The organism is Sanguibacter sp. 25GB23B1 (assembly GCF_040012415.1).
Taxonomy (GTDB): Bacteria; Actinomycetota; Actinomycetes; order Actinomycetales; family Cellulomonadaceae; genus Sanguibacter.
Genome location: NZ_JBDYKL010000003.1, coordinates 1 through 113347, shown reverse-complemented (window position 1 = coordinate 113347; position 113347 = coordinate 1). Strand labels below are relative to the sequence as shown.

Annotated in this window: 105 protein-coding genes, 3 tRNA genes and 2 pseudogenes (1 of these 110 cut by a window edge); 65 read left to right on the top strand and 45 right to left on the bottom strand. The window is 71.2% G+C overall.

Translation table 11 applies throughout. The features are described 5' to 3' along the window. A pseudogene (locus ABKW26_RS03040) lies at nt 1–1081 on the top strand (AAA family ATPase); its annotated part reaches 1829 nt to the left of the window's first position; the annotation flags it as partial. 18 nt (nt 1082–1099) lie between these two features. Here the strand turns inward: ABKW26_RS03040 and ABKW26_RS03035 are convergent. The 3 genes from ABKW26_RS03035 to ABKW26_RS03025 all read right to left on the bottom strand — a co-directional run bounded on the left by ABKW26_RS03035 (nt 1100) and on the right by ABKW26_RS03025 (nt 4688). Then, nucleotides 1100–2494: a multidrug effflux MFS transporter gene (locus ABKW26_RS03035; RefSeq protein ID WP_348590951.1), complete on the bottom strand. Its 1395-nt coding sequence runs from the start codon at nt 2492–2494 to the stop codon at nt 1100–1102. A gap of 71 nt (nt 2495–2565) precedes the next feature. Continuing rightward, nucleotides 2566–4080 carry a glucose-6-phosphate dehydrogenase gene (locus tag ABKW26_RS03030; RefSeq protein ID WP_348590950.1) on the bottom strand — a complete coding sequence of 505 codons (1515 nt, stop codon included), beginning with the start codon at nt 4078–4080 and terminating at the stop codon, nt 2566–2568. 92 nt (nt 4081–4172) lie between these two features. Beyond that, nucleotides 4173–4688 (bottom strand): DUF4234 domain-containing protein, encoded by a 516-nt coding sequence (locus ABKW26_RS03025; protein WP_348590949.1) that lies wholly within the window; start codon nt 4686–4688, stop codon nt 4173–4175. 108 nt (nt 4689–4796) lie between these two features. On the opposite strand from ABKW26_RS03025, the gene ABKW26_RS03020 reads away from it, so the two are divergent. Further along, nucleotides 4797–5771: a glutathione S-transferase family protein gene (locus ABKW26_RS03020; protein ID WP_348590948.1), complete on the top strand. Its 975-nt coding sequence runs from the start codon at nt 4797–4799 to the stop codon at nt 5769–5771. 54 nt (nt 5772–5825) lie between these two features. Continuing rightward, nucleotides 5826–6563 carry a glutamine amidotransferase gene (locus tag ABKW26_RS03015; RefSeq protein ID WP_348590947.1) on the top strand — a complete coding sequence of 246 codons (738 nt, stop codon included), beginning with the start codon at nt 5826–5828 and terminating at the stop codon, nt 6561–6563. A gap of 17 nt (nt 6564–6580) precedes the next feature. Here the strand turns inward: ABKW26_RS03015 and ABKW26_RS03010 are convergent, their stop codons facing one another. From ABKW26_RS03010 to ABKW26_RS03000, 3 genes are read right to left on the bottom strand one after another with little or no spacing between them, the layout of a single operon-like run. Then, complete coding sequence (locus ABKW26_RS03010; protein WP_348590946.1) at nt 6581–6937, bottom strand: nucleotide pyrophosphohydrolase; 357 nt, start codon at nt 6935–6937, stop codon at nt 6581–6583. A gap of 20 nt (nt 6938–6957) precedes the next feature. After that, nucleotides 6958–7566: a class I SAM-dependent methyltransferase gene (locus ABKW26_RS03005; protein ID WP_348590945.1), complete on the bottom strand. Its 609-nt coding sequence runs from the start codon at nt 7564–7566 to the stop codon at nt 6958–6960. A 44-nt stretch (nt 7567–7610) separates the two neighbouring features. After that, entirely contained in the window at nt 7611–8678 is a 1068-nt protein-coding gene (locus ABKW26_RS03000) for a M15 family metallopeptidase (protein ID WP_348590944.1), read from the bottom strand. Nucleotides 8679–8803: 125 nt separating this feature from the next. Between ABKW26_RS03000 and ABKW26_RS02995 the strand changes: the two genes are divergently transcribed. Beyond that, nucleotides 8804–9793, top strand: a complete 990-nt coding sequence (locus ABKW26_RS02995; protein ID WP_348590943.1) for an alpha/beta fold hydrolase — start codon at nt 8804–8806, stop codon at nt 9791–9793. A 146-nt stretch (nt 9794–9939) separates the two neighbouring features. Next, the gene (locus ABKW26_RS02990) at nt 9940–11031 is read left to right on the top strand and encodes a VIT1/CCC1 family protein (protein WP_348591087.1); all 1092 of its coding nucleotides are present in this window, start codon (nt 9940–9942) and stop codon (nt 11029–11031) included. A 47-nt stretch (nt 11032–11078) separates the two neighbouring features. Here ABKW26_RS02990 and ABKW26_RS02985 read toward each other — a convergent pair whose 3' ends face one another. From ABKW26_RS02985 to ABKW26_RS02965, 5 genes are all read right to left on the bottom strand, one after another. After that, nucleotides 11079–11720, bottom strand: a complete 642-nt coding sequence (locus tag ABKW26_RS02985) for a DivIVA domain-containing protein (protein ID WP_348590942.1) — start codon at nt 11718–11720, stop codon at nt 11079–11081. A 66-nt stretch (nt 11721–11786) separates the two neighbouring features. Then, nucleotides 11787–12554: a hypothetical protein gene (locus ABKW26_RS02980; RefSeq protein ID WP_348590941.1), complete on the bottom strand. Its 768-nt coding sequence runs from the start codon at nt 12552–12554 to the stop codon at nt 11787–11789. A 10-nt stretch (nt 12555–12564) separates the two neighbouring features. Beyond that, nucleotides 12565–14058 (bottom strand): SPFH domain-containing protein, encoded by a 1494-nt coding sequence (locus ABKW26_RS02975; protein ID WP_348590940.1) that lies wholly within the window; start codon nt 14056–14058, stop codon nt 12565–12567. 43 nt (nt 14059–14101) lie between these two features. Then, on the bottom strand, nt 14102–14599 hold the full coding sequence (locus tag ABKW26_RS02970) for an NfeD family protein (protein ID WP_348590939.1): 498 nt from the start codon (nt 14597–14599) through the stop codon (nt 14102–14104). 115 nt (nt 14600–14714) lie between these two features. Then, nucleotides 14715–15737 carry an aminoglycoside phosphotransferase family protein gene (locus ABKW26_RS02965; RefSeq protein ID WP_348590938.1) on the bottom strand — a complete coding sequence of 341 codons (1023 nt, stop codon included), beginning with the start codon at nt 15735–15737 and terminating at the stop codon, nt 14715–14717. A gap of 142 nt (nt 15738–15879) precedes the next feature. Between ABKW26_RS02965 and ABKW26_RS02960 the strand changes: the two genes are divergently transcribed. After that, nucleotides 15880–16836: a diguanylate cyclase gene (locus ABKW26_RS02960; protein ID WP_348590937.1), complete on the top strand. Its 957-nt coding sequence runs from the start codon at nt 15880–15882 to the stop codon at nt 16834–16836. Between the two features lie 60 nt (nt 16837–16896). Here ABKW26_RS02960 and ABKW26_RS02955 read toward each other — a convergent pair whose 3' ends face one another. The 3 genes from ABKW26_RS02955 to ABKW26_RS02945 form a co-directional block, all read right to left on the bottom strand. Beyond that, complete coding sequence (locus ABKW26_RS02955) at nt 16897–18666, bottom strand: pyruvate dehydrogenase (RefSeq protein ID WP_348590936.1); 1770 nt, start codon at nt 18664–18666, stop codon at nt 16897–16899. Between the two features lie 97 nt (nt 18667–18763). Continuing rightward, on the bottom strand, nt 18764–19360 hold the full coding sequence (locus tag ABKW26_RS02950) for a hypothetical protein (RefSeq protein ID WP_348590935.1): 597 nt from the start codon (nt 19358–19360) through the stop codon (nt 18764–18766). Between the two features lie 31 nt (nt 19361–19391). Then, nucleotides 19392–20687 (bottom strand): MFS transporter, encoded by a 1296-nt coding sequence (locus tag ABKW26_RS02945; protein ID WP_348590934.1) that lies wholly within the window; start codon nt 20685–20687, stop codon nt 19392–19394. A 117-nt stretch (nt 20688–20804) separates the two neighbouring features. Here ABKW26_RS02945 and ABKW26_RS02940 point away from each other — a divergent pair, with 117 nt between their 5' ends. Next, complete coding sequence (locus ABKW26_RS02940) at nt 20805–21095, top strand: GNAT family N-acetyltransferase (protein WP_348590933.1); 291 nt, start codon at nt 20805–20807, stop codon at nt 21093–21095. 18 nt (nt 21096–21113) lie between these two features. On the opposite strand, the gene ABKW26_RS02935 is transcribed toward ABKW26_RS02940, so the two are convergent. Continuing rightward, nucleotides 21114–21833, bottom strand: coding sequence for a hypothetical protein (locus ABKW26_RS02935; RefSeq protein WP_348590932.1), 720 nt, complete (start codon nt 21831–21833; stop codon nt 21114–21116). Nucleotides 21834–22024: 191 nt separating this feature from the next. Continuing rightward, the gene (pgm, locus tag ABKW26_RS02930; RefSeq protein WP_348590931.1) at nt 22025–23698 is read right to left on the bottom strand and encodes a phosphoglucomutase (alpha-D-glucose-1,6-bisphosphate-dependent); all 1674 of its coding nucleotides are present in this window, start codon (nt 23696–23698) and stop codon (nt 22025–22027) included. Nucleotides 23699–23817: 119 nt separating this feature from the next. Here pgm and ABKW26_RS02925 point away from each other — a divergent pair, with 119 nt between their 5' ends. The 4 genes from ABKW26_RS02925 to ABKW26_RS02910 all read left to right on the top strand — a co-directional run bounded on the left by ABKW26_RS02925 (nt 23818) and on the right by ABKW26_RS02910 (nt 27131). After that, nucleotides 23818–24522, top strand: coding sequence for a hypothetical protein (locus ABKW26_RS02925; RefSeq protein WP_348590930.1), 705 nt, complete (start codon nt 23818–23820; stop codon nt 24520–24522). Between the two features lie 44 nt (nt 24523–24566). Next, entirely contained in the window at nt 24567–25286 is a 720-nt protein-coding gene (locus ABKW26_RS02920; protein ID WP_348590929.1) for a hypothetical protein, read from the top strand. A 42-nt stretch (nt 25287–25328) separates the two neighbouring features. Continuing rightward, nucleotides 25329–26156, top strand: a complete 828-nt coding sequence (locus ABKW26_RS02915) for a DUF5926 family protein (RefSeq protein WP_348590927.1) — start codon at nt 25329–25331, stop codon at nt 26154–26156. 171 nt (nt 26157–26327) lie between these two features. Next, nucleotides 26328–27131, top strand: a complete 804-nt coding sequence (locus ABKW26_RS02910) for a glycosyltransferase family 2 protein (protein ID WP_348591086.1) — start codon at nt 26328–26330, stop codon at nt 27129–27131. A 15-nt stretch (nt 27132–27146) separates the two neighbouring features. Here ABKW26_RS02910 and ABKW26_RS02905 read toward each other — a convergent pair whose 3' ends face one another. From ABKW26_RS02905 to ABKW26_RS02890, 4 genes are all read right to left on the bottom strand, one after another. Then, nucleotides 27147–28823 carry an alpha-amylase family protein gene (locus ABKW26_RS02905; protein ID WP_348590926.1) on the bottom strand — a complete coding sequence of 559 codons (1677 nt, stop codon included), beginning with the start codon at nt 28821–28823 and terminating at the stop codon, nt 27147–27149. A gap of 4 nt (nt 28824–28827) precedes the next feature. Continuing rightward, nucleotides 28828–29811 carry a TIGR03885 family FMN-dependent LLM class oxidoreductase gene (locus ABKW26_RS02900; protein WP_348590925.1) on the bottom strand — a complete coding sequence of 328 codons (984 nt, stop codon included), beginning with the start codon at nt 29809–29811 and terminating at the stop codon, nt 28828–28830. Between the two features lie 38 nt (nt 29812–29849). Further along, nucleotides 29850–32324, bottom strand: a complete 2475-nt coding sequence (locus tag ABKW26_RS02895) for a hypothetical protein (RefSeq protein ID WP_348590924.1) — start codon at nt 32322–32324, stop codon at nt 29850–29852. A gap of 98 nt (nt 32325–32422) precedes the next feature. Further along, complete coding sequence (locus ABKW26_RS02890) at nt 32423–33634, bottom strand: diacylglycerol kinase family protein (RefSeq protein WP_348590923.1); 1212 nt, start codon at nt 33632–33634, stop codon at nt 32423–32425. A 109-nt stretch (nt 33635–33743) separates the two neighbouring features. On the opposite strand from ABKW26_RS02890, the gene serS reads away from it, so the two are divergent. The 6 genes from serS (at nt 33744) to ABKW26_RS02860 (ending at nt 40488) form a co-directional block, all read left to right on the top strand. Continuing rightward, on the top strand, nt 33744–35018 hold the full coding sequence (gene serS / locus ABKW26_RS02885; protein ID WP_348590922.1) for a serine--tRNA ligase: 1275 nt from the start codon (nt 33744–33746) through the stop codon (nt 35016–35018). After that, the gene (locus ABKW26_RS02880) at nt 35015–35902 is read left to right on the top strand and encodes an HAD family hydrolase (RefSeq protein WP_348590921.1); all 888 of its coding nucleotides are present in this window, start codon (nt 35015–35017) and stop codon (nt 35900–35902) included. Before serS ends, ABKW26_RS02880 begins: the two co-directional genes overlap by 4 nt. Nucleotides 35903–35905: 3 nt before the next feature. Continuing rightward, nucleotides 35906–36913: a LacI family DNA-binding transcriptional regulator gene (locus tag ABKW26_RS02875; RefSeq protein WP_348590920.1), complete on the top strand. Its 1008-nt coding sequence runs from the start codon at nt 35906–35908 to the stop codon at nt 36911–36913. 173 nt (nt 36914–37086) lie between these two features. Beyond that, nucleotides 37087–38541: an ABC transporter substrate-binding protein gene (locus tag ABKW26_RS02870; protein ID WP_348590919.1), complete on the top strand. Its 1455-nt coding sequence runs from the start codon at nt 37087–37089 to the stop codon at nt 38539–38541. Nucleotides 38542–38554: 13 nt separating this feature from the next. Next, nucleotides 38555–39544: a sugar ABC transporter permease gene (locus ABKW26_RS02865; protein ID WP_348590918.1), complete on the top strand. Its 990-nt coding sequence runs from the start codon at nt 38555–38557 to the stop codon at nt 39542–39544. After that, complete coding sequence (locus tag ABKW26_RS02860; protein WP_348590917.1) at nt 39541–40488, top strand: carbohydrate ABC transporter permease; 948 nt, start codon at nt 39541–39543, stop codon at nt 40486–40488. Before ABKW26_RS02865 ends, ABKW26_RS02860 begins: the two co-directional genes overlap by 4 nt. 48 nt (nt 40489–40536) lie before the next feature. Here the strand turns inward: ABKW26_RS02860 and ABKW26_RS02855 are convergent, their stop codons facing one another. Then, on the bottom strand, nt 40537–41085 hold the full coding sequence (locus ABKW26_RS02855) for a bacterial proteasome activator family protein (protein ID WP_348590916.1): 549 nt from the start codon (nt 41083–41085) through the stop codon (nt 40537–40539). A 24-nt stretch (nt 41086–41109) separates the two neighbouring features. After that, the gene (locus ABKW26_RS02850) at nt 41110–42108 is read right to left on the bottom strand and encodes an NAD(P)H-quinone oxidoreductase (RefSeq protein WP_348590915.1); all 999 of its coding nucleotides are present in this window, start codon (nt 42106–42108) and stop codon (nt 41110–41112) included. A gap of 207 nt (nt 42109–42315) precedes the next feature. Here ABKW26_RS02850 and ABKW26_RS02845 point away from each other — a divergent pair, with 207 nt between their 5' ends. From ABKW26_RS02845 to ABKW26_RS02800, 10 genes are all read left to right on the top strand, one after another. After that, the gene (locus tag ABKW26_RS02845) at nt 42316–46857 is read left to right on the top strand and encodes an ATP-binding protein (RefSeq protein WP_348590914.1); all 4542 of its coding nucleotides are present in this window, start codon (nt 42316–42318) and stop codon (nt 46855–46857) included. 35 nt (nt 46858–46892) lie between these two features. After that, complete coding sequence (locus tag ABKW26_RS02840; RefSeq protein WP_348590913.1) at nt 46893–47342, top strand: roadblock/LC7 domain-containing protein; 450 nt, start codon at nt 46893–46895, stop codon at nt 47340–47342. Nucleotides 47343–47356: 14 nt separating this feature from the next. Then, entirely contained in the window at nt 47357–47767 is a 411-nt protein-coding gene (locus tag ABKW26_RS02835) for a DUF742 domain-containing protein (RefSeq protein ID WP_211281813.1), read from the top strand. A 31-nt stretch (nt 47768–47798) separates the two neighbouring features. Continuing rightward, nucleotides 47799–48365: an ATP/GTP-binding protein gene (locus ABKW26_RS02830; protein ID WP_348590912.1), complete on the top strand. Its 567-nt coding sequence runs from the start codon at nt 47799–47801 to the stop codon at nt 48363–48365. A gap of 119 nt (nt 48366–48484) precedes the next feature. Beyond that, nucleotides 48485–48569: transfer RNA gene (locus ABKW26_RS02825), tRNA-Ser, on the top strand. Between the two features lie 205 nt (nt 48570–48774). Then, nucleotides 48775–49524: a CAP domain-containing protein gene (locus tag ABKW26_RS02820; protein WP_348590911.1), complete on the top strand. Its 750-nt coding sequence runs from the start codon at nt 48775–48777 to the stop codon at nt 49522–49524. A gap of 30 nt (nt 49525–49554) precedes the next feature. Next, nucleotides 49555–50838, top strand: coding sequence for a threonine/serine exporter family protein (locus ABKW26_RS02815; protein ID WP_348590910.1), 1284 nt, complete (start codon nt 49555–49557; stop codon nt 50836–50838). A 76-nt stretch (nt 50839–50914) separates the two neighbouring features. Further along, a tRNA-Ser gene (locus ABKW26_RS02810) sits at nt 50915–51003 on the top strand. 192 nt (nt 51004–51195) lie between these two features. Then, nucleotides 51196–51693, top strand: coding sequence for a DoxX family protein (locus ABKW26_RS02805; RefSeq protein WP_348591085.1), 498 nt, complete (start codon nt 51196–51198; stop codon nt 51691–51693). A gap of 157 nt (nt 51694–51850) precedes the next feature. Then, nucleotides 51851–51923 (top strand) — tRNA-Arg (locus ABKW26_RS02800). Between the two features lie 71 nt (nt 51924–51994). Here ABKW26_RS02800 and ABKW26_RS02795 read toward each other — a convergent pair. Further along, nucleotides 51995–52801 carry a carbonic anhydrase family protein gene (locus tag ABKW26_RS02795; RefSeq protein WP_348590909.1) on the bottom strand — a complete coding sequence of 269 codons (807 nt, stop codon included), beginning with the start codon at nt 52799–52801 and terminating at the stop codon, nt 51995–51997. 142 nt (nt 52802–52943) lie between these two features. Here ABKW26_RS02795 and ABKW26_RS02790 point away from each other — a divergent pair, with 142 nt between their 5' ends. After that, nucleotides 52944–54113 (top strand): hypothetical protein, encoded by a 1170-nt coding sequence (locus tag ABKW26_RS02790; RefSeq protein WP_348590908.1) that lies wholly within the window; start codon nt 52944–52946, stop codon nt 54111–54113. Here the strand turns inward: ABKW26_RS02790 and ABKW26_RS02785 are convergent. From ABKW26_RS02785 to ABKW26_RS02775, 3 genes are all read right to left on the bottom strand, one after another. Beyond that, entirely contained in the window at nt 54058–55374 is a 1317-nt protein-coding gene (locus ABKW26_RS02785; RefSeq protein ID WP_348590906.1) for an MFS transporter, read from the bottom strand. The genes ABKW26_RS02790 and ABKW26_RS02785 overlap by 56 nt on opposite strands. A gap of 99 nt (nt 55375–55473) precedes the next feature. Then, complete coding sequence (locus ABKW26_RS02780) at nt 55474–55935, bottom strand: hypothetical protein (RefSeq protein WP_348590904.1); 462 nt, start codon at nt 55933–55935, stop codon at nt 55474–55476. Nucleotides 55936–55971: 36 nt separating this feature from the next. After that, nucleotides 55972–56814: a TetR/AcrR family transcriptional regulator gene (locus ABKW26_RS02775; protein ID WP_348590903.1), complete on the bottom strand. Its 843-nt coding sequence runs from the start codon at nt 56812–56814 to the stop codon at nt 55972–55974. Between the two features lie 129 nt (nt 56815–56943). Here ABKW26_RS02775 and ABKW26_RS02770 point away from each other — a divergent pair, with 129 nt between their 5' ends. Continuing rightward, nucleotides 56944–57948 carry an ABC transporter ATP-binding protein gene (locus tag ABKW26_RS02770; RefSeq protein WP_348590902.1) on the top strand — a complete coding sequence of 335 codons (1005 nt, stop codon included), beginning with the start codon at nt 56944–56946 and terminating at the stop codon, nt 57946–57948. Then, a complete protein-coding gene (locus tag ABKW26_RS02765; protein ID WP_348590901.1) occupies nt 57945–58679 on the top strand; it encodes an ABC transporter permease in 735 nt (244 codons plus the stop codon). The genes ABKW26_RS02770 and ABKW26_RS02765 overlap by 4 nt, the downstream gene beginning before the upstream one ends. Here ABKW26_RS02765 and ABKW26_RS02760 read toward each other — a convergent pair. After that, nucleotides 58676–59266, bottom strand: coding sequence for a hypothetical protein (locus ABKW26_RS02760; RefSeq protein WP_348590900.1), 591 nt, complete (start codon nt 59264–59266; stop codon nt 58676–58678). The two genes, ABKW26_RS02765 and ABKW26_RS02760, sit on opposite strands and share 4 nt — an antisense overlap. A gap of 209 nt (nt 59267–59475) precedes the next feature. Here ABKW26_RS02760 and ABKW26_RS02755 point away from each other — a divergent pair, with 209 nt between their 5' ends. After that, complete coding sequence (locus tag ABKW26_RS02755; protein ID WP_348590899.1) at nt 59476–60783, top strand: hypothetical protein; 1308 nt, start codon at nt 59476–59478, stop codon at nt 60781–60783. A gap of 280 nt (nt 60784–61063) precedes the next feature. Here the strand turns inward: ABKW26_RS02755 and ABKW26_RS02750 are convergent, their stop codons facing one another. Then, on the bottom strand, nt 61064–61585 hold the full coding sequence (locus tag ABKW26_RS02750) for a MarR family transcriptional regulator (protein ID WP_348590898.1): 522 nt from the start codon (nt 61583–61585) through the stop codon (nt 61064–61066). 41 nt (nt 61586–61626) lie between these two features. On the opposite strand from ABKW26_RS02750, the gene ABKW26_RS02745 reads away from it, so the two are divergent. The 9 genes from ABKW26_RS02745 (at nt 61627) to ABKW26_RS02705 (ending at nt 69725) form a co-directional block, all read left to right on the top strand. Then, nucleotides 61627–62538 carry an EamA family transporter gene (locus tag ABKW26_RS02745; protein WP_348590897.1) on the top strand — a complete coding sequence of 304 codons (912 nt, stop codon included), beginning with the start codon at nt 61627–61629 and terminating at the stop codon, nt 62536–62538. A 64-nt stretch (nt 62539–62602) separates the two neighbouring features. After that, complete coding sequence (locus tag ABKW26_RS02740) at nt 62603–63295, top strand: hypothetical protein (RefSeq protein WP_348590896.1); 693 nt, start codon at nt 62603–62605, stop codon at nt 63293–63295. Beyond that, the gene (locus ABKW26_RS02735; protein WP_348590895.1) at nt 63292–63603 is read left to right on the top strand and encodes a hypothetical protein; all 312 of its coding nucleotides are present in this window, start codon (nt 63292–63294) and stop codon (nt 63601–63603) included. The genes ABKW26_RS02740 and ABKW26_RS02735 overlap by 4 nt, the downstream gene beginning before the upstream one ends. Next, nucleotides 63600–63746 carry a hypothetical protein gene (locus ABKW26_RS02730; protein WP_348590894.1) on the top strand — a complete coding sequence of 49 codons (147 nt, stop codon included), beginning with the start codon at nt 63600–63602 and terminating at the stop codon, nt 63744–63746. The genes ABKW26_RS02735 and ABKW26_RS02730 overlap by 4 nt, the downstream gene beginning before the upstream one ends. A gap of 88 nt (nt 63747–63834) precedes the next feature. After that, the gene (locus ABKW26_RS02725; RefSeq protein ID WP_348590893.1) at nt 63835–64677 is read left to right on the top strand and encodes a PhzF family phenazine biosynthesis isomerase; all 843 of its coding nucleotides are present in this window, start codon (nt 63835–63837) and stop codon (nt 64675–64677) included. Between the two features lie 79 nt (nt 64678–64756). Continuing rightward, nucleotides 64757–65257 (top strand): hypothetical protein, encoded by a 501-nt coding sequence (locus ABKW26_RS02720; protein ID WP_348590892.1) that lies wholly within the window; start codon nt 64757–64759, stop codon nt 65255–65257. Between the two features lie 174 nt (nt 65258–65431). Then, a complete protein-coding gene (locus ABKW26_RS02715) occupies nt 65432–67765 on the top strand; it encodes an MMPL family transporter (protein ID WP_348590891.1) in 2334 nt (777 codons plus the stop codon). Between the two features lie 5 nt (nt 67766–67770). Continuing rightward, the gene (locus ABKW26_RS02710; RefSeq protein WP_348590890.1) at nt 67771–69057 is read left to right on the top strand and encodes a sensor histidine kinase; all 1287 of its coding nucleotides are present in this window, start codon (nt 67771–67773) and stop codon (nt 69055–69057) included. Further along, nucleotides 69054–69725, top strand: coding sequence for a response regulator transcription factor (locus ABKW26_RS02705; RefSeq protein WP_348590889.1), 672 nt, complete (start codon nt 69054–69056; stop codon nt 69723–69725). The genes ABKW26_RS02710 and ABKW26_RS02705 overlap by 4 nt, the downstream gene beginning before the upstream one ends. Nucleotides 69726–69826: 101 nt before the next feature. Here the strand turns inward: ABKW26_RS02705 and ABKW26_RS02700 are convergent, their stop codons facing one another. The 4 genes from ABKW26_RS02700 to ABKW26_RS02685 all read right to left on the bottom strand — a co-directional run bounded on the left by ABKW26_RS02700 (nt 69827) and on the right by ABKW26_RS02685 (nt 75539). Further along, on the bottom strand, nt 69827–71551 hold the full coding sequence (locus ABKW26_RS02700) for an ABC-F family ATP-binding cassette domain-containing protein (RefSeq protein ID WP_348590888.1): 1725 nt from the start codon (nt 71549–71551) through the stop codon (nt 69827–69829). Nucleotides 71552–71591: 40 nt separating this feature from the next. Further along, nucleotides 71592–72080 (bottom strand): GNAT family N-acetyltransferase, encoded by a 489-nt coding sequence (locus ABKW26_RS02695; protein WP_348590887.1) that lies wholly within the window; start codon nt 72078–72080, stop codon nt 71592–71594. Nucleotides 72081–72117: 37 nt separating this feature from the next. Then, nucleotides 72118–74274, bottom strand: a complete 2157-nt coding sequence (locus tag ABKW26_RS02690) for a thioredoxin domain-containing protein (RefSeq protein WP_348590886.1) — start codon at nt 74272–74274, stop codon at nt 72118–72120. Between the two features lie 80 nt (nt 74275–74354). Beyond that, on the bottom strand, nt 74355–75539 hold the full coding sequence (locus ABKW26_RS02685) for an EAL domain-containing protein (RefSeq protein ID WP_348590885.1): 1185 nt from the start codon (nt 75537–75539) through the stop codon (nt 74355–74357). A 106-nt stretch (nt 75540–75645) separates the two neighbouring features. Between ABKW26_RS02685 and ABKW26_RS02680 the strand changes: the two genes are divergently transcribed. From ABKW26_RS02680 to ABKW26_RS02635, 10 genes are all read left to right on the top strand, one after another. Beyond that, on the top strand, nt 75646–77406 hold the full coding sequence (locus tag ABKW26_RS02680; RefSeq protein ID WP_348590884.1) for a SpoIIE family protein phosphatase: 1761 nt from the start codon (nt 75646–75648) through the stop codon (nt 77404–77406). 65 nt (nt 77407–77471) lie between these two features. Beyond that, a complete protein-coding gene (locus ABKW26_RS02675) occupies nt 77472–78608 on the top strand; it encodes a YihY/virulence factor BrkB family protein (protein WP_348590883.1) in 1137 nt (378 codons plus the stop codon). Nucleotides 78609–78807: 199 nt separating this feature from the next. Continuing rightward, the gene (locus ABKW26_RS02670) at nt 78808–79560 is read left to right on the top strand and encodes an SDR family oxidoreductase (RefSeq protein WP_348590882.1); all 753 of its coding nucleotides are present in this window, start codon (nt 78808–78810) and stop codon (nt 79558–79560) included. Between the two features lie 14 nt (nt 79561–79574). Further along, nucleotides 79575–80189, top strand: coding sequence for a TetR/AcrR family transcriptional regulator (locus tag ABKW26_RS02665; RefSeq protein ID WP_348590881.1), 615 nt, complete (start codon nt 79575–79577; stop codon nt 80187–80189). Beyond that, nucleotides 80189–81166, top strand: a complete 978-nt coding sequence (locus ABKW26_RS02660; protein WP_348591084.1) for an NADPH:quinone oxidoreductase family protein — start codon at nt 80189–80191, stop codon at nt 81164–81166. The genes ABKW26_RS02665 and ABKW26_RS02660 overlap by 1 nt, the downstream gene beginning before the upstream one ends. A 44-nt stretch (nt 81167–81210) precedes the next feature. Beyond that, a complete protein-coding gene (locus tag ABKW26_RS02655) occupies nt 81211–81816 on the top strand; it encodes an XRE family transcriptional regulator (RefSeq protein ID WP_348590880.1) in 606 nt (201 codons plus the stop codon). Beyond that, nucleotides 81809–82534 (top strand): phenylalanine--tRNA ligase beta subunit-related protein, encoded by a 726-nt coding sequence (locus tag ABKW26_RS02650; RefSeq protein ID WP_348590879.1) that lies wholly within the window; start codon nt 81809–81811, stop codon nt 82532–82534. The genes ABKW26_RS02655 and ABKW26_RS02650 overlap by 8 nt, the downstream gene beginning before the upstream one ends. 100 nt (nt 82535–82634) lie before the next feature. After that, complete coding sequence (locus ABKW26_RS02645; RefSeq protein ID WP_348590878.1) at nt 82635–84044, top strand: dienelactone hydrolase family protein; 1410 nt, start codon at nt 82635–82637, stop codon at nt 84042–84044. A 276-nt stretch (nt 84045–84320) separates the two neighbouring features. Then, nucleotides 84321–84689, top strand: coding sequence for a phenylalanine--tRNA ligase beta subunit-related protein (locus tag ABKW26_RS02640; RefSeq protein ID WP_348590877.1), 369 nt, complete (start codon nt 84321–84323; stop codon nt 84687–84689). Nucleotides 84690–84775: 86 nt separating this feature from the next. Further along, entirely contained in the window at nt 84776–86401 is a 1626-nt protein-coding gene (locus ABKW26_RS02635) for a methyl-accepting chemotaxis protein (protein WP_348590876.1), read from the top strand. 33 nt (nt 86402–86434) lie between these two features. Here ABKW26_RS02635 and ABKW26_RS02630 read toward each other — a convergent pair whose 3' ends face one another. Next, nucleotides 86435–87364 carry an SDR family NAD(P)-dependent oxidoreductase gene (locus tag ABKW26_RS02630; RefSeq protein ID WP_348590875.1) on the bottom strand — a complete coding sequence of 310 codons (930 nt, stop codon included), beginning with the start codon at nt 87362–87364 and terminating at the stop codon, nt 86435–86437. Nucleotides 87365–87470: 106 nt separating this feature from the next. On the opposite strand from ABKW26_RS02630, the gene ABKW26_RS02625 reads away from it, so the two are divergent. The 4 genes from ABKW26_RS02625 to ABKW26_RS02610 all read left to right on the top strand — a co-directional run bounded on the left by ABKW26_RS02625 (nt 87471) and on the right by ABKW26_RS02610 (nt 90500). Beyond that, nucleotides 87471–88136, top strand: a complete 666-nt coding sequence (locus tag ABKW26_RS02625) for a TetR/AcrR family transcriptional regulator (RefSeq protein ID WP_348590874.1) — start codon at nt 87471–87473, stop codon at nt 88134–88136. 255 nt (nt 88137–88391) lie between these two features. Next, the gene (locus ABKW26_RS02620; protein WP_348590873.1) at nt 88392–88826 is read left to right on the top strand and encodes a hypothetical protein; all 435 of its coding nucleotides are present in this window, start codon (nt 88392–88394) and stop codon (nt 88824–88826) included. Nucleotides 88827–88920: 94 nt separating this feature from the next. Then, complete coding sequence (locus ABKW26_RS02615; protein WP_348590872.1) at nt 88921–89535, top strand: DUF305 domain-containing protein; 615 nt, start codon at nt 88921–88923, stop codon at nt 89533–89535. 86 nt (nt 89536–89621) lie between these two features. Further along, nucleotides 89622–90500 carry a F510_1955 family glycosylhydrolase gene (locus tag ABKW26_RS02610; RefSeq protein ID WP_348590871.1) on the top strand — a complete coding sequence of 293 codons (879 nt, stop codon included), beginning with the start codon at nt 89622–89624 and terminating at the stop codon, nt 90498–90500. 31 nt (nt 90501–90531) lie between these two features. Here ABKW26_RS02610 and ABKW26_RS02605 read toward each other — a convergent pair whose 3' ends face one another. Both ABKW26_RS02605 and ABKW26_RS02600 read right to left on the bottom strand, forming a co-directional pair. Then, nucleotides 90532–91653 (bottom strand): HAMP domain-containing sensor histidine kinase, encoded by a 1122-nt coding sequence (locus ABKW26_RS02605; protein ID WP_348590870.1) that lies wholly within the window; start codon nt 91651–91653, stop codon nt 90532–90534. Then, entirely contained in the window at nt 91650–92378 is a 729-nt protein-coding gene (locus ABKW26_RS02600) for a response regulator transcription factor (RefSeq protein ID WP_348590869.1), read from the bottom strand. The genes ABKW26_RS02605 and ABKW26_RS02600 overlap by 4 nt, the downstream gene beginning before the upstream one ends. 151 nt (nt 92379–92529) lie before the next feature. Here ABKW26_RS02600 and ABKW26_RS02595 point away from each other — a divergent pair, with 151 nt between their 5' ends. From ABKW26_RS02595 to ABKW26_RS02585, 3 genes are read left to right on the top strand one after another with little or no spacing between them, the layout of a single operon-like run. Then, nucleotides 92530–92826 carry a glutaredoxin gene (locus tag ABKW26_RS02595; RefSeq protein WP_348590868.1) on the top strand — a complete coding sequence of 99 codons (297 nt, stop codon included), beginning with the start codon at nt 92530–92532 and terminating at the stop codon, nt 92824–92826. Nucleotides 92827–92828: 2 nt separating this feature from the next. After that, nucleotides 92829–93767 carry a cytochrome c biogenesis CcdA family protein gene (locus ABKW26_RS02590; protein ID WP_348590867.1) on the top strand — a complete coding sequence of 313 codons (939 nt, stop codon included), beginning with the start codon at nt 92829–92831 and terminating at the stop codon, nt 93765–93767. Further along, nucleotides 93764–94390 (top strand): peroxiredoxin family protein, encoded by a 627-nt coding sequence (locus ABKW26_RS02585; RefSeq protein WP_348590865.1) that lies wholly within the window; start codon nt 93764–93766, stop codon nt 94388–94390. The genes ABKW26_RS02590 and ABKW26_RS02585 overlap by 4 nt, the downstream gene beginning before the upstream one ends. Here ABKW26_RS02585 and ABKW26_RS02580 read toward each other — a convergent pair. Further along, the gene (locus ABKW26_RS02580; RefSeq protein ID WP_348590864.1) at nt 94374–95447 is read right to left on the bottom strand and encodes a WYL domain-containing protein; all 1074 of its coding nucleotides are present in this window, start codon (nt 95445–95447) and stop codon (nt 94374–94376) included. The genes ABKW26_RS02585 and ABKW26_RS02580 overlap by 17 nt on opposite strands. 100 nt (nt 95448–95547) lie before the next feature. Here ABKW26_RS02580 and ABKW26_RS02575 point away from each other — a divergent pair, with 100 nt between their 5' ends. From ABKW26_RS02575 to ABKW26_RS02550, 6 genes are all read left to right on the top strand, one after another. Beyond that, entirely contained in the window at nt 95548–95973 is a 426-nt protein-coding gene (locus ABKW26_RS02575) for a VOC family protein (protein WP_348590863.1), read from the top strand. A 143-nt stretch (nt 95974–96116) separates the two neighbouring features. After that, a complete protein-coding gene (locus ABKW26_RS02570; protein WP_348590862.1) occupies nt 96117–96953 on the top strand; it encodes an ABC transporter ATP-binding protein in 837 nt (278 codons plus the stop codon). Further along, a complete protein-coding gene (locus tag ABKW26_RS02565; RefSeq protein ID WP_348590861.1) occupies nt 96950–97714 on the top strand; it encodes an ABC transporter ATP-binding protein in 765 nt (254 codons plus the stop codon). The genes ABKW26_RS02570 and ABKW26_RS02565 overlap by 4 nt, the downstream gene beginning before the upstream one ends. Next, nucleotides 97714–98592, top strand: a complete 879-nt coding sequence (locus ABKW26_RS02560; protein WP_348590860.1) for a branched-chain amino acid ABC transporter permease — start codon at nt 97714–97716, stop codon at nt 98590–98592. Before ABKW26_RS02565 ends, ABKW26_RS02560 begins: the two co-directional genes overlap by 1 nt. Further along, nucleotides 98589–99704 carry a branched-chain amino acid ABC transporter permease gene (locus tag ABKW26_RS02555; RefSeq protein ID WP_348590859.1) on the top strand — a complete coding sequence of 372 codons (1116 nt, stop codon included), beginning with the start codon at nt 98589–98591 and terminating at the stop codon, nt 99702–99704. Before ABKW26_RS02560 ends, ABKW26_RS02555 begins: the two co-directional genes overlap by 4 nt. Before the next feature lie 17 nt (nt 99705–99721). Continuing rightward, nucleotides 99722–101029: an ABC transporter substrate-binding protein gene (locus tag ABKW26_RS02550; RefSeq protein ID WP_348590858.1), complete on the top strand. Its 1308-nt coding sequence runs from the start codon at nt 99722–99724 to the stop codon at nt 101027–101029. Nucleotides 101030–101084: 55 nt separating this feature from the next. Here ABKW26_RS02550 and ABKW26_RS02545 read toward each other — a convergent pair whose 3' ends face one another. From ABKW26_RS02545 to ABKW26_RS02515, 7 genes are all read right to left on the bottom strand, one after another. Further along, on the bottom strand, nt 101085–101543 hold the full coding sequence (locus ABKW26_RS02545; protein ID WP_348590857.1) for a hypothetical protein: 459 nt from the start codon (nt 101541–101543) through the stop codon (nt 101085–101087). After that, nucleotides 101540–102136 (bottom strand): helix-turn-helix domain-containing protein, encoded by a 597-nt coding sequence (locus ABKW26_RS02540; RefSeq protein WP_348590856.1) that lies wholly within the window; start codon nt 102134–102136, stop codon nt 101540–101542. Before ABKW26_RS02540 ends, ABKW26_RS02545 begins: the two co-directional genes overlap by 4 nt. Before the next feature lie 68 nt (nt 102137–102204). Continuing rightward, entirely contained in the window at nt 102205–103854 is a 1650-nt protein-coding gene (locus ABKW26_RS02535) for a long-chain fatty acid--CoA ligase (protein WP_348590855.1), read from the bottom strand. A gap of 63 nt (nt 103855–103917) precedes the next feature. Then, nucleotides 103918–105135 carry an acyl-CoA dehydrogenase family protein gene (locus ABKW26_RS02530; RefSeq protein WP_348590854.1) on the bottom strand — a complete coding sequence of 406 codons (1218 nt, stop codon included), beginning with the start codon at nt 105133–105135 and terminating at the stop codon, nt 103918–103920. A 7-nt stretch (nt 105136–105142) separates the two neighbouring features. Next, the gene (locus ABKW26_RS02525) at nt 105143–106249 is read right to left on the bottom strand and encodes a phosphotransferase family protein (protein ID WP_348590853.1); all 1107 of its coding nucleotides are present in this window, start codon (nt 106247–106249) and stop codon (nt 105143–105145) included. 111 nt (nt 106250–106360) lie between these two features. After that, nucleotides 106361–106771 carry a thioesterase family protein gene (locus tag ABKW26_RS02520; RefSeq protein ID WP_348590852.1) on the bottom strand — a complete coding sequence of 137 codons (411 nt, stop codon included), beginning with the start codon at nt 106769–106771 and terminating at the stop codon, nt 106361–106363. 66 nt (nt 106772–106837) lie between these two features. Further along, nucleotides 106838–107482: a QsdR family transcriptional regulator gene (locus ABKW26_RS02515; RefSeq protein WP_348590851.1), complete on the bottom strand. Its 645-nt coding sequence runs from the start codon at nt 107480–107482 to the stop codon at nt 106838–106840. A 160-nt stretch (nt 107483–107642) separates the two neighbouring features. On the opposite strand from ABKW26_RS02515, the gene ABKW26_RS02510 reads away from it, so the two are divergent. Continuing rightward, complete coding sequence (locus ABKW26_RS02510; protein ID WP_348590850.1) at nt 107643–108821, top strand: acyl-CoA dehydrogenase family protein; 1179 nt, start codon at nt 107643–107645, stop codon at nt 108819–108821. Nucleotides 108822–108882: 61 nt separating this feature from the next. Then, a complete protein-coding gene (locus ABKW26_RS02505; RefSeq protein WP_348590849.1) occupies nt 108883–110106 on the top strand; it encodes an acetyl-CoA C-acetyltransferase in 1224 nt (407 codons plus the stop codon). A 30-nt stretch (nt 110107–110136) separates the two neighbouring features. Here ABKW26_RS02505 and ABKW26_RS02500 read toward each other — a convergent pair whose 3' ends face one another. Next, nucleotides 110137–112989 (bottom strand): hypothetical protein, encoded by a 2853-nt coding sequence (locus ABKW26_RS02500; RefSeq protein ID WP_348590848.1) that lies wholly within the window; start codon nt 112987–112989, stop codon nt 110137–110139. Between the two features lie 10 nt (nt 112990–112999). Beyond that, nucleotides 113000–113347, bottom strand: a pseudogene (locus ABKW26_RS02495) (HSP90 family protein); the annotation flags it as partial.

The window sequence follows — 113347 nt, the reverse complement described above, 5'->3', positions numbered from 1 at the left end:
CGTCGAGGCGCAGGACGCCGGGGCGGCTCTGCCCGCCGCGGAGCGGGCGCTCGCCGATCACGACGCGGCGACCGCACGCCTCACCGAGGAGCACAGCGAGCTCCTCACCGAGATCTCCGCCGGAGCGGCGCGCGCCGACCACGACCGCGCGGGCCTGGCCGCCGACGAGGCCGAGGTGTCCGAGGCGGTCTCCGACCTCAGCGGCCCTGCCGACCTCAGTGGCACCGCCGACCCTTCCGACGCCGACGAGGACCGCGTGTCCGTCGCGGCCGTGGTCGCCGACCTCGATCGTCGGGTCGCCGTGATCGACGCCCTCCGTGCAGCGCGCTCCGACGCCGGGACAGCCGTACGGGCGCACGCCCAGCGAGGGACGGAGCGCCAGCGGGTCATGGCGGAGCAGGGCTTCGCCGACCTCGACGAGGTCCACGCCGCCGTGCTGTCCGCGCGCGACGTGGAGCAGCTCGAGTCCGCGGTGACGGCCTACCGCTCGGCCCGCGACCGTGTCCGTGACGGCCTCGCCGCCCCGGACGTCACGAGCCTCCCGGACGACGTCCGCGTCGACGTCGACGCGGCCCGCGCCGTCGTCGTCGAGGCCGAGTCCGTCGCGCGCCGCGCCGCGAGCGAAGCCACCCTCGCCGAGAGCCGCGCTCGCTCCGCCGCCGATGCCGCCGAGAGCATCGCGTCCGCAGCGGACACGCTCGAGCAGGTTGCGGCCGGCGCAGAACCCGTGCTGCGGATGGCGAACCTCGCGACCGGCACCTCGTCCGACAACGCGAAGCGGCTCACCCTCGCCACGTTCGTCCTCATGCGCCGCTTCGAGGACGTCGTCGCCGCGGCCAACGAGCGCATCGCCATCATGTCCGACGGCCGCTACGAGCTCGAGCGCAGCGACGACAAGGAGACCGGCAAGGGGCACAAGGTCGGCCTCGCGCTCCGCGTCCTCGACCACCAGACCGGCGCACCCCGCCTCGCCTCGTCCTTGTCCGGCGGGGAGACGTTCTACGTCTCGCTCTGCCTCGCGCTCGGCATGGCCGACGTCGTCATGGCCGAGGCCGGCGGGGTCGACCTCGGGACGTTGTTCGTCGACGAGGGCTTCGGGTCACTTGACCCCGAGACGCTCGACTCCGTGCTGCACGTGCTCGGCGGGCTGCGCGCCGGTGGGCGCGTCGTCGGTGTGGTGTCCCACGTGGACACCCTCAAGCAGACCATCCACGACGGCATCTCCGTCCGCCGCCTCCCCGACGGCTCCAGCACCCTCACCGTTCGCGCGGGCTGACGCCCGGCGCTCGCTGCGCCCCACGAGGAGGAACAGGACGCCCGAGATCGTGATGACCCCGAACATCACGGCCGCCATCGTCGTCGCCGGGTCCCCGCCGAGCAGTCCGGTCACCGGCGCGATGCCCGCACCGATGCCGAACTGGAACGCCCCGAGCAGAGCAGCCGCCGAGCCCGCGCGGTGCCCGTTGTGCTCGAGAGCGATCGCCGGGGCCGCCGGCATGACGAAGCCCGCCGTCGACAGCGTGAGCACGAGCAGGACGATGAGCGGCCAGAAACCGCCGCTCTCCGACCCCGCGGAGAGGACCGCTGTGACCAGGAGCGCGCCCGAGAGGACGAAGCCGGCGGGGATCGCGACGGCGAGGATGCGCTGCGGAGAGACCCGCCCGACGAGCGCGCCGTTGATCTGGCTGCCGGCCGTCACCGCGATCGCACCTGCACCGAAGACGTACCCGAACTCCTGTGCGCTCAGCCCGAAACCGTCCTGGAAGACGAACGACGACGCCGACACGTACGTGAACATCGCGGCCATGTAGAAGCCGCTGAGCAGCGCGACGCCGAGGAACGGCCAGTCGCGCAGCAGCCCTGCGTACGAGCGCAGCGCGGCAGCCCCGCCGCCGGAGCGCCGACGCTCCACCGGCAGCGACTCCTGCAGGCGGAAGTACGCGATGACGAGGAGGACGAGGCCGAGACCGGCGAGCACGGCGAACATCAGACGCCACGACCCGAGGCGCAGGAGCTGCGACCCGATCGTCGGCGCGAGGATCGGCGCGACCCCGACGACGAGCATGAGGCGCGCGATGACCTTGCCCACGCGGAACCCGGAGTAGTTGTCCCGGACGATCGCCATCGACAGGACCATCCCCGCCGCAGCGCTGAGACCTTGCGCGAACCGCAGGACCGTGAGGAGCACGATCCCGTCGACCAGGACGATCGCCGCCGAGACCACGACGTACAGCGCGAGAGCGGCGAGCAGCGGCCGACGGCGCCCGATGGCGTCCGACGCGGAGCCGATGAGCAGCTGGCCGAGCGCGAGGCCGGCGAGCGTCGCCGTGAGCGTGAGCTGGACGCGCGGCTCCGTCGTCGAGAGGTCACGGGTGATCTCGGGGAACGCGGCGAGGTAGAGATCGATCGTCAGCGGACCGACCGCGACGAGCGCGGAGAGCAGGAGCACGAACCCCAGGGGGATCGGCTTCGACTGCGATGAAGAGGTAGGCATGACGAGGCAAGCGTCGGGAGGCTTCCGGATGTTCCGCGCCGTCCGGATGCTGGGACGCGCCGGGCGGAACGTCAGGCGCCGTCGGTCTCCACGCCGTCCGGTCGGTCGGGAGCGGCGTGGGCGTCGTCCGGGTGCGGCTCGATCTGCCAGGCGTACGGGTGGGTGAGCGCGTCCGCCTCGCTGGGCCCCCACGTGCCCGGGGCGTACCGGTGCACGGGGACGGTCCCGGCCGCCTGGGCGTCCAGGACGGGGGCGAAGGCGCGCCACGCCTGCCGCAGGTTCTCCGCGGTCGGGAAGAGCGAGCGGTCCCCGCGGACCACGTCGTAGAGGAGTGCGGCGTACGGCGGGACGGACTGGCCGGGGTCGACGCTCGCGAGGTCGAGCTGGGCGGTGCCGTTCGCGAGGACGAGCTCGTGGCCGGGCCGCTTGACGGTGGTCCGCAGCGAGATGGAGCCCGAGCCCTCGAGCGACACGCTGATCGTGTTGCAGCGCAGGTGCGCGGTGGCCGGGCTCACCTCGGGGTCGCCGGGTGCCGCTGCGCCGAACTGCATCTCGCGGTCGGACCGCAGGACGAGGGTCACGCGCTGGCCCGACGCGGCCATGCGCTTGCCGGTCCGCAGCACGAACGGGACGCCGGACCACCGGTCGTTGTCGATCCAGAGCCGCGCGGCGACGTACGTGTCGGTCGTAGAACCGTCGGCGACCGCATCGATGTCCTGGTACCCGTCGAACTGGCCGAAGACGAGGTCCTTCTCGGGGTCGAGCGGGCGGAAGTCGGCGAGGACGCGCTCGCGCGACTTCGCGAGGCCGGCTGCGTCGAGCGCGTAGGGCGGCTCCATGCCGATCTCGGCTGCCACCTGGAAGAGGTGGGTCACGAGCATGTCGAGGGCGGCGCCGGTCGCGTCGTAGAAGGTGGCGCGCTGGGCGACGTCGAGCTCTTCGGGCACGTCGATCTGGACCTGGGCGACGTGGTTGCGGTTCCACATGCCGCCGAACAGCTCGTTGGCGAACCGCACGACGTACAGGTTCTGGGTCGCTTCCTTCGCGAGGAAGTGGTCGATCCGGTAGACCTGCTCCTCGGAGAAGACGTCGTGGACGACGCGGTCGAGCTCCTCGAAGGTCTCCGGTGACGTCCCGTACGGCTTCTCGTAGACGACCCGGATGCCGTCGGCCAGGCCGTGGGCGTCGAGCGCGCGGGTGATGGGGTCGAACGCGAGCGGCGGGACGGCGAGGTAGTGGACGACGCTGGCGGGTTCGCCGCCCGTCGCCTCGTCGATCCGGGTGGGCAGGGTGCCGGCGTCCTCGGTCGTGACCGGGCCGGCGAAGGAGAGGTGCTCGAGGAAGGCGAGGACGCCGGGGTCCTCGGCCGACGTCACGCCGCCGAACTCGGTGAGCGAGGAGACGACCCGCTCCCGGAACGCCTCGACGCCGACGTCCTCGGCGCCCGTCCCGACGAGTGTGAACCGTTCAGGGAGGAAGTCGCCGCTCGCGAGCGTGTAGATCGCGGGCAGGACCATGCGTCGGGCGAGGTCTCCGGTGGCTCCGTGCAGGACGAGGACGAGGGGCGCTGCGGTGGCGTCGGTCATCCCTCGACGCTAGGTCAGGCGGGAGGACCACGCACGACGGGGCCGTGCAGCATGCGCTGCACGGCCCCGTCGTGGAAGTCCCCGAGTGGTGCTCAGGCCTGGCGGTACTGCCAGAGGTTGTTCAGGGCGTCCTGGTAGTAGAAGGTGTGCCCGCTGATGACGATGGCGAGCAGGACCCCGATGCCGGGGGACGCGGTCGCCGGGAGGCCGGCGGCGGTCTGGGCCTGCTGGATGCGCTGACCGGTGTAGAAGATCGAGAAGATGAAGAAGAACGGGACGAAGAGCGAGAGCAGGATCATGTTGACCGGGTTGACCTGGATCGCCTGGTTGAAGTTCTTCAGCTCGACGTTGATCTTGTAGTACCAGACGAAGCCGTAGATGCCGAAGGTGATGATCGTCAGGAGGAAGACCACGATCGGCGAGCGGGTGAGGCCGGAGGGGCCGTTCGAGCCGAAGCCGCCCTGCGGTGCGCTGTAGGCCTGTGGTGCTGCCGGGTAGGCGGACGGGTACGCGCTGGGTGCGTCGGAGGACGGGGCGCCGTAGGGGGACTTCGCGGCGTCAGCACCGGGGCCCGAGGGCGGCGGCGTGAATTCGTTCGGTGTGGTCACGGGCTCAGGGTAGTGCCGGGAGGGTACTCCTGGGGAGACCTTCTCGCCTGTTCACATTCCTTCGGTCGAATTCGCCCGCTGTCGCCGGGTCTGAGGGAGAATAGTTGAATGAGCAACGACGGTGGCGTGTACACGATCCCAGGCCAGGAGTTCAGCCGAGACACCAACTACATCACGACGCGGATCACCGCTGACGGTCGCGACGGCTTCGCTGTCGAAGCGGGGCGCTACCGCCTCGTCGCGGCGCGTGCGTGCCCGTGGGCGAACCGCACGATCATCGTGCGCCGGCTCCTCGGTCTCGAGGACGCCCTCTCTCTCGGGCTGACGGGCCCGACCCACGACAAGAACAGCTGGACGTTCGACCTCGACCCGGGCGGGGTGGACCCGGTCCTCGGGATCGAGCGCATCCAGCAGGCGTACCTCGCTCGTGACCCGGAGTACCCCCGGGGCATCACCGTCCCCGTCATCGTCGACACGACGACGGGCAAGGTCGTGACGAACGACTACGCGCAGATGACGCTCGACTTCTCGACCGAGTGGCGCGAGCACCACCGGTCCGGCGCCCCGGACCTCTACCCCGAGCACCTGCGGGCCGAGATGGAGCCGGTCATGCGCCGGGTCTACACCGAGGTGAACAACGGCGTCTACCGCTGCGGCTTCGCCGGGTCGCAGGAGGCGTACGACGCCGCGTACGAGCGGCTCTGGACAGCCCTCGACTGGCTCGAGGAGCGTCTCGCCTCCCAGCGATTCCTCATGGGCGACACCATCACCGAGGCCGACGTCCGCCTCTTCACCACGCTCGTGCGCTTCGACGCCGTGTACCACGGGCACTTCAAGTGCAACCGGTCGAAGCTCACCGAGATGCCGGTGCTCTGGGCGTACGCCCGTGACCTCTTCCAGACGCCCGGCTTCGGCGACACGGTCGACTTCGACCAGATCAAGGCCCACTACTACGTGGTCCACCGCGACATCAACCCGAGCGGGATCGTCCCCCAGGGCCCTGACCTGGCGGGCTGGGCCACGGCCCACGGGCGCGAGGCGCTCGGCGGACGGCCCTTCGGCGACGGGACCCCGCCCGCCTGAGCAGCCGGGCGCCCCGCCCGCGCGGGGTCCGCCCGGGCGGGGCACACTGGGGGCGTGCGACCGTTCCTCCTCCTGGCGAGCAGAGCAGACGACGCCGCGGCGGACAGCGAGGTGGCTGCCTTCCGGCGGTGCGGAGGCCTGCCCGAGAACGGTGTGCGACGCATCCGGATGGAGGCGGGACCGCTCCCGGCGATCGACCTCGACGACTACTCCGGCGTGCTCGTGGGCGGCAGCCCGTTCACGTCGAGCGACCCGGAGGACGAGAAGACCGACGTGCAGGTGCGGGTCGAGAAGGAGATCGCCGGTCTGCTCGACGAGATCGTCGACCGCGACTTCCCGTACCTCGGTGCCTGCTACGGGGTCGGCACCCTGGGTGTTCACCAGGGTGCCGTGGTCGACACGACGTACGGCGAGCCGGTGAGCGCCGTCCCGGTGACGCTCAGCGCCGAGGGCCGTGCCGACCCGGTGCTCGACGGGATGCCCACGACGTTCCACGCCTACGTCGGTCACAAGGAGGCGTGCACCAAGCTTCCCGGGAACGCCGTGCTCCTCGCGTCGTCGCCGTCGTGCCCCGTCCAGATGTTCCGGATCCGGGACAACCTCTACGCGACGCAGTTCCACCCGGAGCTCGACGTCCGTGGTCTCGTCGAGCGCATCGAGCTCTACCAGGACAGCGGGTACTTCCCGCCCGGCGAGGCCGACAGCGTCATCGCCGAGGTCCGGCGCACCGCGGTGACGCACCCGGCCCGCGTCATGCGGAACTTCGTGGCACGGTACGCGCGCGACTGGTGAGCCCTCCCCCGAGGGCTCTACCCCTTGTGCGGCGCGACGCCGACGACGCTGCCGTCCCCGGCGACCGGGAAGCGCTCGTGGTTGCGCGCGAGCTTGGCCTCCCCGGCGGCCCCGAGGTCGACGCCGAGCACGTCCGCGAGCCGCACGAGGTAGATGAGGACGTCGGCGAGCTCGTCGCCGATGCGTGCCTTGCGCGCGGGGTCGGCGAACCGCTCGACGACGTCCTCTGCCCGGACCCACTGGAGGAGCTCGGCGACCTCGCCGACCTCCCCGGTGAGAGCGAGGACGAGCGACTTCGGGTCCTGGAACTGCTCCCAGTCGCGCTCGTGGGAGAACTGGCGGACGGCTGCGGTGAGCTCGGTGAGGTCGGTCATGGCGTCGTCGGGCCGGCCGGTCAGGCCGTGCGGGACAGGACGGCGACGATGAAGCCGGAGTCGTCGGCGAACGGCCGCAGGTCCCACGTGGAGAACGTCGCGTCGACGACGAGGCCCACGGTCCGGGCGTCGTCGAGGAACGCCTCGAACGCGTAGCCGCGACCGGCACCGAAGCCGATGACGGCGCGACCGTCCGGTCGAAGGTGCGCCCGCATGCGCCGCAGCACCTCGGCGTGCGTGTCGGGGGCCACGAAGGTCATGACGTTGCCGGCACAGACGATCGCGTCGAACGGCTCGCTCACCCCGGCAGCAGGGAGGTCGAGCTCGGCGAGGTCGCCGACGATCCACGTCTGGTCAGGGTGGTCCTCGGTCGCCGCCGCGACGAGCACGGGATCGACGTCGACGCCGACCACCTCGTGCCCGGCCGCTGCGAGGGCGGCACCGACCCGGCCCGGTCCACAGCCCGCGTCGAGGACGCGGGACCCGCGGGGGAGCATCGCGTCGATCATCCGCGCCTCGCCGGCGAGGTCGTGTCCCTGCGCGGCCATCGCGCGGAACCTCTCGACGTACCAGGTGGAGTGCTGGGGGTTCTCCTGGACGATGGTCTCCCAGACGGTGGGGGTGCGCATGCGTGCCTCTCGCTCGGCGGGTGCTGACAGATCAGGCGAGATCGTCAGCCCGTGTACTCATAGTGCCAGTACTCGGGGTTGGACGATCCCTGCCTGGCCCAGGAAGGCGACACCCAGCCGTAGGACGGGCCGTTCGTCACGAGCCAGTCCCGCCGGACGGACCCGAACGCGTAGCAGGACCACTCGGGCACGTCGAGAGCGTTGCCGGTCCCGTGCGTCGACGTGCCGGGCACGGCGGCGATGGACCCGAGCGCGTTGCGCATCGCCACCTGGCCCTCGTACGAGCGGTACGTGAGGTCGAGGTCCAGGTCGCTGCCGAAGCGGGCCCGGTACGCCGCGTTCAGACGATCGAGGGCCTGAGCTGCGGGCGTCCGCAGGTACTGGGGTGTGCCGACCGTGTCGTGACCCCAGGCGAGCTGGGTCATCTGCGACGCCGGGATGTTCCCGTTCGACCCGTCGCCGTCTGCCCCCGGGGCAGAGGTGTAGAACGGCGGCCCGGTGTACGTCGAGTCGTTGACGCACTGCGGCGCGGGTGCCGGGGCGGCAGCCTCGGGTGCCGGCGTCGCGGCGGCGTCCTCGGCCGCCTGCTCCTCGGCCGCCTGCGCTGCCGCGGCCTCGGCCGCGAGGCGCGCCTGCTCGGCGTCCCACGCCGTCTGAGCGTCGGTGACCGCCGCCTGGGCGGTGGCCATCGCGGCCGCGGCAGCCTGCAGCTCGGCGAGCGGTGCTTCCAGCGCTGCGCTCGCGGCGGCGATGGCGGCGGCGAGGGCGACGCGCACCCCGTCGTCGGGCACGCGGTCGAGGGAGCCGTCGAGCACCGCCTGCGCTGCCGCGATCGCCACGACCGTGGCCTCGCGCGCCTGCGTCACCTCGAGGATCGCGAGCCGCTCGGCCTCGTCACGCTCCGCCTGCTCGCGGGCAGCGGCGGCCGCGGCCGCTGCCTCCGCCCGCGCCTCGGCGGCCGCGGCCGCCTCCGCGGCTGCCACCTGCGCCTGCTGCGCGTCGACGGTCGACGTCCGCACGATCGATGTGGTGATGACCAGCACGAACAGGAGAACGAGGGCGACGAGAGCCGCCCGCGCGGCGGGATGACGGGGGAAAGAGAGGGTTGGCATGAGGTCTCCGACGATACCCGCAGGTGATTCCGGGGCCCGGTGAGCGAGCCTCCGCAGAATCTGTTACAACGAATTCACCCGCAAGGGGTGAAATTCACCCTGTACAAGGCCTACAGTGTGCGGCTATGGGAACCGATGAGAAAGTACGGGCCGGCGGGGTACTCGTCCAGCCAGGAGAGCCGTTCGGCGATCTCCCCGTCCCGCCCGGCGTCGAGCCGGTCTCGATCCGCACGATGGTCGGCGAGCTCACCGCCCTCTACGCGCCCGCGGTGACGCACGGCCCGCACCCCACCCGGTCCCGAGGCACCGTGCTGCTCGTCCCCGGGTTCATCGGCTCGAAAGAGGACTTCCTGCCCCTCCTCCCCCTCCTCGCAGCCCGTGGCTGGGACGTGTGGGCCTACAGCCAGCGCGGTCAGGCCGACTCGGCCTCCCCCCGCAACCCGCTGAACTACCGGCTCGGCGAGTTCGCCACGGACCTGCTCGAGGTTGCAGACGTGATCGGCGACGGCGCTCCGGTGCACATCGTCGGACACAGCTTCGGCGGGCTCGTGGCCCGAGCCGCGGCGCTGCGCTCCCCGCGGCTCTTCGCGGACCTCACCTTCCTGTGCTCGGGTCCCAAGTGCTGGACCGAGGAGATCCGAGACATGGCGCTCGTCGTGAGGGAGAGCGGGAGCCTCGGTCTCTGGGAGGCGAGCAACCCCGACCTCGTCGGGCCCGACGCGCCCCTGCTCACCCGCCGTGAGGCCTTCCAGCGCTACCGTGCCAGCCGGACGTCCTCGGACAGCCTGCTCGGCATCATCGACGTCCTCGTCACCGCCCCCGACACCACCGAACGGCTGCTCGACACAGGGATCCGCACCCTCGTCGCGCACGGCGCCGACGACGACGCATGGCCGCAGGAGTGGCAGGAGATCATGGCACGCGCTCTCGGCGCCCGCTACGAGGTGATCGATGACGCCGGGCACATGCCGTCGGAGGAGAACCCCGGCCTCACCGCCGCGATCCTCGACAGCTTCTGGGGCGCGTTCCCGCCGGCCGCCCCGGGCCGGCCTCCGCTCGCGACCCACCAGGGATTCCAGGCGCGGCCCGCGCAGCAGGCGGCGTACAGCTACTGAGCCACGTGCGCAGCAGCCCGGGAGAGACAGGGGCGTCACCTGAGACGCACTGACGCGATGTTCGGACGACCATCCCGTGGCGGACGGGCACCCGAACACCGTCGACGCGGACTCTTGCCAGACTGGTGCGCGTGAACAGCACCCCGGTGACCGACGGCGACGAACCCCACCCCCTCGCCGCTCCTCCGTCCGCGCGGACGCTGCGTCGCTGGCGGCGCAACCTCGCCGACGAGCGCGCCGAGGCGAGCGTCTACCGCGAGCTCGCCGGCCGACGCACCGGTGAGGAGCGGGAGATCCTCCTGGCGCTCGCCGAGGCGGAACGACGGCACGAGGCGCACTGGACCGAGCTCCTCGGCGACCAGGTGGGCAAGCCGTTGCGCGGCCACTGGCGCACACGTGTCCTCGGCCGGCTCGCCCGACGGCTGGGTGGCGTCTTCGTCCTCGCGCTCGCCCAGCGCGCCGAGGCCCGCTCGACGTACGACGTGGACGTCGACGCGACACCCGCGATGGCGGCGGACGAGCGCATCCACGGGGAGGTCGTGCGCGGGCTCGCGACCCGGGGGCGGACGCGGATGTCCGGAACCTTCCGTGCGGCCGTCTTCGGGGCGAACGACGGGCTCGTGTCGAACCTCGCCCTCATCCTCGGCATCGGAGCGTCCGGAGCGACGAACGCGACGGTGCTGCTCTCGGGGCTCGCGGGACTCCTCGCCGGCGCGCTGTCCATGGGCGCGGGGGAGTTCGTCTCCGTGCGCTCGCAGCGCGAGCTGCTCGATGCGGGAAACCCGAGCCCGGAGGCGTCGGCGGCCCTGCCTGACCTCGACGTGGACGCGAACGAGCTCGCCCTCGTGTACCGAGCCCGTGGCCTGAGCGCCGACGAGGCCCAGCGGCACGCGGCCGAGGTGCTCGCCTCGTACACGGCCACGACCGAGATCGCGCCGCGCGGGTCGCACGGCGAGCACGAGGCCGTCGGGTCGGCATGGGGTGCTGCCGCGTCGAGCTTCTGCTTCTTCGCCTCCGGTGCGCTCATCCCCGTGCTGCCGTACCTGTTCGGCCTCGAGGGGCGCGTCGCGATGCTCGTGGGTGCCGGGCTCGTCGGTCTCGCCCTGTGCGCGACCGGTGCCGCGGTCGGGGTCCTGTCCGGGGCGTCACCCCTCAAGCGTGCTCTGCGCCAGCTCGCCATCGGCTTCGGAGCGGCCGGCGTCACCTACCTGCTGGGCCTCGCGTTCGGCGCGAGCTGACCCGTCGGTGCCCAGCGTACCGAGGTGGCACCCTCGAGGCCGGCGGTTCAGCCGATCTCGAGGACGACCTGGCCGGACTCGTGCGTGACGGCGCGCACCACGTACTCACGGCCGTCGGGAGTGAGCACGATGGGCGTCGAGTCGCTCGGGATGGCGGACAGCAGGTAGGACCGCTGGAGCGCGTTGACGAGGCTCGTGAGGTCGAGCGCCGCCTGGGCGGGGTAGTCCTCGCGTGCGTGCGGGCTGAGCGGCGGGAGGAGGTCCGTGTCCTGCTGTGCGGCGACCGGTGCGTACTGCGGCTGGGCGTACCCCGGCTGCGAGTACGTCGCGGCCTGCTGGTAGTGCGCGGGCTCCTCGTGCTGGTGCCCGTGCTGGTGCTCGTACTGGCGGAGGGGCTGCTGCTGTCCTGCGGCGGTCGCCGCCTCCAGGCCGAGGAGGCACTGCTCCACCTCGTCGAGGAAGCTGTCCACCCCGTCGAGGTCGTAGCCCTCACGGAACTTGGTCACCGGGAACTTCATCGCCCGGACCTCGTCGGCTCCCATCCGGCTGCCCTGGACGCCTCCGGTCTCGTAGTACCGCAGCGCGCCGATGACGCGGTCGAGGAAGTCGTCGACCGCGAGGACGTCGTAGCCCTGGCGGAACTTCGTCGCGGGGAAGGTGTGCGTCAGGACGTCGTCGGCGGTCAGCATGAAGGAGAACCTAGCCTGGATCGGTGCCCTGCGTCAGGTCCGGTCTGCTCTCGGCCCGGGACCGGTCTACTGCGCGACGATCGTGATGCTGCCGGGAGCGGACTCGACGACGCGCATGACGCGCAGCTGCTGGCCCGGTACCTGGACGGAGACCTGGAGCGTGCCGCGCGCTCGCGACTGGGCCACTGCCGACTGCAGCTCGTGGATCAGGGCGTCGGCATCCATGCCGTAGTCGCGCGCAGGGGCCGGAGCCGGCACCGGCACCGGGAGCCGCGGGAGCACAGGGCTGGAGGGCGCGGGCGGGAGCACCGCCGGCGGTCGTCCGGCACCGACGGCAGCGCCGCTTCCGACGGGAGCGCCGCTTCCGACGGACGCGAGCGCCCGGATCGCGGGTGTGACGTTCGTCGGCACCGGGACGCGGGGCTCCGGGCGTCGGTCGTGCGCCGAGATCCTGCCGAGCGCCTGGCTGCCGGCGAGCACGCCGCTCCCGGCCGGTGCGTCCGTGCCGGTGGCGGGGATCCACGAGGTCGCCGTCGCGGGCGACGCCGGGAACGCGTCGCGCTGCTCGTACGTCGCGAGGGTCTCGTGGACCTCGTCGAGGAAGTCCTGCACCTCGAGCATCGCGTAGCCGCGCTCGGAGAACACGGAGGGGAGGACGACGTTGCTCAGGGTGGTGGCGGTGAGCCCGTCTCGTCCGGGCGTCCCGGTCCCCTCGTAGCTCGCGAGGGTCGCGACGACGCGGGCCACGAGGCGGTCGACGTCGGGCATCGAGAAGCCGCCACGGGGTGACACGGCGAACTGGCGGGCATGCGCTACCTGGACGGATGTGAGCATGCGCCTCACCCTAGCCACGTAATTGCGGCACTGCCATAGCGGACGGGCCTGCGGTGGTGCTGCTCGAGGCGGCCGAGCTGGCGGCTGCGCCGCCGGCGAGGTTCGAGATGAGCTGGTTGAGGTCGACGCCGGTGAGCTGCTTGATGACTCCCTGGCCCTCGCTGAGCACGGACGCGACGTTCTTGGTGATCGCGGACGCGCCGTCGGTCGAGATGACGGTCATGCCCTGGATCTTGCCGATGGGCTCGGCGGCGGCACGGACGATCTCGGGGAGGCGCTCGATGAGCTCCTGGACGAGGGCGGCCTCACCGTACTTCTTGAGCGCCTCGGCCTTGGCGTCGAGCGCGGCGGCCTCGGCGCGGCCCTCGGCCTCGGTCGCGGCCGCGCGGGCCTCACCCTCGGCGCGGACACCGACGGCGAGCGCCACCTGGCGGTCACGCTCGGCCTCACCGGCGCGACGCACGGCCTCGGCGTTGGCCTCGGCGTCCTGGATCGCGGCGGTCTTGTTGGCCTGGGCGATGGTCGTGCGCTTGTAGGCGTCCGCCTCGGTCGCCGCGTTGGTGGCGTCACGCTCGGCGTTGGCTCGCTGGACCGACGCGTACGCGTCGGCCTCGGCGGGCTTGCGGATGGAGATGTCGAGCTCTTCCTCGGTGACCTTCGCCTGCTCGGAGAGGGCCTCGCGCTGCTGTGTCGCGACGAGGCGGTCCTGCTCGGCGCGGGCGAGCTGCCCGGCGGCGTTGGCTTCTGCGTTGGCGCGGTCGGTCTGCGCCTTGATGGTCGCCTGCTTGAGCTCGAAGGCCTTGCGGCGCTCAGCCACCTGCTCCTGCGCCTCGATCGACGCGAACTCGGACGCGCGCTGCGCCTCGGCCTCGGAGACCTCGGCGACCTGGCGGGCGCGGGCGTTCTCGGCGCGGCCGAGGTTGCCGAGGTAGTCGGACCCGGGGGTCGAGATGTCGGAGATGTTGAGGAGGTCGACCTGGAGGCCCTGCTCGGAGAGGTCCGTCTTCGTCGAGTCGACGACCCGGTCGGAGAGGCCCTTGCGGTCCGAGATGATCTGCTCGATGGTCATGTCGCCGACGATCGAGCGGAGCGAGCCCTCGAGGGACTCCTTGATGATCTCGGTGAGCGTGCCCTGCTGGGAGAGGAAGCGCTGGCCTGCACGACGCACGCCCTCCTCGTCGCCGCGGACCTTGAAGTTGATGGACGCCTTGATGGCGATCTTGATGCGGTTCTTGTCCACACCCTCGACGGTGATGCCGATCTGGCGCTGCTCGAGCGAGATGGAGAAGCCCTGCTGGAGGATGGGCCAGACGAACACGCGCCCGCCCACGACGACGCGCTGCCCGCCCTGGGCGGAGGCGGCCTTGCCTGCGCCGCGGCCCACGATGATGAGGGCCTCGTTCGGCGGCACCCGGCGGATGCGCTTGGCGATGAAGCCGATGACGGAGAAGAACGCGATCGCCAGGGCGGCGACGGCGATGATGGTGATGGAGTTCTCTGGCATGAGGATCTGCCCCCGAGGGGGCTCCTTTCGGTGGTGGTCGGTGCTACGGCTTCGTCGGCGTGGTCGGTGTCGTGGGGGTGGAGCGCGCGGGCTCGACGCGGACCCGGGTGCCCGACTGCTCGACGACCACGATGCGGGTGCCCTCGGCGATCGGTGCGTCGGCCCACGCGAGGCGGCGTTCCAGCTCGAAGGCGGCGTCGAGGGAGACCTCGCCGCGTCCGCCGGTGATGTCGGACGTGACGACGCCTTGGATGCCCACGAGCGAGACGGGCTGGCCGTCCTCGGTGTCGCGCAGACGCTTGATGAAGAGCTGGACGACGATGACGACGAGGACGGCGACGACGAGCGAGCCCACGTAGGCGGACCAGAGCGGGAGGTCGTTGCTGATGACGATGGCCCCGACGGCACCGAAGACGATGCCGCCGACGCCGAGCGAGGTCCCGGAGAGGGCGCCGTCGCCGAGCTCGAAGACCTCACCCAGCACGAGGGAGCCGGCGACGAGCAGGAGGCCGACGGCGCCGATGATGACGAAGGTGAGCATGGCGTTCCGCCTCGTAACTAGACCGATTCTTTGCCCGAACTCTAGCGTGTCGAGGGCTTTGTGTGGGGATCTCGAGATGGGACGAGGTCCCCATCCGGACGCGCGCCGACCCTCCTCATGCGAGCAGGGTCTCGAGCGCCCCGTCGAGCAGGCCCGCGAGGTGCGCGAGCCGCTCGGGGACCCAGTCCCCGGTGAATCCTCGGGGCGCCACCTCGACGGTCATGACGAGGTACATGTACGAGCGGTACATGAGCAGGCGCGCGTCGGCGGGGGCGAGTGCTCCCGCCACGGGGAGCGCGGTCGCGTCGAACCGGCCGCCGGCGGCCGCACAACCCTCGACGAGCGCGCTCGGCGCGGGCCCGGTACCGAGCTGGTCGGCCCCGGCGAGCTCGAAGAGCGGGTCGCCCCAGAAGGAGCGCTCGGTGTCGATGATCCCGGTGATCCGCAAGGTCTCAGGGTCGACGAAGACGTTCCCGGGCCACAGGTCCGTGTGCACGAGGCGCGGCGTGGTGACCTCGGCCAGCGCGTCGTGATGGCGGGCCCAGGCGGCGCGCACACGGTCGACGGGCAGCGGGACCGACCAGGTCGCACCGTCGTCGAGGAGGCTCTCGGTCATGGCGGTGAACGCCTCGGGCCAGGTCGAGGCCTGGAGCGCCTCCGTCGCCGGGTAGCCGAACGTCGGCCCAGTGACCCTGTGCAGGTGCGCCATGATGCCGCCGAGGTCGTGGACGATCGCGTCGTGCTGACCGGGGGACAGTGCGTCGAGCGTGTCCCACGGGACACCGTCGAGGTGGGAGACGACGAGCACGTCGGTGTCGAGGTGCGCGCGTGTGAAGTCCGAGAGGAGCACGCGCGGCATGAGCAGCTCGGGACGGTCGGCAGCGAGGCGGTAGACACGCTCCTCCGTGGCGAGGATCCCGTGCTCGTAGCGCATGAGGCGCCGCGTGTCCGTCGGTGCCGTCTTCGCGACGACGCGCAGCCCGCTCTCGAACGTCAGCCGGTACGTCGTCGCGAACGTCCCGCCATCGAGGATCTCGGCACCCACGAGCAGGCCCTCGACCTCGGCGAGCGGACGGCACACAGCAGCGAGCCGGGTGCGCAGAGCCTGGTCAGGGACGCGGAGCGGGGTCGCGAGCACGAGTCCATCGTGCCACCGCGACCCCGCCCGCAGCACGGTCGGGTGACACGGGCGGGTGATCTGCTGGCGTGGGGGATGAACATCGCATGAATCCGGTGAACGACCAGTGAACCGGCACGGCGGCCGGTCGGAGGATACGTGCATGACCACCACGAGCACCCAGGCCTCCACCACCACCCCGGCGGACGCCCTGGGAGGACGGGCGGTCCGCCCGCCGACCGTCGCCGACGTCGCACGCCCCCTCGAGGTCGTCGACTCGACCATGAGCTGTCGGAGCCTCGAAGACCTCTTCCGCCCCGAGCTCGTGGAGAGCGTCGCCGTGCGCCACGTCGCCGACCCCTCGGGCGTCGGGCTCATCACGCGCGAGCGCTGCGCCGCAGCGATGTCCGGCGAGCTCGGGTACGGACGCGCCCTCCTCTACCGCAAGCCCGTGAGCGAGCTGACCGACTGGTCGCCCACCGTCGTCGACCCGTGGTGCCTCGTGTCGGACGCACTGCGGATCGCGATGGCCCGCCCCCGGCGTCAGCGCTACGACGACCTCGTCGTGCGCTCGCAGGTGTGGAGCAGCGTCTCGGTCGCGGCGCTCGTCGACGCGCACTCCGGCGACGTCGCGGTCGTGTCCGACGACGACCGGCTCACCGGGCTGCGCAACCGCACGGCATGGCTCGACGCCCTGGCGGCGCAGTCCGTCCCCGGTGCGGGCAGCGGGGACTACGTCGCGGTGGTCGTGGTGTCCGTGAGCGGCGTGGCCGCCGTCAACACACAGCTCGGCACCGAGGCGGGGGACGCGGTGCTCGTCTCGACCGCGGACGGGCTCCGCAACGAGTACCTGCCCCGGTCGACGCTCGGCCGGGTGAGCGGCGCCCAGCTCGGCGTGTTCGTCGCGCTCGCCGGACCGGACGACGCGACCGCTGTCGCGCAGGGGGACGCGGTCGCGCGTCGGGTCCGCGCCGCCGCTCAGACGGCCCTGCGCGCGGTCACCGCCGAGATCGGGGCCCCGGCCGGGGTGCTCAGGGCCCGCATCGGCTACGCGGTCGCGCCCGTCGGAGTCGTGCCCGGGTCGCTCCTCAGCCACGCGATCGACCGCCTCGAGGCGTGACGCCGCGCCGGGCCGACCGCGTCGGCCGGGCCGGCGCAGCGCACGTCTGCCAGCGCCCCGCTACGGCCGCGGCACGTTGCGCAGGTTCGAGCGGGCCATGGAGACGACCTCGCCGAGCCCGCCGCCGAGCACCTCCTTGCTCAGGGCCGCGGCGAATCCGCGGACCTGACCGGCGGTGATGGTGGGCGGGATGGACAGCGCCCGGGGGTCGGTGACGACGTCGACGAGCGCGGGGCCGGGGCGCTCGAGCGCGCCGCGCAGCGCGGAGCGCAGGTCCTGGGGGTTCTCGACGCGCACGGCCGGGATGCCGATCGCCCGGGCGACGGCCGCGTAGTCGACCGACGGGGAGTCCGTGCCGAACGACGGGAGGCCGTCGACGAGCATCTCGAGTCGGACCATCCCGAGCGTCGCGTTGTCGAAGAGGACGATCTTCACGGGCAGGTCGTAGTGCTTGATGGTGACGAGCTCCCCGAGGAGCATCGAGAGCCCTCCGTCGCCCGCCATCGCGATGACCTGGCGCTCCGGCTGGGCGGCGGCCACGCCGATGGCGTGCGGCATGGCGTTGGCCATCGACCCGTGGAGGAAGGACCCGACGATCCGACGCTTCCCGTTGGGCCGGATGTAGCGGGCGGCCCACACGTTGCACATGCCGGTGTCGACCGTGAAGACGGCGTCCTCCGACGCCTCCTGGTCGAGGACGTCGGCGACGAGCTCGGGGTGGATCGGCGTCATCGTCTCGGCCTTGCTGCCCGAGTACGCACCGACCACGCCGTTCATGAGCCGGTCGTGCTTCTTGACCATGGAGTCGAGGAACTTGCGCGACTTGGCCGCGTCGACGAGCGGGAGGAGCGCGCGCACGGTCTCCCCGACGTCGCCGACGACGGCGAGGTCGAGGCGGGTGCGCCGCCCGAGGTGGGTCGGGTCGAGGTCGACCTGGGCGGTGCGCACGTTCTCGGGGAGGAACTGGTCGTACGGGAAGTCGGTGCCGAGGAGCACGAGCAGGTCGGCCTCCTGCGTCGCGTCGTAGCAGGCCCCGTAGCCGAGGAGGCCGGACATGCCGACGTCGAAGGGGTTGTCGTACTGGATCCACTCCTTGCCGCGCAGGGAGTGGCCGATCGGCGCGGCGATCTTGTCCGCGAGGGCGAGGACGTCGTCGTGCGCCCCACGGACACCGACGCCGGCGAAGAGCGTGACCTTCTTCGCCCCGTTGATCGCCTCGGCGAGGAGGCGCAGCGACTCCGGGTCGGGGATGACCCGCGGGCGGGGAGGGCGTGTCGAGACGTCGATGACCGGGCCCGGGGCGTCGTGGTCGGCGACGTCGCCCGGGATGGTGAGGACGGCGACTCCCGGCGCACCGTACGCGTGGTGGATCGCGGAGTTGATGACCCGCGGCGCCTGCGCCGGCGAGGAGATCATCTCGGAGTACACCGAGCACTCGGTGAAGAGGCGGTCCGGGTGCGTCTCCTGGAAGAACTGCGTACCGATCTGCTTGCTCGGGATGTGGCTCGCGATCGCGAGGACCGGCACCTTGGAACGGTTCGCGTCATAGAGCCCGTTGATGAGGTGGAGGTTCCCGGGGCCGCACGACCCGGCACACACGGCGAGGTTCCCGGTCACCTCGGCCTCCGCGGCCGCCGCGAAAGCAGCCGCCTCCTCGTGGCGCACGTGCACCCACGCGATGTCGGCACCGTCGTTCGCGGCACGCCGCACCGCGTCGACGATCGGGTTGAGACTGTCCCCCACGATCCCGTAGATGCGCTTGGCACCTGCCTCGATGATCTGCGCGACGAGCAGGTCGGCGACGGTCTGGTTGCGGACGTTCTTGGCCACGGGGGTCCCTTCGGCACGACGACTGGGTCCGTCCCATCGTGCGCCGGTTCGCCGCGGTGCGCCTGCGCAGCAGGACACCACGGCACCAGGCGGAACCTCAGGTCATCGTGGCTGTGACGAGGACGAGGACGAGGACGAGCAGGCTGATGAGCACGAGGCCGAGACGGAGCTGCGCCGAACGGTTGCGCGCGTCGCGCGCTTCAGGACTCCAGTCCTCCCAGTCGGCGGGCCGTCGGTACGCGACGCACAGGACGACGCCCGTGAGGATGACGGCACAGACGATCCCCACCATTCCGGCAAGGAGTCCGCCTGCCACGGCTTCGGCCCGGGGTGCGGCGGCCCCGAAGGCGTCGACGTAGTCGTAGCCGGTGGTGGGGGTCGGGAAGAACGACACGGTACCGATCCAGGCGGCGACGAGGAGGGCGAGCCCTCGGGCCCACCGCGGCGGTACGTCATCACCCCGTACGGTCATGAGCAGGAGGACGGCGACGATCGCGGGGAGGACCAGCCACAGGGCGCCGACGAGCTCGAGCGGGATGCGGCCGTCCGCCGCCGGGAGGACGGCGTCCGCGACGTTCTCGCGCCTGAGAGCGATGCACACCACGATCGAGACGAACGGCAGCGTGAGGAGGGCGGCGGCCCACCGGTCGAGGCGTGGATCACGCGCGGTGGTCCGGGGCGTGGTCGGCGGCATGGGTCGATGGTGGCACGCGTCGGGTGGCGACTCAGCCCGCGGTGCTCGCGTCGGGGGTCTCGGGTGCCGCGGTCGCCTCGACGACCTGGACCGTTCCGGATGCGCGCCGGCGCAGCACCGGCAGGAACGCGAGCGTCGTGAGCGCCGAGAAGGCCCCCGCGATCATGACGACCATGAAGCCGGCGTGCGCGCCGCCGTCGTCGATCTGCTGGCCGCCCACGGACATCCCGATCGAGACGCCCGCCGCGAGGGCCGTGCCCACCCACGTGAGACCTTCGGTGAGCTGCGCCGGTGGCACGAGGATCTGGACGAGGTTGTTGCCGTTGATGAGGGTTGGCGCGATGGCGAAGCCGACGAGGAACATGACGACCGCGAGCACGGGCAACGAGGTGACGAAGAGGAAGAGGCTCACACCAGCGGCGAGGAGCAGCATGCCGATGACGAAGCGGGACCACAGCGGCGAGAGCCAGTGCCTGGCCCCGTACCCGAGGCCGGAGACGAGCGACCCCGCCGCGAAGACCCCGAGGATCACGCCGGCGAGCGCCTCGTGGCCTGCCTCCTCGGCGAACGCGATCGTCGCGACGTCGACCGCGCCGAAGATCGCGCCCATCCCGACGAAGACGACGATGACGGCGACCATCCCACCGTTGAGGAGGACCGAACGGTGGTGCGAGCCCTCGACCCGCGGGGACGGTGGGGGCTCGGTCGCACGCGACGACAGGAACCACGTCCCGCCGATCGAGACAGCGAGGATGGGGACGACGAGACCGGCTGCGGGTGCGACGCTCGTCGCGAGAACGGTTGCGAGCATGGGGCCGATGACGAAGCAGAGCTCGTCGACGGCCGACTCGAACGAGTAGGCGGTGTGGAGCTGGCGCTTGTCGGGGAGGAGGTAGGACCATCGCGCCCGGACCATGGACCCGACCGAGCCGATCGTCCCGCCCACGAGGACGGCGAAGACGTAGAGCGTCGCCTCCGGTGCGCGCGTGACGGCGCAGGCGACGAGGGCGAGCAGCGACGTCGTCGTGACGACGAGCATCGGGCGCATGACGCGCGACTGCCCGTGCCGGTCGACCAGGCGGGCGATCTGCGGCGAGGCGATGGCCTGGGCCACGATGTAGACCGCGCTGACCCGGCTCCCGAGCGCGTACGAGCCGTGGATCTCCTGCAGCATGAGGAGGATGCCGATGCCCACCATCGACATCGGCAGCCGTGCGAGAGCACCGGCTCCCGAGAACCTCTTGGCGCCGGGGATCGCGAGGATCTCCGTGTACGGGTTGCGTGAGGGCTTCGTGGCGCCGGGCGGTGTGGCGGGGTGGTCGAGCACACCGCCAGTGTCTCATCCAGTGGACCTCAGGTCCGGTGCCGACCGGCGGCGCGCTGCGGCGTGCGCGTGCATCATGGGGATATGGGTACGAGCAACGACGCGAGAGACAGGCTCACTGTGACGCACGACGCAGCGGAGCACCGCTTCGAGATCCTGGCCGACGACGGGAGCGTCGCCGGGTTCCTGGTCTACGACCCGGTGGCAGCGACGACGCCCACCGGCAAGGACACGATCGTCATGGTCCACACCATCGTCCAGCCGGAGCACGAGGGCCAGGGCATCGGCTCTGCCCTGGCCCGTGCCGCGCTCGACCACGCGCGGGAGAAGAAGATGGTCGTCATCCCGGAATGCTCGTTCGTCCGAGCATTTGTCGAGAGGCACCCGGAATATCAGGACCTGCTGCCCTGAGAATTCCCCTCTTCGATATCACACGATCGTGGTGTCGGCCGTGACCTCGACCTTCTCCTCGTGCAGGAGGTCGCCCTGGTCGTCGACCGGGATCATCGTCACGGTGAACGTGATGGGCGAGCCTGCCTGGTAGCGGAAGTTCTGACCGTAGGAGAACTGGGTGTCGGCCTCCCACGGGAGGATGTACGGGTCGACGTACGACCCGGCTGCCGCTGCGCCGGAGTTGACCTCCTGTGCCTCGAAGAGGTCGCTGTCGACGACCGAGTCCATGCCCTGCATGTACGGCCAGTCGGCGTACCGTGCCGACACGTCCACGAGGCTCGCGCCGAGCGGGATGGCGCCGCCCGACGTGTTCGTCACGACGTAGTTGACGAACACGATGTCGGAACCCTCGGTGATGATCGGGTTGCCGTCGGGGTCGACGAACTGGCCGGTCTTCGTCGCCTGGGCCACGCCGACCTGGTAGATGTCCAGCGTGAACTGCTCCGACGTGACCGTGGTCAGGAGCGTCCCGGGAGTGGTGACGGGGTTCGCCCAGCTCGCGGCGGAGCCGGAGCCGGCGGGCGCCTCGGCCTCGTCGTCCTCGTCGGGCTCGGACTCCGTCTCCTCGGGCTCGGGTGCCTCGGTCTCCTCGGCGGTGGTGGTCGTCTCCTCGGGCTCGTCGCTCGAGCAGGCGCTCACCCCGACGAGCGTGAGGGCGGCGATGGACAGGGTGGCGATCCCGCGGGAGATCCGCATGGTGAATGTCTCGATTCGTCTCGGAAATGATCGGTGGCGATTCTTTTCGAGACTATCCCGCGACGCACTCTGACGATGACCGAGAGCATGGTGCGAACTACCCGTGGAACTCTCCCCATGCTGTGCGCGCTCTTTCACCCGGTGCGCGCGAATTCCCTGTCAGAAGAATCCTCCTGACAGGGAATCCTCGGTCAGGACGAGAGCGCGTCGGTGACGAGCGTGCGCGCCGCGTCCTGGACCTGGGTGAGGTGCTCCTCGGAGACGAACGACTCGGCGTAGATCTTGTAGACGTTCTCCGTGCCGGACGGACGTGCGGCGAACCAGGCGTTCTCCGTGGTCACCTTGAGCCCGCCGATCGCCGCACCGTTGCCGGGTGCCGTCGTGAGCTTCGCCGTGATGTCCTCGCCCGCGAGGCTGGAGGCCGTGACCTGCTCGGGGGACAGCTTCGCGAGGGTGGCCTTCTCCTCGAGGGTCGCGGGGGCGTCGACGCGGGCGTACCAGGACTGCCCGTAGGCGCCGACGAGGCCGGCGTGGTGCTCCGAGGGCGACTTCCCGGTCGTCGCGAGGATCTCTGCACCGAGCAGCGCGAGCAGGAGGCCGTCCTTGTCCGTGGTCCACACGCCGCCGTTCTTGCGCAGGAACGACGCACCGGCGGACTCTTCGCCGCCGAAGCCCACGGTGCCGTCGAGCAGGCCGGGGACGAACCACTTGAAGCCGACGGGGACCTCGTCGAGGCGACGGCCGAGACCACCGGCGACCCGGTCGATGAGAGCCGAGGACACGAGCGTCTTGCCGATGCCGGCGTCCGGCGACCAGTCGGGGCGCGCGCCGCCGTAGAGGTAGCTGATGGCCACGGCGAGGTAGTGGTTCGGGTTCATGAGGCCGGCGTCCGGCGTGACGATGCCGTGGCGGTCGGCGTCGGCGTCGTTCCCGGTCGCGATGTCGAAGGGCGCGTCGCCCTTCATCGTCTCGACGAGCGACGCCATGGCGTACGGCGACGAGCAGTCCATGCGGATCTTCGCGTCCCAGTCGAGCGTCATGAACGCCCACCGCGGGTCCACCTGCGGGTTGACGACGGTGAGGTCGAGCCCGTAGCGCTCGGCGATCGCTCCCCAGTACTCGACGGACGCGCCGCCGAGCGGGTCAGCGCCGATGCGCACGCCGGAGGACCGGATCGCGTCCATGTCGAGCACCGTGGCGAGGTCGTCGACGTACGCGACCATGAAGTCGTGCCGGTGCGTCGTGTCTGCCGCGAGCGCCTGCTCGAGGGGCATGCGGCGGACCTGGCCGACGCCGCTGCGCAGGATCTCGTTGGCGCGGTCCGCGATCCAGCTCGTCGCCTCGGAGTCGGCCGGGCCGCCGTGCGGCGGGTTGTACTTGAAGCCGCCGTCGCGTGGCGGGTTGTGCGACGGGGTGACGACGATGCCGTCGGCGAGCTCCGGCCCGGTCGTGCGCACGCCCTCGAGGGTGGCGGCACCGTTGTGGAGGAGGATCGCCTGCGAGACGGCTGGGGTCGGCGTGAAGGAGTCGCGTGCGTCGATGAACGTCTCGACCCCCGCGGCCGCGAGCACCTCGACCGCGGTCTGCCAGGCCGGCAGGGACAGCGCGTGCGTGTCACGACCGATGAACAGCGGGCCGTCCGTGCCGTGGTTGCGCCGGTACTCGACGATCGCGGCCGTCGTCGCGAGGATGTGCGCCTCGTTGAACGCGTGGTCGAGGCTGGACCCGCGGTGGCCCGACGTGCCGAACACGACCTTCTGCGACGGGTCGTCGACGTCGGGAGCGAGGTCGTAGTAGGCGCCGACCACGGCGTCCACGTCGATGAGGTCTTGAGCCTGGGCGAGGGTGCCTGCGCGGGGGTCCATGACTCGATCTTGGCATGCGGGAACCCACTTCGGCAGCGTGAAGCCCGAACGGCGGATATCGGGACATACATCGTGCTTCCGGTTCGTCCTGATGCGCGATCACCTGGCACCCTGCTCTGATGAGCCACTTCCTCCCCCGCGTCGCGGTACTCACCGTCGCCGCCCTGGCGCTCGCCGGCTGCAGCCAGGCCGCCGTGCCCGAGCCCGACACGACCGGGACAGCGGCTCCGTCGGCACCCGACGCTGACACGCTGACTCGGCAGGAGCCGACGTTCGCTGCGACGTCCCTGCCGGACGGGCTGATGCTCAGCGGTGCCGCGTTCGGTGCGGACGGCGTCGCACCCGTCGTGAACGAGACGATCGACGCGTGGGCGCTCCCGGGGCCGTGCGCAGCGGGCGCCCCGTCGACAGCCCTGGCCTCGCGCGAGGTGGCGTACAGCGACGACGCGGTCGAGCCGACCATCGCGACGCAACAGCTTGCGGTCTTCGCCGACGCGTCGGTCGCCGTGACCGAGGCCAAGCGGCTGGCAGACGTCATGGCGGCCTGCGCTGCCGCGTCGGTCGAGGGGACGTTCGTCGTCGAGGACGTGCGGGTCGGTGCACAGGGACGAGGGCTGGTCGTCAGCTACGACGGTGCGGTCGCGAGCGGTCGCGGGGACGACGCGCCCGGCTACTACCTCGTGACGACCCGCCGGGGCAACGCCGTCACCCTCGTCGGCCACCTCGGTGGCACGGCGAGCGTCGGGGAGTCCCGCACGAGCGCGGTGAAGGACGCTCAGGCGGCCTGGAGGCTCCTCTGCGTCTACGACTCGGCGGGCTGCTAGCCGCTGACCTGGCCGTACGGTTGGGTCTCTGGCAGCCTCGTCCCATGAGACCGACCCTTCGACACACCGCAGCCGTCGGCATCCTCGCTCTCGTCACGGTCCTCGGAGGGTGCAGCGACGCCGCGGCTCCCGAGGATGGCGCGTCGACCGGTCCGACCGAGCAGACGCAGGAGCCGGCACCGACCGCCGAACCCACCACCGAGGCACCGGTCGGGACGACGTTGCCGCCCGAGGTGATGCTCACGGGGGCCGACTTCGGCATGGACCGCGAGGACGCCGTCGTCACCGAGCCGATCGGCACGTGGGCGCTGCCGGACGCCTGTACCGGTGGGGTGCCGTCGACGGCCGCGGCCTCCCGCGGTGTCGCGTACGGGAACGGCGAGCTCGAGTCGACGGTGGGAACCCACCAGGTGGCGGTCTTCGCTGACGTGGCCGAGGCCACCGCCGAGGCGCAGCGGCTCGGCGACGTCATGACGGCGTGCGCTGCTGCTCCAGCGCAGGACGGGGGAGCGCTCTTCGTGGAGGACGTCCCAGTCGGAGCGCAAGGGAAAGGCCTGGCTGTCGACTACTACGGGACATCGGCGGGCACCGACGGGCAGGAGTCGCTCGGCTACTTCGTGGCGATCACGCGCCGGGGCAACGCCGTCACCCTCAGCGGGCACCTCGGCGGCGAGTCGTCGGTCGGGGAGTCCCGCACGAACGCCCTGAGCACGAGCCAGGCCGCCTGGGAGCTCCTGTGCATCTACGACTCGGCAGGCTGCTAGCCGCTGCCCGGACGCCGCACCACGGCAGGTAGGCTCGTCAGCATGGCCAAGAACACGTCCCCTGAGTTTGTCCTGCGTCCCTTCGAGGGCATCACGGGAGAGCCCGACCTCGTCGCGATGCGCGAGGTGGTGCCCGCGGCGACCGCGACCGCCCGCACCACGAAGGAGCACGGCGCACGCGACATCACGTTCACGACCGTCCTCCCGGGTGCGTGGGCCGCGCTGCACCGCACGGACGGTGCGATCTTCGTCGCCCTCCAGACGCATGCGGGCTCGGGCGACGCGAGCCGCGACCTGGCGCAGACCGTCCTCGACGCGATCGCGCTCGAGCCGGGCAGCTCCATCGCGCAGATCACGATCCCGGAGCCGGGACCGCGTCTCCAGGACATCCTCGACCCGTCCGTGCCGTTCGACGTCACCGTCCACGACACGTTCGAGTACTGGATGGACCCTGCCGAGGAGGTCACCGCCGAGATCCGCGAGTCCCTCGACGAGGCGAGCTCGACGATCATCGAGACCCGCAAGCTCACGACCGTCGACAGCGCCTACTGGTGCCGCATGGGCGCCCGCGAGTACCTGCGCTGGGCCATGCCGTTCAGCGAGGACACCGTCATCGACGCGGTCGCCCGCCTCCACGCCCGTCGTGAGTCCGGCTTCGGCGGGACGAAGTTCCTCGGTGCGTTCCGGTCTTCCGGCATCGTCATCCCCGTGTGGGAGCTGCCGAAGGGCTCGGAGGCGGAAGACGTCGAAGAGGCTGCGAAGGCGTTCTGGCCGATCTTCTCCGCAGAGCTCGAGAGCACCCAGCCGCTCGACGCCAACGAGCGCCGTGCCCGCGCGGGGATCGTCTCCCGCCAGGTCACGCTGCGCTGACGGCGAGTCGGGCTCCCCGTCGCGTGCCGGACACACAGGACCACTAGGGTTGGCCTCGTGAGTGGTGATCCGCAGTCCGAGCCCGGTGCGCAACCTGCACCCGGCGCACAGCCCGACCGGCCGAGGGTCGACGGCGTCGCTGCACGCCCGCAGACGCCCGACCAGCCCCCGGTGAAGGCCCGGCGCGCCAAGACGGCGGCGTCGAACCTCACCGGACGGGCCGCGACGCGCCAGCGCGTCGCGGTGATCATCCCGGCCAAGGACGAGTCACGCCGGATCGCCGCGACCGTCCGTGCCGCGAAGGCCATCCCGCACGTCGACCTCGTCCTCGTCGTCGACGACGGCAGCGAGGACAACACCCAGGACGTGGCCCGCGACGCGGGCGCCGTCGTGGTGCGTCACTCCCACAACCGGGGCAAGGCCTCGGCGATGGAGACCGGCGCGGCGGTCGTCGCGATGCGGGACGCCCCGGGACGCCCGCCACGACTTCTCCTGTTCATCGACGGCGACCTCGCCGAGACGGCCGTCAACACCGCGCCGCTCGTGCTGCCCGTCCTCGAAGGCCGCGCCGACATGTCGATCGCGCTCCTCCCGCCGCAGCCGGGTGCCGGCGGCCGGGGCATCGTGGTCGGCGCCGCACGACGCGCCATCTCCGCCATGACCGGCTGGACCCCCACGCAGCCCCTCTCGGGCATGCGCTGCATGACCCGGGAAGCCTTCGAGGCCGCCACGCCGCTGGCCCGCGGCTGGGGCGTCGAGACCGGCCTGACCATCGATCTCCTGCGCCTCGGCTACGTCGCCGTCGAGGTCCCGTGCGACCTGCGCCACCGGCCGTCCGGCACCGACTTCCGCGGACAGATGCACCGCGCGAGCCAGTACCGCGACGTGCTGCTCGCGGTGAACGCCCGCCGGGTGCGCGCTGTCGGGCACGCCGTCCGCGAGTCGAGGTCCAAGACCTCTCGCGGATCCCGCTGACCCAGCCGGCCCCGGTCAGGTCAGGCGCTTGTCCGTGTCGTGGACCACGCGCAGCCACCTGTAGCCGTAGCCGCTGAGCGCGAGCTCGGCCGAGCCGTCGGCGGAGAGGGTGACCTCGCCCGTCTCGAGGAGGTCGACCAGCCGCGCGTCACCGTCGAGCCCGGGAACGGTGACCGGGACGGTCACGGCGTGCGACGCGAAGTTGTGCACCGCGACCATCTGCCCCTGGGCCCCGGTGACGGAGTGCACGAGGACGGAGCTCTCAGGCTGGTCGAGCACGGCGAGCTCGCCCCAGCCGATCTCGGTCGAGTCGCGGTACCGGCGGACGAGCGTGCGCATGAAGCTCAGCAGCGAGTCGGGGTCGTGCCGCTGGTCGGCGACGTTGACGTGCTCGGGACCGAACCCGTCGTCGACCACGGGTGCCGGGAGGCGGGACGGGGCGGCTGCCGAGAAGCCGCCGTTCTTCCCTGACGTCCACTGCATCGGCGTCCGCACGGACTCGCGCCCTCCGGCGGCGAGGTTCTCGCCCATGCCGATCTCCTCGCCGTAGAACAGCACCGGGGTGCCGGGCATGGAGAACATGAGGCTGTACGTCATGCGGATCCGTCGCGGGTCACCCTCGAGCATGGCGGGCAGCCGCCGGGTGATCCCACGGCCGAAGACGCGCTGCTCCTCCTCCGGCGCGAAGGCCTCGAACACCTCCTCGCGCTCGGCGTCCGTGAGCTTGTCGAGCGTCACCTCGTCGTGGTTGCGCACGAAGTTGGCCCACTGGGACTCGCGGCTGAGCGGGGGTCGGCCCGCGAGGGCGGTCGCCAGGGGGCGCGCGTCGGAGCGGGCGAGCGACAGGTAGAGGGCCTGCATGGAGACGAAGTCGAACTGCATGGTGAGCTCGTCGCCGTCGTCCCCGCCGAAGTACTCGATCTGCTCCGCGTGCGGGAGGTTCACCTCGCCGAGGAGGATGCCGTCGCCCGTGCGGCGCCCGAGGAACGCGCGCAGGGACCTCAGGTAGTCGTGCGGGTCACCGTAGCTCTCGCCGCGCTCGACGGCCGCCACGGACGGTTCGATGAGGAAGGGCACCGCATCGACCCGGAAGCCGCTGAGCCCCAGCTCGAGCCAGAAGCCCATGACCTTCGCGATCTCCTCGCGGACGCGCGGGTTCTCGACGTTGAGGTCGGGCTGGTGCTTGTAGAAGCTGTGCAGGTAGTACTGGTTCGTCTTCTCGTCGAGCTGCCACACCCCGGTCTCCTCGCCGGGGAACACGGTCGGGGCCGGGTTCGCGGGCGGCTCGTCGCGCCAGATGTAGTAGTCGCGGTAGGGCGAGCTCTTGCTCGAGCGTGCGGCCTTGAACCACGGGTGCTTGTCGGAGGTGTGGTTGACGACGAGGTCGGCGATGACGCGCATGCCGCGGTCCTTGGCGGTGCGGAGGATCTCGACGAGGTCGCCGTGGTGGCCGAGCCGTGGGTCGACACCGTAGAAGTCGGTGATGTCGTAGCCGTCGTCGCGGTCGGGAGTCGGGTAGAACGGCATGAGCCACAGGCACGTCACACCGAGCTCGACGAGGTGGTCCATGCGCTGGGCGAGGCCGGCGAGGTCGCCGATCCCGTCGTCGTCCCAGTCCATGAAGGTCTCGACGTCGAGGCAGTAGACCACTGCGGTCTTCCACCAGAGGTCGGAGGTGTCGGTCATGCGCACGGGTTCAGCCTCGCGTCTCGGTCGTGGGGCGGGTCCGCAGCTGGGGCAGGACGTGCTCACCGAACGTGTCGATGAAGGCGGTCTGCTCGACGCCGACGTGGTGGAGGTACACCTCGTCGAAGCCGAGGCTCTGCAGCTCGCCGATGCGGTCGACGAAGAACGCGGGGTCGCTCGAGACGAGCACGGAGTCGTGCATGTGCTCCGGTCGCACGTGCTTGGCGGCCTCGTCGAAGCCCTCGGGCGTGTCGATGTCCCAGCACAGCGGTGGCGAGAACACGTTCGTGCGCCACTGGTCGTGCGCGACGGCGAGCGCCTCGTCGTCCGTGGGGGCGTAGCTGACGTGGACCTGGAGCACGAGGTCGCCGCGGCCGCCCGCACCCCGGTATGCGGAGATCATCTCCTGGAGCTTCTCGCGGGGCTGTGCGATCGTCGCGAGGCCGTCGGCCCATCCTGCGACCCACTCGGCCGTCGTGACGCTCACGGCCGCACCGATGAGGGGTGGGGGCGTCTCCGGCCGGGTCCACAGGCGGGCACGGTCGACCGTGACGAGACCGTCGCGGCTGACCTCCTTGCCGTCGAAGAGGTCGCGCATGACGTCGACGCACTCGAGCAGACGGGCGTTGCGCACGTCCTTGCGGGGCCAGGCGTCGCCCGTGATGTGCTCGTTCGCGTTCTCGCCCGAGCCGAGGGCGGCCCAGAAACGACCGGGGTACATGGCGGACAGGGTCGCCGCGGCCTGCGCGACGATCGCCGGGTGGTAGCGCTGCCCGGGCGCGTTGACCACACCGAGCTTGAGGTCCGTCGCCTCGAGGGCTGCACCGAGCCACGACCACGCGAACGCGGACTGGCCCTGGCGCTCGCTCCAGGGGGCGAAGTGGTCGGAGCACATCGCGGCCTCGAAGCCGGCGGCCTCAGCGTGCTTGACGGCGTCGAGGAGCTGACGCGGGTGGACCTGCTCGTGCGAGGCGTGGAAGCCGTAGATCGCCATGGGGAACCTTCCGATGGTGGGTGCGGCAATCCCCGAACCTAGCCCGGCTGCACCGTGACGGCATGTGCAGCGAGCATCCGCGTCTTGCGCAGCGTGAGCATCCAGCTCGCGTAGGTGGCGGCCACGAGCGGCACGAGGACGGACATCCCGACGGCGAGGACGACGATCCCGGAGTCGTTGACGAACGTCCCGATGACGAGGGCGATGACGACGCACAGGACGCCCGGGCCGAACATGGGGGCGTCGTTGTTGATCTGCTTGAGCGGTGCGCCGTCGGTGAGCCAGCGGTACCGCGAGCTGTCGTCGGAGCGTGACGCGTCGTGCAGCGGCCGTCCGAGGACGAGGACGATGACGGCGATCCCGGCGATGCCGACGAGAGCGAGGGGGTTGCGCAGAGTCTTGAAGTTGGCCTCGAGCTTGCGCGCGACGACGTCGAGGAGACCACCGTCGAGCACGGTGTCGACGAACCGGCCGAGGTGCGTGCGGTCCGCCTCGGGGCGCACCCAGTCGAGGACGGCGAACCCGCTGACGATGACGACCGCGCCGCCGAGGACGAGGGCGACCTTCTTCCAGTCGAGACGGATGCCTGCCGCGATGAGCGCCAGGATGGCGAACGCCGGGACGAGCGAGGGGGGACCGCCGAAGTCTGCGCCGATGCTCGGAGACCCGTCGAGGATCACCGCGACCGCGCCGATGAGCAGGACGGCGAGCGCGGCGAGCCGGCGGTAGCCCGCGGCGACGAGCCTGTTCGCGACGGCTGCAGCGACGAGGAGGGTCGTCGTCGCGAAGAGCGCGAAGGCGGTGTTGTTGAAGCCGTAGAAGCGGCCCGCGACGGTGGGCTGGATGCCCATGAGTGCCGAGACCTGCATGTGCGCCCCGGTGGCGACGTCGACGGCGAGGACGACCGCCGTGATCGTCGCGACCACACCCACCGGGCCGAACAGCCAGTTCCGCCACGGTGGGAGGACGGCCAGGGCCGTGATGACGAGGACCCACCCGAGCACGAGCGCGGTCAGGGCGAGCGTGGGCGCGCTCGTCGTCCACCACGGGCTGAGGTTCGCCAGGAGGGTCGCGACCGGGATGGCGGCGATCATGATGCTCGCGGCACGCAGGATCGTGAGGACAGGGACGGGCATCCTGGCGATCATCGGTGCGAGGCGGGATGCCAGACCCTGGCGCTCGGTCGGTCGCTCGGAGGCTGTTCCGAGGCGCTCCTCGTCCGCGATGTCGACAGCGGCCATGAACCGCCGGCTGAACGCGAAGGACACGGCACCGAAGAGGAGCAGGTTGACCGCGCAGTACAGGAGGAAGAACCCCTCGAGGAGGGGACGGGTCGCCAGGGCGTGAGTCTGGTCGTCGACGAGGCGGCTCACCCGGTCCGTGGTAGCCGTGCCGGAGCCGTCTCCGACCATCGGTGAGCCGACGAGGGTCCCGCGCGAGATCTCCTCGGTGAGGCTCAGGAGGTCCGCGAGCGTCGGCAGCACGTCGGTCCCCTGGACGAACCCGTGCTGGCGTGTCGAGCGGGAGGACAGGGTGCCCGGCTCCTGGTCGCCGCCGACCATCGCCACGACCTGCATGCGCGCGGTCGTGCTCGCCTCGGAGAGCGACGCGACGAGGACGGTCGTGTGCTCGAGCTCGGGGTCGTGCGAGCGGGCAGCCTCCAGCACCTCCCCGATCTGCGCGTCCACGACCGCGACGTCGATGGCGTGCAGCGCTTCCGAGGACGGCCCGGGAGGGTTGATCTCGTCGGGTGCGACCGTCTCGTCCTGCGACGCAGGCACGGGCTTCGGCTCCGCGGCATGGCCGAGGTTGCGCACCGAGCCCGGGTCGACGACGACGAGCCGGGACGTGTCGAGAGCCGCACCGACGGCCTCTCGGAGCCCCGGGTCCGCCTGGAGCCAGGTCGTGCCGGGGGAGAGTGGTGTGTAGCTGCCGGCGACCACCCCGTCGGCCGTCGCGAGGGCGATCGCCGCCCCGGGGCCGATCGCGGTCGCGGGCGTCGCGGTCGCGAGGAGGACGTCGCCGAGCGTCCCGAGCGTGGCGTCGAAGGTCTGCTCGCCGACCGCAGCGAGGTACTCGTCCCACGCGGGGACGGTCGATCCGGTGCCGGGCGCTGCGTTCTCCAGGAGTCGGCACGGCTCTGACTTGGCGTTGAAGACGTCGCCCGCACGCTTGCCCGCCGAGACCGCGAGCCAGCCGTCCGCAGGGCAGGTGGAGCTCTCCACGCTGCGGTCCACGAGGTTGCCGACGGCCCCTTGCTCCGCGAGCTCCCAGAGGACGGGGGTCGTCTCGGGGGAGACGTCCTCCCACGTGATCCCACCGGTCCCGACGAGCACGACGCGGTCCTCAGAGGGTGCGACGGCAGACGGCGCGGCGGCCACCGGGAGGTTCTGCTCGACGGCACCGGCAGGACCGGTGCCGGTCCCCAGGCCGAGGACGACGAGCAGGAGGATGCTCCCGATGCGTGTGCGCACCGAGGAGCGCGCGGACGTGGGGATCGGGTCGTGGTGCACCTCGTCAGCCTAGACGGGGGCCGATCACGCTCGGGTCCACGCGCGGGGGCGTCCGGTGGAACCGGTGTGGAGGTTGTGCGGCGTGAGATCGAGCACGGTCAGCGCGAGCCGAGCCTGGGGATCGGGGACCGCACGACGAGGGCGAGCGGCTCGACCCACGTGCGGACCTCGACCGCGCGCCCGAGGACGTCGCCGTCGACCTGCACCTGCTCGCCACGCTCGACGCGCAGCAGCACCTGCTCCGCGCGTGCGTGGTCGATGCGGCCGATCTTGTTGGGCAGGTCGTTCTTCAGGCCGAAGCCCTGCATGACGACCTCGCCGAACAGCTGTGCCCACCCCATGATCCCGCCGCGGGTGTCGATGGCGGCGACGTCGTGGATCCCGTCGTCGATGACAGCATCGGGGATGAGGGTGATCCCGCCAGGGAGCTTCCCGCAGTTGCCGACCATGAGCGTGCGGAGCTTCGCATGCACGGGCGGCTTCTCGTCCAGGGTGATCGTCATCTCGACCCGGCGGCCGTGGAGGTGCCGTGCTCCGGCGAGGAAGTAGGCCATCCACCCGACCTTGGACTTGAGCGTCGCGTCCGTGTCGGCGACCATCGCGGCGTCGAAGCCGAGGCCCGCGATGACGAGGAAGATGTGCTTCTTCGTGTCGGCCGGTGCCAGCGCCGACACCTCGGGGTCCGGAGGCCCGGTGTCGAGCTGCTTCTCGCCCGTGACCTTCTCCCGAGACCCCTTCACCAGGACCTCCGGGTCGACGGGCGCGGGAACGAGGACCTGGAGCCATCCCACGTCGATCGACCTGTCCCGGCCCTTGAGGATGATGTCGAACGCCTCCTCACGGTCGGTGACGGAGATGTCGAGGTTGCGGGCGAGGAGGTTGCCGGTGCCCAGCGGGAGCAGCGCCATCGGAGTCCCCGTGCCGACCATGCCCTCGGCGACGGCGCGCACGGTGCCGTCACCGCCGACCGCGACGACGAGGTCGGCCCCGCGGTCGAGCGCCTCGCGCGTCTGGCCGACGCCCGGGTCCTCGACCGTCGTCTCCAACCACAACGGCTCCGGCAGCCTCTCCGCAGCGCACCGTGCGAAGAGCGCGACCTTGATCGCCTCCGCACCGTTCTTCGACGGGTTCGCGACGAACGCGAGGAGAGGTCCCGACGGCGCGACGTCGTCGCCGGACACCTGTCCGGTCTCCCGGGCCGCGAGCTCTGCCCGCAGCACCGCGTGCTGCCGCAGGAGCACGAGCGTCAAGCCGATCGCGACGAGCGCGACGACGATCGCAGCGGTGAGCAGCCAACCTTCCAGTCCCATGCGCACACGGTAGGCCCTGGGGAGCCCCGTCGCGCAGCCGGCCACAGCCGAGGACGCCCCCCCGGGGTGGTGCGCCGCGTGCCCGGCGGCGAGTGGATACCCTTGCACGGTGATTGATCTCCGTGTCGTACGTGACAACCCCGACCTCGTCCGCGCCAGCCAGTCGGCGCGCGGTGACGATCCCGCGCTCGTCGACCAGCTGCTCGACGCCGATGCGCGACGGAGGTCCGCGCTCACGGAGTTCGAGCAGCTGCGTGCTGAGCAGAAGTCCCTCGGGAAGCAGGTCGCCGCAGCGAAGGGCGACGAGAAGGTCGAGCTCCTCGCGCACACGAAGCGGATCGCCGAGCAGGTCAAGGGCCTCCAGGCCGAGGCTGCCGAGGCCGAGAAGACGCTCGACGCGCTGTCCTTCCAGGTGTCGAACCTCGTCGAGGGGGCGCCTCCCGGCGGCGAGGACGACTTCGTCGTGCTGCGCACCGAGGGCACTCCCCGCGACTTCGCAGCCGAGGGCTTCACGCCCCGGGACCACCTGGACCTCGGCGAGCGTCTCGGCGCGATCGACACGGCGCGCGGCGCCAAGGTCTCCGGCGCGCGCTTCTACTTCCTCACCGGCATCGGTGCGCGTCTCGAGCTCGCGCTCCTCAACGCCGCCATGGACACCGCGCTCGCGGCCGGATTCACACCGATGATCACGCCGACGCTCGTCAAGCCCGAGGTCATGGCCGGCACGGGGTACCTCGGCAAGCACGCGGACGAGATCTACCACCTCGAGGAGGACGACCTCTACCTCACGGGCACGAGCGAGGTGGCGCTCGCGGGCTACCACGCGGACGAGATCCTCGACCTCACCGGCGGGCCGAAGCGCTATGCGGGGTGGAGCGCGTGCTACCGGCGTGAGGCCGGCTCGTACGGCAAGGACACCCGCGGGATCATCCGCGTGCACCAGTTCCACAAGGTGGAGATGTTCTCGTACGTGCCGATGGAGGAGGCCGACGCGGAGCACCAGCGTCTCCTGGCGTGGGAGGAGCAGATGCTCGCCGCTGTCGAGCTGCCCTACCGGGTCATCGACACGGCGGCGGGCGACCTCGGGTCGAGCGCCGCGCGCAAGTTCGACTGCGAGGCGTGGCTCCCGACGCAGGAGCGGTTCCTCGAGCTGACGTCGACGTCCAACTGCACGACCTTCCAGGCGCGTCGCCTCGGCACGCGGGAGCGCACGGCGTCGGGCGAGACCCGCCCGGTGGCGACGCTCAACGGGACGCTGGGGACCACGCGGTGGATCGTCGCGATCCTCGAGAACCACCAGCAGGCGGACGGCTCGGTCCGTGTCCCCGTGGGCCTGCGCCCCTACCTCGGGGGCCTCGAGGTCATGGAGCCCACGAACCGATGACCTTCGACCTCGGGAGCTCGGTCGAGAGGGCTGCGACGCCGGGTCCGGCGGTGCCGTCGCGCCCGACGGTGCCCGACGCGCTGCAGGCCGATCGCAAGCTCGTCGCGCTCGACGTCGACGGGACGCTCATGACGTACGACGAGTTCTTGTCGGAGGAGATCTGCGACGCGGTCTCGGACGTCCGTGCCGCGGGCCACCAGGTGGTGCTCGCGACGGGCAGGCCGCTCGTCGCGCTCATGCCGGTGGCGCACCTGCTCGGCATCGACGACGGATGGGTCGTGTGCTCGAACGGGTCGGTCACGGCACGGATCGCTCCGGGGTCGCCGAACGGCTTCGTGCTCGACGACGTCGTCATGTTCGACCCGCACCATGCGCTGCGGGTGGTGCGCGACCACATGCCGTTGGCGAAGGTCGCCGTCGAGGAGATCGGCGTCGGCTACTGGGTGAACGAGGTCTTCCCCGAGCGCATGCTCCACGGCCTGCACACGGTGATGGAGTTCGAGGAGCTCTGCGGCCGGGAGACGGCGCGGGTCGTCGCTGCGGACGCCCAGGCGCCGAGCCGGGACTTCCAGGAGGCGCTGCGTCTCCTGGGCCTCATCGACACGTACTTCGTCATCGGCGGCACGCGGTGGATGGACGTCGCCCCGCACGGTGTGACGAAGGCGTCGGCCCTCGAGCGCCTGCGCGGTCTCATGGGTATCGCCCGCGAGCACACTGTCGCGATCGGCGACGGCGGCAACGACCTCGACATGCTCGCCTGGGCCGGCCGCGGTGTCGCGATGGGCCACGCCGAGGCGCAGGTCATCGCCGCAGCCGACGAGGTCACGGGGTCGATCCTCGACGACGGAGCCGTCCCCGTCCTGAGAAGTCTTCTGACGGGCTGAGTCGTGGCGCACGGGATCGGCGACGTCGCCAGAGCCGCGGGAGTCTCCACGGCGACGGTCTCCCGCGCCCTGCGGGGCCTGCCGAACGTCTCGGAGGAGACCCGTGAGCGGGTGCGGGCCGTCGCGCTCGCGCTCGGGTACGTCGCGTCACCGTCGGCCGCGAGCCTGGCGTCGGGCCGCATGCGGACGATCGGTCTGCTGACACCGTGGGTGAACCGGTGGTTCTTCGCGAACGTCATCGAGGGGGCCGAGCGGACGTTGCGCGAGGTCGGTTTCGACGCGCTCCTCTACACGTTCGACATCGCGCGGGAGCAGCCGCGCCGCGCGGTCGACCCCGGGGTCCTGCGCCGACGGGTCGACGGGACGCTCGTGGTGGGCCTGCCGCTGCGGGACGCCGAGGTGCAGGCGCTGGAGGCGCTCGGCCAGCCGCTGGGCTTCGTGGGGACCGGTCGCGACGACCACCTGACGGTCCGCCTCGACGACCACGCGGCCGGGGTCCGCGCGACGGAGCACCTCGTCGCGCTCGGACACCGGGCGATCGGTCACGTGTCGGGGACTCCGGACGACCACCAGTCGTGGTCCCCGCCGATCGCGCGCCGGGCCGGGTGGGTCGACGCGTTGACCCGCGCCGGGTCGCCGCCGCAGCCGGGATGGGAGATCAACGGGAACTTCGACGTCCCCGGGGGCCGTGCGTCGACACACACGCTGCTCGACGCCCACCCGGAGATCACGGCCGTGTTCGCGGCGTCGGACGAGATGGCGATGGGCGTGATCCTCGCGGCTCGGGACCGGGGCCTGAGGGTCCCGGAGGACCTCTCGGTCATCGGCATCGACGGTCATGACCTGGGTGAGCTCGTAGGGCTGACGACCGTGTCGCAGGACGCGTCCGGCCAGGGGGCTCAGGCGGCGGCGCTGCTGCTCGAGCTCATCGCAGGTGGTGAGACGGAGATGCAGGTGATCCACCCGACGCGCCTCGTCGTGCGGGAATCGACGGCACCGCCCCATTCGTGAGGGGCGTGACTGAATCGTTATCCCGTGAAATCGATTCAGCGCTTGCGGAAGAGTCATGTAAGCGCTTGCATAGGGTCCGAAGGCAAGGACGCCGGCATCGCCGTCGTCCCAGGCCACGACGCCTGACCGTGACGATCACGACGATGTGAGGAACCTCGATGATGAGAAATTCAATGCGCCGCAGCTCCGCGGCCCTGGCGACCGGGGCGGCACTCGCCCTCGTGCTCTCCGCATGTGCCCCCAGCTCCAACGACGACGACGGTGGCGACAGCACCGACACGATGGCGGCCGTCGACGTCCCCGAGATCGACTGCGCACCCTACGAGGAGTTCGGCGACCTGGACGGCACGACCGTCTCGATCTACACCTCGATCGTCACGCCCGAGCAGGAGGACCAGGAAGCGTCCTACGACCCGTTCGAGGAGTGCACCGGCGTCACGGTCGAGTACGAGGGCTCGCGCGAGTTCGAGGCGCAGCTCCTCGTCCGCCTCGAGGCCGGCAACGCCCCCGACATCGCGTTCGTGCCCCAGCCCGGGCTCCTCAAGACGATCGTCGCCGACACCGGTGCGGCCGTGGCCGCCCCCGAGGCGACCGTCGCGAACGTCGACGAGTTCTTCTCCGAGTCCTGGAAGGAGTACGGGACGGTCGACGGGACCTTCTACGCGGCACCGCTCGGCGCCAACGTGAAGTCCTACGTCTGGTACTCACCCTCCGCGTTCGAGGAGGCCGGCTACGAGATCCCCACCACGTGGGACGACATGATCGCGCTGTCCGACCAGATCGTCGAGGACGGCAGCATCCCGTGGTGCGCAGGCATCGGCTCCGGTGACGCCACCGGCTGGCCCGCCACCGACTGGGTCGAGGACGTCGTGCTCCGCAGCGCCGGCGCCGAGGCCTACGACCAGTGGTACACCCACGAGATCCCCTTCAACGACCCGCAGATCGTCGAGTCCCTCGACGAGGTCGCCGGCATCCTCAAGAACGAGGCCTACGTCAACGCGGGCTTCGGTGGGGTCCAGTCGATCGCCGCGACCGAGTGGGACGGCGCCGGAGCGCCCATCCTCGACGGCAACTGCTGGATGCACCGCGCCGCGAACTTCTACCAGAACCAGTGGCCCGAGGGCACGGACGTCTCCGAGGACGGCGACGTCTACGCCTTCTACCTGCCGTCGATGACCGAGGGTGAGAAGCCGATCCTCGGTGGTGGCGAGTTCGTCACCGCGTTCGCCGACCGTCCCGAGGTCCAGGCCTTCCAGACGTACCTCTCCAGCGCCGACTGGGCCAACGTCAAGGCCGCCGTCACCACCCGTGGTGGCTGGGTCAGCGCGAACACGGGCCTCGACTCCGAGCTGCTCGCCACGGACTTCGACCGGCTCTCCGCCGACCTGCTGTCCGACCCCGAGGCGATCTTCCGCTTCGACGGCTCGGACCTCATGCCGGGCGCAGTGGGCGCCGGGACGTTCTGGTCCGAGATGGTGTCGTTCTTCGCCGAGGACAAGAGCTCGCAGGACGTCGCTGACGTAGGACCGACAGGGGCCCGCCCACGCGGCGGGTCCTTGTGGCACGTCGGCAGCGGGCCGGCACGCGTCACCCCATGCTCATCCCATCCCCGTGCGCAAGACGGGTAGTACGGAGGCCCCGATGGACTGGCTGCTCCACGCCGACACCACGACCGAGAAGCTCTTGGTCATGGTCGTCGCGATCCTTCTGTTCGTCGTCCTCATGGGCGTGATCCTCTTCGCGGTCGACAGACCGAAGAACCCACCGAAGTGGATCGTCACGGTCGGGTTCCTCGGCCCGGCGGTCCTGCTCATCATCTTCGGTCTCGTCTATCCCGGCCTGCGGACGATCTACAGCTCGTTCTTCGACCGGACCGGTGACAACTACGTCGGGCTCGACAACTACGTCAGGGCCTTCACCCAGGACCAGTTCCAGCAGGTGCTGACCAACACAGCCCTGTGGGTCGTGCTCGTGCCGCTCGTGGCGACGTTCCTCGGTCTTCTCTACGCGGTCCTCGTCGACCGGACCCGGTTCGAGAAGTTCGCCAAGGTGCTCATCTTCCTGCCCATGGCGATCTCCATGGTCGGCGCGGGCATCATCTGGAAGTTCGTCTACGAGTTCCGGCCCGCGCAGCAGGGCATCCCCCAGGTGGGACTGCTCAACCAGGTCCTCGTGTGGATCGGGCTCGAGCCGCAGCAGTTCCTCCTCAACCAGCCGTTCAACACCTTCTTCCTCATCGCCGTGATGATCTGGATCCAGACGGGTTTCGCGATGACGATCCTGTCGGCCGCGATCAAGGCGATCCCCGACGACATCGTCGAGGCGGCCCGCCTCGACGGCCTCAGCGGGGTGGGCATGTTCCGGTTCATCACGGTGCCGAGCATCCGCCCGGCCCTCGTCGTCGTCGTGACGACGATCGCGATGGGCACGCTCAAGGTCTTCGACATCGTCCGGACGATGACCGGCGGGAACTACGGAACGTCGGTCGTGGCGAACGAGTTCTACACGCAGAGCTTCAGGCAGGGCGAGCGAGGCTTCGGCGCCGCCCTCGCGGTGGTGCTCTTCATCTTCGTCATCCCGATCGTGATGTACAACGTCCGGCAGCTGCGTATGACGGAGGAGATCCGATGAGTGTCCCGATTCCGCCGGTGAAGCTCACCGAGCAGGACGAGAAGACCACCCCGAAGGGCCCGGCAGCGAAGCTGGCCCGCATCGACCGCCGTGCCGGAGTCGCGAAGAAGCAGCTCACGTCCCGGTGGGCCACCCTCACCGCGGTGATCATCGCGCTCCTGTGGACCATTCCGACGCTCGGCCTGTTCATCACGTCGTTCCGCCCCGAACAGGACATCCGCAGCAGCGGATGGTGGACCACGCTCACGCGGCCGTGGTTCAACTTCGACAACTACGACGCGGCGCTCAACGGCAGCACGACGCAGCTCTCGACGTTCTTCATCAACTCGATCGTCGTCACGCTGCCCGCGGTGATCATCCCGATCACCCTGGCGCTCCTCGCGTCCTACGCGTTCGCGTGGATCGACTTCCGCGGCAAGAACATCCTCTTCGTCGCAGTGTTCGCGCTCCAGGTCGTCCCCATCCAGGTGACGCTCATCCCGCTGCTCTCGCAGTACGTGGACTGGGGCCTCGAAGGCACGTTCTGGGCGGTGTGGCTCTCGCACTCGATCTTCGCGCTGCCGCTCGCGATCTTCCTCCTCCACAACTTCATGAAGGAGATCCCGCGCTCGCTCATCGAGGCCGCCCGCATGGACGGAGCGGGCCACGTGAAGATCTTCTTCCAGGTCCTCATGCCGCTCCTGGTGCCCGCGATCGCGTCGTTCGGGATCTTCCAGTTCCTGTGGGTGTGGAACGACCTGCTCGTGTCCCTGACCTTCGCCGGAGGTGGCCGGAACGTCGCACCGCTGACGGTCCGTGTCGCAGAGATGGCGGGCTCGCGCGGCGGAGACTGGCACATCCTGTCCGCAGGCGCGTTCATCTCGATGATCGTCCCGATGATCGTGTTCCTCGCCCTCCAGCGCTACTTCGTCCGCGGCCTCCTCGCGGGGTCCGTCAAGGGCTGACGCGGACCGCGTCGCGCCGGCTAGGTCGCCGGGCGAGCGGGAGAGGCGTCAGAGGTACTGGCCGTCGTGGGAGAGACCTGGCGGTAGCGCCTGGACCGGCCCACGACCGTGGGTGAGCTGGGCCTGCGATGCCATGTGCTGCGCCACGAGTGCCGTCTGCAGCCCGTGGAACAGACCTTCGAGCCACCCGACGAGCTGGGCCTGCGCGATGCGCAGCTCCGCGTCGGAAGGCACCACGTCGTCCGTGAAGGGCAGCGTGATGCGGTGCAGCTCGGCGACGAGGTCCTCGGACAGCCCGCCCTCGAGCTCCTTGAGCGAACGCTCGTGGATCGCGGCGAGGCGGGTGCGAGCAGCCTCGTCGAGCGGCGCGCTGCGCACCTCGTCGAGCATGCGCTTGATCATCTCGCCGATCCGCATGACCTTCGCCGGCTCCTCGATGACCGTGTGCGTCGACGTGTCGTCGTCCTGCGTGGTGACCTCGGTGGAGACGGGCTCGGACGGCGTGACGGGCTCCGTGGGCGGGACGGGTTCCGTGCTCTGCGCCGGGCTCGCTCCGGGGGCGTCGTTCGGTCCGGGGGTGCTGTCGGTGCGCTCCATCGGACCAGTCTTGCGCATCGGCCCTCAGGGGACGAGGAGGACCTTGCCGAAGACCTCTCCGGAGTCCAGCAGGCGGTGCGCCTCAGGAGCCTCGGAGAGAGGGAGCCGCGCATGGACGACGGGTCGGAGCCGACCGTCGTCGAGCATCGGCCAGACGGCGGCGGCGACGTCCGCGACGATGCGCGCCTTCTCCTCGCGCGGGCGCGCACGCAACGTGGTCCCGACGACGCGCGCCCGCCGCGCCAGGAGCAGCCCCAGGTCGAGCTCGCCGCGGCGCCCCTTCTGGGTGCCGATGACGACGAGGGTCCCTCCCGTGGCCAGGCTGCGCACGTTCGCGTCGAGGTAGGCCGCGCCCACCACGTCGAGGATGACGTCCGCCCCGTGACCACCGGTCGCCTCGCGGACGAGGCCCGGGAGCTCCAGGGCGAAGTGATCGCCGTCCGGGCGGTGGTAGACGAACCCGGCCTCGGCGCCGAGCGCCCGGCAGCGGTCGACGCGCTCGGCGTCCCGGGCCGTGACGAGCACGTGCGCGCCGAGCGCTGCCGCGAGCTGGATCGCCGCGGTGCCGACTCCTCCCGAGCCGCCGTGCACGAGCACGTGGTCGCCCGCGCGGAGCCCGCCCGCGTCGACGAGGTTGCTCCAGGCCGTGCAGACGGCCTCGGGCAGCGCAGCGGCGTCGACGAGATCGAGGTGGTCCGGGACGGCGAGCAGCTGCCCCTCCGGGACGACGGCCAGCGAGGCGTACCCACCGCCCTCGAGCAGCCCGGCCACACGGTCGCCGATCTGCCAGCGCGTCACCTCCGCGCCGAGTCCTGTGACGACCCCGGAGATCTCCAGCCCGGGCCAGGACGGCGCGCCAGGGGGTGGCGGATAGTGCCCTTGACGTTGGAGAATGTCCGCGCGGTTGACGCCAGCGGCAGAGACTGCGACAAGCACCTCACCCCTCCCCGGGGCAGGGTCTGCGGTCTCGACGGACGACAGGACATCAGGATCGCCGACGCTTGTGATTTCAACCACGTGCATACTTGTCACCCTACGGCCACTCGGCCGGGGCAGCGAGATGCAGGCAGCAGTGGGTTAAACACCAGCGTTCTCCTTAAGAGAGCCTGGTTGTCGGTCGATGGTGCTCTTGCGGACGAAGCAGCACGTGCAGCACCCCCGTACGCGCAACGACGTCGCAACAGCTAGAGACAGCAACAGGAAGGGAAGCACATGCTCCGGAGACTGAGTGTGCGAGGAAAGATCCTCGCCGCCCTCGCCGTACCGGTGCTCGTGCTGTTCCTCGCAGCGTCCATCTTCTCCTTCCAGTCCATCCGCGATCTCCAGGTCGCGGGCCAGTCTCAGGACATCGTCGCCCTGCTCGACCAGGGCGAGGTCGTCACGACCGCCCTGCAGACCGAGCGTGAGGCGTCCGTCGCCGTCAACGAGGCCCCGCAAGGCCGCGAGCCCGAGATCATCGAGGCCCGCCGGCTCGCCACAGCAGCCCTGACCGCCGCCCGCGCCGACACCAACTCCTCGCTCGACAGCCTCCGTGCCAGCTACGCCGAGCTCGACATCAGCCTCCTCGACCCCGCGGTCACCGCGACGCTCGTGTCCGTGAGCGAGAACAACCAGACCCTCCTCGTGTCGGTCCGTGACTTCGTCAACCGCAAGGCCGGCACGTCGGCGGTCATCTCCGACCGCTACTCCGCGCTCGTCCTGCAGTTCCTCAAGGTCCCCCAGGCGCTCGCCGACGAGCTCACCGACCGACAGGTCGCCGGGTACCTGTCCTCCTACGTGTCGGCAGGGCGGCTCATCGACGCAGTCCGCTCCGAGGGTCCGCTCGTCCAGAAGGTCCTCAACACCACGCTCGCCGGGCAGGCGATCGAGAGCGAGCAGCGCAACATGACCGCTGTCATCGCCGGGACGGACGCGGCACGCGAGACCGCATCGACCTCCGTCGCGGCGCTCGACATCCCCCAGCTCATCGTGGAGCGTCCGGGTGGTCAGTACACCTCGATGCGGCAGATCCTCGGTACCGGTGAGACGGAGCGCATCACCGCGCCGCTCGCGGACCAGTGGGCGAAGGTCAACACCGACGAGATCAACAGCCTCGTCCCGCTCCAGGGCGAGCTCTCGTCCCTCGCGAGCGACGCGGCCAGCAACGAGGTCGCGGACGCGCGGACCGTCGCCATCTACACGATCCTCATCACGGTCGTCACCGTGCTCGCGTCGATCCTCATCGCGCTGCTCATCTCGCGCCGCATCACCGTCCCGCTGCGCAACCTGGCCAAGGCCGCACAGGACGTCCGGGCCGAGCTCCCGAAGCTCGTCGAGCAGGTGTCGGTACCGGGCCAGGGCCCGGAGCTCACCCTGACGACCATCACCGTCGAGTCCACCGACGAGGTGGGCCAGCTCGCCGCAGCGTTCAACGACGTCAACTCGACCACCGTCGAGGTCGCCCGCGAGCAGGCAGCCCTCCGAGGCTCCATCGCCGAGATGTTCGTCAACGTGGCCCGCCGCGACCACGTCCTCCTCAACCGCCAGCTCGCCTTCCTCGACGAGCTCGAGCGGTCCGAGGAAGACGCGAACGTCCTCGCGAACCTCTTCCGCCTCGACCACCTCGCCACCCGGATGCGCCGCAACTCCGAGTCGCTCCTCGTGCTCGCCGGCATCGACTCCGGTCGTCGCGTGCGCCAGCCGATGCCCGTCTCCGACGTGGTGCGCACCGCGTCGTCCGAGATCGAGCTCTACGACCGCGTCCGCCTCAACCTCGAGGCCGACCCGCTCATCCTCGGCCACAACGCCCTCAACGCCGCGCACCTCATCGCCGAGCTCCTCGAGAACGCGACGATGTTCTCCGAACCGCACTCGCCGGTCGAGGTCACGACCAACCGCACGTCTCGCTACGTCACCGTCGAGGTCCGTGACCACGGTCTCGGGATGAGCCCCGAGGACATCGAGGCCGCGAACACCAAGGTCGCGTCCCGTTCCGCGTCCGACGTCATCGGTGTCCAGCGCCTCGGCCTGTTCGTGGTCGGTCGGCTCGCCGACCGCCTCGGTGCGCACGTCCTCTTCGCCCGCGCGAGCGACGGCAGCGCCGGCACCGTGGCGACGGTGTCGTTCCCCGGCAGCCTGTTCGTCGACGACAACGACGTGCCGCTCCAGGGTCCGACCGACCCGCTGAGCGCGTCCAACCGCCAGGCGACCGAGCAGTGGATGGCACCCGAGGCCGAGATGGCCGTGCCTGTCGACCTCGAGGCGCTCACCGACGGCTCCACGAGCATCGGCATGCCCCGCCGCCGCAGCTCGGTCAGCACCTCCGAGACGCCTGCCGTGGCGACCAGCACGCCCGATGCCTCGGACACCCAGAGCGCGATGGTCCTGCCACCGCTCGAGTCCGCCAACCCGGCGATCGACCTCTCGAGCCCCGGGGACCTCAACTGGAGCCCTGCCCAGGCGCTCGACGAGCGGCTCCCGCTCGGACTCCCGAGCCGTGCGCGCAACACCGAGGCGCCTGCCGCCTTCGGTCACCTCGAGCCGCTGCAGGACGAGCCGATCCTCGACGGCGAGCGTCGCAGCGCGATGTTCAACAAGTTCCGCACCCGCAGCTCTGTCGACGCCGACGCGACCACGGACCAGCCCACGGAGCTCGAGCAGGAGCAGGAGCAGCCCGTCGAGGCTCCCGCCGCCTTCGAGCCCGAGGTCGGGCTCACGCACGAGACCCCGATGTCCGGCGGCGGCGTTCTCAGCGAGAGCCGTTTCGACCCGTCGGAGCTCACCCGGTCGCAGTACGCGATCGACGACTACGAGTCCCTGCCGGCGACCGGGCTGGGCGAGTTCGACTCGCAGTACGCCCAGCCTGACGCGTACGCACCGCTCGAGGAGCAGGCACCTCAGGACGAGTACGTCGCCGCGGACGAGTACGTCGCGCAGCACGACGCCGTCGAGCACGACGAGCAGCCGTTCTCGACCTCGCGCTTCGAGCGTCCTCAGGACGTCCAGCCCGAGCCGCAGCCGATGGTCATCCCCGGTCTCGAGCCGGACGAGGACGAGCTTCTCTGGTCTCCACAGGAAGAGGTCCCGGCCGCGCAGTGGCAGGACGACGACGCCCCCGCGTGGCAGCCGGAGCAGCAGTGGGAGCCGCAGGCAGACAGCGGTGAGTCGACGTTCGAGCCCGTGCAGCGCTACGAGTCGCTGCCCGCGATCGACTCCTCCCGCAACCGTGTGGCGCCCGAGCCGCAGCCGTTCGAGCCCGTGCAGCAGTTCGAGCCGCTCCCGGCCTTCGGGAGCAGCCCCCGGGCCGAGGCCCCCGCGCCGCGTGCTCCCGAGCCCGACGTCTTCGAGCCCGTGCAGCGCTTCGAGCCGCTGCCCGGTGCCGAGAACCGCAGCGCGCCGGTCGACGCCCCGTCACGGATGTCCGACCTGTCCCAGGGCTTCCAGCAGCAGCAGGCTTTCCAGCAGCAGCAGCAGGGCTTCCAGGAGCCGCAGGGTTTCCAGCCCGTCGAGCGCTTCGAGCCGCTGCCTGCGGCGCAGGCGCCCGAGAGCCCCGTCGCGCCCCCGGCCGCCCCACCGCTGAGGACACGCGGGTCGTTCGGCGATCCCACGCCCCAGAGCCAGTCTGCCGACGAGCCGTACCGCCCGATCGAGCAGCACCGCCCCATCGAGCAGCAGCGCCCGCTCGAGCAGCAGCGCCCGCCGGAGCAGTACCGTCCGACCGAGCCGCCCGTCCAGTCGGAGCAGCGCTTCGAGCCGACGCCGCGTCGCGAGCCTGCACAGCCCGAGCGCGACGAGCCCGTGCGTCGACCCGAGCCGACTCGCGCCGAGGCCCAGGTCGAGTCCACCCCCCAGTGGGCACCGACGGTCGGGAGCACGCCGGCGCTGCCGAGCTTCGCCGACGTCGTCGCCGATGCGCCGACACGCCGCGGGAACGCCCGGCACACCGCCGAGACGACCCGGCGCGGACCGTTCGCCTGGCTGCGACGCCGCGGCGAAGACAACGAGCCGCGGCCTGCCACCTCGGAGGTCCCGGTGCAGCGCACCGAGGCGCCGCAGGCTGCCCGGCCGATGTTCGTCCCGGAGCCCGTGCAGGCTGCCGCCCCGATCCGTCACTCGACGGTGACGGCGGGGCAGCCCTTCGAGCCGCAGCCGCGGCCCGGGCAGGCTTTCGAGCCGTCGCCCGAGCCCGCCAGAGACCAGCAGGCCAGCAGGACGATGCGCGCGCAGCAGTTCGCGCCGCTCCCCGCGGACCAGGCCGCGCCGCAGCAGCCGCTGCGCGTCGGCCCGCCGGCTCCGACCGAGTCGCGCGGCAACATGTGGAGCCCGCACCGCCCCGGGGCTGCCCCGCAGCCCGGCGCCGGGGCCTCGGTTCCCGTCACAGAACTTCCGTTGAGTGGTTTGGATGCCGGCGAGAGCTGGACACCACCGAGCCAGATCAACGGGGACATCGCCTCGATGCTCGCCATGCGGTCGAACATCCAGGAACAGGCACTGGCCGAGCTGAGCCAGCTGTCGGCATACCGTCCGGCCGCCGTCGAGACGGAGCAGGCCGGTGGGTTGACCCGCCGCACACGCGGGCAGGTCGCGGCTTCCACCGACGACGTCGCCTCGCAGAAGATCAGCCGCGACGCGGCCGAGCTTCGATCCCGACTCTCGGCATTCCAGTCGGCCACGTCCCGTGGCCGCCAGATGCCGGGTGCCGAACCAGCTGACAACCGAGGTGCTGATCGCCGGACATCGGACGACGGCACCGTGATGAATACTGTTCCAGACTCGGCGCCCCGGCCGCGTTGATCAATCGCCACTGAGGCATCGGAAAAGGAGGAAGCGTGAGCGCTCTCAGCACTGAGGCGACGAACTTTGGTTGGTTGCTCGACAACTTCGTCAGGACTGTTCCAGGCACCCGTCACACACTGGTGGTGTCTGCCGACGGTCTTCTCATGGCCATGTCGGAGAACCTGGACCGGACGAGCGGTGACCAGCTGGCCGCCATCGTCTCCGGAATGTCGAGCCTGACCCGAGGTGCGTCCCGCCAGCTCAACGGCGGTGCCGTTCGCCAGGCCATCGTCGAGATGGACAACGGATTCCTGTTCCTCATGAACGTCTCGAACGGTTCTGTGCTCGCCGCAGTCGCCGACTCGACCTGTGACGTGGGACTTATCGGCTACGAGATGGCCATGCTCGTCTCTCGTACAGAAGCCACTCTGACGCCGCAGCTTATCTCGGAGATGCGGGGTAGCCTTCCCGTTGACGGAGCAATTCGAGCGCCGATCGGATGAGGTAGGTCAGAACCATGTCGAACTTCACGTCGAACTCGCACGCGATGGATGGCGAGCACTTCGAGGCCGCGACGGTGCGTCCCTACGCCGTGACAGGTGGACGCGTCCGTTCTGCAACCTCCAGCCTGCCTCTCGAGACGTTGATCGAGGTCATGCCTGGGGCTGTGGACAGCCGCGGGCTGCCCCCGGAGAAGCGATCGATCCTCAGCCACGCCGCTCACAACTACGTGTCGATCGCCGAGGTCTCCGCCCTGCTGCGGATGCCCCTCGGCGTGGTGCGGATCCTCATCGCCGACCTGGCCGACGACGGGTTCCTCACCATCCACACGTCAACGCCCGTTAATGTTCACACCGGTCATGGCCAGAACCCGGCTCTGTCCCTGAGTGTGTTGGAGAGTGTTCTCAATGGTATTTCCGCCCTCTAGCGGCAACGCGAACGCCCCCACGGCGACGCCCATGAAGCCTGCAGGCGCGCCCACCGTCGTCAAGATCGTCGTGGCTGGTGGCTTCGCTGTCGGGAAGACGACCTTCATCGGTTCGATCTCCGACATCGAGCCGCTCAACACCGAGGCCGCCATGACCGAGCACTCGGTCGGGGTCGACGACGCGGGTGGCGTGTCCGACCGCAAGACGACGACGACCGTGGCGATGGACTTCGGTCGCATCGAGCTTCCCGGCTCGTTGTGGCTGTACCTCTTCGGTACGCCGGGCCAGGACCGCTTCCTCTTCATGTGGGACGACCTGGTGCGCGGCGCGATCGGGGCCGTCGTGCTCGTGGACACCGACCGCCTGGAGCAGTGCTTCCCGGCAGTCGACTACTTCGAGTCGCGTGGTATCCCGTTCGTCGTCGGCGTGAACTGCTTCGACGGTGTGGCCAAGCACCGGCTCGAGGACGTCCGCGAGGCGCTGCAGATCCCCGCTCACGTGCCGATGCTCTACACGGACGCGCGCTCACGCGCTGCGACCAAGCAGTCGCTCATCGCACTCGTGCAGCACGCCATGCAGCAGCTGCGCGCAGCCTGACCTTCGATACACCGGACCGGCTCGTCGCGCAGGCTGCGTGACGTGTCGATCCCTGATGGTCCGCCATGTCAGAATGTGCTCTGCTCTGCGCCCGTGAGGGAGCAGGGGAGCACCACCATGGAGGGCTGACAGAGCGGCCTAATGTGACGGTCTTGAAAACCGTTGTTGCGAAAGCAACCGGGGGTTCGAATCCCTCGCCCTCCGCCGCGGACCATGACGACGCCTCCTTCCCAGGTACCTGGGGAGGGGGCGTCGTTTGCGTGGAGCGGGTGATCTTTCGCCAGGCGTTCGCGAAGAGACGGGGACCGGTCGAGGGTGGGACGAAGAACTTCCGCCTCAGACCTACAGAAGTGTCGCATCTCGGCCGATAGACGACCGGTAGCCGTGACAGACACTGGAAGAGAGTCTCGTGAAGTCGAAGATCGTCGCCGCAGTGTCCGTCCTCGTGCTCACCCTCATGACCGCGCTGTCCGGCTCGGCCGTCGTCGACCGCCCGGCTCCGGAGACCGTCCTCACGACCGCCCCGCAGCCGTCGGTCGTGAAGGAGCCACGTGACCCGCGGGCCTCCGAGCCCGGTCCGGTGGCGACGACCGTCCCCCTCCTCGCGCAGGCACCGGCGGTCGAGGTGCCCCCCGCTCCGGTCGAGCCCGCACCTGCACCTGCACCGGTACCCGAGCCGGAAGTCACGCCGGCCCCTCGGCCGACGGTGGCTCCTGAGCCAGCACCGGCGCCAGCACCGGCCGCCGTACCAGAACCCGCGCCCGCGGTAGCGGCGTCCGGCGCCCCGAACAGCTCGGGTGCGCAGGCGTTGTTCGCCGCGCTCAACGGCGCCCGCGCGGCAGCGGGGCTCCCCCCGCTCGCGTACGACGACAGCCTCGCGTCCGTCGCGCAGTCGTGGAGCGCGAGCATGTCGACGAGCGAGATGGCTCACAACCCGTCGGTCTCGGCCCAGATCCCGCCCGGGTGGTCCACCTGGGGTGAGAACGTGGCGTTCGCGGGAGGCTATCCCGACCTGGCCGGCACCATCCACTCGAACTGGATGAACAGCCCGGGGCACCGCCAGAACATCCTGCGCGCCGGCTTCACCCACGTGGGGATCGGCTATCACGTCGACGCTGCGGGGACGGCGTGGGCGACGCAGGTCTTTGCGACCTACTGATCGGCCCATCCGGCGAGGGATGATGGTGCGGTGACAGATCCCGCCAGCCCCGGAACGCTCGAGGACGCCCTCGAACCCGTCGGTCTCATCCGCCAGTCCCGACTCGTGCTGCGGGTCGGCACGATGCTCCTCAGCTCGGGCAGCGGCAGCTACCGCGTGAAGATCGCCATGCAGCAGGTGGCGCGCGCGTTCGGTCTCGACAGCGTGCAGGCGCAGGTGACCGTCAACGAGATCACCGCGACGTGCCACCGTGGACCGATCTACCGCACCGAGGTGGTGCAGAGCGCCACCATCGGCGTCAACGCCGCACGCATCGCGGCTCTCGAGCGCCTGTGCGCCGGTCTCGCGCCGGGCGTGACGACGGACGAGCTCGAGCGACGGCTCGACGAGATCCAGGCGACCCCGCCGCTCTACGGTCCCGCGCGGAACGCGCTCTTCGCGGCGATCGCGTGCGCTGCGTTCGCGTTCCTCAACAACGGTGGACCGGTCGAGGTCGCGGTCGTGTTCGTCGGCGCGGGGCTGGGCCAGCTGACACGGCGGGCGCTGCTCCACCGTGGCTACAACCAGCTCGGTGTGACGATGCTGTCGGCGGCGATCGCGAGCGTCGTCTACCTCGGCATCGTCAACCTCCTGTTCCAGGCCGGTGCGGTCTCGACGATCCACGAGAGCGGCTACATCTCGGCGGTCCTCTTCCTCGTCCCCGGCTTCCCGCTCGTGACCGCGGGCCTCGACCTGTCGCGGCTCGACTTCTCGGCCGGGGTGTCTCGCCTGACCTATGCCCTGCTGATCATGACGTCGGCCGCCCTGAGCGTCTGGGCGGTCTCCGCGGTCATGGGGCTCACACCGAACCCGGCCGACCCGCTCGCCCTTCCTGACGCGCTCGAGGCCGCTCTGCGGCTCCTCACGAGCGCGGCCGGGGTCTGGGGCTTCGCTCTGCTCTTCAACAGCCGGTGGCGTGTGGCGTTCGCTGCCGCACTCATCGGCATGGTGGCCAACACGATGCGGTTCGAGCTCATGGATCTCGGTGTCATCCCGCAGGGGGCCGCATGCCTCGCGGGTCTCGTCGTCGGCATCCTCGCGAATCTCGTCGCGCCACGGATGGACGTCCCACGGATCACGTTGTCGGTCCCTGCGGTGGTCATCATGGTGCCGGGCGCCGCGGCGTACCGGGCGATCTACTTCCTCAACGACGGCCAGACCGTCGAGGCGCTGGCGTTCGGGGTGCAGGCGGCGTTCATCGTCGTGGCCCTGGCGATCGGGCTGACGATCGCCCGCACGCTCACCGATCGCTCGTGGACGCGGGCCCCGCGCTGAGGTGCTTTTGCTGTGTGGAGCGCCGGGCAGGTACCCTTGCACAGCCCGCAGAAGATCTGGTCTCGCGGGTGAGCGAGGAGACGTCGCATAGCCAGGTCTAGTGCGCCACCCTGCTAAGGTGGTGACGGGGAAACCCGTCCGAGGGTTCGAATCCCTCCGTCTCCGCTTCACGAAGGGCCCCGGTCGATGACCGGGGCCCTTCGTCGTGCCCGGACCGGCTCGGCGGGTGACCGGCGCTGTCTACCGATCGAGACGACAGCAGTTCGTCCGGCATGTCCGAAGGATCCTGTGTTACGTTGGCAAAACTTGAGGCTGCAACTGTTGAACCCTTGATGATGCTCCGACGGAAGGATCTCGATCATGTCGAACCGCACCGCCCAGCCCAGCGCCACCACCGGCTCCACCACAGCTGCCGACCCCCGCTCGCCCCTCGTGGCGAGCTCGCCCACCGCGCACGCGGCAGGTCTCGTGCTCCTTCGTGTCGCTCTCGCGATCGTCATGATCGCCCACGGTGCCCAGAAGGTCTTCACCTACACGCTCGACGGGACTGCCGCGTCGTTCGCCGACATGGGGGTGCCGCTCGCGAGCGTCGCCGGTCCCGCGCTGGCGATCTTCGAGCTCGTCGGTGGGATCGTCCTGCTCGTCGGCCTCGGCACGCGCGTCGTCGCCGCGCTCAACGCCGCGGCGATGCTCGGTGCCCTTGTCATCGTCCACGCCTCGGCCGGCTTCTACTCGTCCGAGGGTGGCTACGAGTACGTGCTCGTCCTCGCGATCGCCTCCGTCGCCCTCGTGCTCACCGGCCCGGGGGTCTGGTCGGTCGACGCGCTCCTCGCTCGTCGGTCGCGCGGGCGGTAGCCCGCCCCGACCAGGCGGGCTGCTCCCGCTGCGCCCGCGGCACGATGGGGATGCCCCCGTGCCGCGGGGTGGTGGGCGTCACGGGGAACTGGTTTGGGATCTGTGCGGCGGCACGGTAATGTTCTCGTCGGTCGGTGTTCGCACCGCCTCGCATCACGCGCCCGTAGCTCAACGGATAGAGCATCTGACTACGGATCAGAAGGTTGGGGGTTCGAATCCCTCCGGGCGCACAGATCGACGAAGGCCCGGCACCGAGATGGTGCCGGGCCTTCGTCGTTGTGGCGCTGCGCGGCTGGGCTGCTCAGCCGGCGTCGATGGCGAGCGTTCCACCGGTGAGGTCCCGGCCGTTGAGCGGCTGGGTGGGGCGCGCGTTGCCCTCGTGCACCGCTTCGAGCGCGTCGAGCTGCTCGGCGGACATCTCGATGGGGTCGGCCAGGACGATCCAGCGCACGGACTCCGTGCACGGCGGCGTGGTGAGGCTCCCGGAGTAGGTGTAGTAGCCGAGCTCGTCGGGCAGGATCTCGGAGGTCGTCAGCTCGAGGGCGTGGTCCTCGGCCGACTCCGCTGCGGCGTCGATGAAGCCCTGCCACGTCTGCGAGGGCGCCCCTTCGTCGACGAAGACGCCGACGACGAGGATCTCGTCGCCCTCGGCGTGCACGAGGTGCACCTCGGCATCGTGTGCGACACCGTTCACCGTGTGCTCCGAGGGGGTGTGCACGTGGAGCTGCGCCAGCTGGTACTCGTCGCCGTCCACGACCACGCTCTCGTCGGCGCCGTCGCCGGTGAGCTGGAGCGAGTGACCGGTGTCGCTGACGGTGCCGTCGACCTCGCCGTCGCTGAGCTCAGCCGTGGTGGTGGCCGCCGGGGCCGCGGTCGGCAGGTCGATCGGCGACTGCTGGGTCCCCGTCCCGCACGTCTCGAAGTCCTCGCTGAGCTCGGCCCAGTCGGCGGGACCCTCCTCGCCCTCGTACGTCCAGTGGACAGGCGCGGCCGTGGTCGGCTCAGGCGTGGGGGCGGGTGCAGGGCTGCTCTCCGAGGCCGGCGAGCAGCCGGCCAGGAGGGCGATGCCCACGGTGAAGGTCAGGGACGAACGTCGACGTGCAGACACAGGACAATCTCCTCAGGACGGAAGATTCGAGCGTATCGGCGCGGTTCGGCGCCGCGACGGCCCGATCGTCCCAGGAAGAGGCCGTTCACCGTGCAGACCGGCTGTGGCTCAACTCTCGCCCGCGAACGTCGATGATGGTGGTGTGCATCCTTCCGTCGACGGCTTCTCACGCCCGCCCGCACGGCGACCGCGTGCCCGCCGCACGTGGCCGGCCGCGGCGCTGCTCGTCGTCCTGGCGCTGGGTGCTTCCTGGTGGGTGACGAACGGGGCGCCTGGTCTTCCCTCCCAGGTCGTCGCGGCGTTCGACATGCTGCCCGGCGTCGACCCGGTCGACGGACCCCGGGACGTGCCGCCGCCGTCGGACGAGGTCGTCGCTCTTGCGGACGCGGCACATCTCTCGGCGGAGGGCCGCGAGATCTTCTACGGGACCCAGCCCGAGATCCTCGGTGCGCAGGCCTTCGCGGGGCGGTGCACCGACGGTCACGCGGCACCGGCGTCCGTGCGGTCCGAGGTGGTGGGGTGCTACAACGGCGGCACGGACACGATCGTCCTCTATGCCCCCGCGGACCCGAGGCTGTACGGCTTCGTCGTCGAGACCGCGGCTCACGAAGGGCTGCACGCCGCGTGGGAGCGGCTGACGGCCGCCGAGCGCTCGGCCCTCGAGCTGCTCCTCGAGGCCGAGGTGGCGGCCACGCCTGCGGACGACCCGATCCACGCGCAGATCACCGGTTCGGTCGGGGAGAACGCCGAGAACCGCCCGACGGAGCTCTTCGCGTACGTCGGCACGCAGCTCTGGCGTGAGGGTGGCCTGGCGCCCGAGCTCGAGGTGGCGTTCTCGCGGTTCGTCGCCGACCGCGCGGCCCTCGTCGCGGTGCACACCGGTTGGCGGGGCATGCTCGACGGGATGGGTGCCGAGATCACCGCCGCCTGGGCGTCGCTCGGCACGCAGGAGTCGGGGAACGCGCAGAGCCGGGCGCAGCTCGACGCCGACCGCGCGTCGGTCGCGTTCTACGACGAGTCGTACCGCGAGAAGGCCGCGGAGGTCGACGCGATGTCGGCCGACGAGAAGCAGCGGCTCCGGTTGTCCTGGGTGTGGTGGGACGGGACCGATCTGCCCATGGCACCTGCCGTGGAGACGCTCGCGGCTGCGGCCGGCCTGCTCGCGCGCGACGACGTGGACCTCGCGGCTCGCGAGAGTGCTCTCGTCGCTGCGGAGGCGGTCGCCGCCGCCGAGCGGACCCGGATCGACGGGCTCGTCAGTGACCTGGAGGCGTTGCAGGCGCAGCTGTCGCCGGTGCCTGCGGCGGGCTGACCGGCACCCGCGGGGCGCGCTTCTCGAGGACCTGGGAGAAGACGATGACGAGGAGTCCGGCGAGCGGCACGACGAGGAGCCCGACGCGCAGCGACGTCGCGTCGGCGACGGCTCCGACGAGCGGGGGAGAGACGAGGAAGCCGACGCGGAGCAGCCAGCTGACGATCGTCAGGCCGCTGCCCGGAGCGAGGCCGGGGATCTGGTCCGCGCCGTGCATGGCCGCGGGGATGAGGGTCGCGACGCCGAGGCCGGCGAGCCCGAAGCCCACGACGGTGCCGACGACGGTCGGGACGACCAGCGCGAAGCCCATGCCGACGAAGACGATCACGCCGCCGGTCCGTGCGACGGCGCGCTGACCGAACGCGTCGACGAGGCGGTCTCCGAGGATGCGCCCGACGAACTGCAGGCCCTGCAGGGCGATGAAGCCGAAGCCGGCGACGAAGACGGTGGCACCGAGCGGCCCGGAGAGGTAGATCGCCGCCCACGACGCACCTGCGTCTTCGACGATGCCGCCCGACGCGGCGATGACGACGAGCGCACCGAGGATGCCGACCCGCGCGAGGGTGAGGCCGCCGCGGGCGCGCGGGGCGGGCGAGGTGGCGGCGTCGGGCGAGGTGGTGGTCTCGAGGGTGGCCGGCGCGGGGGTATCGGTCTCCACGGGCTCCGGGCCGGCGAGCAGCCAGCGGTAGGCGAGGACAGCGGCGACGGAGAAGAGGACGGCCGAGATGACCATGTGCGGCCCGAGGTCGAGGCCAGCCTGGGCGAGCGCGGCACCCATGAGTCCGCCGAGGACGGCCCCCATGCTCCACACGGCGTGGAAGGAGTTGAGGATGGACCGCCCGTAGAGCTGTTGGACGCGCAGGCCGTGGGAGTTCTGCGCGACGTCGGTGATGGAGTCCATCGCGCCGGTGACGAACAGTGCGGCGGCGAGGAGGATCCAGCTCGGCGCGAGACCGGCTGCCACGAAGCCGACCGCGCCGAGGAGGGTGGCGATCACGGCGACGCGCGACGAGCGGAAACGGCGGATGAGGAGTCCGGCGCTCAGGCCCGCGATGAGCGCGCCGAGCGGGAACGCGGCGACGGCCGCGCCGAACGCGGCGTTCGACAGGTCGAGCGTCTCCTTGATCTCCGGATACCGCGGGAGGAGGTTGGCGAAGAGGGCACCGTTCGTGAAGAACAGCACCGCGACGGCGACGCGGGCGTGGCGGGCGGCCAGGGTCGGGCGCTCGGGAGTCTTCGTCGCTGGGGGTGTCGTTGCCATCTGTGTCACCGGTTCGTCGTCGAGGAGATGAGGCCGTGAACGTTCACAGCAACCTCAGACGCTATCAGCGTTCGGCGGCGCTCGGACCACCTGGTCGAGTCAGGCCCCGGACTCCGTCCGCGCCACCGGGCGCGCCTCGTGGCCCGGGCGGCCGTGGGTGCGGTTGCGTTCTTTCATCTGTGCCTCGTAGACGTGGCGGCGTCCGTCGAGCACCTCGTCGCGGACGGTGCGGTCCCAGTCGCGGAACGTCGTCCAGTAGGAGTCGTCGAACTCCTCGACGACCTGGAAGGTCCACCGGCCGTCGATGACGTTGCGGCCGACGAGGTCCGTGCGGACCCGGTCCGCCAGGTCCGCGTGGCCGGCGGCCTCGAGCTGGTCGAGCGCGTCGGCGAGCTCGTTGTCGGCGCGGCCGATGAGGCGGTGGAAGGCGTAGAGCATCCCGCGCGCGTGCTCGACGACCTCGAGTGCGGCGGTCACCTTGCCGACGGCCTCGACGGTGTCATCGCCCACGCCGTCGGGAGCCTGGTGGGCGGGGTCCGGGGTCTCACGGGGGTCTGTCATGTACCCCATGGTCGGACGGGAGGGGCGAAGCCGCAATCAGCCAGGGTGCGGGCCGAGCAGCCGCGCGACCACCCGCGCACCGGCGTCGGCCGACAGGTGCGATGAGCTCGAGATCGCCGAGAGCATCGCCGTGACGTTGGCGACGGCGAGCACCGCGAGCGCATTGTCGTAGTCCTCCTGGGTCGCGGTCTCGGCGGCGAGCGTGGGCCCGGCCGGCTCGTGGGCGATGCGGTCGTCGCGGACCCGGTGGGCGAGGGTGTCGATCGATGCCGAGAAGAGTGCCGCAAGCTCGGGTCGCGACTCGGGGTGCCGCACGGCGTAGGCGAGCACCTCGATGGCGAGCAGCATCGACGGATCATCGGCGGCGGTCTCCAGCTTCCCCGCGATGGCGTCCGCGAGACCGCGACCCTTGCCGGAGCCGGGCTCGTCGGACGCATCGCTGCAGAGCACGCGTTCGCGCGCGAGGGCGAGGAACAGCCCGCTCTTCGAGCCGAAGTGGGAGTACACGGCGCCCTTGGTGAAGCCTGCCGCTGCGGCGACGTCGCCGACGGAGGCGCCCTCGAAGCCGTGGGTCGCGAAGACGTGCTCGGCGGCGTCGAGCAGCTCGGTGCGCGTGCGGTCGACCCGCTCGGTGCGCCGGCGCGAGGCCTTCGACGCTCGGTGCGCCGCGTGGTCGACGCCCGCCGAGGCGTCTGCAAGGCCCCGGGCGGCGTCGCGCAGGCCGGCCGCGATCGTCTCGCCGACCTCCTCGCTGACCGCCGACACCTGGCGGCTGAGAAGGCGGGAGAGGGTGCTCGTCGCATCGACGAGTGCGCGCGTCGCGGAGGCGACGGAGTCGCCGTCGTCGGGGGTCTCGCGGGGTGTGTCGTGTCCTGCCATGGCTTGATCCTAGCGTGCCGATACTCACTGGTACCGAGCGGGAGAATCTCAGAGTCATGTGGGTATATCGGCAAGAGAGAATCTGCTACCTTCTCGGATATACCAACTAGTATCCGGAATGGGGCTCGCATGTCATCCGTCAGTACTCTCCGCATCGAGGGCTTGAGCAAGCGCTACCGCGGCCGTTCGGGGGTCCAGGCCAACGACGACATCTCGTTCGACGTCGCGCCCGGGTCGGTCACCGGCCTCCTCGGGCACAACGGCGCAGGCAAGACCACGCTCGTGAACCAGGTGGTCGGCCTCGTGCGGCCCGACCGCGGCAGCATCCATGTCGACGACGTCGACGCGGTCACCCGACCGCACCTGGCGCGCCGGCTCGTCTCGATCCAGGCGCAGGCCAACGTGCCGATCACGGGACTCACACCGCGCCTCGCGGTCGAGCTGGTCGGCCGCATCCGTGGACTGAACCGCCCCGAGGCCGCGCGACGGACCAGGCTCCTGCTCGACGCCCTCGACCTCGGCCCGTGGGCGGACACGCCGGCGCAGAAGGTCTCGGGCGGGATCGCCCGGCTGACGGCCTTCGCGATGACGGCGGTCGCACCGGGCCGGCTCGTGGTCCTCGACGAACCGACCAACGACGTCGACCCGGTGCGCCGGCGCCTCCTCTGGACCGAGATCCGAGCGCTCGCCGACAACGGTTCGGCGGTCCTGCTCGTCACCCACAACGTGCGCGAGGCCGAACGGGTGGTCGACCACCTCGTGGTGCTCGACGACGGTCGAGTCATCGCCGCGGGCACCCCGGCCGCGCTGACCGCGCCGATGCGCGGTGACCTGACGATCGAGATCCAGCTCTCCTCGGCGCCGGCGCCCGAGTGGCCCGCAGTCGTGAAGGATGCCGAGAGTGCCGGCGCGCACGTCGCCGACCAACGCCGAACCGCGACGATCCGACCGGAGGGGGCCGCCGACGTCGTCCGCTGGGCGCAGGAGCACGTCGACGCCGGGCGCCTGGAGCGGTACTCCCTGACGCCGGCGTCGCTCGAGGACGTGTACGTGCGCCTCGTGGGCGTCGACGGTCCAGCCGATGCGGGCGCGCCCGCCGGTGCGACCGCGGTCCAGGCCGGAGCCGTGGCATGACCGCCGTGGCGCAGACCCTCCTCCTCGCGCAGTGGCAGTTCCGACGCCAGGCGCAGATGCTGCCGCTGCTCGTCGTCGTCCAGGTGCTCATGGCCGTGGCGACCGTCATCGGGTACGGGCTCCTCGTGGGCGACCCCTCACCGGAGGTGGCGCTCTACCTCGCGACGGGAGCACCGACAGTCACGCTCATCACGGTGGGTCTCGTGATGACACCCCAGGTCGTCGCGCAGTCCAAGACCGAGGGCAGCTTCGACTGGATGCGCACGCTGCCCGTCCCGCGGCCGGCATTCTTGTGCGCCGACCTGCTCGTGTGGTCGCTGCTCGCCCTGCCGGGCATGGTGCTCGGGGTCCTCGCCGGTGCCCTGCGGTTCGACCTCTCGCTCTCGCCCGCACCGTGGGTCGTGGGCGCAGCGCTCGTCGTCTCGGTCACGGCCGCCTCGGTCGGCTACGCGATGGCCACCCTGCTCCCGCCGGCGGTCGCCATGCTGCTGACCCAGATGCTCATCTTCGCCGTCATGCTCTTCTCGCCCGTGAGCTACCCGGCCGACCGGCTGCCCGGGTGGCTCGCAGCGATCCACGAGTACCTGCCGATCGAGCCGATGGCGCAGCTCGTCCGGGCCGGACTCGCTCCCGAGCAGTTCGACGTACCCGGCCGAGCGCTCGTCGTCCTCGGGCTCTGGTGCGTCGCGTCGGTGCTCGGGGCGGTCGCTGCGCTGCGCCGGCAGGGCTAGGCGCTGGTCAGCTCGCGGACGTCGTCCGGGCCCGGCAGGGCGGCGTCCTTGCGCGGGCGGGCGTAGTACGACCACCAGCCCCACCCGGTGCCGATCCTCTGCCACCCGTCGCCCGACGGGGGGCCGGAGAGGATCGTGGTGCGCAGGTGCTGCCACTGGTGCTCGGAGTGCGCGACGACATGGAAGAGCGGGCCGTACCCGATCGAGTGCCAGCCGTGGCGTCCCGCCCGCTCGAGGACGCGCATCTCGTTGAACGCGCTCAGCGGGGCCAGCGTCATCGTGTGCGGGCCCGCGGCGGCGATCTCCTCGGTGAGGTCTTCGCTGCGGCGCCCGTAGCGCTGCTGTGCGGCCTGGCGGCTCATGCCCAGGACGCCGCCGATCTGGTCCCAGGTGCAGCCAGCGCTGCGCGCGGAGTCGACGGTCGCGCGGAGCAGCACGTCCGTCTCGACCTGAGCGTCGCGCGCGACGGCCACGAGGTCCAGGTGTGCCTGCGGGTCGGTGTCCAGGCGCTCGGCCAGGCCGGGCGCGGCTGCGTCGAGGGCGGCGGCGAGGTGGTCGCGAAGGGTGCGTGCTTCCTGTTCGGTCATGTGTCAACTGTAGGTTGACGCATGTGCTGTGTCAAGCGTGGGTTGACGCTGAGGGTGCTTGGTGAGGGGCCTTCGCGGATTCCGGGCGGCGACCTCGCACGGTGTCGCGCTCCGCCGGCCCGGTACCTTCGGGAGGTCTTCTAGGCCGAGAAGCGCCGCCCGGCGTCGCGCCGAGCGACAGTGACGTGCACGGGAACGGGAGAAGGCTGATGGCGGACAGCGACAAGCGGGTGGCGCTGGATGCGCGGGGGCCGGGTGCGGGGATGAGGCCGGCAGGCGACGAACCCCTGCTCAACTGGTACCTCCACGGCAGCCTGAGCGTGCCCAGGCAGCACGGCGCGAAGGATCCGCACGAGGCCGTTCGTGACGCGCTCTTCGACTTCCTGGTACCCGGTCTCGCCGCCGTCGGCGAGTGCACTGTGACGACGGACTGGACCGGGACGGCGTGCACGTACGAGGTCAGGCTCGCGGAGGCCACGGTCGAGCTGATGGTCTCGACCATGCTCCCTCTTGCTGCGGTGCTCGTGACGAGCGGCGAGAAGCGCTACCTCTCGGATCTGCGCGGGAGCACGGCTACAGACCGCACGTTGAGGGAGTTGCTCGCGGATCACGGCATCGCCGTCCTGCCCGAGGAGGTCCTCCGCGCTCGCTCGCGTCTCGTCGGCTACGACATCGATGGGGAGCGCCGCGGCGACACGTACTACGAGCTCCTCTTCACCGACGAGTACCTCCTCTGGGACGTCGAGGGATTCGTGAGCGTGTCGTCCGAGGACGAGGACGGTTCCTTTGTCGGCGCCACCGAGGCGAGGACGGTCCTTGCCGGGCAGGGTGGCGAGGCTGACGAGTGGCTGCTCGTCGAGGACGGGCAGCGGCATGTCCCGCCCCGAGTGCAGGGAGCCCGTCCGGCGCTGCCGATGGCAGAGTCTGGCGACGACGCCGTCCTGGACCACTTTCTCTACCTGGCCCTGGGGCCGGCGAGACCCGGGAGCGCGGAGATCTTCCAGCGCGCGGCCGCCCGGGGCCAGCTCGACGTCCTCATCCCTCGCCTCGAACGGCTCGGCGACGTCGTCACAGTGCCGCCCCAGCCGGGTCAGGTGGCCTGCACGCACGTCCTCCGGACAGGCGACGAGACGATCCACCTCGCGGTGTCGACAGTCCTGCCGTTCTGCTCCGTCCTCGTGGAGTCCTCGGGGTCGTTGGCGTTCTCGACGCTCGAGGACGGGCTGGGGACGCACGACGCGTTGCGTGACATCCTCGCGGAGATCCACGTCTCTCCGCTGCCCGAGACGAGGCTGCGCGGCAGGTCCCGCCACTACGCTGACGGAGGCGAGCAGATGCGGACGTACTACGAGCTGCTCGTCGGGCCCGGGGATCTTCCTTGGGACCGTCCGCACTTCACCGCCACGCGTCAGGAGACCCGGGGAAAGCAGGAGAGCGAGCGTCATCGTGTACAGGCCGAGGTCGCCAGGACCTCGGTGCGACGGTCGTATCGTTGTTGCATGCCTGGCGGGCGATGACCACGACACCGCGGTCTGCTCCTAGGCGCAGGCTGCTCAGTGGAGTCCACCGTTGCTCGGAGCGGCACGCCTGTCTCGATCTCTGGCCCGTGCGCAGGCACCAGGTCGAGATGCTCCTGCGAGTCGATGCCGAGTCCGGGCGTCGCAGTGTCGATAGCGGCGGTGATCGCGAAGCCCCTGGACGGAGCGCGCTTCACGTCCTTCGACGATTTCGGCGTCTCCGCATCTTCGTGCGTTCCGAATGAACGAGTCGGAGCAATCGCCACCGGTACTGGAATCGTCACGCGTCGAGCCCGCGGCCCCACTTCTCGAGCAGGGCTGCGAGCGTCGCGTGCTCGTCCTCGTCGAGGGGCTCGAGGAGCCGGTGCTCGTTGGCGATGTGGGCGGTGAACGCGCGGTCGATGAGGTCGCGGCCTGAGGAAGTCAGGGAGACGACGCGTCCGCGGGCGTCGTCGTCGCTCACCCGGCGGGCGACGAGGCCGCGCTGGACGCAGCGGTCGACCTGCTTGGTGATGGCGCCGCTCGTGACCATGGTGGTCGCCGCGAGCTCCCCGGGTGTGAGCTCGAACGGCTCGCCGCTGCGGCGCAGCGTCGCGAGGACGTCGAACTCGCCCCGACCGAGCCCGAACTCCCGGTAGACCGCGGCTAGCTCCTCGGCGATGCGGTCGGTGAGACGGCTCAGTCGGCCGAAGACGCCCTGGGGCGAGGTGTCGAGATCGGGGCGCTCGGCCGTCCACTGCGCCATGATCCGCGCGACATGGTCGGGGGAGCCGGGGGTGGGGGCGTCAGGTCCGGTCGTCATGGGACTGGACTCTATCTGACATGGAAGATAGTTTGTCTTCCATGGAAACAATCTCGCTCCGAACGGTGGCGATCACCGCCATCGCTCCCATGGTGTGGGGGACCACCTACATCGTCACCGCCGAGATGCTCCCGCCCGACCGGCCGCTCTTCGCCGCGCTCGTCCGAGCCCTGCCCGTCGGTCTCCTCCTGCTCGCGTGGCGTCGGCGACTGCCCAGCGGCGTGTGGTGGTGGCGGTCCTTCGTGCTCGGCCTGTGCACGATCGGGCTGTTCTTCCCGCTGAGCTTCGTCGCCGCGTACCACCTGCCCAGCGGGCTCGCGTCGACCATGCAGGCGACCGCGCCCCTCGCAGTCATGGGCCTCGCCTGGGCGCTCGTCCGCGAACGCCCTCGCCGCGCACAGGTCGTCGCTGCCGTCGTCGGTCTCGGTGGCGTCGCGCTCCTCGTGCTCGGATCCGTCGGACAGGTCGACCTCCCCGGACTCCTCGGCGCAGCCGGATCCGTCCTCGTCGCCGCCCTCGGCTTCGTCCTCGTCCGGCGGTGGCCGCCGCCCGTCGACATGCTCACCCTCGTCTCCTGGCAGCTCGTCGCCGGCGGGATCGTGCTCCTGCCCGTCGCGCTCGTCGTCGAGGGGGCGCCCCCACCGGTCGACGGAACCGCCGTGATCGGCTTCCTCTGGCTCGCCGTCGTCGGCACCGGCCTCGCGTACGCGTGCTGGTTCTACGGCCTCACGCGCATGACCGCAGGGTCGGTCTCGATCATCGGGCTGATCAACCCCGTCGTCGGGACGTTGCTCGGCGTGGTCGTCGCCGGCGAGGTGTTCGGCTGGCAGCAGGCGCTCGGCACCGCGCTCACCCTCGGCGGGGTCGTCGCGGGACAGCCCGCACTCGCTGCCGTGGTGCGGAGGCACAGGGCACTACACACTTGTGACACCGTTCCGACCCCCACGCCGTAGGCTGGCGCGACCGCCGGCCGGGCAGCCACGCTCCGGAGCACTGGCGAGGTGAGCCGGAGGGGCCATGCGAGGACAACATCGAGCGCCGGAGTGGGTTGCGAGCCCCAGTCACCTCCTGAATCAGGAGTACCTCACGACGCTCGCCGACCTGGCCGGCAGCCTGGGCGGCGTCGACTGCTCGGTCAGCCCGTCGACCGAGGGCTGGAGGACGATTCGCGTCGAGATCTCTGCCCGCTCCCGGTCCGTGCTCTTCTTCGAGCACGACGACCGGCTCGTGTACATCGAATCGCCTCGGAGGGCTCCAGTCTCGCTCGGTGCGGTCGCGGCCCCGGACGCGCTCCAGCTGGCGTCGGTGCTGCTCCAGAGGCAGGACGTGCGCCAGGGCCATCATCTCGAGCCGCCCCATGGGACCGGGCTCGGGGGCTCTCGGCGAGAAGGTGAGCTGGTACCCGACGGGCGAGAGGGATGGCCTGTCGAAGCGAGCTACACCGCCGCGGGATTCGTCTTCCACGCGGAGGTCGTCACACGCGTCGCGAAATACTTCGGTCGGGAGAGTGCCTCATGGAGATCGGATCTGTTCGTGCCAGCAGAAAGTAGAGGAGTCATCTCCGGGATGGCTGATCTGCCGGACCGCGAGACGGTGGGATGGGAGCGCGAGTTCGCGATCGGAATCCACGGAGCGTCGGAGCTGTTCGCCTATGTCACCAGTGAGATCGAACCCACAGGGCGCCAGAACGTCGAGTGGCTGTGGACATGAGCCCGTCGAGCCGCGGGGGACGACACGAGCGGGCAGACGCGACGCACCTCCTGAATCAGGAGTACCTCACGACGCTCGCCGACCTGGCCAGCAGGTTGGGCGGCGTCGACTGCTCGGTCAGCCCGTCGACCGAGGGCTGGCGGACGATACGCGTCGAGATCTCTGCCGGCTCCCGGTCGGTGCTCGTGTTCGAGGACAACGGTGAGCTTGTGCACAGCGGGCCTGAGAGCGGTCACCCGGTCCCTCTCGGCCCCGTCGGACCGGAGGGTGCAGTCGGCCTCGTCCTGGAGATGCTGGGGGTGGCATGACCGCGACGTCGAGCACTCAGGACCTCCTGTTCGTCACCGTCTCCCGGTCGTTCCGGGAGGGAATGGCTGGAGACGAGCTCGGCCCGTGCCCGAACGTTCAGGAGTTCCTCGACGGCTACTTCCCGCCGCTGTCGTCCCGCTGAGAACGACAGGCGGAACAAGCCGCCCGGGTCGGAGGTTGTGCGCAGCGACGGCCCTGCACGGTGCCGAGACGAACAGGGAGTCCGCACGATGACCGAGATCCTCCGCTACGCCGCCTTCACCACCACGCCCGACGGCGGGAACCCCGCGGGCATCGTCCTCGACGCGTCCCGCCTCACCGATGCGGAGATGCAGGCGATCGCCGCGGACGTCGGCTACTCCGAGACGGCGTTCGTCGTCGGGACGTCGGCCGGTGCCCCCGGGCACTACCGCGTGCGCTACTTCAGCCCGCTCGCCGAGGTGCCGTTCTGCGGGCACGCGACCATCGCGACGGCCGTCGCCCTTGCCGAACGCGGGCGGGGCGGGGCGCTCGTCTTCGACACCGCGGCCGGCGAGATCACGATCGAGACGAGCGAGGACGCAGACGGGATCGTCGCCCGGCTGCGTAGCGTCCCCACGCACAGCACTCCCGCGTCGACGGAGCAGGTGCGCCGTGCCCTCGACGCCCTCGGCTGGTCGCCCGCCGACCTCGGCCCGCTCCCGCCCCACGTCGCCTTCGCGGGCAACGACCACCTCGTCCTCCAGGTGGCAACGCGCGCGCGACTCGCCGACCTCCACTACGACTTCGACGCGCTCAAGAACCTCATGACCTCCGAGGGCTGGACGACGCTCCAGCTCGTGTTCATGGAGAACGACCACCTCGTCCACGCCCGCGACCCGTTCCCCGTCGGCGGCGTCGTCGAGGACCCCGCGACCGGTGCCGCTGCCGCAGCGCTCGGCGGCTACCTCCGCGCGATCGGGCACGTCACCCAGCCGGTGACCATCGTCGTCCGGCAGGGCACCGACATGGGACGCCCGAGCGAGCTCCGCATCGACGTCGCCCCGGACGACCCCCGCGTGACCGTCAGCGGCCACGCGGTCGCGATGCACTGATCAGTGGTCGAGACGGTCCGCCGTCGCCCGGGAGGCGCTAGCCTTTCTCATCCGGATGACACCAGGCGAAGGAGAACGGTTGGCGAGCCACTCCGATGCGCCTTGCGACGGCGAGGCTGACGACCACGTCAGTGCGTGGATGCACCGCGAGGCCCAGCTCATGCGTTCGTCCTACGGCGCCGTCATGAACGTCCACGTGGCGCTCACCCGACGGGGCCTGGTCATCGAGCTGTCCGATCCCGAGGGCAGAGGGCACCCTGCCGTCCTCGAGGTCTACGAGGCTCTCGGTCCAGAGCCCGTCGAGTTCACCGTCCAGCTGTTCGCGATCGTTCCCACCCTCCACCGCTGGTTCGGCAGGGTGCGGTTCCGGCGACGCCTGCTCTGGTCGGACGTGGTGCGACGGATGGACGGGCGCTTCGAGTACCTGCGCGAAGGGGCTGAGGTGCACGAGTGGATCCGGAGCGACGATCTTGCATCGCGATCAGGGATCGACGATCTGGTTCGCGGCGACTACTGCCTTCCGCGGTCGATTCCCAGGGCACTCGCCCTTCCGACTCCGTCCTACGGCAGGGCGCACTGAACGACGGAGGCGCGATGCGTTGTACAGGTCGACGGACGAGGAGATCGGTGCAGCGCTGGGCGCTCCACTACGACTCCTGACGTAGTCGAAGAGCCGTCAGGTGACCGACGACCCGGAGGGGTGCCCGGACCGATGCTGGACGAGTTCCCATCCGGCTCCGAAAGGTCTCCTCCCGTGTCTGCTCTCGCCCGCTGGTGCTATCGACGGCGCACCGTCGTCCTCGTCGCGTGGATCGTGGCGCTCGTGGGGCTGGCCGTCGCCGCCCTGAGCGCCGGGACCGCCTTCACCGACTCTGCTGAGCTTCCTGACAGCGAGTCGTCCACCGCCTACAGCCTCCTCGCCGATGCCGGTCTCGGTGCGTCCGTCGACGGCTCGACCGAGACGGGCACGATCGTCTGGCAGACCGATGGCCTCGCCGTCGACGACCCGGCCGTCCAGGCGGACGTCACCGCCGTCCTCGACGAGATCGCCGCCCTCCCGCAGGTCGAAGCCGTCGTCTCGCCGTACTCCGAGGCAGGCGCACGGCAGCTCGCCGCCGCGTCGAGCACCGCGTTCGCGACCGTCACCGTCGCGGCCGACGCGGACGTCGACCAGATCACCGACCTCGCGCGGACGATGCAGTCCTCGACGCTCGACGTCGAGGTCGGCGGCATCGCCTTCACACCCGAGCCCGGCGCCTCCGGCGGCACCGAAGCGATCGGCATCCTCGCCGCCCTCGTCATCCTCGTCCTCGTGTTCCGCTCCGTGTGGGCCGCGGCGCTGCCGATCATCACCGGCCTCGTCGGCGTCGGCACGTCGCTCCTGATCGTCATGCTCGCCTCGCACGCCGTCGACCTCGCCGCGACCTCCCTCACCATGGGTGCGCTCATCGGCCTCGGCGTCGGCATCGACTACGCCCTCTTCATCGTCAACCGGTACCGCAAGGCGCTCCTCGCCGGATCGTCCGCCCCCGACGCCATCAGCACCGCCCTCAACACGTCGGGCCGCGCCGTGATCTTCGCCGGCCTCACCGTGGTCGTCGCGCTGCTCGCGATGTTCGTGGTCAACCTCGGCATCCTCACCGGCATGGCGCAGGCGGCAGCCGTCACGGTCGTCTTCACCGTGCTCACCGCCGTGACGCTCCTGCCGGCGCTGCTCGGCCTCCTCGGCACCAAGGTGCTCTCCCGCCGCCAGCGCGCCGCCCTCCTCGCGGACCCCTCCGGCGCCGCGGCCGCCCGCGCCGCACTCCTCGCCAAGCCCGGCCTCGCCGCCCGCTGGGCGGGCCTCGTCGAGCGCGCACCGCGCCGCCTCGCCGCCCTCGCCCTGGTGGCGATCGTCGTCCTCGCGCTCCCGGTGACCGCTATGCGCGTCGGGGCAGCCGACGCGAGCAGCGACCCAGACGGTTCCGACACGAAGAGCTACTTCGACATGATGTCGAGCGCGTACGGCGACGGCTTCGATGCCACGCTCCTCCTCGTCGCGACGACGCCCGACGCCGCCTCGGCCGAGGCGTTCGCCGACCTCACCGCCTCGCTCTCCACCGTCGAGAACGTCGCCGCCGTGGCCCCCGCGCCGGCACAGCCCGGCCAGACGCTCTCCGTCGCGACCGTGGTCCCCACGACCAGCGCACAGACCGAGGAGACGCAGGACCTCGTCACCACCCTCCGGGACGACGTCATCCCGGAGGCCTCCGCAGGCACCGAGCTCCAGGTGTACGTCGCCGGGACGACCGCGACGAACATCGACCTCTCCGAGGCGCTCATGAGCAAGCTCCCGCTCTACCTCGGCATCATCGCCGTCCTCGGGTTCCTGCTGCTCGTCGTCGCGTTCCGCAGCGTCCTCGTGCCCCTCGTCGGAGCCCTGAGCAACCTCGCGACCATCGTCGTCGGCCTCGGCGCCATCACCGCGATCTTCCAGCTCGGCTGGGGAAGCGAGCTCCTCGGGGTCGGCTCCGGCGCACCTGTCATGTACATCGTGCCGATCCTCATCGTCGGCGTGATGTTCGGCCTGTCGATGGACTACCAGGTGTTCCTCGTGAGCCGCATGCACGAGGAGTGGACGCACACGAAGGACAACGCCCGCGCGGTGCGGGTGGGCGCCTCAGAGACGGGCCAGGTCATCGCGGCCGCTGCCCTCATCATGCTCTGCGTCTTCGCATCCTTCGGCTTCAGCGGCCAACGGATCGTCGCGGGGATCGGCATGGGCATGGCCATCGCCGTGGTGGTCGACGCGTTCGTCGTCCGTATGACGCTCGTCCCCGCGATCATGACGCTCCTCGGCCGCCACAACTGGTCCTACCCGCGCTGGGCCGAGCGCGTCACACCGCACCTGTCCATCGAGGGGCCCACCGAGCCGGCCGCCGCCAGCGCCACGGCCACCAGCGACCCGTCCGACGGCGACGCGCGCACCTCCCGCGAGAAGGTCCTCGTCTCGGCAGGCACCACGTGGGACGGTTGGCCCCAGGACGGCGCGGCGCACGACGTCACGCCCAGCGCCCGCACGCGCACGGACGACCCCGCGAAGGAGTGACGACGATGGCCCAGGGTCCGCACGCCCCTCGGCCAGACGCGTCCACCGCCACCTCGCCCCAGCCCGGCGTCCTGCCGCCGCGCTGGGGCCAGGCGGCGTTCCTCGCCGCCTGGCTGATCTTCATGCTCGTCACCGTCAGCATCCGTCAAGGGCACGAGGAGTTCCCCGGCCCCACCCTCCTCGTCTTCACCGTCGCCGCCTGGCTCCCGCTCACCCTGCGCACGCGGTGGCCGCTCGGCGTGCTCGTGGTCGTCGTGGTCGTCGAGTCGTTGCACCTCGCTCTCGTGCCCTTCTTCCTGCCCGACCTCGAGACACCCATCGCCATGGGCGCCTACCAGCCCGTCCCCATCGCGACCATGGCCGCCGTCTACACGGTCGTCTCGCGCTCACCGCGCTTCGTCGGCTGGGTCGCAGGCGTCGGGGCCGCGACCGTGCTGTTCGTCGTCAGCCTCTTCGCGCGGCCCCACGACCTCATCGCGACCGACCTCGTCATGTTCAACCTCGTCCTCATCGCCACCGGCATCGGCGCGACGGTCGCGGCCCGTCGGGTCCGCAAGGACTACGAGCAACGGACCCGCCAGGACGAGACCCGACGCGAGGTCACCGCCGAGCGGCTGCGCATCGCGCGCGAGCTGCACGACGTCCTCGCGCACAACCTCACGCTCGTCAACGCGCAGGCAGCCGTGGCCGACTACCTCCTGCGCACCGACCCCGACGCTGCGGCGGTCGCGCTGCAGGACATCACGCGGCACACGCGCAGCGCGCTCGACGAGCTGCGCGCCACCGTCGGCCTCCTGCGTCAGGACGGCGAGGCGACCGCCCAGGGCGAGATGCTCGCCGACGGGACGCGTGCCCCGGCGCCCGGGACGGCGCGGCTGGCCGACCTCGTCGAGAGCTTCCGCTCCGCGGGCACCGACGTCACCGTCACGACGGACGGCGACCCGCGACCGCTGTCCTCCGCGGCCGACCTCGGCGCCTACCGGATCGTCCAGGAAGCCCTGACGAACGCCGTGAAGCACGCCCCGGACGCCCCCGTCCGCATCGCCCTGGCCTGGTCGGACGACACCCTGCGGGTGCGCATCGCCAACGCCGCGTCGACGACCGCGCCCCCCGGGCACCGCGGTCCAGGCACCGGTCACGGGCTCATCGGCATGCGCGAGCGAGCGCTCTCAGCAGGCGGCACGTTCGACACCGCGCGACCGTCCGGCGGCGGCTTCGTCGTCTCTGCGTCGCTCCCTGTCGCGCCCGACGATCCCACCGACACCCCAGACACCCCCGGAGCCATCTCATGACCATCCGCGTCCTGCTTGCCGACGACCAGGCGCTCCTGCGAGGCACCTTCAAGCTGCTCCTCGACTCGGCACCCGACATCGAGGTCGTCGGCGAGGCGACGACCGGGGCGCAGGCCGTGAGCCGGGCCCGCAGCGACCAGGCGGACGTGGTCCTCATGGACATCCGCATGCCCGACATGGACGGTATCGAGGCCACCCGTCGCATCACGTCCGACGAGTCGCTCGCCGGCGTGAAGATCCTCATCCTCACGACCTTCGAGACCGACGACCTCGTCGTCTCCGCCCTGCGGGCCGGCGCGAGCGGGTACCTCGGCAAGGGCGTCGACCCGGCCGACCTGCTTGCCGCGATCCGGACGGTCGCTGCGGGAGAGGCGCTGCTGTCGCCCACGGCGACGACGTCGCTCATCGGTCGCTTCCTCGCGCAGCCGCACGTCGAGCACAAGGCGTCCGCCCCAGGGATGGCCGAGCTCACCGCCCGCGAGCGCGAGATCACCCTGCTCGTGGCCGCCGGTCTGTCGAACGCCGAGATCTCGGAGAGGCTCTTCATCAGTCCGGCGACGACGAAGACGCACCTCTACCGGGCGATGATGAAGACCGCATCCCGCGACCGCGCCCAGCTCGTGGTCTACGCGTACCAGAACGGCATGGTCAGCCCGGGCGGCGCCTAGAGACGCTGCGCCGTCTCCCGCTCCGCGTCCGGCCTCCGCTCCGCGTCCGGCCTCCGCTCCGCGTCCGTCGAGCTCAGGCCTCCGCTCCGCGTCCGTCGAGCTCAGGCCTCCGTGACCTGGCCGGCGGAGACTGCCCACCGGCGGTTGACCTGGACCGCGTCGAGCATCCGGCGGTCGTGGGTGACGAGCAGGAGCGTCCCCGTGTAGGACTCCAGCGCCTCCTCGAGCTGCTCGATCGCGGGGAGGTCGAGGTGGTTGGTCGGCTCGTCGAGGACGAGGAGGTTGACGCCGCGCGCCTGGAGGAGGGCCAGCGCGGCGCGGGTGCGCTCACCCGGCGAGAGCGACCGGACCGGTCGCAGCACGTGCGCGGCGCGCAGCCCGAACTTCGCGAGCAGCGTCCGCACCTCCGACTCGGGCCACTCGGGCACGAGACGCGCGAACGCGTCGAACAGGGGAGCGGGCGCCCCCGCGCCACCGGGCCCGGTGCCTTCGCCGAGCTGGCTGCGTGCCTGGTCCACCTCGCCGATCGCGACGCTCGCGCCGCGATCGGCTGTGCCGCTCGTCAGCGGCACCCGGCCGAGGAGCGCTCTGAGGAGGGTCGTCTTCCCGGAGCCGTTCGCGCCCGTGATGGCGATCCGGTCGCCCGCGTCGACCTGGAGCGAGACGGGGCCGAGCGTGAACGACGTGGCGGCCTCGCCGTGCGCTCCGGCGCCAGACCCGGCGTCGACGGCTGCGCCATCATCTGCCCCGAGCGTCACGACCGCTTCCCTCAGCGTCGCGACGACGCTCGACCCGCGCGGTGCGGCGGCGATCTCGTAGCGCAGCTCCCACTCCTTGCGGGGCTCGACGACCTCGTCGAGCCGCTCGATCATGCGCTCGGTCTGGCGGGCCTTCGCCGCCTGCTTCTCCGAGCCCTCGCGGTGGGCGGCGCGGATGTGCTTGTCGGGGTCGCCCTTGCGGACGGCGTTGCGGACGCCCTTGGCCATCCAGCCGCGCTGCATCTGCGCGCGGCCTTCGAGGCCGGCCTTCTTGTCGGCATACTCGTCATAGTTCTCGCGGGCGTGACGGCGGGCTGTCGCGCGCTCCTCGAGGTAGGCCTCGTAGCCGCCTGAGTAGACGGCGACCTGCTGCTGCGCGAGGTCGAGCTCGACCACCCGCGTGACGCACCGGGCGAGGAACTCGCGGTCGTGGCTCACGACGACGACGCCGGTCCGCTGCGACGACACGAACGCCTCGAGGCGGGCGAGCCCGTCGAGGTCGAGGTCGTTCGTCGGCTCGTCGAGCAGGAGGACGTCGAAGCGGGACAGGAGCAGGGCGGCGAGACCGACGCGGGCTGCCTGCCCGCCGGAGAGGCCCGTCATGAGGTGGTCGTCGTCGAGGTCCAGGCCGAGGTCGGCGAGGACGGCGCCGGTGCGCTCACCGAGGTCGGCAGCACCGATCGCCATCCAGCGGTCGAACGCGGCGGCGTAGGCGTCGTCGGCCCCGGGGAGACCCTCACCGAGGGCCGTGGCGGTCTCGTCGAACTCGGCCTGCGCGGCCGCGACGCCGGTGCGTCGTGCAAGGTGCTCCGCGATGGTCTCGCCGGGCACGCGCTCGACCTCCTGCGGGAGCCACCCGACGAGGGCGTCGGCCGGAGAGAGCGTCACGGCCCCCGCCTCGGGGGCGTGCACGCCGGCGAGCAACGAGAGCAGCGTGGACTTCCCGGCGCCGTTCGCCCCGACGAGCCCGACGACGTCCCCGGGAGCGACGACGAGGTCGAGGCCGGAGAAGAGGGTGCGGTCGGCGTGGGCCGCGGCGAGGCCGCGGGCGACGAGGGTGGCGGTCATGCGTCCATCCTCCCCGACCGGCAGGGTCCGAGAGGACCGGCTACGCGGACGCTGGATCGACCGGCGTGAGGGGTTTCGCCATCTGCAGCGAGGTCGTCTCGTAGCCGAGCGACTCGTAGAGGTGGCGTGCGACGGTGTTGAAGCCGAACACGTTGAGCCCGAGCGACGCCGCCCCGTGCTCGGCGGCGGCCTGCTCGGCGAGCACCATGACCTGCCGGCCCCAGCCCTTGCCGCGGTGCTCGAGCTCGATCTCGATGTCCCACACCCACCAGGCGGTCGGGTTCTCGTCCGAGCGCGGACCGATCCACAGGAAACCGACCGGGAGGTCGTCGTGCAGCACGTCGAAGATGAGGTGGCCCGGGGCAGGGTGGCCCGCGGGGAAGAGCTTGTGGTGGTTGCGCTCCGCGATGGCGTGCGCCTCGTCGAGCGAGTCGCCCGCGCGGACGCGGTCCTCGATGTACTCCTCGAACGTCCGCTCCACCCACAGGGAGAGTCGCGTGGCGGGCATGGGTTCGAGATGGACCGTCATGGGCTCATCGTGGCACGACCGCAGCGTTCTCCGCCTGTCAATTGCTCAGCAGATCACGCAGGCTCGCGGCGTCCGTGACCGGCCGCTCGCACACGAAGCCCCGGCACACGTACGCGGTGGGCACGGCCGCGGGCCGGTCGGCGAGGAGCGGGTGCGTGGATCCGACGACGCCCGTCGCGATCACCGCGCCCGGGGCGCCCGAGAGCCACGCCTCGCGCACCAGCGCGTCCGTCTGGGCTTGCGTGGTGCTCCCGGCGGCAGGCTCGACCGGGACGACGATCGCGACCTCGCGAGGACCGTCGGCCAGCGCCTCAGCCACGGCGAGCGCGTGCCCGGCGAAGCGCGGAGCCCGCAGGGCGAGGGCCGGGTAGACGGCGAGTGCTGCCTCGGCGGCGACCCGGTGGCGGTGCGAGCCGGAGAGGGCGGCGTAGCGCAGGAGGGCGCCGGCGGCGGCGGACCGGCCCGACGGGCTCGCGTTGTCCCCCGGGTCTGCGGGCCGCACGACGAGCGGTACCTCGCCCTCCGCTGCTGTGCTCGGTGTGTCGAAGAAGGTCAGTGCGCCGGCCGGTGTCGTCTCGGCGAAGCGGTCGAGGACGACGTCGAGGAGGTCGCCGGCGACGTCGTACCAGCGGGTGGTGCCCGTGGCGGAGAAGAGCTGGAGGAGCCCGTCGGCGAGGAGTGCGTAGTCCTCGAGGACGCCGGACGCGGTGCCGACCTGGCCGTCGAGCGAGACGCGGCGCAGCTCGATCCCCTGCGCCTGGTCTTCAGGTCCGGACGCGTCGGGCCGGACGAGGTGCAGCGCGACGACGTGCTCTGCTGCAGCTTCCGCCGCGGCGACCCACCCGGGGCGGTCGAGGATGCGCCCGGCCTCGGCGAGCGCGCCGATGGCGAGGCCGTTCCAGCCGGCGACGACCTTGCCGTCACGTCCGGGAAGGGTCCGTCCCTGGCGTGCCGCGAACAGCGCCGCGCGCACCCGTGACCAGCGAGCCTCGTCCGCCGGGGCCAAGGGCTCGAGGAGCTGGAGCACGCTCGACCCCTTCTCGAAGGTTCCGCCGGGCGTCACCGCGAGGGTGCGCGCGGCCCACGCGCCGTCGTCCTCGCCGAGCGCCTCGACGAGCTGCGCCGGTGTCCAGACGTAGAACGTGCCCTCGTGCCCGTCGGTGTCCGCGTCGAGCGACGAGGCGAACCCGCCCTCGGCGGTGCGGAGCTCGCGCAGGAGGAACTCCGCCGTCTCGGTGGTCACGCGCTCCGCGAGCGCGACGAGCTCTGGGCCGCCGACGGCGGCAGCGACTGGCCCGTCCACGCTGCCGGTCTCCTCGCCGGTCCCGTCACCGTGCGCGAGCGCGCGGTAGAGGTGCGCGTACACGCCGAGGAGCTGGGCGTTGTCGTAGAGCATCTTCTCGAAGTGGGGGACCACCCACTGCGCGTCGACGGAGTACCGGGCGAAGCCGCCGCCGAGCTGGTCGTAGATGCCTCCGCGGGCCATGGCCTCGCAGGTGCGTGCCGCCATCTCGAGCGAGAGCGCGTCGCCGGTGCGTGCGTGGTGGCGCAGGAGCTGCTCGAGGTTCATGGACGGCGGGAACTTCGGGGCGTCCCCGAAACCCCCGCTGGTGATGTCGAGCTGGCGGGCGAGCGCCTCGACGGCGGCGTCGAGGTCGGCGGGCGACGGCGCCGCGGTGTGCCCCGCCGACAGTCCTGCGCCGGACCGCAGGTGCTCGACGAGCCCCGCGGCCTGCTCCTCGAGACCGGTGCGCTTGTCACGCCAGGCGGTGCTCACGGCGTCGAGCACCTGCGGGAAGGACGGAATGCCCTGCACGGGGGTCGGCGGGAAGTACGTGCCGGCGAAGAACGGCGCACCCTCGGGCGTGAGGAACACCGTCATGGGCCAGCCGCCCTGCCGCGTCATCGCCACGACGGCCGCCATGTAGACGGAGTCGATGTCCGGACGCTCCTCGCGGTCCACCTTGATGGACACGAAGCCGTCGTTCATCTGCTGGGCGGTCGCCTCGTCCTCGAAGGACTCGTGCGCCATGACGTGGCACCAGTGGCACGCCGCGTACCCGATCGACAGGAGGACGGGCACGTCGCGCTCGCGGGCCTCGGCGAACGCCTCGGCGGACCACTCCCGCCAGTCGACGGGGTTGTCGGCGTGCTGGCGCAGGTAGGGCGAGAGGGCGGTCGCGAGGCGGTTCATGGATCCACTGTGTCATCGACGAGCGCTCAGCACCGGGTGACGGTCGAGCGCCCGGTCTCGGCGGTCGTGCGGCCGGAGCCTCAGGCCGCGCGCACGACCGGTGCGAGCGCCTCGGCCGGTCCGGGCCGGCCGAAGTACCACCCCTGCGCGAGGTCGACGTGCAGGGAGCGCAGCGACGCGACGTCGTCCGCGGTCTCGACGCCCTCGGCGACCACGAGGGTCCCGTTGCCGTGCGCGAACTCGACGAGCGCCCCGACGAGCGTCGAGAGCACGGGGTCCGCGCTCACCCCGTCGACGATGCTGCGGTCGAGCTTGATGACGTCGGGAGCGCACAGGACGATGTGCCGCAGCGAGGAGAACCCGGCGCCGACGTCGTCGATCGCGAGGCGCATCCCGGCCGCGCGAGGGGCCGCGAGCACGGAGTGCAGGGCGGTGTAGTCCTCGACCTGGTCGTGCTCGGACAGCTCGAGCAGCACCCGGTCGAGGGGGAGCCGGCCGAGCAGCTCGGTGAAGCCCGGGGTGAGGAGCGTCTGCGGCGAGACGTTCATCGCCACGTACCCGTCGACGGCCGCGAGGTGGTCGGCCGCCCGATCGAGAGCGAGGAGCTCGAGGCGGTGCCCGAGGTCGACGGTGTGCGCCTGCTCGAACACGACGTCCGGGGTCATCCCCCACTCGGCAGGGAAGCGGCTCAGCGCCTCCGCGCCGACACGCTCGCCAGTGGGGAGGTCGACGATCGGCTGGAGCAGGACGACGAGGCCGGGGCCGTCGAGCACCGGCAGGAGGCGCTCGGTGATCTCGTCACGTCGCTCCCGCTCGACGACTCCAGGCTCGATGATGACGGCCGCCGCGGAGGCGAGCACGCCGAGCAGGGCCTTGTCGCGCTGGGTGAGGCCCTTGTCCGTCGTGAGGCCGGCCGCGCAGAAGGTGCCGTAGAAGGTGCCGTCGCTCAGCGTCACGGGGACCGAGACGTAGCTGCGCAACCGGGGGAACTTCGCGGCGGGGAGCGCCATCGCGACCGGGTGCTCGCGCACGTCCGGGATGACTGCGGGCAGCCGGCCGTCGAGGATCGCCTGGCAGAACGTGGTCTCCTGCTTGAGCCTGGCGCCCTCCGGGAAGAGGAACGGGATCGAGGAGTCGACCACCTGGAGGTGCTGGACTGTGCCGTCCATGCGCGTGAGGAACGCGACGCTGAGACCGATCGCCTCCTTCGCGGTACGCAGCAGCTCGGCGACCTGCTGCTCGGCCTCCGACCGCTTCGTGCCCATGCCCTCGGCTCCTGTCTGCGAGCACGTCGTGCTCGGCACGTTCCCATCGGCCCGCGAGAGCGATGCATGAGGCCGGTGCAACCGGGCGACATGGATAATCACTTCCGTGTCGTCTACCTCGCCCTCGTCGCCGCTGCTGCCCGGCGCGAGCACCACCGTCGCGCAGCTCCTCGACGACGCGGCGCGCGACCGCTACGCACGCCTGGCCCGGGCGCAGCTCGGGGCGACGGTCTCGGTCGTGTCGTTGACCGCGGACGACGGCCGTCCCCAGGCACCCGTGACACATCTGCCCGCAGGTTGGGCGTCCGCCGTGGCCCCGCACCTGGGTGACACGGTGCGTGCCCTGGTCGTCGCCCGCGACGTGCCGGTCGTGAGTCGCGACGTGCAGCACGACCCCGCTCTCCGGGACCTCCTTGCAGGTCCCGACGCGCTCGTCGGCGCCGTCGTCGGCTACCCGCTCCGCGACACCGGGTCCAGCCCGGCCGGTGCCCTGTGCGTCATGGACACGGAGCCGCGCGACTGGACCGACGCGGAGCTCCAGCTCGTCGAGGACCTCGCCGAGGTGTGCTCCTCCGACCTGCGCCTGCGGGGCGAGCACGCCCGCTCCCGCGAGATCCAGCGCCTCATGACGCAGACCAACCGGCAGAGCCGCCTCCTGCTCCTGCTCAGCGACGCGTTCGCGGACGCCATGACCATCGACGACGTCGCGCAGATCGCGGGCCGCGTCGCCACCACCGGCCTCGGGGCGCGCTACACGGGTCTCGCGCTGCTCAGCCCTGACGGGACCACCCTGCGGTACACGTCGCTCGACGGCTTCTACGCCGAGGTCGGCGAGGAGTGGCGCACCGCGCACATCGACGACGACCGCCCGCTCTCCGCCGTCGCCCGGACCCGCAAGCCGATGATGTTCCCCGACGGCGACCACATGGCGCGAGAGTTCCCCGCCACCGCGACGGTCGTCAAGAGCGTGCCCGGCGCGCGCGTCATGCTGCCGCTCGTGTCCAGCGGGAAGCTCCTCGGCGCGCTCTCCCTCATCTGGGACATGCCCCGGGACTTCGACGAGCAGTCGGCCGCCATCAAGACCGCGCTCGCCGGCTACACCGCGCAGGCTCTCGACCGTGCGCGGATGCTCGCCGAGCGGCAAGGGGTCGCGCGGACGCTGCAGGCGGCGATGCTCTCGCCGCTTCCGACCGTCCACGGCGTGACGCTCGCCTCGATCTACGAGCCCGCGGCCCGCACCGAGGAGGTCGGCGGGGACTGGTACGACGCGATCGAGCTCCCCGACCGCTCGCTCGCCGTCATGATCGGCGACGTCACCGGTCACGACGTCGCCGCCGCGGCAGTCATGGGCCAGCTGCGGTCGATGCTGCGTGCGTTCGCGTGGGAGCACAACGAGCCGCCGTCGGCCATCCTCTCGATCCTCGACAAGACGAACAGCGGCGTGCGGCTCGACGCGACCGGGACGGCGATCGTGGCACGGCTCAGCGAGGAGGACGACGGGCTCCGGATGCGGTGGTCGAGCGCCGGCCACCCGCCGCCCGTCGTCCTGCGTGCCGACCGCTCGGTCGAGATCCTCCAGGGCCGCAACGACCTCATGCTCGGGGTGGAGCCCTCGATCGGGCGCCACGACCACGAGACGCACCTCGCGCCCGGTGACGTGCTCGTGCTCTACACGGACGGGCTCGTCGAGCGGCGCGGCGAGATGCTGCGGGACGGGCTGGGCCGGCTCGTCGCGACGCTCGAGGGCTCCGGCGACGAGGACCTCGCCGACCTGCCCGCGGCGCTCGTGCGCGATCTCGTCGGCGAGGGCGTCGCGGACGACGTCGCCGTGCTGCTCGTCCGCGTCGACGAGCCTTCTCTCCGGTAGCGGCCGGGTGGTACCCGACGGACCATGGGGTAGCCACCCCCGCGCCCGCGCAAGGAGACACCACGATGAGCCACACCGACGACACCGTGTCGGCAGCACACCGCAAGGCGGACGCCCCGGACCCGGAGGACGCACGCAAGCCTGACTCGCCGACCGACATCACCAAGCCGTCCTGGCGGTATATCGGTGCCAAGACCTTCCGTGAGTTCCTCGCCGACCAGTGCACCGACCTCGCGGCCGCCCTGACGTACTACGCGGTCCTCGCGATCGCTCCCGGGATCCTGGCGCTCGTCTCGATCCTCGGCGTGGTGGGAAACAGCGAGCAGATCGTCGACGACCTCATGAACGTGCTCGACGAGTTCGTGCCGGCGAGCGCGGCGGAGACCATCGAGCCGGTCGTCCAGGAGGTGTCGTCCTCCTCGGCGGCAGGTCTCGCGCTGATCACCGGTCTCGTCATCGCCCTGTGGTCGGCCTCCGGGTACGTCAACGCGTTCGGCCGGGCGATGAACCGCATCTACGAGATCGACGAGGGCCGGCCCATCTGGAAGCTGCGCCCGATCATGCTCCTCATCACGCTCGTGACGCTCGTGCTCGTGGCGCTCATCGGCATCATGCTCGTCGCGTCCGGACCCGTGGCGAGCGCGATCGGCTCGTTCATCGGGCTGAGCGACCAGGCGCTCACCGTGTGGAACATCGCCAAGTGGCCGGTCGTCGTGCTGCTCGTGGTCGTCGTCATCGCGATCCTCTACTACGGCACGCCGAACGTGCAGCAGCCGAAGTTCCGCTGGATCAGCGTGGGCGCGTTCGTCGCGATCCTCGTGTGGGCCCTGGCGTCGCTCGGCTTCGGCTTCTACGTGTCGAACTTCTCGAGCTACGACGCGACGTACGGTGCGCTCGCCGGTGTCATCGTCTTCCTCCTGTGGCTGTGGATCACGAACCTCGCGCTGCTCTTCGGTGCGGAGCTCGACGCCGAGATCGAACGCGGCCGTCAGCTCCAGGCGGGCATCGTCGCGGAGGAGACCATCCAGCTGCCGCCGCGCGACACGAAGGCGAGCGTGAAGAAGGCCGAGAAGGCTCAGGAGGACGTGGACCGCGGCCGGGCGCTGCGCGAGAGCCAGGGCGTCGAGGTGGACCCGGACGCCGAGCACCGCGTCGGCAACGGTGACGGCCGCCGGCACGGGGCGGACCGCGACCGGGGCTGATCGACTGTCGCCCGCTCCGGCCCGCTCCGGCCCGCGCCGGCGCGCGACCTCGGGCACTCGTCTCGACCTCGGGCGCTCGAGTGCCCGAGGTCGAAAGAAGTGCCCGAGGTCGACGAGGGTCGAGGTGGCCGCGCGCGTGCGGTACATTCGTCGTACCGAACAGTCGGTATGTGAGTTGACGACGAGCAGAGGATGTCCCGTGAGGCGTTTTGACGGCAAGGTCGCCCTCATCACCGGAGCGAGCCGTGGGATCGGCTACAGCATCGCGGAGCGGCTCGTCGCAGAAGGTGCGCGGGTCGTCATCACCGCACGGCACGAGGACGCGCTGCGCGCGGCGGCCGAACGGCTCGGCCCGCCGGAGACCGTCCGCTACGTGGCCGGCAAGGCGGACGACGCCGCGCACCGCGCCGAGGTCGTCGACCTCGTCCACCGCGAGCTCGGCGGCCTCGACTGCCTCGTCAACAACGCCGGCATCAACCCCGCCTACGGGCCTGCGCTCGAGACCGAGCCGTCGGTCATCCGCAAGATCCTCGACGTCAACGTCGTCGGCGCCCTCGAGTGGTCGCGCGACGCGATGGCCGCCGGGCTGGCGGCCGGCGGCGGAGCGATCGTCAACGTCTCCTCCGTCTCCGCTCTCTCGGCGAGCCCCGGGATCGCGTTCTACGGCGTCTCCAAGGCCGCACTCATCTCCCTCACGACGCAGCTCGCGTTCGAGCTCGCCCCCGACGTCCGCGTCAACGCCGTGGCACCCGCCGTCATCAAGACCGACTTCGCCAAGGTCCTCTACGAAGGGCGCGAGGAGCAGGTGGCCTCCGCGTACCCGCTCCAGCGCCTCGGCGTCCCCGCCGACGTGTCGGGTCCCGTCGCGTTCCTGCTCTCCGACGACGCCGCGTGGATCACCGGGCAGACCGTCGTCATCGACGGCGGCGGCTCGATCACCCCGGTCTCGTGAGAGAAGATGACCCCGTGAAGAACTCGAGCGTCCAGGACAGCGTGAAGAAGGCAGCACTCGACCTCTTCGCGACCCAAGGTTTCGCGCGCACGTCGGTGCAGCAGATCGTCGAGGCGGCCGGCGTCACCAAGGGCGCCATGTACCACTACTTCCGCTCGAAGGACGACCTCCTCTTCGCGATCTACGAGCAGCTTCTCACGCTGCAGCGTGAGCGCCTCACGGAGATCGTCGGGCGCGGGCTGCCGACCGGCGAGACGCTCCGCGAGGTCTGCGTCGACGTCATCGAGACGTCCATCGACTTCCTCCCCGAGGGCACCGTCTTCTTCCGCTCGGTCCACATGCTCTCCCCGGACCGACAGGCCGAGGTGACGCGGCGTCGTCGCGGGTACAACGACGAGTTCGTCGTGATCATCGAGCGCGGCCAGCGTGAAGGCCTCTACCGGACGGACATCCCCATGGCGCTGCTCGTCGCCCACTTCTTCTCCGACGTCCACTACCTCTCCCAGTGGTACAAGCCCGCAGGTCCTGAGGCCAAGGGCGTCGTCGCACGGCAGATCACCGACATGTTCCTCTCGAGCATCGCGGCCCCGCGCGACGCCGCCGCGCCCACCGAGGGCGGCACCCGGTGATGCGGGCCTGGCAGGTGACGGCGCACGGCGAGCCGGGGGAGGTGCTCGCGCTCGTCGAGCTGCCGGTGCCCGAGATCACGGCCACCCAGGTGCTCGTGCGGGCGACGGCCGTCGCGCTGAACTTCCCCGACGTGCTGCTGGCGCGCGGCGAGTACCAGGTGCGGCCCCCGCTGCCGTTCGTCCCCGGGATCGAGCTGTGCGGCGAGGTCGTCGCGGTCGGCACGGACGTGCACCACCTGACCGTGGGGCAGCGTGTCGTCGGGTCGCAGATCGGCGTGCTCGCCGAGCTCTCGGCTCTCGACGCAGCGCTCGTCTTCCCCGCGCCCGGTTCGCTCAGCGACGTCGAGGCCGCCGCCCTCTACATCGGCCACCAGACGGGATACTTCGGCCTCCACCGGCGCGCCCACCTCCAGCCCGGCGAGACGCTCCTCGTCCACGCCGCCGCGGGCGGTGTCGGCACCGCAGCGGTCCAGCTCGGCAAGGCCGCCGGAGCGCGGGTCATCGGCGTCGTCGGTTCCGAGGCGAAGATCGACGTGGCGCGCGAGGCCGGCGCAGACGTGGTCGTCGACCGCTCGAAGGAGTCGTTCGTCGACGTGGTCAAGGAGCACACCGGCGGCCGCGGAGCCGACGTCGTCTACGACCCGGTCGGCGGCGAGACGTACGAGCTGTCGACGAAGTGCATCGCGTTCGAGGGCCGCATCGTCGTCGTCGGCTTCGCGGGCGGAACCATCCAGTCCGCCCGCGCCAACCATGCGCTCGTGAAGAACTACAGCCTGCTCGGCCTGCACTGGGGCCTCTACGCCCGGGAGCGCCCCGATCTCGTCGTCGCCGCGCACGCCGAGCTCACGCGCCTGGCCGACGCCGGCCAGGTGCGCCCGATCGTGCGGCAGGTGGTGCCCTTCGAGGAGGCGGCGTCGGCGCTGCAGCAGCTCGGCGACGGGTCGACCGTGGGGCGCGTCGTCGTCACGCTCGTCTGACCCGAACCGCTCATAGTGCACTAGGAGTGCACTATGCTGCACTCATGGACGAAGACCTCGGCGAGCTCGCCCACGCGATCGGCGCGCGCGTACGCCACGAACGCCAGACGCGCCGGTGGACGCTCGACCAGCTCGCCACCACCGCCGGCCTCAGCCGCCGGCTCGTCGTCAACGTCGAGCAGGGAGCCACGAACCCCAGCGTCGGGACCCTCCTGCGCCTGAGCGAGGCGCTCGGCGTCGGCCTCCCCACCCTCGTCGAGCCGCCCCGGGACGAGCGGCTCACCGTCACCCCCGCAGGCCAGGGCGCAGCACTGTGGTCCGGTGAGCGCGGCGGGCGGGGCGTCCTCGTCGCCGCCACACGGCCACCCGACGTCGTCGAGCTGTGGCACTGGACGCTCGAGCCGGGCGAGCGGCACGCGAGCCCACCCCACGCGGCCGGCACCCGCGAGCTCGTCCACCTCCACGAGGGCACCCTCGTCCTCGAGGCCGGCGGCGAGACCGCCACGCTCCACCCCGGCGACGCCGCCACCTTCGATGGCGACACGCCTCACGCCTACGCCGCACCGGCCGACCGGAACGCCCGCTTCTCCCTCACCGTCTTCGAACCGAGCACCAGCCCGCGCACCCGAACGGAACCCACCCATGACTGACTCCCCGCTCGACGCCTTCCTCGCCGACGCCCACCTCGCACCCGAGGTCTTCGCCCTGCGACCGGACTACCGCGCGATGCTCGTCGCGGTCGACGGCATCACGCCCGGCCCCAGCGACGCGACGAGCGACGCGCTCCTGCGAGCTGCGGAGGAGTCCGCGACGCGCGCCCTCGCGGAGAGTGCCGTCACCGACCTGCCGCACATAGCGGCATGGCGTGATGCCTATACAGCCTTCGGCGCCAAGCCCGGGCGCACCCGCAACAGCCTCGAGGCGCTCGTGCGCCGCGCGACCGGTGGACTGCCCCGCGTCAACCGCCTCACCGACGTCTACAACGCGATCTCCGTCGCCCACCAGATCCCGCTCGGCGGCGAGGACCTGGCCGCCTACGACGGCGCACCGCACCTCGTCCGGGCGACCGGCACGGAACACTTCGACACCACGGCCGACGGAGAGGACGTCGTCGACCGCCCCGAGCCCGGTGAGGTCGTCTGGCGCGACGCGACCGGTGTGACGTGCCGCCGCTGGAACTGGCGCCAGGGCCGCCGGACGCGCCTGCGCGAGGACACGACCTCTGCCCTGTTCATCCTCGACGCCCTCGAACCCCTCGGCGACGATGAGCTCGTGAGCATCGCCGACGAGCTCGCCGGGCACCTCGTCGGCCTCGGACCCCACGTCACGCACGCACGGCGCACGCTCTCGGCCACCGACCCTGGATGACCACGACCGACACCCTCCACGCGCGTCCGTCCCCAGGGGGACCCGCGATGATCCTCCGGGCTGACGACGCCGGGCGGGGAACGGACAAGAGTGGTCGTCCATGACGGTCATCGACATGCTTGTCCTGCTCGCGGTCCTCGCAACGGCGTCCGTCCGCTGGCTCCCGCCGGCTGCGCGGCCTCGTGCCGCTGCCCTCGCCGGTCTGGTCGTCGTCGGATCGCTGGCTGTCGAGGTGGTCCAGGGCGGGCTCCGCTGGCAGCTGGTCCCGGTGGTCGTGGCGCTCGGGGCCGCGACCTGGCTCGCACGGCAGGGCCTGCGCCGCAGCACCCCCACGGCAGTTCCTCGACGGCTCGGTACCGTCCTGCTAGCCGGTGTCGTGGCGGGCGGCGTGGTCCTCGGAGCGGCGCTGCTCTGGGGCTTCCCTGCCCTGCGGCTACCGGCCCCGAGCGGGTCGGCCCCGGTCGGGACCATGGTGCTGGAATGGGTGGACCCGTCTCGCCCCGAGGTGTCGGGGCCGGCGCCGGAGCGCGGTCGCACGGTGGTCGCTCAGCTCTGGTACCCGGCTGACGTGTCACCCGGCGCCGAGCGGTCCGTCTACCTCGGGCGAGATCGTGGGGAGGCCCGACAGGTTGCGGCAGGTGTGGCGGCGACCTTCGGGCTGCCGTCGTTCCTGCTCGACGAGGCCGCCCGCGCACGGACGAGCGCGACGCCGGACGCACCCCCGCAGGCGGGTGAGGAGCGGTTCCCCATGGTCGTCTTCTCGCCGGGCCTGTCCGGTGTGCGCACGCAGAACACGGCGTGGGCCGAGGATCTCGCCAGTCACGGGTACGTCGTCGTCGCACTCGATCATCCCCACGACTCGGCGCTCGTCGTGCTCGACGACGGCACTGCCGTCGCCAGCGAGGTGGCCGCCACGGGTGACGCGGACGAGGACGAACGCCTCGCCGACGGCTGGACCCAGGTGCGCGCCGACGACCTCCGGTTCGCGCTGACGCAGCTGGAGCTCATCGACCAGGCCGTGATCCCGACCCCGCTCGCCGGGCGCATGGACACGGACCACGCGGCCGTGGCAGGCCACTCGCTCGGTGGTGCCGCGGCGATCCGCGCGGCCGCAGCGGATGCGCGGTTCGACGCAGTCATCGACATCGACGGCTTCCCGCGACACCTGCCGACCGCCCCTCTCGAGCAGCCGGTGCTCGCGCTCGTCGCGGGCGCCGGGACGGGCAGCCCGGAGAGCGATGCCGAGTACGCGGCGAGGCTCGACGAGCTGATGGCCCTCAGTGCCGCCGGCGGGTGGATCCTCACGCTCCCGGGCGCGGGCCACCTCAGCTTCACCGATGCCCCGCTGTTCCTTCCCCCGGTCCCGACGCTGACGGGCACCCTGCCGCGCGACGAGGGTCCGCGCGTCACCGCGGCTGCGACCCGCGCGTTCCTCGACGCGTCGCTGCGCGGCAGGGACGTCGACGTCAGCGGTGCGCTCGACCCTCTGGGCGACCTCACGGTGCACTGACTGCGCCGCACAACCCCTCGGACCCGTCGCGACGCCCGCTCTCGCGGCGCGTCGTCGTCGCCGCCAGAGAGCCACTAGGACGCTGCGCCGCCGCTCCTGGTCCCCTGGGAAGACGTCACTGCAGACCGCGCTGCGAGCGCCACCCAGGACCACGAACCGGCGGTGAGCCGGCACCGGTCTGGACCGAGGTCCTCCACGGTGCCGTCGCCGGCGAACGGGAGGACCGTGTGCGCGGGGAGGTCGAGGACCGCGGTCCCGACGCAGGGCCACCCGTCGGTGTCCGCCGATCCCTTGAAGCGGGCGGAGACGAAGTCCCGAGCGCTGCCCCGCTTCGTCCGGGCGACCGGCACCGAGGTCTTCGACACGACGGCCGACGGCGCGGACGTCGTCGAGCACCCCGAGCCCGGCGAGGTCGTCTGGTGCGACGCCACCGGCGTCACCTGCCGCCGCTGGAACTGGCGCCAGGGTCGTCGCACCCGCCTCCGTGAGGACACGACTTCCGCGCTCTTCGTCCTCGACGCGCTCGACCCGTTCACCGACGAGGAGCTCCGGGCCATCACCGACGAGCTCGTCAGCCACCTCCTCCGCCTCGGACCGGACGTCACGCACGCACGGCGACTGCTCTCGGCCGCGGAACCCGGGTGACACCGCCGCTCGTGGACCGAGCCTTCTCATGGACCGGACGACCGGGTCGATAGGAGGGGTGTCGCACTAGCACAGGAGAGAATCCCATGGAGCTCACGACTCACACCTCGTGGTGGCGCAGCCTGCGCACCAGGCTTCTCGCTCTCGGAGGGATCGGCGTGCTGGCAGCCGGTCTCGTGGGCGCGGTGGCGCTCAGCGCCCTCGGCAGCATGCGATCCACGGCGCACGAGGTCGAGCGGCTCCACGACCTGCGCTCCTGGACCGAGGAGATGCGCTACTACAACGCAGACGTCAGCGGATGGCAGACGGCGTACGCGTGGGAGGCCCGCAAGGCTGGTCCGCTCGCGGCGATCGACCCGGAGAACGCCAACCGGGCCGGGTACCTCGCCGACGTCGAGGCGCTCGAGGCCGCACTCCTCCTCGCGCCCACCGACGTGATGGCACCCGTCGAGCGTGAGGCGTACGAGCGGATCCTCGAGCAGTGGGACGCGTTCTTCGCCGGCGACGACCGCGTCGTCGCCCTGTACGGACAGAACACCGACGCCACCACGACCGAGGCGGACGAGTACATCGTCGGCGACCTCTACTCCATCTACTTCACCATCCTCGAGGACACCGCAGCGCTGTCCGACTCCGTGGACGCACGGCTCGACGTCGCGACGCAGGCGGCCGACGCCACAGCGACTCGTGCGACCGTGCTCCTCTGGTCGACCGTCGTGGTCGCCGCGCTCGTCGTCGTCGGAGGGGCGCTCCTCACCTCTCGCACCGTGCTGCGCGGCGTCGGTGCCGTCGACCGGTCGCTGCGCGCCCTGGCCGCCGGGGACCTCACCGTCCGGGCCGACGTCACGTCGAAGGACGAGATCGGGGCGATGGCCACCTCGCTGTCGACCGCCCAGGAGGGCCTGCGGGACCTCATCACCGACGTCAGGCACACGGCCTCGACAGTGGCCTCCGCGGCGGTCGAGCTCTCCGCGTCGTCCACACAGGTCTCCGCCGCCTCCGAGGAGACGTCCGCGCAGGCCGGCGTCGTCTCCGCAGCAGCGGACGAGGTGTCACGCAACGTCGGTGCCGTCTCCGCGGGTGCGGACCAGATGCGCAGCGCCATCCGGGAGATCGCGCAGAACGCCTCGGACGCCTCCCGCGTCGCCGGCGAAGCACGCACGGCGGCCGCCGCGACCAACGAGACGGTCGCCAAGCTCGGCCTCTCGTCGCAGGAGATCGGCAACGTCGTCAAGGTCATCAACGCCATCGCCCAGCAGACCAACCTCCTCGCGCTCAACGCCACCATCGAAGCAGCACGGGCCGGCGAGGCCGGCAAGGGCTTCGCGGTGGTCGCCGGAGAGGTCAAGGAGCTCGCTCAGGAGACCGCCCGTGCCACCGAGGAGATCACCGGTCGCGTCCAGGCGATCCAGGCGGACTCGACGAGCGCCGCCACCGAGATCGCGGGCATCGGCGCGATCATCGACACGGTGAGCAGCTATCAGGACACGATCGCAGCCGCGGTGGAGGAGCAGACGGCGACGACTGCCGAGATGTCTCGCGGAGTCGCCGACGCCGCGACCGGGTCCGGGGAGATCGCGGCGAACATCTCCGGTGTCGCGAGCGCCGCGGCGACCGCCACGGACGTCCTCACCCAGATGGGTGACGCGGCCGGCGAGCTCGCACGGTTGTCGACCAGCCTGCAGACGTCGGTCGACCGCTTCGCCTGCTGACGGTCGCCTCCAGCCTCGGTTGATCGCTGCGGCTCAGGACGATCCCCTCGCTGCAGATGTCACGCCCTGCGGAAAGGTCACCCCGGTGAGCTCTTCGGAGACGGCCCACAGGCGTTGCTGAGTGGCGCGGTCGTGCGAGGCGGGGCTCGAGGTGACGGCCTTCGGGTATCCCCGGACCTCACGCCGGTTGCCGGGCCCGTAGTACTGGCCGCCGACCACGGCCGGGTCGGTGGCGGCGCGCAGCGTGGGCAGGGCGCCCATCGCAGGCGTCTGGGTGAGCAGGGGCGCGAGCCACGTGACCGGAAGGCGGACTGCGGCTGGCGCGTTGCGGACGAGCTCGGTGTTGGACACACCGGGGTGGGCGGCGACCGCGATCGTGGAGCCGTACGGCGCGAGCCGGCGCTGCAGCTCGTAGGTGAACATGAGGTTGGCGAGCTTGGCCTGGCCGTAGGCGGCGACACGGCTGTACGAGCGCTCCCACTGGAGATCGTCGAAGTGGATGGCGGCCCGGATGCGGTGGCCGGTGCTGCTCACCGTCACGATGCGGGAGCCGGGCACGGGCAGGAGCCTGTCGAGGAGCAGGCCGGTGAGGGCGAAGTGGCCGAGGTGGTTGGTTCCGAGCTGCAGCTCGAAGCCGTCGGCCGTGGTCTGTCTCGGTGTGTACATGACGCCGGCGTTGTTGATGAGGAGGTCGATGCGTGGGTGGGCGGCGCGTAGGTCGTCGGTTGCTGACCGGACCGACTCGAGCGAGGTCAGGTCGAGGGCCTGGACGGCGACGTCACCGGTGATCCGGTCGGCTGCCTTCTTGCCCTTCTCGACGTCCCGGACAGCCAGGACCACCGTCGCCCCGTGCTCGGCGAGCATCCGGGCGGTCTCGAAGCCCAGCCCGGTGTTGGCCCCGGTGACGACAGCCACCCGGCCGTGCTGGTCGGGGATGTGCTGCTCTGTCCAGCTGCTGATCATGACGCTCTCCTGAGGATAACGAACCATCGGTCTCTTGTAACCCGAAGGTAAGGGACCGCCGGTCTGATGTCAAGGGACCGGTGGTCTCCTACGCTAGGGTGGTTGGATGACCTTCCAGCGAGCGCGGAGCGAGGAGCAGCGGGAGATCCGCCGCCGGGTGATCCTCGACACGGCGGCGTCGATGCTCGACGAGATGCCCGTGACCGCCGTGAGCCTCAACGAGCTCAGCCGGCGGGTGGGCCTGGCCAAGTCGAACGTCCTGCGCTATTTCGAGTCGCGCGAGGCCGTGCTTCTCGAGCTCCTGGACGACTTCCTGGGACGCTGGCTCGCCGAGCTGGCTGAGGAGCTGGCCGCGGGGATCGACGTGCACGCGGCCTCAGACGTACGGGCGCGCCAGCTGGCCGACGTCCTCAGTCGGTCGCTCGCCGACCGGGTGGTGCTGTGCGACCTCTTCGGCGCGCAGGGCGGCGTCCTGGAGCACAACGTCTCGGTTGACGTGGTCAAGCGGCACAAGCGGTCCTCTCTCGCCCGGCTCGCGACGATGACGGAGCTCGCGCGCCGCTACGTGCCCGAGCTCGGTGACGGCGCGCAGCTGTTCTGCCTGATGAGCCTCGTCACGGCGGGCGCGCTGTCGGCCTACGTCCCGCCACCGCCCAGCCTCGTCGCCGCCTACGCAGACGAGCCCGCGCTCGGAGTGCTCCACATGGAGCTCCGCGACGCTCTGCAGGTCGCCATCACCTCGGCGCTCATGGGCGTGCTGCCTCGCAGCTGAACAGTGCCCTCCGTGACGCCCATGACCCGGCCGTGAGGCTGCCGCCGTGATCGCGACCCTGCTTGGAACCGTCCCCACCGTGACCGGTCGCGGATCGTCCTGGAGAACGCAGTGAGGAACGATCAAGGTTCGACGAAGGCGATCGCGACCACGCTCGCGTCGTGCAGACGGCCAGGTCCTGGCCGCGTCATCGGGGGTCTCAGGGACTCTTGCTAGCCTGACCGCAGTGACGCGTCGGCGATGGAGGGGGGACAGATGACCGTGCGAGCGAGCGGTCTCGAGCGCTTCGGCGCTGTCGTCGTCCTGCTCCTCCTGGTGCTCGCAGGAGTCGTGCTGCCCAGCGTGGCCGACGGCGGTGTCGGAGCGCACGTGGCGCACGAGGCGCACGAGGTCTCGATGCCGGGCTCGTCGGGCCTCCCGGGCGGGGTGGGCGCGTCGGCGGAACCAGAGATCGCTCTCCTTCCGCTCGCACACCTCGCGGCCGAGGCCTCCCTTCAGGACGCCCTGGTCGTGTGCTGCGCTCTGGTCGTGGCAGCGATCCTGGTGCCGGTGGTCTCTCGATGGTTCCTCGGCAGGGGCCGGCCGGGAAGAGTGCACGGTCGTGCCCCGGCCGTGACGGCGCCTCGTGCGCGTCGTGATCGAGGTGCCCGTCCCATCGTGGCGCACTCCTTGTGCGTCCTGCGGGTGTAGGAGCGCTCTGGTCGCCGTCCCCGCGGTGACCTCGAGCGACCACACCCCAGATCCCGTCCCTCCGTGCAGGGACGGGCAGACGATGGAGCCCTACATGAACACCAAGACACGCATTGCTGCCCTCGCCGCGTCGCTGACCCTGGCCACGTCTCTCGCCGCGTGCGCCGACACGGCGCCGGAGTCGGAGTCGACACCCACAGCGCAGGAGAGTGGCCAGGACGCTGCCGAGGTCGCGTCGCACAACGACGCCGACACCGAGTTCGCGCAGATGATGATCATCCACCACGAGGGTGCTGTCGAGATGGCTGACCTCGCGGCGACGAGTGCTACGAGCCAGGAGGTCAAGGACCTCGCAGCGAAGATCTCCGCCGCCCAGGGGCCCGAGATCGACACCATGACGACCTGGCTCGACGGGTGGGGTGAGGAGACGTCGCCCGACGACGGCATGGAGGGGATGGACCACAGCGACATGCAGATGGAAGGGATGGACCAGGCCGCAGTCATGGTCCAGCTCGGGGCCCTGACCGGGACCGAGTTCGACCGGCGCTTCCTGGAGCTGATGATCGATCACCACGAAGGCGCCGTAGGGATGGCACAGGAGGAGCTGGACTCGGGCGAGAACGCGGACGCGCTGGCGCTCGCTGAGACGATCATCGACGCCCAGACGGCTGAGATCGCCACGATGCAGGGCATGCTCGACGCCCTCTGAACAGCTCGCCTTCGCGTGGCGGGACAGCGGATCACGCTGTCCCGCCACCCTCCTCCCGTGCCCTCTTCCTCCTCAAGGACCTTCAGATGCCCCTGCACCCCATCGCACGACCAGCCTCCGCGTTCTCTCTCACCGTCGTTCTGGTCCTCGCCGGCTGTTCCGCGGCGCCGACCGTGGACGACACGGCCGCGGACATGCCCGACGCGTCGCAGACCGTCTTCGAGCACATCCACGGCATCGGCCTCAACCCCGCTGACGACTCCGTGTACGTCGCCACGCACCGGGGACTGTTCCGGCTCGACGACTCGGTCCCGCAACGGGTCGGCGAGACCCGGAGCGACCTGATGGGATTCCTGGTCACAGGGCCTGACTCGTTCTACGCCAGCGGCCATCCGGCCCCCGGCGAGGCTGCGCCGGCCAACCTGGGTCTGCTGTCCAGCACAGATGCCGGGGCAGCATGGGAGAACGTCTCCCTCCGTGGGCACAGCGACTTCCACGACCTCACGGGAGTGGACGACCGCCTCTACGGACTGGACTCCTCCGACGGGCGGCTCAAGCGGAGCGATGACGCGGGTGTGACGTGGACGAGCGGACCGACGGTCGCGGCCCGCGACATCGATGTCGATCCGAACGACCCGGACCGCCTCGTCGTGACGGCCGAGGCCGGACTCCTGGTGAGCACGGATGGGGGAGAGGCGTTCGCTCCTCATGAGGTCCAACCGCCTGAGCGGCTGGTCCTGGTCGCCCACGTCCGCGGTCGCTCGGACCAGCTCACGGCGTCCCTCGCAGGACTGGACGCGGTCGGGAGGCTCTGGGTGTTCGACGGAGCGGGCTGGGCTGTCACCGGCGTGCCCCGAGGAGCGCCGGAGGCCTTCGTCGCGATCGGGGAGGAGTCCTACCTGGCCGCGTTCGACGGCACGGTCTTCCGCACCGGGGACGCCGGTCGCTCCTGGTCCCAGGCGTGAGACTGACCGAGCGAGCCTGACCGGCAGCGGATCAGGCCGCTGGCAGGGTGAGGGTGAAGATGCTGCCTCGACCCAGGCCCGCGCTCGAGGCGGTGATGGTTCCACCGTGGGCGGACGTGAGGGCGTGGCAGATCGCCAGACCGATCCCGGATCCGCCGTGCGCCCGGTCGCGTGCGGTGTCTGCACGGTAGAAGCGCTCGAACAGGTACGGGAGGTGCTCGGGCGCGATGCCTTCGCCCGTGTCCTCCACGCTGAGGGTCGTCCCACCGGTGGGGGTCCGGCCGGCGCGGAGGGTGACGGTCCCACCCGGTGGGGTGTGCCTGATCGCGTTCGCGACGAGGTTGTCGAGGACCTGCGCCATCCGCAGGCGATCGACGAGGAGCTCCGGCAGGTCGTCGTCGATGTCGCGCTCGAGCCCGACCGACTGTTCTGCTGCACGCTCACGGCCCGCGTCCAGTGCGGCGGACACGAGGTCCCCGGGGGCGACGGGTTCGCGTTCGAGGGTGAGGTCTCCGCTCTCTGCGCGGGTGACCGCCGCGAGGTCGTGCGACAGCCGGGTCAGGCGGGCGGCCTGTTCACGCAGGACGGCGGTGGTGGCTTCGTCGAGCGTCTGGATGCCGTCCTCGAGCGCTTCGAGGTACGCACTGATGGTCGCGACCGGCGTGCGCACCTCGTGTGCGACGTCCGCCAGGAGGCGGCCTCGTAGCCGGTCGCTGTCCTGCAGCCGCTCAGCCATGTGGTTGAGCGATGCCGCGACCTCGTCGAACTCGCGGCCGATGCCGGGCGCGGGGACGCGAGACCCGTAGTGACCCGTGCCGACGTCCGCGGCTGCGGTGGAGAAGGCGGTCAACGAGCGAGAGATCCGCCGTGCCAGAACCACGGAGACCATCGTCGCCGCGAGGCCCGCGGCGCTCAGGGCGACGGTCATGGTCAGGGTGCTGGCCGAGCGGAACGCCTCTTCGGCATGCACGACGGCAACGTCGTGGTCGCTCAGCTCGGCCCGCAGCATGTGCTCGTGGAACAGTGCCGGCCCGACGACCGAGGCGACCACCCACGCTGTCACCGCGGCCGTCGTGAGCACGAGCAGGATGGCGACGAGGAGTCGTGGCGCCAGGCCCCGCGGAGCGCGGGGGCGCGGCGGACGGGAGGTCATCGTCCGGGACCGATGCGGTACCCCACACCGCGGACGGTCCGGACGAACGTCTGCCGGTCTGCGCTGTCGCCGAGCTTCTGGCGCACGTGCAGGACGTGGACGTCGACGAGGTGCTCGTCGCCCACCCAGCCTTCTCCCCAGACCGTGTCGATCAGGAGGCGCCTGCTGAACACCATCCCGGGGCGTGCGGCCAAGGCGGCCAGGACGTCGAACTCGGTGCGCGTCAGGTCGACGAGGCGACCCTCGATCCGGACCTCGCGTGCCGGCAGGTCGATCGACAGCGTCCCGATCTCGAGGACGTGCGGCGCGGTGCGCACCTCGGTGTCCGGCGGCGTCTGCCGCGGTCGGCGGTGGAGCGCTGCGATCCGGGCCACGAGCTCACGTGGGCTGAAGGGCTTGGTCATGTAGTCGTCGGCGCCCACCGACAGTCCGATGAGGACGTCGATCTCTTCTGCCCGGGCCGTCAGCATGATGACGTAGCAGTCGGAGAAGGTGCGCAGACGGCGACACACCTCGACCCCGTCCAGCCCCGGCAGGCCCAGGTCCAGGACGACGACGTCCGGGTCGACCTGGCGGACCAGCTCGACGGCCTGGGCGCCGTCGGAGCACAGGTGGGTCTCGAACCCGTCGCGCTCGAGGTAGTCCGCGACGACACGGCTCAGAGCCTGCTCGTCGTCGACGACGACCGCGCGACGTCCCGCGATGACGGGCAAGGAGCTGTTCATACGTCCCATTCTGAGCGCACCGGGGCAGGTCCAGGACCATCCGGGCAGAGGTGATGGCGAGCCTTCATCGAATCTTGATGCAGTCACCACCGCACCGTCGGGGTAGCGACGACAGGCTGTGCTCCTCTGGTTCGTATCGCAAGGAGCGCCCGTGCCCACCCAACCCGCCGCACCGTCATCGGTGACCGTCGTGCACGCACCGGCGTGCCACTTCTGCTCGGACGCCGAGGAGGCTCTGGCGGTCGTGGCCGTCCGGTTCCCGCTCGACATCCGCCGGATCGAGCTCGACTCACCCGACGGCCGTCGCCTCGTCGCCGAGCACCGCCCGGCGATGAGTCCTCTCGTGCTGCTCGACGGTGCCTTCTTCAGCTCCGGTCGGCTGCCACGCAAGAAGCTCGTGAGAGAGCTCGAGCTGCGCGCGGCACGTCGCCTCGCCGGGACGGCCTGACCGTGGGCACCGAGCTGCTGTCCACCGGGAGCATCCTTGCGGCGTTCTTCGCCGGCGGCGTCGCACTGTTCGCCCCGTGCTGCATCGTCTTCCTGGCGCCCGGCTATCTCGCGGGTGCCGTGAAGAACCGCCGGTGGCGGCTGCTGCCGTTGACGTTCGTCTTCGCGGCGGGCCTCGGCCTGGTCCTGGTGCCGATCACGCTGGGCATGAGCCTCCTGGCCGGTGCGATCGCCCGCTACCACGAGCCGCTCTACTACGCGGGCGGGGCGCTCATGATCGGTCTGGCCGTCCTGGCGTTCTCCGGCCGGATGTGGTCGCTCCCCTCGTTCCTCCGTGCACCCGACACTGCCCGTGGTGACAGCGCGAGCTTCTTCTCGCTCGGTGTGTTCTCGGGCATCGCCTCGAGCTGTTGCGCACCCGTCCTCGCCGGGGTCATGACCCTCTCGGTGCTGTCGGGCTCGCCGGTCGGGGGCTTCACGCTCGGTGTGGCGTACGTGTTCGGGATGGTCTTCCCGCTGTTCGTCATGGCGCTGGTCTGGGACAAGGCGCACCTGGGCGACAAGAAGCTCCTGCAGGCGAGAGTGGTGAGGGTGCGCATGGCCGGCCGCACCCTGGTCACCAACACCCTGAACATCGCCGTCGCGGTGGGTTTCGCGGTGATGGGTGGCTTCGTGATCGCCTTGGCCGGAAGCACAGACATGACCGGCGGTTCTGCCGTCCAGGACGGCACCAGCCGTGCTCTGACCAGGGTGTTCGGCTCCGTCCAGGACTGGTTGTCTCCGGTGCCCGAGCCACTTCTCGGCCTGCTCCTGCTCGCCGTCGCAGGCGTCTTCGTGTGGGCGACGCTCACCGAGCGCCGCAGCGCCCCACGTACCCCCACGACCGTCGACACCGTGCCGACGTGCCATGAGATCCCGACCGAGGAAGAGACTCTGCGATGACTCCCCCCAGCGCCTCCGGGCGACTCGACGAACGCCAGCATGCTCTGCACGAGGTCCAGGTGATGCAAGCAGCCCAGTGGCGACGCCGGCAGCGGCGCAGCTGGGCGCTGTGGGGCGCTGCCCTGGTGCTCGTCGCGGCCGTCGTCACCCTGGGCCTCCTGAGCTCCGGCCCCACCGAGTCGGTCGACGCGCGACAGGCCCCGGCCTTCACGCTGCCCGTGTCCGACGGGTCCGAGGCGTCGCTCGCCGACTTCCGTGGAGGGCCGGTCGTCCTCTACTTCAACGAGGGTGCCGGGTGTGACTCGTGCCTGTTGCAGATGCAGGCGATCGAGCAGGACCCCGCGTTCGCGGAGGCGGGGATCACGGTCCTGCCGATCGTGATGAACCCCGCCGAGCAGATCAACGCCGAACGTGATCGGCTCGGGGTGAGCACACCGTTCCTCATCGACGACGGGACCGTCTCCGAGGCCTACGGCACCCTCGACGCAGGGATGCACGAGGGCCTGCCCGGCCACGGCTTCATCTTGATCGACGCCGACGGCGTGCAGAAGTGGTACGGCAACTACCCCTCCATGTGGCTCGATCCGGACGCCCTGTTCGACGAGGTCACCAGTCGCCTGTGAGCCCGGGAGCCGACGGTGCCCGCGCCGCAGCGGCGTAGCGGGTCGCCAGCTCACCGAACGCGTCGACGAGCTCTGGCGGCTCGACCACCTCGATGTCCCCACCGAAGCGCCCGAGCGAGGCGGCGAGCGCGACCCAGGACCATGACCCGGCCGTGAGGCTGCAGCGGTCCGGGCCGAGGTCCTCGACCGTCCCGTCGCCGGCGAACGGGAGGACGGCGTGCGCCGGGAGGTCGAGGATCACGGTCCCGAGGCAGGGCCACCGGTCCTCGTCGTCCGAGCCCTTGAAGCGTGCGGAGACGAGCGCGTGCGCGCTCCCGCCGGGGATCTCGCGCGGGACGAAGCGCGGTCCGGTGGGCGTGCGCGGGCTGACGCGGTCGGCGCGGAAGATCCGCCAGTCGTCCGCGTCGAGGTCCCACGCGACGAGGTACCAGCGCCCCGCGGTCGTGACGACGCCGTGGGGCTCGACCCGGCGGGGTGCCTGGGCGTCCCGCGACGACGGCGCGGCATCGGTGGCGACGTCGTGCGCGTCGATGCCCGGACCGCCGGCCCGAGACCGCTCACCCGCGTAGTCGAAGCGCAGGACCTCGCGGGCGCGGACGGCGGTCGAGAGCGCGACGAGCAGGTCGGGCGACGCCTGCCCGGCGCCCCCGGCTCGGCTGGGGACCGCGGTGAACTGGAGGGCGTCGAGCCGGTGCCGGAGCCGCGGAGGCATGACCTGCCGGACGGTGGTCAGCGCGCGGACGGCGGCCTCCTCGATGCCCGCCCCGGTGAGGTTCGCGGCCTGGAGCGCGACCGTGAGGGCGAGCACCTGGTCGTCGTCGAAGAGCAGGGGTGGCAGCTCGGCGCCCGCGTCGAGGCGGTAGCCGCCGGCCGGTCCCTTGAGCGCCCGGATGGTGTAGCCCATCTCGCGGAGGCGCTCGACGTCGCGCCGGACGGTCCGGTGCGTGATGTCGAGCCGGTCGGCGAGGACCTGGCCCGGCCAGTCTCGACGCGTCTGCAGGAGCGAGAGCAGGCGCAGGAGTCGCGACGTGGTCGTGGTCGAGGGCGTCGAGGTCATGCTCTGACGATAGGTGGGATGGAGGACCGTATCTGTCCTGCACTGTCGAGAGAGTGGGTTGTGCCGGGCACGCCGGTGCACATCTCATCCAGGAGCAGACATGACTGTCACCACCACGCCTCACCTCAACTTCCGCGGCGACGCCCGCGCGGCCCTCGAGCTCTACCACTCCGTCTTCGGCGGGCAGCTCGTCGTCGTGACCAACGAGGACGCGTTCAGCGTCGAGACGCCGGACGAGGCGCAGCAGGTCAAGTTCGGCCAGGTGGTCGCCGAGAGCGGCTTCCAGGTCATGGCGTACGACGTCCCGGCGAGCGTCGCCTACGACCAGGGCGAGAAGTCGGTCTTCGTCTCCGTGCGCAGCGACTCGGCCGACGAGATCACCGAGCTCTGGGCCCGGTTCGTCGAGGGGTCGACCATCGTGACCGACCTCGGTCCGGCGGGGTACTCGCCGCTCTACGGGATGCTCGAGGACCGGTTCGGGGTGGTGTGGGTGCTCGACGTCGCGGTCGCGTACGACGCGGGCTGAGTGCCGCCTGCGGGGTGGGCGCCGGACGGGCTCCGGTGTCCGCCTCGCCCCCGTCGGGGGTGGGAGAACTCCTCCCGCAGCGCCATACCGGACAGTCGGTTTCTTTGCTAGGGTGAACCCACCGTCAACACGATGAGGTGCGGATGTCCACCGAACGACCCCCCACGAGCGGCGCGACCCCACGGCTGGCGCTCACCGACGTCACCGTCCGGTTCGGCGGGATGGTCGCGCTCGACTCCGTCTCGCTCGCCGTCGGCGAGCGAGAGGTCGTCGGGCTCATCGGCCCCAACGGCGCCGGCAAGACCACCCTCTTCAACGTCGTCTGCGGCCTCGTCACGCCGAGTGCGGGCGAGGTCAGGCTCGGCGGCAGCCGCCGACCCCTGGCACCCCACCGGCTCACGGCGGCCGGGGTGGCCCGCACCCTCCAGGGCCTCGGCCTCTTCGCAGGCCTCACCGCCCGCCAGAACGTCATGGCAGGCCTGAGCACACGCGCCCCGGGCGTGTTCCGCAGCTCGCTGGGCACACCCGGCTCCGACCAGCACGCGCGTCACGCCGCCGCTCGCGCCGACGAGACGCTCCGCACGCTCGACATCCTCGACACCGCAGACCGGTTGCCCGACTCGCTCCCGTACCCCGTGCGCAAGCGGGTCGCCCTCGCCCGCGCGCTCGTGAGCGAACCGACGCTCCTCCTGCTCGACGAGCCGGCCGGCGGCCTCGGGAGCGACGACATCGCCGCGCTCGCGACGCTCGTCCGGCAGCTCGCCACCACCCGTGACTGCACCATCGTCCTCGTCGAGCACCACGTCGACTTCGTCATGGGCGTCTGCGACCGGGTCGCCGTCCTCGACTTCGGTCGCCTCATCGCCGACGGGTCCCCCGAGGAGGTCCGGCGGACGCCCGCCGTCATCGAGGCGTACCTCGGCATCGACACCCCGGCCCACCGCACGCAGGCCGCCGCAGCATCGGAGGCCACGTCATGACCGGGGTCCTCACCCACGGCGGGCCGGCCGCCGCGTCGTCCGGCATCACGCCCCTCCTCGAGGTCCACGACGTCACCGCGGGCTACGGGCACAGCCCCGTGCTGCGCGGCGTCAGCCTCACGGTGCCGACCGGCTCGATCGTCGCCGTCGTCGGTGCCAACGGCGCCGGGAAGACGACGCTCCTGCGCACGCTCTCCGGCCTCGTGCCGCTCAGCGGAGGCACCGTCCGGCTCGACGGCGTCGACCTCGCGGGTGTCGCCGTCGAGCACCGGGTGCGGCACGGCCTCTCCCACGTGCCCGAGGGGCACGGCGTCGTCGCCGAGCTCACCGTCGACGAGAACCTGCGCCTCGGAGGCCTCTGGCGCCGCGACCGGAAGGACCTCAAGGCCGCGGTCGCGGAGATGTACGAGCTCTTCGAGCCGCTCGCCCGCCGCCGCAGCAGCCCCGGCCACCAGCTCTCCGGCGGCGAGCGGCAGATGCTCGCCGTCGCCCGCGCCCTCGTCGCCCGTCCCCGGCTGCTCCTGCTCGACGAGCCGTCCCTCGGCCTCGCACCCCGCATCGTCGCCGACATCATGGAGCTCCTGCGCACGCTGTGCGACGAGCGCGGGCTGACGATCCTCCTCGTCGAGCAGAACGTCCGCAGCGCGCTCCTCGTCGCCGACCACGGCGTCGTCCTCGACCTCGGGGAGGTGGTCGCCTCCCGGGCGGCCGCCTCGCTGCTCGACGACGACGCCCTCCGCCACGCCTACCTGGGGTTCTGATGGACCAGCTGATCTTCCTCGTCGGCTCCGGCCTCGCCCGCGGGTCCGTCTTCGCCGTCTTCGCGCTCGCGCTCGTCCTCATCTGGCGGGCCGCGCGCATCGTCAACTTCGCCCAAGGCGCGATGGCCGCCGTCGCGACCTACCTCGCGTTCGCCGTGACCGCCGCGACGGGCAGCTACTGGCTCGGGCTCGCCGCCGCGCTCGTCGGCGGAGCGCTCCTCGGCCTCGTCGTCGAGCGCGGTGTCATGCGCTTCGTCGCGCACACCTCACCGCTCAACAGCGTCATCGTCGCCCTCGGTCTCGTCACGATCATGCAGGCAGGCCTCGGGATCGCGTTCGGCAACGGCTACCGGACGATGAACCTGCCCTTCAGCTCGACCCCGATCGTCGTCGGTGGTGTGCCGCTGCTCTCGCCGTACAACATCTTCGTCCTCGTGGTCGCCGCCGTCCTCATGATCGGCCTCGGACTCCTGTTCACGCGCACGCCCCTCGGCCTGCGGCTGCGCGCCTCCGCCTTCGCCCCCGAGACCTCGCGACTCCTCGGCGTGCCCGTCTCGCGGATGCTCACCCTCGGGTGGGTGCTCTCCTCCGCGGTCGGTGCGCTCGCGGCGCTCCTCGTGGTGCCCACCGAGCTCGGGCTCAACCCTCACGCGACCGACATGCTCTTCGTCTACGCGTTCACGGTCGCGATCGTCGGGGGGCTCGACTCACCGGTCGGAGCCGTGGTCGGCGGCCTCGTCGTCGGGCTGCTCCTCAGCCTCGTCACCGGATACCTCGGTTCGACGCTCGCCCCCATCGCCGTCCTCGTCCTCCTCGTCGCGGTGCTCCTCGTGCGGCCTGGCGGCATCTTCTCCGCCAAGGAGGCACGCCACGCATGAGCGTCACCGTCGAAGACAAGGTCACCCCCGCGGACGCCGCCCGGCCAGGCCCGGTCCGGTCCGACCTCGCCGCGTCCGGTCGCCGCGTGCTCATCGCGCTCGCCGGCCTGGTGCTCGCCATCGGCGGGACGTTCCTCCTCGACCCGTACCGCAACTACCAGCTCGCCGTCGTCGCCGCCTACCTGTGCGCGACGGCCGGCCTCACCGTGCTCATCGGTCGCGGCGGCCAGCTGTCCCTCGGGCACGCCGCGCTCATCGCGGCCGGCGCGTACAGCTTCGGCCTCACGTCGAACGCGATGGACGAGCAGGGGATCACGGGCGTCGCCCTCGTCGTCGTGCCGATGCTCGTCGGCGTCGTGGCCGCGAGCGTCCTCGGGGTGCTCCTCGGACTTGCCGCCGCACGGTTGCACGGGCCCTACCTCGCTGGGCTCACGCTCGCCGTCGTCGTCGCGATCCCCGCCGTGACCTCGACGTTCTCGTCCGTCCTGGGGGGCGACGCGGGCCTCTACATCTCCGTGCAGAGACGGCCCGAGGCGCTCGACCGCATCATCGCCGTCGAGCAGTGGCAGGCGTGGGTGGCGATCACCGCGGCGGCGGCCGTCCTGTTCGTCCTGTCGAACCTCGTGCGCAGCTCCTACGGGCAGCGCATGGTCGCAGTCCGGGACGACGAGGCGGCCGCGCGGCTCGTCGGCATCGACACCACACGCGTCAAGGTCGCCGGCTTCACCATCAGTGCCGGGTGCGCGGGCCTCGGCGGCGGAGTCCTCGCCTACGTCACGCAGAACGCCAGCCCCGGTGCGTTCTCGCTCGTGTTCTCCCTCTTCCTCGTCGTGGCCGTCGTCATCGGCGGACTCGGCTCGCTCCGGGGAGCCCTGTGGGGAGCGCTCCTCATCGTGCTCCTCCCCGACGTCATCGGGACCGTCCTGGACTCCCTCGACCTCCCGCCCGAGCTCGCCCAGCGGCTCGACGGGAACGTGGCGGTCCTCGTCTTCGGGCTCCTGCTCGTGACGATCATGATCGTCGCCCCGCACGGGATCCAGGGGTGGCTCAGCTCGCTGCGCCGCCCCCGTCGCCGCGCGCCCCGCACCGCACCGGCACTGTCCACCGAATGAGAAGAAAGGTGTCAACGATGACACGGTCCAGGTTCCTCCGCGGGGTCGCGGCTGTCGGCTCCCTCACGCTCGTCGCAGGCCTCGCGGCCTGCAGCACCCCGAGCGACTCCGACGACGGCGACGGGTCCGGCGACAGCGCCGCCCCCGCCCCGGGCGTCACCGACACCGAGGTGGTCGTCGGGACGCACCATCCCCTCACCGGCGAGGCTGCTGCCGGCTACGCGACGATCTCCGCGGCCACGACCGCGTACTTCGAGTACATCAACGACAACGGTGGCATCAACGGTCGGAGCATCGAGTACATCGTCAAGGACGACGGCTACAACCCGGCGAACACCTCGACGCTCACCCGCGAGCTCGTCCTCGACGACGAGGTCTTCGCCATCCTCAACGGCCTCGGCACGCCGCCGCACAGCGCGGTCATCGACTACCTCAACGACACCGAGGTGCCCGACGTCTTCGTCGCGTCCGGCAGCCCGACGTTCAACCAGCCCGAGGAGTACCCGTACACGTTCGGCTTCAACACGAACTACATCGTCGAGGCCAAGATCCTCGCGACGTACGCGCAGGAGAACTATCCCGACCAGGTGTACTGCCTCATGGCGCAGGACGATGACCTCGGTGAGGACTTCGAGGCGGGCCTCCTGAGCATCCTCGGCGAGGACGGACTGGCGACCACGCAGGTGTACTCGGTGTCCAACCGGGACGTCGCAGCGCAGGTCGCGGCCATGCAGGCCGCGGGCTGCGAGGTGAACTTCCTCGCCGCGATCAACGCGTTCAGCGCCATCTCCATCGGCACCGCCGCGAAGCTCGCGTACCAGCCGCAGTGGGTCGCCGCCTCGATCGGAGGCGACTACAACACCGTCTCGACGTACCTCGGTGACGTCGGCCCCGCGCTCCTCGAGGGCTTCGTCAGCGCCAACTACCTGCCGTCCCACTTCAGCGAGACGGACCCGTGGACGGCGCACTTCTCCGACATCAACGAGCAGTACAACCGCGGCGCCGCATTCGACGGCAACACCGTCTACGGCATGTCCGTCGCCTACCTCTTCGCCGAGGCGCTCGCCAAGTCCGGCGAGACGCCGACGCGCGAGAGTCTCCTCGCCGCGCTGACGTCCGGGGACCTCATGGGCAACGCGATCGTCCCGCTCAGCCTCAGCGAGACGAACCACGGCGCGTACAGCGGGGCGCAGATCACGACGGTCACCGGCGGCATCCAGGAGTACGTCGGAACGCCCTTCACCACCGGGACCGGCGACGAGCCGGTCGAGCCCTACGAGGGCGGGCCCGTGCCGTTCGAGAACGAGGGGATCCCGGTGCCGTAGAGGGTCGCCCACCACGAGCGACGGTGCCCCGGTCCTGTGGACCGGGGCACCGTCGTCAGTAGGACGGCATCTGCCCGAGCACCTTCTCCGCCGCGTCCACGATCGCCGTGCACAGCGGTAGGTCCTGCCGTACATCGTCCGGCGTAGCCGGTCGTTCCTGCAGGTAGTCTCCGTCGTTGCGCTGCCGCCGGATCCTTCCGTAGGGCGCCAGGACCCTGCCCAGGGGCGGGTCGAGCTGCGCCTTGACCGCCTCGGATACCGCTGTGTGCCCTCCCTCGCGTGTCGGGCGCAGCCCTTGGGCGAGCGGCACGGCCGTCAGAGCCTTGCGGTTCGCGCTGTGCAGGCCGTCGTAGGCGAGCTCGACGTCGAGGTCTGCGATGAGCTGGACCGAGTCCAGGTGGTTCCGAGCCTGTTGCACGAGCGCGCGCGCCCCGTCGAGGCTGGGCGGCACCTTCTCGAGCTTTCCGCGGCTCAACAGCTCGTCGACCTCGGCGCTTCCCTGGTTCCAGCTCATGCGTTCTCCTCGATGTCATGGTCCAGGTGCAGCTCGACCAAGGGACGGGAGCGCACCGTGCTGATGAACGGATCGTCGGCATCCTCCCAGCGTTCCGGGCTGACGAAGGTGACGTTGACCTCGCGACCGAGCTTCTCCTCGAGACCCTCGAGTGCCGTGTCGACCTCTTGGCGCGATGGTCGGCCCACCAGCAGCAGGTCGACATCGCCGGGGGGCCCTCCGGTCTCGCCTTCGTACCGTGCAGCCCACGAGCCGTGCACGTAGGCGCTCCTCACGCCCTCGATGCCGGTCAAGGTCTTCTCCAGGACCGCAGCCGGTCCGAAGGTCACGATCAGCAGCTGGCGCAGAGGAGCCGTCGCGGGGTTCTCCGGCGCCGGGTGCAGCCGCACCGCCCGCCCCACCCGCTCTCCGCGCAGGAGCCCTGCTTCGATCAACCGGCGTGCCTCTCGAGACACGGTCGCGTCGGGGGCGTCGAGCACGTGAGCGAGATCGGAAGCGGTCACCGGTTCGTCGGCGGTCAGCACCCACAGCAGTAGTCGGGCCTGCAGCTGCGAACGGAATATCGGCATCAGCGCCGGCGCGTCGGTTCTCACATCACGCACTTTATCACTCGTCAAACGAGCATCTCGCGGCGGGTGCTCGATGAGCGGGACGGTCAGTCCTAGCCGCGGGCCTCCGATGCCGACTCGTGCGCGAAGCGGTCGGCGGAGAACTGCGCCACGAGCTCCCGCTTGTGGACCTTCCCGCTGGCCCCGATGGGCAGCTCCGCCACGAGGTGGACGTACCGCGGGTACTTGTAGGCGGCGATCCGCTCCTTGACGAACTCGATCACCTCGGCCTCGTCGAGCGTCACGCCCTCGCGAGCGATGACGGCGGCGTGGATCTCTTGACCGCGCGTGGCGTCGGGGAGGCCGAACACCGCCGCGTTGAGGATGCCCGGGTGCCGCAGGAGCACATCCTCGACCTCGCTCGGGTACACGTTGTAGCCGTTGCGCACGAGCATGTCCTTCTTGCGGTCGACGATCGTGATGATGTCGTCCGCGTCCTTGGTGCCGAGGTCGCCGGTGCGGAACCAGCCGTCGACCATCGCGTCCGCCGTGTCGTCGGGACGCCCCAGGTAGCCCTTGAAGAGGTTGTGCCCGCGCACGACGATCTCGCCGATCTCCCCAGGTCCCAGGACGTCGATGCGGTCCTCCACCGCCGAGTCGGCGATCTCCACGTCGACGCCCCAGAGCGCCCGTCCCACCGTCCCGGGTCGCGGCTCCTCGCCCACGTAGTTGAAGGACACGGTCGGGGAGGTCTCGGTGAGTCCGTAGCCCTCGTGCACCTCGGCGCCGAACGTCGACTCGAAGGCCTCGAGCACGCTCACCGGCAGCGAGGCGCCGCCGGACACGGCGTACTTGAGCGGCGGGCGGTGCGTCGAGGTCTCGGCGGCCGCGAGCAGCGCGATGTACATCGTCGGGACGGCCGTGAACACGGTCGCCTTCTGCGCGGCCATGAGCTCGAGCGCCTCGACGGGCTCGAAGCGCGGGATGAGGAGAACGGCGGCGCCGCGCCGGAAGGCGGTGTTCATCACCGAGCTCTGGCCGAAGCTGTGGAAGAGCGGGAGCCCGCCGAAGACGACGTCCTCCTTGCGGAGGTCGAACGTGTCGAGAAGGTTCACGTGCACCTGCTCGACGAGCGCGAGGTGCGAGCCCACCGCCCCCTTCGGCCGGCCCGTCGTGCCGCTCGTGTAGAGGATCGTCGCGGCGGCGAGCGGGTTGACGGACTCGTAGCGACCGAGGGGCTGCGACCCGCCGGCGAGGTCCTCGAGCCGCGGGAACGGCACCTTCTCCGCGAGCTCGTCCGGCACGAGCACGGTCACGAGAGGGACCCCCGCGGCAGCCGCGGCCGGCCCCGCCTCGCCGAGGAGCGGGGCCGCAGCCACGAGGACGCGCGCACCCGAGTCGCGCAGGACGAACTCGATCTCCTCGGTCTTGAAGAGCAGGTGGATCGGGACGACGACCGCGCCGAGGGAGAGCGCCGCGTAGTAGACGCGCGGGAAGTCCGGGACGTTGGGGACGAGCATCGCGACGCGGTCGCCGCGGCCGATCCCGAGCTCGCGCAGCGCGCCGGCGTACGCGAGCGTCTGCGCCCACAGGTCGCCGTAGGTGATGGAGCGGCCGAAGCACACGACCGCGGTGCGCTCGGGCATGCGGTGGGCGGTCTCGGCGAGGATCGCGGCCACCGAGAGGCTGCCGCGGCCGGGTCCGGTGATGGCCTCGTCGGTCTGCTCGAGGTCCTGGGTCTGAGCGGGGTGTGAGGTCGACATGCGTGCTCTTCCTTTCATCGTCGTTGATGAGGCGGGTGCTGGTCGGTGCTCGTGACGGCCTGGTCAGGCCCGTGGTCGTTGCTCGGCCTTGCCGAGGGAGGAGCGGTGGACCTCGTCGGGCCCGTCGGCGAGGCGCAGGGCGCGCGCACCGGCGAACATCTCCGCGAGCGGCTGGTCCTCGCTGAGCCCTGCGGCGCCGAAGAGCTGGATGGCACGGTCGAGGATGCGTTCGACCGCGAGCGGGACGCCCACCTTGATGCTCTGGATCTCGGTCATCGCCGCCCGGTTGCCGAGCGTGTCCATGAGCCACGCCGTCTTGAGGACGAGCAGCCGCAGGGACTCGATGGTGATGCGGGACTCGGCGAACCACTCGCGCACCACGCCCTGCTCGCCGAGCGGCCGGCCGAACGCGACCCGGGACGCGGCACGCTCGCGCATGAGGTCCACGGCGCGCTCGGCCATGCCGATCGTGCGCATGCAGTGGTGGATGCGGCCCGGCCCCAGACGGGCCTGGGCGATGGCGAAGCCCTCGCCCTCGCCGGCGAGGATGTTCGACGCGGGCACGCGAACCCCGTCGAAGCGGATCTCGGCGTGACCGCCGTGGTCCTTGTCGTCGTAGCCGAAGACGGTCAGCGGGCGCACGACCGTCACGCCCGGGGTGTCTCGCGGGACAAGGATCATGCTCTGCTGCCGGTGGCGCGGTGCGTCGGGGTCGGTCTTGCCCATGACGACGAGGATCGCTGCGTCGGGGCTCATCGCGCCTGTCGACCACCACTTGGTGCCGTCGACGACGTAGTGGTCGCCGTCGCGCCGGATGCGGGTGGCGATGTTCGTCGCGTCCGACGACGCGACGTCGGGCTCGGTCATGCAGAACGACGAGCGGATCACACCGGCCAGGAGCGGTCGCAGCCACTGGTTCTTCTGCTCGGGCGTGCCGAACTGGTGGAGGACCTCCATGTTGCCGGTGTCCGGCGCGGCGCAGTTCATCGCGACGGGCGCGAGCTTGTGGCTGCGCCCGGTGAGCTCGGCGACCGGCGCGTACTGGAGGGTGCTCAGGCCGGTGCGCCCGTCCTCGTGCTCGCCGGGGAGGAAGAGGTTCCACAGGCCGCGCGAGCGCGCCTCGACGCGCAGCTCGTCGACGACCGGGCGGAAGGTCCACCGGTCCGGCGTCTCGCGCAGCTGGCGTTCGAGGACCGGTTCGGCCGGGTAGACGCACTCGTCGAGGAAGGCCTGCGTGAGGTCGATGTACTTCTGAGCCGTGGCGTCGTGCGTGAAGTCCATGGTGTCCCTACCGGTGGGTGATCGGGGTGGTGACGCCGAGGGTCCGCAACCCGTCTGCGGCGAGCAGCGGGACCATCCCGCCGACGGCCTCGAAGCCGGCGCCGACCGTCTCGCCGGCGCGGAAGCGGAAGTGGATGCCCTCGAGGATGATCGCGAGCTTGTACGCGGCGAACGCCCGGTACCAGGAGAGGTCGGGGACGCGGATCCCGCGCGCCCGGGCGTAGGTGTCGACGAGCTCGGAGAACGCGGGGTAGCCGGCGCCGGGCTCGACGGCGCTGGGCGTGACGGCCCCGGCCTCGAGAGTGTCGGCCGTCTCGACGACGGCCCGGATGTCCCAGTAGAGGTCGAGGAGCCCGAGGTCGGTGAACGAGTCGCCGATCGTCGCCATCTCCCAGTCGAGGATCGCGGCGATCGTCGGCGGGATGCCCGACGCGCTGGGGACCAGGCGCACGATCGCGTTGTCGAGGCGGTAGTCGCCGTGGATGAGCGACGAGTGCGTCGTCTCGGGGACCGAGGAGCTGAGCCGGTCCTGGAGGAGGTCGAGGTCGGGGAGGTCTCTGCTGCGGGAGAGGGCGTACTGCTTGCCCCAGCGGCGCACCTGGCGCTCGAGGAACCCGTCGGGTCGCCCGAGGTCCCCGAGCCCGACGGTGCCGGGGTCGACGGCGTGGAGGTCGGCGAGCCGGGCCGCGAGCTCGAGGCTGAGCGCCCGCAGCTGCTCGGGGGCGAGGTCGGCGTTGTCGGCGGACGAGGACAGGACGCGGCCGTCGACGTGCTCCATGAGGTAGAACGGCGTCCCGACGCCGGCCTCGCCGGCCGCGTCGTCGTGGAAGAGGAACGCGCCGGGGACCGGGACGGGCGTCGGTGCGAGCCCGGAGATGACGCGGAACTCCCGGGCCATGTCGTGTGCCGTGCTCAGCACGTGGCCGAGGGGCGGGCGCCGGAGGACGAGCGTCGACGCGCCGCCGTCGACCCGGTAGGTGAGGTTGCTGCGACCGCCGGTGAGGAGCTGCGCCCGGAGCGGGCTGCCGGTGAGGAGCTCGGGGTGCGTGCTGCGGAGCCACGACTCGAACGTCGCGGTGGACAGTCCGACAGGTTCCGCCGGGGCGTCGCTCACGGTGGTGTCCCTCTCGCAGGTGTGACGTGACGCGCTCCGGTGCGCACCTCGTGCCGTGCTCCGAGGCTAGCATACCGCCCAGTCGGTTTGGTCTTGCTCCGGACGACCTGTTCAGCCGACCAGGCTCTCCTCGATCGCCGCTCGCAGCCCGTCGGAGATCGGCGCCGGCCGCCGTGTCTGCCGATCGACGAAGACGTGCACGAAGCGCCCCGTCGCGAGCAGCGTCCCGTCCGGCCCGGCGATCGCGGTCTCCCACGTCACGCTCGTCCTGCCGAGGCGCCCGGCGCGCAGGCCCACGGTGAGCACGTCCGGGAAGCTCCCGGACGCCACGTACTCGCACGACGACGACGCGCAGACCCCGATCGAGTCGCCGTCGGTGACGTCGAGATGGCCCGACGCGATGAGCCACGAGTTGATCGTCGTGTCCATCGCCTCGTAGTACACGGCGTTGTTGATGTGGCCGTAGACGTCGTTGTCGTTCCAGCGCGTGGCGAAGGTGGCGGTGTGGCCGTACTCGTCCATGGTGCTCCGGTCTCGTGCGTCGAGTGGGATGGGTGTCGAGCGGCGTGGTGGGCGTCGGTGCCCGGTTCAGGTGGGACGCAGCACGAGGCGGAACGCGGCGAGCGCGCGCTCGCCGCTGGGTGCTTCGCCGGTGATGAGGTCGGCGTAGGTGAAGGACTCGGAGATGCGCACGAGGAGGTAGGCGAGGTCGTGGCACGGGAGCGAGAGGGTCATGCGGCCTGCGTCGCTCTCCTCGCGCAGGGCGGCCTCGGTCACGGCGACGAAGCGGCGCTGGACGTGGCTGTCCTTGGTGGTGAGGAGGCGCAGGGCGCGGGCGGGCTCGCGGCGGAGGAAGGTGCGGAAGTACTCGGCGTCGATGAGGGCGTCGGCGAAGTCGGTGAGCACGGTGACGACCCGGTCGGCTCCGGCGCCGACGGCGCGGCGGTCGACCTGGTCGAGCGTGGGTGCGGCGAGCGACCAGAGGACCTCGGAGAGGAGGGCGTCGCGCTTGCCGACCCAGCGGAAGAGCGAGGTGCGGTCGACGCCGAGCTCGGCGGCGAGGACGGTCATGTCGATGCGCTCGCCGGCGATGAAGGTCTTGCGGGCGTGGACGAACGCCCGCAGGGCGTCGGTGTGCTGCTCGGGACCGGGCTCGAGGCGGCGGGAGAGCGGGCTGGGCACGAGGTGCGTGCCCAGGCTTCCCATGCCGGTGACGGCGAGCTGGTCGGTCATGGGTGCACCCTAGCCGCGCGCCGAAGCGCCGTGCAACGTTTCCCGATCTGATGCAACTGCCCCTCCCGAAGGTCTATGCAACGTTCCTGGATGTGATGCATAGTGGGCGTGCGCGGCTCACCCACCGCCGCGCGCCCACCGAGAGCAACGGAGCTCACCGATGCCCACGCACCACCTCGAGGTCGACTTCTTCCACTTCCAGGACAGCCTCACCACCCGCGAGAACTCCTCGGTCCTCGAGATCCGCGAGTTCTTCGACACCCACGTGCGCCCCATCGCGGACGACTGCTGGGACCGTGCGGAGTTCCCGCACGAGATCGTCCCCGGACTCGGCAACCTCGGCGTCCTCGGGTCCTCCTGGGAGGAGTCGCGCCACTTCGAGAACAGCGCGCAGTACCGCGGATGGGCTGCACTCGAGATGGCGCGGGTCGACGCCTCGATGACGACGTTCGTCGGCGTGCAGAGCGGTCTCGCCATGGGCGCGATCGGCGTCGGCGGCTCCGACGTCCAGCGCAAGCAGTGGCTGCCCGCCATGGGTCGCGGCGAGATCATCGGCGCGTTCGGCCTCACCGAGCCGCTCTCCGGCTCAGACTCCGCGCGCGGCCTGCGGACCACCGCCGAGCGTCGCGGCGACTCCTGGGTGCTCAACGGTGCCAAGCGCTGGATCGGCAACGCGACGTTCGCCGACGTCGTCGTCATCTGGGCCCGCGACCTCGCCGACGACCAGGTCAAGGGCTTCATCGTCCCCACCGAGACGCCCGGCTTCACCGCGACGAAGATCGAGGGCAAGCAGAGCCTGCGCATCGTCCAGAACGCCGACATCGTCCTCGACGGCGTGGTCGTCCCCGAGGAGCTGCGGCTCCAGGAGATCCGGTCGTTCCGCGAGGTCGCCACCGTCCTGCGCCTCACCCGAGCCGAGGTCGCCTGGCAGGCGGTCGGCAACTCGATCGGCGCGTACGAGGCCGCGCTCGCCTATGCCAAGGAGCGCGAGCAGTTCGGCAAGCCCATCGCTGGCCACCAGCTCGTCCAGGACCTCCTCACCCGGTGCCTGGGCAACATCACCGCGAGCATCGCCCTGTGCATGCAGGTGTCGAAGCTCCTCGACGAGGGCCGTCAGGGCGACGAGCACGCAGCCCTCGCCAAGTCCTTCGCCACGAGCCGGATGCGCGAGACCGTCGCCTGGGCCCGCGAGGTCATGGGCGGAAACGGCATCCTCCTCGACCACGGTGTCGCCCGCCGCTTCGCCGACGCCGAGGCCATCTACTCCTTCGAGGGCACGCGCGAGATGAACTCACTCATCGTCGGCCGAGCCATCACCGGTCACGCCGCCTTCGTCTGACCCGACCTCGTCTGCCACCTCCACCACCTCCACAGCCGGACCCGAGCCGAAGGACCACGCCATGCCCGAAGCAGTCATCGTCGCCACCGCACGATCCCCCATCGGACGCGCCTTCAAGGGCTCGCTCACCGGCGTCCGCGGGGACGACCTCACGGCGACGATCGTCGCAGCGGCGCTCGCGAAGATCCCCGGCCTCGACCCGTCGACCGTCGACGACCTCATCCTCGGCTGCGGCCTGCCGGGCGGGGAGCAGGGCATGAACATGGCTCGCGTCGTCGCGACGCTGCTCGGCCTCGACACGGTGCCCGGCACGACCGTGACGCGCTACTGCGCCTCGAGCGTGCAGAGCACGAGGATGGCGTTCCACGCCATCAAGGCCGGCGAGGGTGACGTGTTCATCTCGGCCGGGGTGGAGACCGTCAGCCGGTCGGCCACGGGGACGAGCGACTACATCCCCGGGCACGACGTGCTCAACCCGCGCTTCGCGGACGCCGCCGCCCGGACGGAGAAGCTCGCCGAGGGCGGCGTCGACTGGACGGACCCCCGCACGAGCGGGCTGCTCCCCGACATCTACATCGCCATGGGCCAGACCGCCGAGAACGTCGCACGGATGACCGGCGTGACGCGGGCGGAGCAGGACGAGCTCGCGGCGCTCAGCCAGAACCGCGCCGAGGCGGCGATCGCGAGCGGCTTCTGGTCCCGCGAGATCACACCGATCACCCGGGCGGACGGGACTGTCGTCTCCGCCGACGACGGCCCGCGCGCCGGTGTCACCGTCGACACCCTGGCCACCCTCCAGCCGGTCTTCCGGCCCGACGGCACGGTCACGGCCGGCAACTGCTGCGCCCTGAACGACGGTGCGGCGGCGCTCGTCATCATGAGCGACACCCGCGCCGCCGAGCTCGGCCTCACGCCGCTCGCCCGCATCCTCTCGACGGGTGTCAGCGGGCTGTCGCCGGAGATCATGGGGCTCGGGCCGGTCGAGTCGAGCCGTCGCGCCCTCGCCCACGCCGGCCTGACGATCGACGACATCGACCTCGTCGAGATCAACGAGGCCTTCGCCGCCCAGGTCATCCCGTCCGCACGCCAGCTCGGGGTCGACTACGACAGGCTCAACGTCCACGGCGGCGCGATCGCCGTCGGGCACCCGTTCGGGATGACGGGGGCCCGCATCACCGGGACGCTGCTCAACGGCCTGCAGACGCTGGACAAGGAGCTCGGGCTCGAGACCATGTGCGTCGGCGGCGGGCAGGGGATGGCGATGGTCGTCGAGCGGCTCAGCTGAGCCACGGCTCAGCCGAGACGCTCGCCCGGATCACTCCAGCTCGTCCGCCGCCCGCCGGGCCTCGCTCGCCTCGTCCGGCCGGCCCGTCGCATCGAGCGCGTCCGCAAGACGCAGGCGCAGCGCGACGTTCAGCCCGTAGTCGAGCGGTGCGCGCTCGATGCCTGCGCGGTAGGCGACCACGGCATCGGCTGGGCGGTCGATCTCCTCGAACGCCAAGCCGGCGAAGTGCTCAGCGAGAGCGGCCTGGTCCGCGTCGTCCACGGCGGCGAAGAGGTCGGCTGCGGCCAGCGCCGTCCGCGCTGCCTCGTCGTCGTGGCCGAGCGGCGCGAGGACGCGCGCCCGCGTGTAGGTGGCGAAGGCCACCAGCGGCTCTGCGTCGTGCGCCTGCGCGAGCGCGATCGCCTCGTCGATCGTCACGAGCGCGGCCTCGTCCTGCATGGACGCCTGGGCCGTCGACAGCTCCGTGAGCGCATCGAAGAGCGTGCGAGAGCCGTCGTCGGCGCGACGGGCCAGGGCCACGGCCTCCGTCAAGGTCTCTGCGGCCTCGTGCTCGTCGTCGAGCGAGAGCATCGCGGTGCCGGCCAGGGTCAGCATCTCCGCGGCGTCGACGAGGCGGCCCGCCGCCTCGTAGCCCTCGGCGGCCGAGAGCCACGAGCCGATCGCTGCGTGGGTGTCTCCCGTGGCGGCCGTCGCGCGCCCGAGCAGATCGGCCACTACGGAGCTTCCGGTCGCACCGGCCTCGTCGAGCGACGCAAGCTCGTCCCGCGCGTTCGCCAAGAGATCCAGCGCCTCGTAGGTCTCGTCCTCCCCGCCCGTCATGAGGAGGAAGCGGGCGAGCTCCGTCCCCCGCGCCCACGTGGGAGCCCCGGCCGCCGTGGTCTGGTCGAGCGCGAACCGCTGACGCGCGACGGCTCCGGCGAGGTCCTCGGCGTCGGCGCGCGCCCCCGCCGCGATCTCCGCGGCTCCTGCGGCGTGGATGCGCGCGCCCAGCCGTGCGTAGATCGTCGTCGCGCGGTCGGCGTCGGCCGACGCCCGGTGCGGGTCGTCGGCGCCGCGCAGCACGAACGCCCGCATCTCCAGCGCGATGGCAGCGTGGACGGGCTCGGGCTCGACGGCGCGGTCGCCGTCGAGGACAGCGCCGAGCGCGGTGAGGGCGGTGTCCAGGTCGCCCGCGCTGAGGGACAGCTGTGCGCGGAAGAAGTGAGCGCGGTCGACGTCCTGCACCTCCCTGGCCATCTCGAGGTGAGCGATCGCGCGGTCGATGCGGGCGTCGAGCTCGGCGCGTTCGTCGAGGCCGTCGGCGCCGTCGGCGCGGTCGGCAGCCAGCCGGGCAGCGACGTAGGACAGCTCGAGCTCGGCGACCAGCCGCGGTGAGACGGGACCGCGGTCGAGCTCGGCGACGACGCCCCGCACGTTCTCCTCGCTGCCCACGTCGTAGAGCGACAGGCCCCGTCGTTCCTCGCTGTCCGCCTGCTCCGTCTCCCCGCCGGTGCGCAGGGCGTCCAGCCGTGCCTCGTGGAACTCGAGAGCCTCGTCGTGGTGATCCGTGCTGACGAGCGAGAAGCAGATGAGCCGCAGGGCCTTCTGGAGCTCGTCCGGGGTGGCTGTCGCGGTCGCACGCCGGGCCGCAGCGAGGGCCTCGTCCGGGTAGGACAGCGTGAGCATCGCCCTCGACCGCACGAGCCACCCGGCTGCGGTCTCCGGCTCGGGGTCGAGATCGACGGCCGGGACGTGGCGTGCTGCTTCGAGCGGGACGTCGTAGCGCTCGTCCGCGAGGGCTTGGGCAGCGCGCAGGGTCCGGGCGTAGTGGTCATTGCCGTTGCGCGCGTCGAACGCGGCGCCGATGTCTGCCGCAGCCGCCCACGCGGCTGCGGCCAGCTCCTCGGCGGTCCAGGGCGTCTCACGAGCGGGGAAGAAGCTCGCGAGCGCAGGGGACTCGGGGCCGCTGACGACCGTGTCTCCGTAGCCGTCGGCCGTCACCACCGTGCAGGCGATCGCCACGGCTTCGAGCGCCTTGCGGTGCGCGAGCCCGTCCAGCCCGTCGTGAGCGAGCCACGGGAGGTGGCGCTCCACCATCGACAGGGCTCGGGCGGCGTTCCCCGTGAGTGCGACGAAGATGATGTGGTGCGCGACGATGAGCAGCCTCTCGGGGTCGGCCCGGGAGTCGCGGTAGCTGCGCCGGTGAGCCCGGACGGCGTCGTCCGCCCGTCCCACGCGCACGAGCGGGAGCAGGGAGACCGCGAAGGCGTGCTCCGGCTCGTCGCTGCAGGTGAAGCCGTCGGCCACGAGCTCGTCGAGGACAGTGACGAGCTCCGTGTCACGTCCGGTCAGGGCGAGCAGCGAGATGTCGTCGCTGTACGTGCACGCCTCGCAGTGGCTGTGGCTGTCCCGCGGGGTGCGCTTGAGCTCGAGGCGCAGCGCCTCGGCGTCGTCGAGGCGCCCGTTCGCGGTGGCTTCGTCGAGCCTGGCGGTGAGGACCCCGCTCTGCCCGAGCCCGGCGCGCTCGTAGCGCTCGGCCATGTCGACGAGCACGGCGTCGATCGTCTCGCGCGGGAAGATCGGCGAGCTGGAGACGGCTCCGATCATCCACTTGTACTGCCACATGAGGTCCGACGGCCCGTGGAGGTCGAGGTCGAACGTGGTCGGGTCGCTGTCGTGCATCGCGAGGCACCAGGAGAACGAGCTCACCAGCGTGTCGGTGTCGCCGACCATCTTGGCGGAGACGTTCAGCCGGGCGCGCGTCTGGTACTCCAGCTGGGGATCGCCGGACTCGGCGGCTACCGCGACGGCCGCGCGCACCAGCGCGATCTCTTCCGGGCCGTACGGTGTGAGGTCCACCTGCCGGAGCAGCTCCGCGACCTCGTCGTGAGCACTGCGTGCCATGGTGGGTCTCCTAGTCGTTGAAGGGGACGAGATCGACGTCGTCGAGGCCGACGCTGAGCGCGAGGATGTCTGACATCGCCTGGGTCATCAGGCGGCGCTCGGCCGCGCCGAGCGGGTTGTGGCCCGCGAGGAGCGCCTGGATGTACATGAGGTGGACGGTCCGTGTGAAGACAGCGTCGTCACGCACGGCGACGAGCGACCGCACGAGCGGGCTGGTCCAGTTCAGGCACAGTCGAGCGCGGGCGGAGGCGTCACCGTCCGGGTGGGCCGCGCCGCTCAGGTACTCGTCGGCGCGCGCGACGATCCCGCCCCACAGCGGCGAGGCCTTGCCGGCGGACCGGCGCCGGTCCGCCGGCAA

Bases quoted from the DNA above. Each gene is read 5' to 3' on its own strand.
- ABKW26_RS03035 (WP_348590951.1), bottom strand. From the start codon at position 2,494: ATGCCTACCTCTTCATCGCAGTCGAAGCCGATCCCCCTGGGGTTCGTG.
- ABKW26_RS03030 (WP_348590950.1), bottom strand. From the start codon at position 4,080: ATGACCGACGCCACCGCAGCGCCCCTCGTCCTCGTCCTGCACGGAGCC.
- ABKW26_RS03020 (WP_348590948.1), top strand. From the start codon at position 4,797: ATGAGCAACGACGGTGGCGTGTACACGATCCCAGGCCAGGAGTTCAGC.
- ABKW26_RS03010 (WP_348590946.1), bottom strand. From the start codon at position 6,937: ATGACCGACCTCACCGAGCTCACCGCAGCCGTCCGCCAGTTCTCCCAC.
- ABKW26_RS03005 (WP_348590945.1), bottom strand. From the start codon at position 7,566: ATGCGCACCCCCACCGTCTGGGAGACCATCGTCCAGGAGAACCCCCAG.
- ABKW26_RS03000 (WP_348590944.1), bottom strand. From the start codon at position 8,678: ATGCCAACCCTCTCTTTCCCCCGTCATCCCGCCGCGCGGGCGGCTCTC.
- ABKW26_RS02995 (WP_348590943.1), top strand. From the start codon at position 8,804: ATGGGAACCGATGAGAAAGTACGGGCCGGCGGGGTACTCGTCCAGCCA.
- ABKW26_RS02985 (WP_348590942.1), bottom strand. From the start codon at position 11,720: ATGCTGACCGCCGACGACGTCCTGACGCACACCTTCCCCGCGACGAAG.
- ABKW26_RS02980 (WP_348590941.1), bottom strand. From the start codon at position 12,554: ATGCTCACATCCGTCCAGGTAGCGCATGCCCGCCAGTTCGCCGTGTCA.
- ABKW26_RS02975 (WP_348590940.1), bottom strand. From the start codon at position 14,058: ATGCCAGAGAACTCCATCACCATCATCGCCGTCGCCGCCCTGGCGATC.
- ABKW26_RS02970 (WP_348590939.1), bottom strand. From the start codon at position 14,599: ATGCTCACCTTCGTCATCATCGGCGCCGTCGGCCTCCTGCTCGTCGCC.
- ABKW26_RS02960 (WP_348590937.1), top strand. From the start codon at position 15,880: ATGACCACCACGAGCACCCAGGCCTCCACCACCACCCCGGCGGACGCC.
- ABKW26_RS02950 (WP_348590935.1), bottom strand. From the start codon at position 19,360: ATGCCGCCGACCACGCCCCGGACCACCGCGCGTGATCCACGCCTCGAC.
- ABKW26_RS02935 (WP_348590932.1), bottom strand. From the start codon at position 21,833: ATGCGGATCTCCCGCGGGATCGCCACCCTGTCCATCGCCGCCCTCACG.
- pgm (WP_348590931.1), bottom strand. From the start codon at position 23,698: ATGGACCCCCGCGCAGGCACCCTCGCCCAGGCTCAAGACCTCATCGAC.
- ABKW26_RS02925 (WP_348590930.1), top strand. From the start codon at position 23,818: ATGAGCCACTTCCTCCCCCGCGTCGCGGTACTCACCGTCGCCGCCCTG.
- ABKW26_RS02920 (WP_348590929.1), top strand. From the start codon at position 24,567: ATGAGACCGACCCTTCGACACACCGCAGCCGTCGGCATCCTCGCTCTC.
- ABKW26_RS02915 (WP_348590927.1), top strand. From the start codon at position 25,329: ATGGCCAAGAACACGTCCCCTGAGTTTGTCCTGCGTCCCTTCGAGGGC.
- ABKW26_RS02900 (WP_348590925.1), bottom strand. From the start codon at position 29,811: ATGGCGATCTACGGCTTCCACGCCTCGCACGAGCAGGTCCACCCGCGT.
- ABKW26_RS02890 (WP_348590923.1), bottom strand. From the start codon at position 33,634: ATGGGACTGGAAGGTTGGCTGCTCACCGCTGCGATCGTCGTCGCGCTC.
- ABKW26_RS02880 (WP_348590921.1), top strand. From the start codon at position 35,015: ATGACCTTCGACCTCGGGAGCTCGGTCGAGAGGGCTGCGACGCCGGGT.
- ABKW26_RS02870 (WP_348590919.1), top strand. From the start codon at position 37,087: ATGCGCCGCAGCTCCGCGGCCCTGGCGACCGGGGCGGCACTCGCCCTC.
- ABKW26_RS02865 (WP_348590918.1), top strand. From the start codon at position 38,555: ATGGACTGGCTGCTCCACGCCGACACCACGACCGAGAAGCTCTTGGTC.
- ABKW26_RS02860 (WP_348590917.1), top strand. From the start codon at position 39,541: ATGAGTGTCCCGATTCCGCCGGTGAAGCTCACCGAGCAGGACGAGAAG.
- ABKW26_RS02855 (WP_348590916.1), bottom strand. From the start codon at position 41,085: ATGGAGCGCACCGACAGCACCCCCGGACCGAACGACGCCCCCGGAGCG.
- ABKW26_RS02850 (WP_348590915.1), bottom strand. From the start codon at position 42,108: ATGCACGTGGTTGAAATCACAAGCGTCGGCGATCCTGATGTCCTGTCG.
- ABKW26_RS02835 (WP_211281813.1), top strand. From the start codon at position 47,357: ATGTCGAACTTCACGTCGAACTCGCACGCGATGGATGGCGAGCACTTC.
- ABKW26_RS02830 (WP_348590912.1), top strand. From the start codon at position 47,799: ATGAAGCCTGCAGGCGCGCCCACCGTCGTCAAGATCGTCGTGGCTGGT.
- ABKW26_RS02785 (WP_348590906.1), bottom strand. From the start codon at position 55,374: ATGGCAACGACACCCCCAGCGACGAAGACTCCCGAGCGCCCGACCCTG.
- ABKW26_RS02780 (WP_348590904.1), bottom strand. From the start codon at position 55,935: ATGACAGACCCCCGTGAGACCCCGGACCCCGCCCACCAGGCTCCCGAC.
- ABKW26_RS02775 (WP_348590903.1), bottom strand. From the start codon at position 56,814: ATGGCAGGACACGACACACCCCGCGAGACCCCCGACGACGGCGACTCC.
- ABKW26_RS02770 (WP_348590902.1), top strand. From the start codon at position 56,944: ATGTCATCCGTCAGTACTCTCCGCATCGAGGGCTTGAGCAAGCGCTAC.
- ABKW26_RS02765 (WP_348590901.1), top strand. From the start codon at position 57,945: ATGACCGCCGTGGCGCAGACCCTCCTCCTCGCGCAGTGGCAGTTCCGA.
- ABKW26_RS02760 (WP_348590900.1), bottom strand. From the start codon at position 59,266: ATGACCGAACAGGAAGCACGCACCCTTCGCGACCACCTCGCCGCCGCC.
- ABKW26_RS02755 (WP_348590899.1), top strand. From the start codon at position 59,476: ATGGCGGACAGCGACAAGCGGGTGGCGCTGGATGCGCGGGGGCCGGGT.
- ABKW26_RS02750 (WP_348590898.1), bottom strand. From the start codon at position 61,585: ATGACGACCGGACCTGACGCCCCCACCCCCGGCTCCCCCGACCATGTC.
- ABKW26_RS02745 (WP_348590897.1), top strand. From the start codon at position 61,627: ATGGAAACAATCTCGCTCCGAACGGTGGCGATCACCGCCATCGCTCCC.
- ABKW26_RS02740 (WP_348590896.1), top strand. From the start codon at position 62,603: ATGCGAGGACAACATCGAGCGCCGGAGTGGGTTGCGAGCCCCAGTCAC.
- ABKW26_RS02735 (WP_348590895.1), top strand. From the start codon at position 63,292: ATGAGCCCGTCGAGCCGCGGGGGACGACACGAGCGGGCAGACGCGACG.
- ABKW26_RS02730 (WP_348590894.1), top strand. From the start codon at position 63,600: ATGACCGCGACGTCGAGCACTCAGGACCTCCTGTTCGTCACCGTCTCC.
- ABKW26_RS02725 (WP_348590893.1), top strand. From the start codon at position 63,835: ATGACCGAGATCCTCCGCTACGCCGCCTTCACCACCACGCCCGACGGC.
- ABKW26_RS02710 (WP_348590890.1), top strand. From the start codon at position 67,771: ATGGCCCAGGGTCCGCACGCCCCTCGGCCAGACGCGTCCACCGCCACC.
- ABKW26_RS02705 (WP_348590889.1), top strand. From the start codon at position 69,054: ATGACCATCCGCGTCCTGCTTGCCGACGACCAGGCGCTCCTGCGAGGC.
- ABKW26_RS02700 (WP_348590888.1), bottom strand. From the start codon at position 71,551: ATGACCGCCACCCTCGTCGCCCGCGGCCTCGCCGCGGCCCACGCCGAC.
- ABKW26_RS02695 (WP_348590887.1), bottom strand. From the start codon at position 72,080: ATGACGGTCCATCTCGAACCCATGCCCGCCACGCGACTCTCCCTGTGG.
- ABKW26_RS02690 (WP_348590886.1), bottom strand. From the start codon at position 74,274: ATGAACCGCCTCGCGACCGCCCTCTCGCCCTACCTGCGCCAGCACGCC.
- ABKW26_RS02685 (WP_348590885.1), bottom strand. From the start codon at position 75,539: ATGGGCACGAAGCGGTCGGAGGCCGAGCAGCAGGTCGCCGAGCTGCTG.
- ABKW26_RS02675 (WP_348590883.1), top strand. From the start codon at position 77,472: ATGAGCCACACCGACGACACCGTGTCGGCAGCACACCGCAAGGCGGAC.
- ABKW26_RS02660 (WP_348591084.1), top strand. From the start codon at position 80,189: ATGCGGGCCTGGCAGGTGACGGCGCACGGCGAGCCGGGGGAGGTGCTC.
- ABKW26_RS02655 (WP_348590880.1), top strand. From the start codon at position 81,211: ATGGACGAAGACCTCGGCGAGCTCGCCCACGCGATCGGCGCGCGCGTA.
- ABKW26_RS02650 (WP_348590879.1), top strand. From the start codon at position 81,809: ATGACTGACTCCCCGCTCGACGCCTTCCTCGCCGACGCCCACCTCGCA.
- ABKW26_RS02645 (WP_348590878.1), top strand. From the start codon at position 82,635: ATGACGGTCATCGACATGCTTGTCCTGCTCGCGGTCCTCGCAACGGCG.
- ABKW26_RS02635 (WP_348590876.1), top strand. From the start codon at position 84,776: ATGGAGCTCACGACTCACACCTCGTGGTGGCGCAGCCTGCGCACCAGG.
- ABKW26_RS02630 (WP_348590875.1), bottom strand. From the start codon at position 87,364: ATGATCAGCAGCTGGACAGAGCAGCACATCCCCGACCAGCACGGCCGG.
- ABKW26_RS02625 (WP_348590874.1), top strand. From the start codon at position 87,471: ATGACCTTCCAGCGAGCGCGGAGCGAGGAGCAGCGGGAGATCCGCCGC.
- ABKW26_RS02620 (WP_348590873.1), top strand. From the start codon at position 88,392: ATGACCGTGCGAGCGAGCGGTCTCGAGCGCTTCGGCGCTGTCGTCGTC.
- ABKW26_RS02615 (WP_348590872.1), top strand. From the start codon at position 88,921: ATGAACACCAAGACACGCATTGCTGCCCTCGCCGCGTCGCTGACCCTG.
- ABKW26_RS02610 (WP_348590871.1), top strand. From the start codon at position 89,622: ATGCCCCTGCACCCCATCGCACGACCAGCCTCCGCGTTCTCTCTCACC.
- ABKW26_RS02605 (WP_348590870.1), bottom strand. From the start codon at position 91,653: ATGACCTCCCGTCCGCCGCGCCCCCGCGCTCCGCGGGGCCTGGCGCCA.
- ABKW26_RS02600 (WP_348590869.1), bottom strand. From the start codon at position 92,378: ATGAACAGCTCCTTGCCCGTCATCGCGGGACGTCGCGCGGTCGTCGTC.
- ABKW26_RS02585 (WP_348590865.1), top strand. From the start codon at position 93,764: ATGACTCCCCCCAGCGCCTCCGGGCGACTCGACGAACGCCAGCATGCT.
- ABKW26_RS02580 (WP_348590864.1), bottom strand. From the start codon at position 95,447: ATGACCTCGACGCCCTCGACCACGACCACGTCGCGACTCCTGCGCCTG.
- ABKW26_RS02575 (WP_348590863.1), top strand. From the start codon at position 95,548: ATGACTGTCACCACCACGCCTCACCTCAACTTCCGCGGCGACGCCCGC.
- ABKW26_RS02570 (WP_348590862.1), top strand. From the start codon at position 96,117: ATGTCCACCGAACGACCCCCCACGAGCGGCGCGACCCCACGGCTGGCG.
- ABKW26_RS02565 (WP_348590861.1), top strand. From the start codon at position 96,950: ATGACCGGGGTCCTCACCCACGGCGGGCCGGCCGCCGCGTCGTCCGGC.
- ABKW26_RS02560 (WP_348590860.1), top strand. From the start codon at position 97,714: ATGGACCAGCTGATCTTCCTCGTCGGCTCCGGCCTCGCCCGCGGGTCC.
- ABKW26_RS02555 (WP_348590859.1), top strand. From the start codon at position 98,589: ATGAGCGTCACCGTCGAAGACAAGGTCACCCCCGCGGACGCCGCCCGG.
- ABKW26_RS02550 (WP_348590858.1), top strand. From the start codon at position 99,722: ATGACACGGTCCAGGTTCCTCCGCGGGGTCGCGGCTGTCGGCTCCCTC.
- ABKW26_RS02545 (WP_348590857.1), bottom strand. From the start codon at position 101,543: ATGAGCTGGAACCAGGGAAGCGCCGAGGTCGACGAGCTGTTGAGCCGC.
- ABKW26_RS02535 (WP_348590855.1), bottom strand. From the start codon at position 103,854: ATGTCGACCTCACACCCCGCTCAGACCCAGGACCTCGAGCAGACCGAC.
- ABKW26_RS02530 (WP_348590854.1), bottom strand. From the start codon at position 105,135: ATGGACTTCACGCACGACGCCACGGCTCAGAAGTACATCGACCTCACG.
- ABKW26_RS02520 (WP_348590852.1), bottom strand. From the start codon at position 106,771: ATGGACGAGTACGGCCACACCGCCACCTTCGCCACGCGCTGGAACGAC.
- ABKW26_RS02515 (WP_348590851.1), bottom strand. From the start codon at position 107,482: ATGACCGACCAGCTCGCCGTCACCGGCATGGGAAGCCTGGGCACGCAC.
- ABKW26_RS02510 (WP_348590850.1), top strand. From the start codon at position 107,643: ATGCCCACGCACCACCTCGAGGTCGACTTCTTCCACTTCCAGGACAGC.
- ABKW26_RS02505 (WP_348590849.1), top strand. From the start codon at position 108,883: ATGCCCGAAGCAGTCATCGTCGCCACCGCACGATCCCCCATCGGACGC.
- ABKW26_RS02500 (WP_348590848.1), bottom strand. From the start codon at position 112,989: ATGGCACGCAGTGCTCACGACGAGGTCGCGGAGCTGCTCCGGCAGGTG.